Raw genomic sequence first — 115,343 nt, 5'->3', positions numbered from 1 at the left:
GCCCATTCGGCGCTCCTCTCGGACCGCGAATGGGCTACAGGCATTCATGGCGTCAACTGCGGGGCGGAGAGAGGCGATGCTTCGGCCGATTAGCGGCCGTTGAACGCCGACAGCATCCACACGTGCTTCTCCAGCGTGCTGTGGATCGCGAGCAGCATGTCGGCCGTCGTTTCGTCTCCGGCTTTCTCGGCTTTCTCCATGCCGTCCTTCAGCTCGTCGATGACGGTGCCGAAGTCGGCGATCAGCGTATCGACCATTTGCTCCGCGCTTTCGGTGCCCTTGGCTTCCTTGATGCTGGCGGTGTCGAGGTACTGCTTCATCGTCGCCTCCGGCTTGCCGCCGATCGCCAGCAGGCGCTCGGCCAGCTCGTCGACGTGCAGCGCCGCTTCCTCGTAGAATTCTTGGAATTTCACGTGCAGGGTGAAGAACTGCGACCCTTTCACATACCAGTGGAAGTTGTGCAGTTTTACATAGAGAACGCTCCAGTTCGCTACCTGTTTATTCAGAATTTCTTGCACGCTTTTCGTCGCCGTTGCTGTTGCCATAACTCAACACTCCTTTATCGATAGGTTGGACTACTTTTCATTTACACCGGCGCCGCGGCCTTGAATCGTTAGACGGCGGTCGCTTTTCGTTCGAGGTAATGCTCGCAGCGGATTGCGGCCAGACAACCCGCCGCCGCGGCCCGGAGCGGGTGGATGTCGCGGGATGCTTGACTGCCGTAACCAACGAAAATGGCCGGATGGCAGACTGTCGGCGTTCCCGGCGTCGCCAAGAAGATACTCTTCCCGACGAACGGGGGCCGTCCCTCGACCGGCATGCCGCCGCCGATGCGCCGCGGATGCGGTGAAGAACTGCTTAACGTTGGTTGCGGCCTCATGGTGTCGGCTTTCATGCGAACCTTCAAGCCGTGCAGGCCCAACTCGCCCGGGATGACTTCGATCGGCGTCATGTCCATCGCCCATCGCGTGGTTGGATTGGCATATGCGCGTTGTTTCATGCGGCGTTGAACGAGACGGGCTTCGGAGGCGAAGCGCGTCAGGAATAACGCGTCATCGCTGGCGTCATCGCCGCCGCCGGCGACGAACAGCTGATGCCCCTGTATGAAAAAGCCGTCGCCGCCCGCGAAAGCTGTTTCGCCGAGCTCCTCCTGCGGACGCCCGCCAAGGATATCCATATCGTGCGCCAATTCGGCGTCGGATATGATGACCGTTCGCGAAGATATTGTAATGCCCGGCTCCAGCTGGAACCGCAAGGGAGCGCCTGACGTCATCGCCGCGCGTCCGGCGCGAAACCGAACGCCCATTCTAATGGCCTGCGCGCGCATCATGGCGAGCGTGTTGTTGCTCGTCACGGGCTTGTCGAATTCGGAGGAGTCGCTACCCGTTGTCGGCAGGGACCGTCCATCGGGATGCGCGCTCTCTAAGATAAGGGGCTTGCAGCCGATTTGGGCAAGGTATATGGCGGCGGCCAGGCCGGAAGGGCCGGAGCCGAGTATGACGACGTTTTCCATCAGGTGATTCCTCCAATCATGCTGCTCGACGGTATGTTCGCTTATAACCGAATAGTATCTAAAATAAATCCTAAATTAAAATTATTATAAATAAGTAAAAATGTCAACAATAAAAACGCCTCGCTCTTCAGCCCTCACGCACACGTCGCATAGGGAGAAAAGGAGGCGCTATGAGAGGAGGATGCAGGCTGAATTCGGAAGGGGAATTAGCCTTTGACTAGCTTGACGACGTATTCGCGCGTTCTTGGGCCGTCGAATTCGCAGAAGTAGATTCCTTGCCATCTGCCGAGCAGCAGCTTGCCGTCTTGAATAATAATCGTTTGCGAAGAACCGGTCGTGATCGCTTTCAGATGAGAGGCGGTATTGCCTTCGGCATGGCGATATTTGGGATGCTCCCACGGATAGACTTCGTCCAGCCGCATCAGCACGTCGTGTTTGACGTCGGGATCGGCGTTCTCTTGGATCGTGATGCCGCCCGTCGTATGCGGGCAATAGACGACCGCGATGCCCTCGCGGACGTTCTCCTTGGCGATGATCGAAGCGACCTCGCGCGTAATGTCGATCATTTCATCGCGGCGGGATGTTCGCAGGTTACGGGTAATCAGCATAGCAAGACACTCCTTCGCAGGTTGAGATTGTTCAATCAAGCGCGTAATGGCGAGCACTCCCACAAGTTTGTCACGATTTGGGAACGGAAGTCAAATGACGGCGCTTGCGGCGGGGAAGCTTTGAAACTTTGAAAATGGGGCGGCTGCCGGCCGGCGGCGGGTTGAGCGGCTATGGATGTTGGGTTCGGAGAAGAGTAGAATGGAGGTTAAGCGAATTACCTTTTGCGGGGAGGACAAGAAGTTGAGCAAACGCGTACGCAAAGCGATCATACCGGCCGGGGGACTCGGCACCCGGTTCCTGCCGGCGACGAAGGCGCAGCCCAAAGAGATGCTGCCGCTGATCGACAAGCCGGCCATCCAATATATCGTCGAGGAAGCCGTCGCCTCGGGCATCGAGCGCATCATGATCGTGTCGGGACGGAACAAACGGGCGATCGAAGACCATTTCGACAAATCGTACGAGCTGGAGGCGGAGCTTGAAGCGCATGGGAAAGCCGAGCTGTTGGAGCTCGTGCGCGGCATCTCGCATCTGGCCGATATCTGCTATATCCGCCAGCGGGAGCCGCTCGGTCTCGGACATGCCGTGCTGAGCGCGCGCAGCTTCGTGGAGAACGAGCCGTTCGCCGTCCTGCTCGGCGACGATATTCTGCAATCCGATCCGCCGTGCCTGAAGGCGATGATCGATCTGCATCGCGAGCGCGAGACGTCGGTCGTGGCGCTAATGGAAGTGCCGTGGGATCAAACGCATAAATACGGGATTGCCGAGCTGCACCCGCATTCCACCGCGCTCATCCGCTCGCTCGTCGAGAAGCCGGCGCCGGGCGAAGCGCCGTCGAACCTCGCCGTCGTCGGCCGCTACGTGCTCGAACCTGCGATCTTCGAACTGCTCGAGAAAGCTCGGCCGGGCAAGGGCGGAGAGATTCAGCTGACGGACAGCCTGCAGCAGCTGGGCTTGGCGAATCCGCTAGCCGCTTACCGGTTCGGAGGCACGCGGTACGACGTCGGCGACAAGCTTGGCTTCGTGCAGGCGACGATCGATCTGGCGCTGAAGCGCGATGATCTGGCGGACGATGTCCGCGCCTACTTGCTGGAGAGGCTGAAAGCTTAGCTGGAACCCGCCGCCTGCTCGGAAGCGGGCGCTTGAATTGTCGGCGGGCGAATTGAGTCTGAATGGTTACAAGAGCCGTGGCATTGCCGCGGCTCTTGTCTGTTTTGGGGCAGAGAGCGGGTCAACTCGACATGAGAAGCATGAAGCAGATGAAGCGTTTATCGGCCCAATCGTGTTGGTTAGGCTTTTACAATTATGTACGTACAAGTTGGCGGCATGATATACTTCAATCATACAAGTTGGATTATGCGAACTGTGAGGTGCCACGTGAAGGAACAGCTACCCCCTAAGTATAGGCAGTTGAAGGAACAAATCATTTCGTGGATCGCCGCTGGACAGTTCCGCCCGCACGACAAGCTGCCGTCCGAGCATGAGATTGCCGCCCAATCCGGGATGAGCCGGCAGACGGTGCGCCAGTCGCTCGGCGACCTCGAGGCGGAGGGTTGGCTGTACCGGGTGCAGGGAAAAGGGACGTTCGTCGCCGACGCCATGCCCGAGAACAACCGGAAGACGGCGGAGCCGCTGGGCTTGACGGTCGGCCTGATGACGACCCATATCTCGGATTATATCTTCCCGACGATCGTACGCGGCGTGGAATCCGCGCTGCGCGCGCAGGGTGCCCGGCTGCTGCTCGCCAGCACCGACAACGAGAAGGAGAAGGAGCGCGAAAGCCTGGAGTCCATGCTGCGCGAGCCGCTCGGCGGGCTGATTATCGAGCCGACCAAGAGCGCCGAAGGCAACCCGAACTTCGACTATTTTCTGGCCTTGGAAGCCCGAGGCATCCCGTACGTCATGCTTAACGAACGCTATAGCGACGTCGACGCGCCTTGCCTGAAGGTGGACGACGAGCTGGGCGGTTACCGCGCCGCCGAACATCTCGCGGAGCTTGGCCACAAGCGGATTGCCGGCTTCTTCAAGACCGACGACTTCCAAGGCGTCCACCGGATGCGCGGCTTCATGCGCAGCCTGCGGGAGCGGGGGCTGCCGCTCACGTCGGGAAGCCTGCTCCGCTATACGACCGAGGAGAAACTGACGAAGCCGGCCGAATCGCTCGAGTCGCTGCTGGCCCTGGGGCCGGGCGAGCGGCCGACGGCGATCGTCTGCTACAATGACGAACTGGCGGTGCGCCTGCTCGATATCGTGCGCCGCAGCGGGCTCTCCGTGCCGGGCGACCTGTCGATCGTCGGCTTCGACGACGCGACCCTGGCGACCGCGACGGAAGTGAAGCTGACGACGATCGAGCATCCGAAGACGCGAATGGGCGAGGACGCGGTGGCGGTGCTCATGCGGCTGATCGGCGGCAAGCACGGGCGCGGCGCGCCTTCCGACGTCGTATATGAGCCGAAGCTGATTATGCGGGAATCGACGGCAACCGTCCGGGAGGACGAGCTTGCAAATAAGTAATGACACACTTGTACGTACAAGTTATAATAGGACCAGCAGTCAACGAGAAGCATGTCCGATCAAGTTAGCGGAAATTGAAGGAGGCATGGCAATGTTGGAATCTTTGAAACAAGCCGTATGGGAAGCGAATATGGAGCTGCCGAAATACGGGCTGGTCACGTTTACTTGGGGGAACGTAAGCGGCATCGACCGCGAGAGCGGCTTCGTCGTCATTAAGCCGAGCGGCGTGCCTTACGAGGAGCTGCGGGCGGAGCAGATGGTCGTCGTGGATTTGGAAGGCAGAGTCGTTGAAGGCAATCTCCGTCCTTCCTCGGATACGCCGACGCACGTCGCGCTGTACCGCGCGTTCGAATCGATCGGCGGCATCGTGCACACGCACTCGCCTTGGGCGACGAGCTGGGCGCAGGCGGGACGCGCCATTCCGGCGCTCGGCACGACGCACGGCGATTATTTCTACGGGGAAATCCCGTGCACCCGGGCGATGACCGAGGCGGAGATCAAAGGCGCCTACGAGCTTGAGACCGGCAATGTCATTATCGAAACGTTCCGCGAGCGCGGCATTGATCCGGCCGAAGTGCCGGCGGTGCTGGTGAACAGCCATGCGCCGTTCGTATGGGGCAAAGATCCGCACAACGCGGTTCATAATGCCGTCGTCGTGGAGGAAGTGGCGAAGATGGGCGTCCACACGTTCGCGCTGAACCCGAACATTCAGCCGATGGACCAGCATCTGCTGGACCGTCATTACCTGCGCAAGCACGGCAAGAACGCTTACTACGGGCAGAAGTAAGCCGCGGTCGTTGCGGCGCGCGCTGACGGCTGGCGTTTAATGGATGGAAGCTCTCGAGCCACATTGGCTCGGGGGCTTTTTTTGGCATATAAGCATATAGGAAAGTATACGTTTCACGTTTATACAAAGCCTGTATGTCCCCGATATGAAACGCGCATCGCCGCAAGAGACGGCGCAGCCGTTTCACCTCGCTTCACGGGGGTTGGGATGCTGTCGGAAGCGAAAGAAAGCATTTACATGCTCAAGATTTAAATGGTAGGGTTTAGTTAAATTATATCCGGGTTGGATGTTGCGTAAGGCAGCTTTGCATGCGATAGGCACGCAGGGAGGGACGCAATGACGAAATATAGGCGATATCTCGTTCGCGGCTTAGGCGTCTTGCTTGCGGCGATGTTCCTGATGCGGGCGGCAGGGCAGGAGGCGCGGTTAACGTCCGACGAGATCCAGGCGCTGCGCGCAGTATACCCTTTATATACGAACGATCCGCCTCATGCGTTGGTCGGCAACATGCCCTTCCGGGTAGCCGTAGCGCTCGATGCGGGGACTTTCGCGGAAGTCGAAATCATAAACGCCCGACGTACCCCGTCCGTATATGGCTATGATGCCATTGTGCATTGGCATATCCGTGGGCCGCGGCTTCCGGAGCGAGTTGAACTGTTCTCAATCGAATACGGGTGGGAGCCTCCGCTGAAGCCGGGCATGCGTATCATCGCCGTGCTGCTCGAATCGAACGCCAAGCGGCTTGCCGGGCAATATCCGATCGTATGGCACCTGGCGTATTACGTCACGGATGATGGCTATGTTCTCTCGACGAGAGACGATGATTTCTCGGCCGCGATGAACGGGCGGCGAGCGGGCCGACTGGTGGACGAGATTCGCCGGATACCGCCCAAGCCATAACCCGTTGTAATTTGACGTGGAAAGGGGATGGACGATGGGGAGTAGACGGGGAGCGATGTATGCGATTGCGGCGGTTTGCCTCGTCATTACGATCGGCGTTATCTTCTATGGCATTCGGCCAGAATATAGGCTGTCGCCGGAGGAGATGCGAGCGCTTCGGGCCGAATATCCGGTCAACGCCTAATGCCCGAGCTTATTGAGATCCGGGAGCCGGCGTTCAAGGACGACGTGGTCAAGAGGGCGCAGACCTTTGTAGAAGCCGAGGTGATCGCGCTTCCGCCAGTTCTCGAGACGAACGTGTTCTGGATTCAAGCCTGCAATGTGTATAAGGTAAAGGTGCTTAGCCACCTCCGAGGGCAGACTTTGGAGGAGGAGCATCTTAATCTGATTACATCCGCTATGGCCGAAGGCGCCGGTCCCATCCTGCGTCCGGGCACGCGCATTATCGCCGGAATCGCGAAGGCCGGAGAAGACGCGGGGAGACTTGCGGGCAAATACCATGTGTCCCGGTATTCGATCTTTTACGTGACGAATGAAGGCTACGTGCTCTCCTTGGCCGGGGACGACTATGCGGAGGAAGTAAACGGCCGCCGGGCGGCGTGGTTCAGGAAGTGGCTTCGCCTTCTTGCGCCGGAGGGGCAGGAGGCGAAGCAGTGGGGCTAGACGAGACGGAACGGCAAAAAGAAGCTGCGCGGATTGTCGCACCCGCGCAGCCTCTTCCCGTTGCTGTCGGCTAGTCGCTAGCCTTCATTAGCCTCTTCGTTCTCCGTCCTGTATTCGCCATATGCGCCGGGCAGCAGCGGATTCGTGTAGGCTTCGTTGCTGATCGGCTGCGCGTAGTCTTCGCGCGGCAGGGGGCCCGGTCCGCCCAAGTAGAGCTGGACGGCTACCGCATCGCCGGCTTGAACCGGGAAGCTAAGCAGCGATTGCGGGATGCGCCGTCCGTTCAGCAGCAGCTGGACGAGCACGCCCTCGCCGGTGGATACTCTGCCGACGGCCACGATGCGCCCGGACGGACCGAATCGAACCGCGCCGGTCGCCGCCAGCGCCTGATAGACCGTCTGGCCCCGGAAGTGCGGCACGCGGTACGAGTTCGTCACCCACGGGAAGGCGTTGCCGCCGTTCAATACGACGGTGACGAAGTTGCCCGGGAACGGCGGCAACGGCGTAGGAATCGGCAGAGGAATCGGGATCGGCCAAGGTCCCGGTCCCGGCGGCCAAGGTCCCGGTCCTGGCGGCCAAGGTCCAGGCCCCGGCGGAGGCGGGAATGGTCCGGGTCCAGGCGGCCAAGGTCCCGGCCCCGGCGGCGGTGGGAACGGTCCGGGTCCAGGCGGCCAAGGTCCCGGCCCTGGCGGCGCCGGGAACGGTCCCGGTCCAGGCGGCCAAGGTCCCGGCCCCGGCGGCGGTGGGAACGGTCCTGGTCCAGGCGGCCAAGGTCCCGGCCCTGGCGGCGCCGGGAACGGTCCCGGTCCAGGCGGCCAAGGTCCCGGCCCCGGCGGCGGCGGGAACGGTCCGGGTCCAGGCGGCCAAGGTCCCGGCCCTGGCGGAGGCGGGAACGGCCCTGGTCCGTGTTGCGGCGGGAACAGCCCCGGACTATGACCCGGAGCAATCAGGCCAGGTCCCGGACCGGGAGGCACGGGATGCTGCGTGAGGGCGCGAGGCCCTCCGCAGCCGCAATCGCCGCCCGCGCGCGCCAAGGGCGCGCCGGCGCTGCCGTCCGGCGCGTAGCCGGAGGCATACGGATCATACCACATAGTTCGGTCTCCTTTTGCACATGCGAATAGGCGAATGCCTTTAGCGTAATATATGCGGCAGGAGCCTATCCCGTGTACGAATTATTGGGCGCGGGAGACGAAGGGCGCGGGGCCGGAACCGTACGCCTCCGATCAGGCTTGGCGTTAGTCGGTTCAATTGGCAAGGTGTGAAAATATTGCTATCTTGCCCGCGGAGGGCAATCAACAGGAAAATGGCGGCGCGATGTGGAATACAATAGCTGTACGGCGGTTTTACGGCGTAATTCCCGTCCTTGACGCTGCGATTTCAGCATGATCCAATCGTTCATTATAGGTACGGCGAAGGAGGCGTTTCCTATGGCAGGACCGTTTATATTCGTCTTTACGGGCACGAGCGGGTCCGGGCGCAAGACGATCGCGCACCGAATCGGCAGCGAGCTGGGCATCGACCATGTGCTTTCTTATACGACAAGGCCGCCCCGCGCGCTTGAGCCCCCGGATCTGGATTATCATTTTATCGGCAAAGAGACGTTCGACGCGATGGAGCGCCGCGGCGAATTCATCCAGACGGCGGTGATCGGCCGGGAGCGCTACGGCATTCGGACGAAGGAGCTGCTGCAGCCGCTCGAGGAAGGACGTCACGCGTACGTCATAGTGGACAGCGAAGCGGCTTCGCTGCTGAAGAAACTGTACGGCGATCGGGTTGTCCGCTTGTTCATTTACGTGGATAAGCGCACGGTCAAGGAACGGCTGGAGACGAAGGCGATGCCCGTTGACGTCATCGACCGCTATTTGGGTTTGTACACCGAGGAAGTCGTCTATCGCAAGCAATGCGAGCATGTGATCGAGAACGTTACGCTCAACCGGTCGTTGGAGCAAATCCGCACGGCGATCCAGTCGCATCTATGACTTATGCATACGCAAGGCGAAACGGCTGACGCCGCCTTTTAGCGGAGCTGCGCGTTTCGTTCCGCGATAGAGAAATACAAAACACCCCCGAAAGCCGGCCGTAGGCCGCTTCGGGGGTGTTTCGTTTCGCGGGACGCGAATTATTTCGCGGCTGCTTCGTAACGTTTGCCAACTTCAGACCAGTTGACGACGTTCCAGAACGCGCCGATGTAGTCAGGGCGTTTGTTTTGGTATTTCAGGTAGTACGCGTGCTCCCAAACGTCCAGGCCGAGGAGCGGCGTTTCGCCTTCCATGATCGGACTGTCTTGGTTTGGCAGGCTGTACACTTTGAGTTTGCCGTCTTTCGTAACCGCCAGGAATGCCCAGCCGCTGCCGAAACGAGTCGTAGCCGCTTTCGCGAAATCGGCTTTGAACGTGTCGAAGCCGCCGAGTTCGGCGTCGATTGCCGCTGCCAGTGCGCCGGTAGGCGCGCCGCCCGCGTTCGGGCCGATCGTTTCCCAGAAGAGGGTGTGGTTCGCGTGGCCGCCGCCGTTGTTGCGGACAGCCGTGCGGATCGCTTCAGGAACGCTATTCAGGTCGGCGATCAGATCTTCGACGGATTTGGATTGCAGCTCAGGAGCGGACTCCAGCGCGGCGTTCAAGTTCGTCACGTATGCGTTATGGTGACGGTCGTGGTGGATCTCCATCGTCAGCGCGTCGATATGCGGCTCGAGCGCGTCGTTTGCGTAAGGCAGTGCAGGCAATTGGTGTGCCATGGATGAACAACCTCCTTGAAATATGTATGGATTCATTTCCCATTATCCCTGATTTACGATAATAAATCAACGTTTATGTTTCGAAAGTCGGGTGGGTCGAAGCCCTAGACTAGCGTCTCCAGGCAGCGTCGTTTTATGCAAGGCTGGGAGATTGGACATGCAGCATTCCGCGATCATGAAATGCAAGATGATTTATAAGCGTGAAACAAAATAGATTGGTTTGCGTTCACGGTCGTAAGACCGGGAATGCGGCATTCTGCATATAAACGGTTGTAGTTAAAAGAGCGGACAAGCCTATAGTTATTACCCGCCTGGCAGCGCCTGCAAACAGCGTTGGGAAGCGGCGAGAAAACGGCAACGGAAAGCGATTCAAGCGGCGGAATGAGTGGTAAGGAAAAGCACATCAACCACGCTTGTCCCGCTAGCCGGGAGAGGCCAAGGAGGGAATTAGGATGAGCAACAATCGTAAAATTGTCGGTGTGTTTAATACGTATGAAGCGGCGGTAGACGCCATTGACGAGCTGAAGCGCAAAGGGTACAGGTCCGATGAGATCTCGGTCGTCGCCAAAGATCGGGACGACGTGGAGGACGTGACGGACGAGACGGGTACGAAGGCGCCGGAAGGGCTGGCGACGGGCGCGGCAACCGGCGGCATTCTCGGCGGCACGGCGGGGCTGCTCGCCGGGCTCGGGGCGCTTGCGATCCCGGGCATCGGTCCGATTCTCGCGGCCGGCCCGATCGCGGCGACGCTGACGGGCGCGGCGGTCGGCGCAAGCGCCGGCGGCTTGGTGGGCGGTCTCATCGGCCTGGGCATTCCGGAAGACGAGGCGAAGCGTTACGACGACTACATCGATAACGGCCGAATTCTGGTGTTGGTCGATGCGGACGCCAAACGCGACCATGACGCCTACGATACGTTCAGACGCTACAACTCGGAGAACGCGGATCTGTATGACACGCGCGACGTAACGACGCCGCTCTCTAGCCGCCCGCTCTAAGAGGCATGCGCCGATAGAGGAGGTGGGAGCCATGCCTTGGCGAAAAGGAGATTACCCGCCGTCGCTCAAAAACTTCGAGCCTCGCTTGCGGAACAAGGCGGTCGAAATCGCCAATGCCCTGCTGCGCGACGGCTACAACGAAGGCCGCGCGATCGCGATCGCGACCTCGCAGGCCAAAGAATGGAACGAGCATCATTCCGCAGAGGGGAAACGCTGACGGGATACGCATACGAAAGCCCGGCGCTTGCAAGCGCCGGGCTTTTAAACATGCCCGCCTCCGCCAAGCGCTCCGCCAAGCGCTCCGCCAAGCGCTCCGCCAGCGTAATCGGACGCGCCAAGCATATTTCCGTCCCAACCCTCATATTGGTTTAACATCATGGCTGTACAAGGAACGCCTCAAGGCGCAAGCGGTTGAGCGGGCTGCGGATGTAGGTTGGCTTGAACGCGATGAAGCGTGCGGTTGCCTGGCGACGGAAGGAACGATATCTTACATACTACCGGCGTCGTTAACAAAAAGGTTTGTGAATAATCACTAAGTTAATATGGAAACAGGTGGCAAATATTGTGCTGGCATCGCAGTGAGCATCTAGGGCGTCACCATATTTTGTCGATAATCCAAGTAAAACCGAGGAAAGTAAACAAATCCGAACTTTAGCCCCGTGAAAGCGCTTCATAGTAAGCGTTTTCAGCACTATTCCGCGGATTTTGCACTTTTTTTAAGAGATTTTAAAGAAATCAGCAGGATTTGATTTCATTTTGTCGTATTATTAACTTTATCCAAAACTATGTTATCGATTGAGAGGTTGAATGATGCACGTTCGTTCCTTCCAACTGTCGGATTACCGGCCTGTAACCCAGCTCCTCGAAACCGTTCTATCGGAAGAGTGTTATGAGCTGACCATGGAAGCCTTTGCCCGTCAACTGTCCTGGGATAGCGAGCTTGTGCTCGTTGCCGCGGAAGAAGATGAGATTATCGGAATGATTATCGGTACGATCGACAACAACAGAGGGTACTACTATCGCATCGCGGTTCATCCGAATTACCAGCGTCAAGGCGTCGGCAAGAAGCTGATCCAATCGCTGCGCGGACGGTTCGAACAGCGGAATGTTGCGAAGATTTTGATTACGGCGGACGAACATAACGAGCCCATTCTCTCTTTATACGAATCGCTCGGTTACGCAACGACGGATTTCTTCCGTTCCTTCCAGAAGCTCAGCATCGTGGCGGGATAAGAAGAGAATCATACGGTGCGCTTTATGAAGCATATCTGGCATGGCCATTGATTTTGGCGTGCAGATATGCTTTTCTTATAGGTAAGAACTTCTCTGGGAGTTAGCGTATGGAACAATTTCAGCCTTGCATCATCAAGAGCTTCAAACACGACGGCCATCTCCATCGGATGTGGCTGGAGAATTGGCTCGTTCCGGATACGCTGTTGCTGCCGGAGCACGCTGCGGAATCGATGCGGGTGCTCATCAACGAGCAGACCCCGATCCAGGAATCCGACGGCAAACAGTGGATCAGCCGGGTGCCGGCGGTTTCTTTTTTTATTCCGGGACAATGGTTTAACGTGGTGGCGCTCATGGAGGAGCACGGCGTCCGGTATTACTGCAACGTGGCATCGCCTCCGTTCTATAATGGGAGCGTGCTCACGTATATTGATTATGATCTTGACGTAATCTTGACGACGGATGGGCGGGCCCAGATCGTCGACCGCGAGGAGTACGAACAGCACAAGGCGATTTACCATTATTCCGCGGAGGTGCAGCGCAAGGTCCAGGACGGGCTGCGCGCGCTGATCGGACGGGTGGAATCGAAGGTCGCGCCCTTCCATCATGAAGGCGTCGCTCATTATTACGAGGCGTGGCAGAAACAGACGGGCGGAGGGAAGCGGCAAAGATGAGTCAACTATCGGACACCCCCCAGCAGACGGAGACTGTCGGGCTTTCGCGCAGCCGCAGAGCGCAGGAGAAGCGGGCTTCGTCCCCGAAGTCGCCCAAGCCGCCCAAGCCGGACAAATCCGGCAGAGAGCTTCCGCGGTGGGCATCCGAGCTGATCGATTGGGGAAGGACGCTCTCGATCGCGCTGATCGTGGTGCTGCTGCTCCATTTCTTCGTGTTCAACCTCTCCACCGTGGAAGGGCATTCGATGGAGCCGACGCTGTACGAGAAGGAGTGGCTGTTCGTCAACAAATTCTCGTATTACGTCGGCGATCCGCAACGCGAAGACGTGGTCATTTTGAAGGACCCGTCGGACCGTCCCGATCGCAAGGAGTTTCTCGTCAAACGGATCATCGGCTTGCCGGGCGACACGATCGAGGTGCGCGGCGGGCAGCTGTACCGCAATGGAGAGCTCATCGTCGAAGCCTATACCGATACTTCTATCGAGGATTTGGATTACGGGCCGTACAAGGTCGAGGCGGATACGTATTTCGTCATGGGGGATAACCGGCACGCCAGAGCGAGTCTGGACAGCCGTTCGTTCGGCGCGGTGCCGCGCAAGCTGATCCAAGGGCGCGCCGACTTCATCCTGTGGCCGATCGCCAAATTGAACGCTTTATAATCGGCGCTTCGCGCGGCGCGCCTTATGGCGCATGCCGGGCTGATGCCGGGAGCGGAGTGAATGAACGAGTGAAGGAAGTCATGATCTATACCGATGGCGCGTGCTCTGGCAACCCGGGACCGGGGGGCTGGGGCGCTGTGCTTTTCTATGGGAAGCATCGGAAGGAAATATCCGGCGCGGAGCCGATGTCCACGAACAACCGGATGGAGATCCGGGCGGTCATCGAGGCGCTGGCGCTGCTTAAGGAGCCGTGCCAAGCGGTTGTGTACAGCGACTCGGCTTACGTCGTGAACTGTTTTCAGAACAATTGGATACGCGGCTGGCTGCGCAACGGGTGGAAGAACAGCAAGGGCCAGCCGGTGGAGAACCAAGATTTATGGCAGGCGCTATGGTCGCATATGCAGCGGCATCAGGTGAGCTACGTGAAGGTCAAAGGCCACAGCGACAACGAATGGAACAATCGCTGCGACGAGCTTGCCCGCGAGGCGATCAAACGGCTGTAACGGCGCCGCCCCGGAGGATAACGAGATGAACCAGACGACATCATGGGACAAGCTGAAGGAAGAGATGAAGGCGGCGGCGGCCGAACTCGGCATCGATAAGATCGGCGTCGCCGCGGCCGACCCGTTCACCGAAATGAAGAGCCGGCTGATCCGCCACCGGGAGCTCGGGCGGGAGTCGGGCTTCGAGGAGAAGAATCTCGACAAACGCACCGAACCGGCGCTGTTGTTCGACGACCCGCAGTCCATCATCGCGATCGCGGTCGCGTATCCGTCCAAGCTGCAGGACGCGCCGAAGTCCGAGCCGGGGGCAAGACGCGGCATTCTGTCGCGTTCGGCCTGGGGAACGGATTACCACGTCGTGCTGCGGGACCGCCTTGCCAGACTGGAGGCATGGCTGCGGGAGCGGGTGCCGGGCTTCCGCGCCGAGAGCATGGTCGATACCGGTGCGCTCGTGGATCGGGCCGTCGCCGAGCGGGCCGGCATCGGCTGGAGCGCGAAGAACTGCGCGACGCTGACGCCGGAGTGGGGCTCGTGGGTGTATCTCGGCGAGATGATCACGAACCTGCCGCTTCCGCCCGACACGCCGGTCACCGAAGGCTGCGGCGATTGCACGGCCTGCATCGACGCCTGTCCGACGGGCGCGCTCGTCGGGCCGGGCGAGCTCGACGCCCAGCGCTGCATCTCCTTCGTCACGCAGACGAAAGGCGTCGTCTCCGACGAATTCATGCGCAAGATCGGCAATCGGCTGTACGGCTGCGATACGTGCCAGGTCGTCTGTCCGGTGAACAAAGGGAAGAATTGGACGCACCAGCCGGAGCTTGCGCCCGATCCGGAGACGGCGAAGCCGCTGCTGCTGCCGATCTTGAAGATGGGCAATCGGGAATTCAAGGAGACGTTCGGGAAGTCGTCCTCCGCTTGGCGCGGCCGCAAGCCGATCCAACGCAACGCGGTTATCGCGCTGGGCAATTTCAAGGACGAGACGGCCATCCCCGCGCTGATCGACGTGCTGCGGGACGATCCGCGCTTCGAGCTGCGCGCGACGGCGGCCTGGTCGCTCGGCCGCATCGGCGGGGAGGCGTCGCGGCAAGCGTTGTTGGACGCCAAGGGCAGGGAGCAAGACGAGCAGGTGCTCGCCGCCGTCGACCGCGCGCTCGAAGCGAGCGGCTCGCCGCGGACGGAACAGCAGGCCGAGGAGGCAGGAAGATGAACGAACAGACAATCTACTACGACGAGGTCGGCTCGCCGATAGGTCCGCTGCTGCTCGCGGCGACCGACAAGGGACTATGCCGCATCGATTTCGGCGGGTATGCGGACCATGCGGAAGAACTAACGGCTTGGACCGAGCGGTATTGTCCGGGAGCGGGATGGATGCACGCGCCGCAGCATCCCGTCGTGAGCGCCGCCGCCGAACAGCTTGCGGAATATTTCGCGGGCGGCCGGGAATCGTTCGAGCTGCCGTTGGACCTATGGGGCACGCCGTTCCAGACCAAAGTATGGCAGGCGCTGACCGAGGTGCCGTTCGGCGCGGTTTGTTCCTACAAGCACATCGCGGAGGCGATCGGTCAGCCGAAGGCCGTCCGGGCGGTGGGCGGCGCGAACAACCGCAATCCGGTTCCCGTCATCGTGCCGTGCCACCGGGTGATCGGGGCTTCCGGCGAGATGGTCGGATACGGCGGCGGGCTGTCGATCAAGCGGCATTTGCTGGACTTGGAGAAGGGGCGGCCGGAGCCCACCGCAGGCGGCGTTTAACGTTTGCTCCGCGGCGGGCGGACATGCTATGATAAGGTGCAAAGTTGACACAATTCACTAAAATATAAGGTATGGTGATAGATGCATGTGGACGGTCATTATTTCGATCATTACCCTCATCGTGGGCGCCGTGGGCGGCTTCTTCGCGGGCGTGTTCTATTTGCGCAAACAGCTGGAGAAGATGCAGAGCGACCCGGATATGCTGCAGAAGATGGCGAAGCAGATGGGCTACAATATGAACAAGCAGCAGCTAAACAAAGCACAGCAAATGATGAGCAAACAGCAACAAGGCATGCGCCGTCCAGGCGGCCGCAAGTAGTTCGCGGCTGCGCCCGGAGGGCATGAAAGGGGGCTTCGCCGTATGGCGGGCATGAAAGATTACGTGAACGCGAACGTCGGCCGCAATCGGGAGCAGATCGAGCATCACGTACGGGAAATTCTGAAATTGATCGGCGAGGACGTCGAACGCGAAGGGCTGCTCGAGACGCCGGCGCGCGTGACGCGCATGTACGAGGAGATTTTCGCCGGCTACGAGGTCAATCCGAGAGACGTGCTCGGCGTGACGTTCGACGAGCAGCACGAGGAGCTCGTGATCGTGCGCGACATCGTTTACTACAGCCAATGCGAGCACCACATGGCGCCGTTCTTCGGCAAAGCGCACATCGGTTATTTGCCGAGCGGCAAGATCGCGGGGTTGTCCAAGCTCGCGCGTCTGGTCGAGGCCGTGACGAGGCGGCTGCAGGTGCAGGAGCGGATTACGACGCAGATCGCCAACATTTTGGACGATACGCTGGAGCCGCATGGCGTCATGGTCGTCGTCGAAGGCGAGCATCTGTGCATGTGCGCGCGCGGCGTGAAGAAGCCGGGCAGCAAGACGGTCACGTCGGCGGTACGCGGCGAATTCCGCACCAGTCCGGCGCTTCGCTCGGAGTTTCTATCGCTCCTGAAGCAATAAGCGCGCGAAGAGCGGCTTGAATAACGGCATTCAATGAGAGAGGTCTTTTCCGATCAGGGAGAGGACCTCTTTTTTTGTTGCCGCGACGCTGGAACGGGTGAGATCGGGACTATTCGACTACCTAATTTGGACAAATCAAGGATAATGCTAGAAAACGTCCAAAAATTTCTATGGAATGCATTGACAAAATAATTGAGAATGATTATCATATTCCTCGGACGTAATGAGATTCATTATCAATAGAGACGATCAGGAGGGTTTGCATCCATGAGATTGCGAGCAGCCACGATTGCTCTTCTGGCGGCGTCCGCGGTGCTGTTAAGCGCATGCGGCGGCGGGACGGTCACGCCGGCGGGAGCGGGATCCGGAAGCGAGAGCGCGGCGATTAACGAGAGCAAAGCCGTGGACGAGAACAAGGCGGCGGACAGCCCGAAGATCGAAGCGGCGCCGGTGGAAGTGGCGGATACGCTCGACGGGGTGAACCAGCTCGGTTCGCTGACGAAGGATTTCAAACAGGCGATCGAAGCCGGGGACGATGCGAAATGGCAGGAGCTTAGCCGGCAAATCGCGGGCGTCTGGGAAGCGATCAAGAGCGACGTGCAGGCCAAGAGCGGCGATAGTTTTCCGGAATTGGAGCAGAAGGTGAACGAGTTTCTCGCTGCCGCGGCAGCCTCCAAGGCCGATAAGGATTTGTTAATTCAGCAGGACTACGAACTCTACCAGCAGTTCCGGGATCTGGGGAAGGTACTGACGGGAGAAGCCGTACAAGCGAATTAAATACATACATAAGGGAAAGGGTTGGAACAAACAGATGCAATCATTTACACGTATTCGCGCATTCATCGTCATGCTCGCCTTGACGATCGTCCTGGCGGCGGTGCCGCTCACGGCGACCGCGGCAGGCAAGTCGATCGGCGTCACGCTGGACGGCAAATCGGTCTCCTTCGATTCGAAACCGCAAATCGTCGGCGGCTCGACGCTGGTGCCATACCGGGCGCTTGCCGAGAAGCTCGGCGCCAAAGTCAAATGGGATCAGAATAGCGGCAAGATCAGTCTTACGAAAGGCTCGAAAACCGTTGAACTGACAATCGGCAGCAAGACGGCCAAGATCGCCGGCAAATCGGTCGCGCTGGACGCGGCTCCGGTGACGAAGAACGGCGCGACGCTCGTGCCGCTTCGCTTCCTGGGCGAGTCGCTTGGCGTATGGGTATCGTGGAAAGCTTCCACGAGCACGGTCGTGCTCGAGACGAAGAAGACGTTCACCCACGCCATGGGCAAAACGACGCTGAACAAAGTTCCCGAGCGCGTCGTCGTCCTGTTCAACGGCGGGGTAGACATCTCCGTCCTGCTTAAAGTCAAGCCGGTCGGCGCGGTCGAATCGTACGTCGAGCAGCCGTGGTACAAATATCTTCGCGCCGGCATGAGCAACGTGAAAAACCTCGGCGACGAAACGCAGCCTAGCGTGGAATCGATCGTCGCGCTGAAACCGGACGTCATCATCGGCTCCAAGATGCGCCACGAGAAAATCTACAGTCAGCTGTCCGCTATCGCGCCTACGATCATGACCGAGGACATCTACTCCTGGAAAACGAACCTGCAAACGATCGCGGAAGTGTTGAACAAAGAGTCGATCTCGACCGCGTTCATCAAAGACTGGAATAACCGCGTGGCGGATTTCAAATCGAAAATCGGCACGAAAGCAAGAAACACGGAAGTGTCGATCATCCGCTTCAACCCGGACGGCTCGGCTCGCGCCTACATGGAGGGCTTCGCCTACAACATCCTCGACGAGCTCGGCTTCGCGCATCCGGCAGCCCAGAAGGCAACCGGCAAAGGCTTCATCGGCGTGACGACGAAGGAGCAGATCAACCTGCTGGACGGCGATTACATCTTCGACTTCACGACGGACTGGGTCGGCGACGGCGGCGTCTACAAGGTGCAGCAGGACTGGACGGGCAGCGACCTGTGGAAGAACCTCGATGCGGTGAAGAACAAGAAATACTACAAAGTCGACGTGGTATCCTGGAACATGTCCGGCGGCGCGATGGCAGCCAAAATGATGCTCGACGACCTGTATTTCTACTTCGACCTGGACTAATATCATACCTTGCGAGAGAATGGGCGCCTGCGCGCTCATTCTTTTCGCGTATTAAGGAGAGGATCGTTTGATTGCCAAGGGACTACCCGGCAACGGGTGGAAAACCGCGGGTCTTGCGGCCGGCATCTTGCTTATGTTGGCGTGCCTTGCGCTAAGCGTCATCCTCGGCGCGACGCCGATCCGGCTCGCGGACGCGGTGCGGGCCGTGACGGATTACGACAGCAGCGTCAACGAACAAATCATCGTCCGCACGACCCGGGTTCCCCGCGCGCTCATCGCGGCGGCGATCGGCGCTTGCCTTGCGGTCGCCGGTGCCCTAATGCAGGCGATGACGCGCAATCCGCTCGCGTCGCCGGGCGTGCTGGGCATTAACGCGGCGGCGACGCTCGCCGTCGTATTGGCCATTACGGTCGTCGGCGTCGGCTCGATGACGGCCCAAGCTTGGGTCTGCTTCGCGGGCGCGGCCGTTGGCGCGGCCATCGTCTATGCGCTCGGATCGCTCGGCGCGGGCGGGCTGTCGCCCATGCGCATCGTGCTGGCGGGATCGGCGATGACGGCGCTCTTCGCGTCGATGACGCAGTGGCTGCTCGTCTTGAACGAGAACGGGCTGAACGACGTGCTGTACTGGCTTATGGGCTCGATCGCCGGACGACCGATCGCAATGCTGGAGGCGGTAAGCCCCTACATGCTGATCGGGCTGCTGGGCTCGTTCCTGCTTGCCCGGCAGATCAATATCCTCGTCTTGGGCGAGACGGCAGCCAGCGGCCTCGGCCAGCGGACGACGGCGATCAGGCTGATCTGCGGCCTCATCATCGTGCTGCTCGCGGGGAGCTCCGTCGCGGTGGCGGGGCCGATTGGCTTCATCGGCATCGTCATTCCGCACGTCGCGCGCCATCTCTCGGGCATGGATTATCGCTGGCTGCTTCCTTATTCGGCGGTGCTGGGCGCGGTATTGCTGCTGCTGGCCGACCTGGCGGCCCGGTTCGTCATCATGCCGCTCGAAGTGCCGGCCGGCGTCTTGACGGCCGTGATCGGCACGCCGTTCTTCGTCTACGTGGCCCGTCGGGCAAGAGGGGAGGCGGCGGCATGAAGATCGAAGCACCTAAGGTTCACCCCGCGCAAGCATTGGAGCAGGCCGCACCCCGGACTGGAGTCCGGTTCCACAGACGCTCGCTGCTGTGGTTCCTCGGACTGTTCTTCTTCCTGCTCGCGTCGGCCGTCGTTAGCGCGGGACTGGGGGAAATTCGCATCCCGCCGCTCGACGTGCTCCGCGCCGCTGGGGGAGCTGGACTTGCCGACCACGTCTTGGTCGTGCAGTCGCTGCGGCTGCCGCGAATCGCGATCTCCGTGCTGGTCGGCGCTTCGCTGGCCGTGGCGGGCGCGATTCTGCAGGGCGTCGTCCGCAATCCGCTGGCCGCGCCGGACGTCGTCGGGATCAGCGGCGGCGCTTCGCTGGCCGCGGCGGCCTTCCTGACGCTCATTCCCGGCGCTTACAGCATCCAGCTGCTGCCGGTGGCCGCGATGATCGGGGCGGTGCTCGTATCGTCGATCGTATACTTGCTTGCTTGGAAGCGCGGCGTGCAGACGTTCCGCCTCGTGCTCATCGGCATCGGGGTGGCAATGCTGATGAACGCCTTGACGACGTTCATGATCATGATGGCGCCTTCGACGTATACGGCCGGAGCGGCCTACCTGTGGCTGACGGGGACGGTATATGGCACGAGCTGGACGAACGTGGTCACGCTTCTGCCGTGGACGGTTTTCTTCCTCCTTCTGGCGGCAGGGCATGTGCGCCACCTGAACGCTCAGCTGCTGGGCGACGAGCTGGCGGCGGGCATCGGCAGCGCGGTGCAGCGCGGGCGAATCTCGCTTCTCTTGATCAGCGTCGGCCTGGCCGGCTCCGCGATCTCGATGGCGGGTCCGATCGGCTTCGTCGGCCTGCTGGCGCCGCATATGGCGAGAAGACTGGTCGGCTCCTTGTCCGGCCGCTTGCTGCCGGTCGCCGGCGTGATCGGCGCGTTGATCGTGCTGATCGCGGATACGGTCGCCCGCACCGTGTTCCTGCCGCACGACATTCCGGCAGGCATACTGACGTCGGGGATCGGCGCGCCGTTCTTCGTCTATTTGCTGTATCGCACGCGCAAGTCGCGTTGATCGGCATCCAACTCCGCGTGTTTCGACGACTTCGAAACGCGCGGAGTTTTTTGTATATATAGCAAGAAAAAAGTCGAATCGGTTATTTCTTTCAAAAGTTTTACAAGAAAAGGCGAAAAGACTCTTGTAATGAGAATGATAATCATTTACAATATCGTTCGAGCGAGTACTGATAATTATTCTCAATTGAACACGGAGGGAATTCATGTGAGCGTAGGCAATGGGCCCTACTTAGATAGTCAACGACGCAGAGAGTCGAACGCGCGGACCTACCCGCGCAAAATCCCTGCGGCTTTCATCTCGGCGAGAGGTCTTCGCGTGAAGGACGCGGACGGCAAGACGTATCTGGATTGCCTCCAAGGGGCGGGGACGCTGGCGCTCGGCCACAATCATCCGGTCGTGCTGGAGGCGATGCAGGATGTGCTGGCGAGCGGTCTGCCGCTACATACGCTGGACCTGACGACGCCGGTGAAGGAGAAGTTCGTCGATGAGCTGTTCGGCCTGCTGCCGGCGCCGCTCGCCGGCAGAGCGAAGATTCAATTCTGCGGCCCGTCGGGCGCGGACGCGGTGGAGGCGGCCGTGAAGCTGGTGAAGACGGCGACCGGGCGGCGGACGATGTTCTCCTTCCACGGGGGCTACCACGGCATGACGCACGGCGCGCTCGGGCTGACCGGCAATCTGGGGCCGAAGCGTCGCGTATCGGGATTGATGGCGGACGTGCATTTTCTCCCTTACCCGTATTCGTACCGGTGCCCGTTCGGCGTCGGGCATGCGGAGGGGACGCGAATCGGCTCGCAGTTCATCGAGCGGCTGCTGGACGATCCGGAGAGCGGGATCGTCGAAGGAGCCGGCATGATTCTGGAGGCGGTGCAGGGCGAAGGCGGCGTTATCCCGGCCCCGGATGAATGGATGCGCGAGCTGCGCCGCATTACGGCGAAGCACGGCGTACCGCTCATGCTGGACGAGGTACAGACGGGAATCGGCCGCACGGGCGCCATGTTCGCTTTCGAGCATGCGGGCATCTCGCCGGACGTCGTCGTTCTCTCGAAGGCGATCGGCGGCGGATTGCCGCTCGCGGTCGTCGTGTACGACGAGGCGCTGGACGTCTGGGAGCCGGGCTCGCATGCCGGCACGTTCCGCGGCAACCAGCTGGCGATGGCGGCGGGTACGGCGGTTCTCCGTTATGTGCGCGAGAACGAGCTCGCAGCGCGCGCGGCCGCGTTGGGCGCGGGCATGACGGAACGGCTGCGGCGGGTCCAGGCGGATGTCGGCTGCATCGGCGACGTGCGCGGAAGAGGACTCATGATCGGCGCAGAGATCGTCGATCCGCGCGGCGGCCAGGATTCGCTCGGCAGCTATCCGGCGCATCCCGAGCTCGCGAAGGCGATTCAGCAGGGCTGCCTGCGGCGCGGACTCATTCTGGAGCTGGGCGGTCGCCACGGCAGCGTCGTCCGCTTCCTCCCGCCGCTCATCGTGACGGACGAGGAACTGGAGACGATCGCGGAGATTTTCCATGACGCGGTAAGGGAAGCGGAGCGCGTCTATATCGGACGATTGGAAGAGGTGCAAGCGTAAATGCCCGGACAAGAAGACAGCCGCGCCGGCGGGGCAACCCGCGGCTCGGCCGATTGGGAGCATACATACCGCGAGCAAGAAGAGGCTGCGAAGGGCGCAGGACCGGAAGACCGCTTGGATTCCGGGGAGCAAGAGGAAGAGGCGGGACGATTCGAAGGTCTATTCCTGAACGACTCCCCCTACAGCCAACATCTATATCGGGACGTCATGCGCAAGGCGGGCGACGTGCTTATTCGCGAATTCGCGGCGAGACGGCAGCCGTATAGCGGCGAGAAGCCGCATCGGCTGCGCGAGCTGTTCGAGGGACGGGAGATCGCACCGGAAGAGCCGGCCGAGGACTGGAAGGCGCTGTTCGAGGAGATCGGCGCCGAAGTGCTTCGCCACTCCGCGGTCGTCACCGACCCTGCGTGCGCGGCTCATCTGCATTGTCCGCCGCTGATGGCGTCGCTTGCCGCCGAAGCTTGGATCTCGGGGACGAACCAATCCATGGATTCGTGGGATCAGAGCATGTCGGGGACGATGCTCGAGGAGGCGGTCGTCGCGTGGTTGTGCAGCTTGTTCCGCTTCCCGGAAGGCGCGGACGGCGTGTTCACGAGCGGAGGCACGCAGTCGAACTTCATGGGGCTGCTGCTGGCGCGCAATCATTTCGCCAGCGCGCGCTGGGGCTGGAACGTGCAGCATCGGGGGCTGCCGCTCGCGGCCGGGCGAATGTGCATCCTGTGCTCGGAGGCGGCGCACTTCACGGTGAAGCAGTCCGCCGCCCTGCTGGGGCTCGGGGAGCAAGCGGTCGTCACCGTCCCTTGCGACGAGCGGCGCCGGATGAGTCCGGAGGCGCTGCTCGGCCGGCTGGCTCAGATGAAAGCGGCCGATCTCATTCCGATCGCGATCGTGGCGACGGCGGGCACGACCGATTACGGGAGCATCGATCCGCTGCCGGAGATTGCGGCCATTGCCGAGGAACACGGGTTATGGTTCCACGTCGATGCGGCCTACGGCGGCGCGCTCGCGCTGAGCGACCGGCATGCCGGCCGGCTTGAAGGGCTGGAACGCGCCGACTCGGTGACGGTCGATTTCCATAAAGGCTTCTATCAGCCGGTCAGCTGCGGGGCCTTCCTCGTTCGCGAGGGGGAGCGGCTGCAGACGATCCGGCTTCATGCGGACTACTTGAATCCCGAGGAAGACGAAGAGGAAGGCGTGCCGAACTTGGTCGTCAAATCGCTGCAGACGACCAGGCGCTTCGACGCGCTGAAGCTGTACGTCTCGCTCCGATATTATGGGCGCCGGGTCTTCGGCGATATGGTCGATCAGACGATCCGAGTCGCCGCCGGCACGGCCCGCCTAATCGAACGGGAGCCGAAGCTTGAACTCATGGCCGAGCCGGAGCTTGGCACCGTCGTCTTCCAGTATAATCCGGCTGATGGGGAGGGCGCGCATGCGGATACGGTGAATGCGGGGATCCGCGCCGCTCTACAAGAGGAAGGCGCATGCATACTCGCTAGGACGCGGGTGAATGGACGTCTGTGCTTGAAGCTGACGATTCTGAATCCGCTGACCACCCTTGCGCACACGGCGCGGATGCTTCGATGGGTCGTTCTCGCCGGAGAGCGGCTGGAGAGCGATTCGCCGGAGGCCGAGCTGGCCGGACCCGCGGAGCTGACCGATACCGTTAGCAGATAATTTGATTGGTTCGAATACAAGCACGTATACGTTTCTTACGAGGTGACTTATGAAATTATCGAAGCTGCAAGCGAAAGAAGCGGCTGGCAACGCCGCGATGCAAACGCTGCTGAATTGTTATATCCGGGAGACCGGGCAGGGGGAGTTCCACTTACGGGCCGACAACGGCCCGGCGGAGCTTGAGGATCAAGCAGCGGAAGCCGCGAAGACGCGGGCGGAGGACGGCCGCCGCGAGATGCTGGCGCTGCGGCTGGCGCGTCAAGCGGTCACGATCCAGGCGGGCGTAACATACAAATCGCCAACGGCCCGGCATCTGTTCGCGTTTCCGGTCCGGATCGCGGCGGACGGCGCGGAGTCCTATCCGGCGGATTACGTGACGCTGTCCGCGCTGCTGGCGAAGGAGATCGCGCTCGAGTTCGGCCAAGCGGGCCACGCCGACGAGCTGATGCTGCGCATTATTCAGAGCTGCCGCAACGTCGAGGAATTCGTCTTGGCGCGTTCTGGCGACCGCGATAAGCTGTACGGGCCGGACGCCGATTACATCGACGCGGAGCAAGCGCTCGTCTTCGGCCATTTGCTTCATCCGACGCCGAAGAGCCGCCAAGGCATCCCCGAGGCGGACAACGCGATTTATTCGCCCGAGCTCGGCGGCGCGTTCCAGCTGCATTATTTCCGCGCGCATCGTTCGCTGGTCGTGCAGGGTTCGGCGCTCGTCGCTCCGGCGGCGGAGCTGATTCTCTCCGAGCTGCGGGGGGATCCGCAGGTAAGCAGAGCGTGGCTGGATACGCATGCGTCCTCCGACGAGTGGGCGCTGCTGCCCGTCCATCCGCTGCAGGCGGATTGGCTGCTGGCGCAGGCGAACGTGCAGCACGCGATCGCGGAAGGCAAACTCCAATACCTGGGCGCGGCGGGCAGTCCGTATCAGGCGACCTCGTCGCTGCGCACGGTCTACCGGAACGATGCGCGCTTCATGTATAAGCTGTCGATCCCGGTCAAGGTGACGAACTCGCTGCGGGTGAACAAGTACAAGGAGCTGGAGCGGGGCGTGGAAGTGAAGCGGCTGCTCGAGACGGAAGTCGGCCGCGTCCGGGAGGAATACGAGGGCTTCGATATCATCGCCGATCCGGCGTTCATCACGCTGTGCCTGACGGACGGCGAGGACGAATCGGGCTTCGAGCTCGTCCTGCGCGATAACCCGTTCCGCTGGCAGGCATCGCGGGGCGCGTCGCCGGTAGCGGCGCTCGTGCAGGATCCGCTGCCGGGCGAGCGCTCGAAGCTGGCCGCGATCATCGGCGGCATCGCGCAGCGCGAAGGGCGCGCGCTCGAAGAGGTGAGCGCCGACTGGTTCGACCGCTATCTCGATATTTCGCTCAAGCCGATGGTGCGGCTGTACATGAAGTGGGGCATCGCGCTGGAAGCGCACCAGCAGAACAGCGTCGTCCAGCTCGAGGACGGGTATCCGAAGCGGTTCTATTACCGGGATAACCAAGGCTATTACTTCTGCAAGTCGACGGAAGCGCTACTTGCGCAGCAGCTGCCGGGCATCGGGGAAGCGAGCCAGACGGTGTGCGACGACGCGATCGCCGACGAGAGATTCCGCTACTATTTGATCTTCAACCATATGTTCGGGCTGATCAACGGCTTCGGCGCCGCCGGGCTGATCGACGAGCGAGTGCTGCTCGGCAAGCTGCGCGCCGCGCTCGTGTCGTTCGTGCCGGATAACCGGGAGCCGTCGGTGTTCCTGGCCACGCTGCTCCATGACGAGCAGCTGCCGTGCAAGGCGAACCTGTTGACGCGTCTGCACGACATGGACGAATTGGTCGGCTCGCTCGATACGCAGTCCGTCTACGTCATCGTGCCGAACCCGCTCGTGAAGGAGGTGGCCGACCATGCCGAGCAAGGAGGCGCAGCTGCCGCAATCACCGTCTAATCAGGCGGATGGGCAGGTTCGGCCGTCTGTACCCGCCGGGGGCGCGACGGTCTACGAGGAGTGGCATGCCGGCATTGGCCGGACGATAGGCTTTCGCAAGGTGACGTTGGAGGCGGATTTCGAACGGCTGCATGCGTGGCATCGCGAGCCGCATGTCGTGCCTTTCTGGCAGCTGGCCATTCCGGCCGACAAGTATCGCGCCCATCTGGAGGCGTTCCTGGCGGATTCCCACCAGACGCTGTACATCGGCATGTTGGACGGCGAGCCGATGAGCTATTTCGAATCGTATTGGGCGGAACGCGACGTGTTGGCCGGCGCCTATGAAGCCGAGCCGGGCGATCAGGGTATTCATCTGCTGATCGGGCCGTCTGCTTATTTGGGCAAAGGGTACGCCGCTCCGCTCTTGCAGGCGATGATGCGGCTGCAGCTTCGCGAAGGCGGGACCCGCCGCCTTGTCGCGGAGCCGGATGCGCGCAACGCCAAGATGATTCATATTTTCGAACAATGCGGGTATGCGTTCCAGCGCCATATCGAGCTGCCGGACAAAACGGCCGCCCTTATGATCGCGGCGCGAAACCGGGCGGAGGAGTTGTTGAACCGATGAACGGGAGGACGCAGATTTATGACATCGTGGGTATCGGCATCGGACCGTTCAATCTCGGTCTCGCGGCGCTGCTGGACCCGCTGCCGGACGTGAAGGCGCTGTTCCTGGACCGCAAGCCGGCGTTCTCTTGGCATCCGGGGATGCTGTTGGACGGCACGACGCTGCAGGTTCCGTTCTTGGCCGATCTGGTCACGATGGCCGACCCGACGAATCCGTACAGCTTCTTGAACTACTTGAAGGAGCAGGGCCGGCTGTACGCCTTCTACTTCTTCGAGCGGTTCCACATTCCTCGCAAGGAGTACGACGCGTACTGCCGATGGGCGGCGGAGCGAATCGCTTCATGCCGGTTCGGCGTCGAGGTGACGCAAGTGAGCGGCGTATCGGAAGCGGAAGCGCTTGGTCGCATGAGCGATCATGGCGACGCTGATGTTTCGGCTGCTAGCCGGGCTTCGATTCCCGCATTGGCGATCGCTGGCGGAGGCATCGATCAGGGCGGCGCGGATGCGGACCCCGCCGCCTTCGGGCATCGTGTCGAACCGATCTCGCCGGGCGAGCTGTACCGCATCGAAGCAGTCGGCAGCGACGGGCAGCTATGCGTATACTACGCGCGCAACCTGGCCCTCGGCGTCGGCAGCGTGCCGCATGTCGGGGAGACGTTCAAGCAGCATTTGGCCGAAGGGAACGTGTTCCATTCGGCGCAGTTCGGCGAGCGGCTGGAGCAGTGCAAGCATGCGCGGTCGATCACGGTCGTCGGCTCCGGCCAGAGCGCGGCCGAGGTGTTCCTGCACCTGCTGAACGGGCAGGCCGAAGGCGGCTATCGGCTCGACTGGCTGACCCGGTCGCCGGGCTTTTTCCCGATGGAATATTCGAAGCTGGGGCTGGAGCACTTCTCGCCGGATTACACGTCGTATTTCTACAATCTCCCGCCGGAGCGGAAGGACGAGGTGCGAAGCAAGCAGCATCTGCTGTACAAGGGGATCAGCGCGGGCACGATCGCGGATATTTACGACCGGCTCTATGAGTTGACCGTGGACGGGGGAAGCCCGGACGTGAGGCTGCTCGCCCAAGTCGACGTTCAGGCGATCGAATCGCTGGCCGACGGGGAAAAGGGCTACCGTTTGACCTGCCGTCATGCGGAGCAGGACCGCGCGTTCGAGCACGAGACGGAACTAGTCATTCTGGCGACCGGCTACGCTCACCCGGTGCCAAGCTTCCTGGGGCCGCTGCGGGAACGGGTACGCTGGGATGCCCAAGGCCGTTACGAGGTCGAGCCGGATTACCGGCTGCGGCTGAACGGGGAAGGCGGCGGGCGAATCTACGTCCAGAACGGCGAACTGCATTCGCACGGCGTCGGCGCGCCGGATTTGGGGCTGGGCGCGCACCGCAGCAGCGTCATTATCAATAGCTTGGCAGGCCGGGACGTCTATCCGGTCCGGGAGCGCAACGTCTTCCAACAATTCGGTATCGGAAGCGGGAGGGGAGAAGGATGACGGAACACGCGGAGGGAATCGATCTCCGGCTGGCGGAAGCCGTGAACTCGGAGGTCTATGCGCAGGTAAGGACGCGGATCTTCCGGCAATTGCTCGAATCCTTCATCTTCGAGCGGATCGCGCCGGTGGAGTCGATCCAGCTGCGCGAGGAGACGCTGTTCATCTTGCACGGCCGCGACGAGGCGGGAATGCCGGTCACGTACAACTGCAGGGGCGAGCGTCGTCCGACGTTCGGCCGCGTTCGGCTGAACGCGTCGCCGCTGCAGCGCATATCCCGGGAAGGCAAGCGGGAAGCGGTCTGCCTAAGGCGATTCCTGCGCGAGGTCGCGGCCGGAGCGGGCGCCGATCCGGCGAAGCTGGGCGCGTTCGCCGAGGAGCTGGAGCGGACGCTGCTTCATGACGCGATCGCCCAATATGAGCGGCTGCGCGCAGAGCAGACGATGGAAGGAAGCTACGACGAGCTGGAGACGGCGGCGATGGATGGCCATCCGTATCATCCGAGCTACAAATCCCGCATAGGCTTCTCGCCCGAGGACCAGCTGGCTTACGGTCCGGAGTTCGGCCCGCTGCTGCGTCCGGTGTGGATCGCGGTTCGCAGGGCGGACGCCGCTTTCGCCATCGGGGATGGCGAGTCGTTCGAAGCGCTGTGGCGTTCGGAGCTTGGCGAGGAGCGGTTAGCCGCTTTCGAGGCGACGCTTGCGGGCAAAGGGCTGGCGCTCGCGGACGTCGCGCTGCTGCCGGTTCATCCGTGGCAATGGCGCAACGCCGTCATCCCGCGGATGCAGGAGGAGCTGCGCGACGGGCGGATCATCCCGCTCGGGCCGGGCGGCGATCTGTACCGCCCGCAGCAGTCGATCCGGACGCTGCATAACGCGTCAAGTCCGGCGAAGCCGTCCGTGAAGATGGCGATGACGCTGCTCAATACGTCGGCTTACCGGCATATCGAGCCGTATTATGCCAAAGTCGCGCCGGCGATCTCCGAGTGGCTGCAGCGGACCGTCGATCGCGATCCGTATTTGCGTGACGAAGCCGAGGTCATTCTGCTCCGCGAATTCGCGGGTATCGGCTACGAGCCGAAGGCGGCGAAAGACGGCGGGTCGTCGCCAAGCGGCAGGGACGCCGCGGCCGAAGGCATGCTGGCCTGTATCTGGCGCGACAGCCTCGCGGGTTATCTGCGCGCGGGCGAGAGCGGCGCGCCATTCCACGCGCTATCCGCCTTCGATCCGGTCGCGGGCCGTCTCTTCATCGCGCCGTGGCTGGAGCGGCATGGCGCGGAGCGCTGGCTGCGGGCGCTGTTCGAGCGGTGCGTGCTGCCTGTGGCTCACCTGGCATTGGCGCATGGCATCGGGCTCGAATCCCACGCGCAGAATATGGCGCTCGTCCACCGGGACGGCTGGCCGTCGCGGGTGGCGCTGAAGGATTTCCACGAGGATGCGATGTTTTACCGCCCGCTGCTGTCCGCCGATGACGCGCCGGATTTCGAGGCGATCCATCCGGCGTTCGGCGAGGGCGTCTGGTTCGAACAGCGGGAGGCCGCGCCGATCCGGTATTTGCTGCTCGGCGCGCTGTACGGCATCAACCTGGGCGAGCTGGCGATGGTGCTCGCCGATCACGGCGTCCTGACCGAAGCGCGCTTCTGGACGCTTGCGGCCGAGACGATGGACGACCACATCCGGCGACATCCGGAGCTCGGTCCGCGGCTCGCGCTGTTGGACCCGTTCGCCGAGACGACCCGGTTGGAGCAGCTGACGAAGAAGCGGCTGTTCCGCGCGGAGCCGGGCACGCTGATGCACGAGGTGTCCAATCCGCTGCATGCGGCGGTGCAGGCGATCCGAGACGGCGCGCGGGCTGGCGTCACTTAGAGACTATGGCGAGCGAAACGCGAAAGAGGAGAGAACAACGGATGTTAACCATAAATCGGGAGGAAGTGGGCCGGGCCGGTCTGGAAGCGCGAATGGGCGATATCCGGGCGCTCGTACCGCTGGCCGGGATGCAGGGAAGGGGCGCGGCGGTTTGTCTGCGGGACCCGCTCGACGTGCTCGCCGCGGTCGAAGCGCTCCGCGCGGCGGACGTCTCCGTGCTGCTCATGCATGGGGACACGCCGCTCGCGACGGCATCCCAAGCCGCGGCGAACGCGGGCTGCGAGCTGCTGCTGTGGGGCTCGCTGGAAGATTCGCGGCGGATCCGGCCGACGGCGCACGATCCGGGAGCGAGCGGCGAGGAGCTTGGCTTGCATGAGCCGTCGCTGCTGCAGTACAGCTCGGGCACGACGGGCGGGCCGAAGCTCATTCGCCGCGCTTGGACGGACATCGACCGGGAGATCGAGGCTTACAACGCGGCGCTCGGCGAGGCGGCCGGATGCCGGCCGGTGGTACTGGCCCCGGTGTCCCATTCGTACGGCTTACTCTGCGGAGTGCTCGCCGCGATGCGTCGCGGGATCGTCCCGAGCGTCGTCACGAACGCGAATCCGAAATTCGCGCTCAAGGTCATCGAAGAAACGCCGGAGCACCTCGTTTACGCCGTTCCGCTGCTGTTTCACGTCATGACCGGACTCATGGCGCCGGGCAGCCGGTTCCACCGCGTCATCAGCTCGGGCGCGCCGCTGCCGGGCCCCTTGTTCGAGACGCTGCGCGAGCGTTCGGCGCACGTCATGCAGCAGTATGGATGCACGGAGGCTGGCTGCATCTCGGTCGCCCGCTCGATGCAATCGGGCTCGGATCTGGGCGAGCTGCTGGGCTATTGGCGGCTGGAAGGCGACGCGGGCCGCGCGTCCATGGCCGACCCGGCGGAGATCGTCGTCGTCCGAGAGCCGGACGGCCGCCGAATCGCGACCGGAGACTTGGGCAGCGCGCAGGACGGCCATCTGTTCTACGCCGCGCGCATGGACGACGTGATTAACGTCGGCGGTCTGAAGGTGTTTCCGCTCGAGGTGGAGGAGCGGATCGCTTCGTTCCCGGGCGTGCAGGAAGCGGTCGTCTACCGCGGCGTCCACCCCGTCATGGGCGAGACGGTGCGGGCGAAGGCCGTCTGGGCGCCGTCCGGCGCAGGCAGCCAGACGAGCGCGCAGGGGTTGGCGGACGATATCCGCGCCTGGTGCCGCGAAGGACTGCCAGCTTACAAGGTGCCGTCGGCGATCGAACTCGTCGAGGCGCTGCCGCGTACGCCGACGGGCAAGATCAGCCGCCGGTATATCGAACAGTCAGAAGGGAGAGTCCATAATGAACAACGCGCGTGAACAGCTGCGCGGCCGGTTGGCCGAACTAATGCGCGAGAAGCTGGAACTTCGGCTTCCGCAGGCGCTTGAGGATACGCTGCGTATAAACGAAGATTTGCGGATCGACTCGATCTCGTTGCTGCAGTTGATCGTCCATATCGAAGCGACGCTCGGGCTCCGGGTGCCGGAGGAGGAAGTGGACGCGAAGGCGTTCGCGACGGTCGGCTCGCTGCTCGATTTCATCGGCCGCCTTGCGCCCGCGGCCGAGGAGGCGGCGCGATCATGATCAAGGTGCACTGTCTGGTTAGCTGCTTGTGCGAGATCGTCAAGCGCCGCGGCAAGATCGATCAGCCGCCGCAAGGGTTAAGCGTCGACCACCGGCCCTATTACTTCGGCGTCTGGGATTCGGCTTTCGACGTGACGGAGCAAGGCGCGATTACGTACTATTCCGCGCGCACGAGCCATGACCATTTTATCGATTGGTACCGGAAGTTCTTCGGCGTCGCGATCACGGAATGGTACGATTACGACCGGCCGAAGGCGGATAATCTGGCGACGTTCACGGAGCTGGTGGACAATTCGGGCCCGCATCAGCACGTCATCGTCCAGATCGACATGTCGCTCATGCCCGAGCGCGAGAACAAATTCGCGCAGAAGCCGTTCCCTCACTTCCTCATGATCTACAAGACGGATAACCCCGACGAGTGGTTCATGTTCGATCCGGATTTCCGCTGGGAGGGCGTGATGCCCCGAGCGCGGGTCATGGAGGCGTTCGCGGGCAATGCCGACGGCGGCGGGTATCTCGTCGATTCCTCGCGCATCCAGCAGCCGACCCCGCAGATCATCGCCGCGCTGTACGAGGAGACGATGCGCAAGGATGCGAACGAGCTGACGGCGCGGCTGCGCGACATCGTCATCAGCATGGCGGAGGGGGCGGGCGGCCGCGACATCTCCATGCTGCTGCCGGCGGTCAAGCAGCTCAACATTATCGTCATCCGCAAATACAGCTACGACTACGCGCTCATGTTCTTCCGCGACCAACTCGGCCTGTCGGAAGAAAACTACGAGGCGTGGTGTCAGCAAATCCGGGATCTGATTCAGGTGTTTAACTCGCTTCAATATTTAGCCGTTAAATGTTCGATGACCGGCAACCGGGAGCATCTGACGCAAATCATGGCGTATCTGGATCAGGCCGACGCGATCGAATTCGAGATCAAGGCGGAGATCGACCGGCAGTACCGGCTCTGGAAAACGACGGTTTTGCGCCCGGCCGAAGAGGCAGGTACGCGATGAAGCTCTCCTTCTGCACGATTGCGTTCCGCCATCAGCTCGTCTCCTTCGAGCGTCTGGTCGAGTTCGCCTGCCGTCAGCGGTTCGACGGCATCGAGCTGTGGGGCGCGCATGCGGTCGCCTTGGCGGGCAGCGAACGCGAACGCACGAGCCGCCAGCTGGCGATCATGCACAGCCGGGGCCTGCGCGTGACGATGCTGAGCGATTACCTGGACATCGCGGACGACGCGCGCTTCGAAGCGACCGTGCGAAAGTTGCGCCAGCTGGCCCAGCTCGCCCGCTGGTACGGGACCGACCGGATCCGCACTTTCGCGGGCTCGAAGCCGAGCGCGGACGTCGCGGATGGGGAGCGGGAGGCGTACGCGGCCAGACTGCGCGCGCTTAGCGGCATCTGCGCCGATTACGGCTTGCAGCTGCTGACCGAGACGCATCCGAACACGCTATCGGATAACCTGGCGTCGACGCGGCGGCTGCTGGAGGAGGTAGAGCATCCGAACTTCGGCGTCAACCTCGATTTCCTCCATCTATGGGAGGCGGGCGACGATCCGCTGACGTCCTATGCGGCGCTCAAGCCGAAGGTCGGCCACTTTCATATGAAAAACGTCGCCGCCGCCGACCGCCTGACCGTCTTCGCGCCCGATCAGGTGTACGCGCCGAGCGGCAGCCGCGAAGGCATGGTGCCGCTCTCGCAAGGGGTCCTGGATTACGCTCCGATCTTGGCGGCGATCCGCGATTCGGACCTGTTCGCATCGCTGGAGTGGTTCGGCGGCGAGCCGTTCCGAGTGCTGGAAGAGGATCGGAACTGGATCGAAGCGTCGGGCGGCATCGAAGCCGCGCCCACCCTGTATTGGACGGCAGCCGGAGCCGGCGCGGGCGTCTAGACGGGGCTCGCGCCGGAACGGAGCGGGAACGGGGATGGGCAATCGGATGATGGCCCGCCACCGTGAAAGGTGAGCGCCGGTCACCGAGCGCAGGACGTCCGGTACCGAGCTGCAGGACGTCGAGTAAGAGCAGCAAGTACCAAACTCCAAACGCTCACCGGGCGTAGGATTCCCAAGCGGGGAGTCGCGCGTGCTGAAGGCTAGCGACAATAAGCCCCTCGGCTGCTGCCGGGGGGCCATAGAAGAAGAGCTGCTTTCCCGTATTGGACGGAGAAGCAGCTCTTTTTGCCGTTTATTTTTGCAAGCCGTAAATATCGTAAAGCTCGTCCAGCATCAGGTTGGCCGCTTTGATGCCGCCCGCCGTGTTCCAGATCGCGTCGCTAACTTTGTACGCCTGGCCGTTCTTCACGGCGCCGAGACCTTTCCAGAGCGGATCGTTCGTCCATTCGGTTTCGGTCTGGCTTGCTTTGCCGTCGCCCGTCTCGTACGTGAAGTAGAAGATTCGGGTCGCGTCGGCTTCGGGCAGACGCTCTTTCGTGATTTCGTCGACGAACGCGTCTTCTTTCGCGTTCTTCGTCATTTCGTTGCGGGCGAGCCCCAATTTGCCGAACAGCAGACCGGAGAACGTATTCGTGTGGTATACGCGAGTCTTGCCGTCCATGAAGCGGACCACGGATACCGTCTCGTTCACTTTGTCGCCGGCTTTCGTCTTGAAGTCCGCAATGCGCGTATCGAACGTCGCCAGCAGCGCGTCGCCTTCCGCCGTCTTGCCGAGCGCTTCGGCGTAGAGCTTGAAGTTATTCTGCCATTCGCCGCGCAGATCCTCGGACATGACCGTCGGCGCGATCGCCTTCAGCTGCTCGTAAACTTTCTCTTGGCGCATTTTGTTGCCGATAATCAGATCCGGCTGCAGGCCCGCGATGACTTCGAGGTTCGGCTGGCTTTCTTCGCCGACTTCGGTGACGCCTTCCATTTCGGCTTTGATGTGATCGTACCACGGGGAGCCCGTCCACGATTTCACCGCGCCGACCGGTTTGACGCCGAGCGCGAGCAGCGCTTCCGTGCCTTCGTTCGTCAGGATGACGACTTTTACCGGCGTGCCCGTGATCGGCGTCTCGCCCATCGCGTGCTTGACGATGCGCGCTTCGGAATTGCCCGCGGCTGCGTTCGTAGTTTCTTCTCCGCTAGCCGCGTTCTCGCCGCTTGCGGTCGTATTATTGGCCGCCGCGTTATTCGCGAGCGCCGCGTTCGTGCCGCCGTTGTCGTTTTTGGAACCGCAACCGGCCAGCACGACGACGAGAATAAGCGCCATGAGCGCGAAAAGAAGCGTGCGGTTGCGTTTTGGGGTGGTTACCATGGTGAAAGTCAACTCCTAGTTAGGTAGTGTGAGAATCGTTATCAGACAGTACCCTACTATAACTGGCCGTTATGCCGGTGTCAACGGAAAAATGAGAACGATTCTCAAAATCGTTGACACCCGTAAGCGCCTTCCACTACAATTCTACATGAACCTTGCGGGCTTCCTACTGTCGCACAACTCTAACTTCTATAGGTGGAAAAGCATGAATGTGATCAAAGCGGTTGGCCTCATCGGTTCCACGATCATTCTGGCATGCGCGGTCATCGCGAGCATCGCGCTCGGCGTGACGGACATTCCGCTTGGGACCGTATGGGATTCGTTCATTCATAATAACGGCGGCACGGAGCATCTGATCATCCGGACGGCCCGGGTACCGCGGGCGCTCATCGCCGCTTCCGTCGGCGCGTCGCTGGCCGTGGCCGGCGCCGTCATGCAGGTGATGACGCGCAATCCGATCGCCTCGCCCAGTACGCTCGGCGTCAACTCGGGCGCGGCGTTCTTCGTTATTCTGGCCTCGGGCTGGCTGGGGGTCTCCGGCTTGCAGGCCACGACCTGGGTCGCGCTCATCGGGGCGACCGTGAGCGGGGGGATTGTATTCTTCCTCGGGAGCATCGGCCGCGACGGCATGACGCCGGTCAAAATCACGCTCGCGGGCGCGGCGATGGCCGCCTTCTTCGCCTCGCTTACCCAAGGGCTGATGCTCTCCGACGGCCGCATGTTCGACCAGGTGCTCGTCTGGCTCGTCGGTTCGGTCGCGGGGCGCGAGCTTCCGCAGCTTCAGGCGGTATGGCCCTACATGGGCGCGGGCATGGCGATCGCGCTGCTGCTCGGACGGCATCTGAACGCGCTGGCCATGGGCGAAGACGTCGCGCGCGGACTCGGCCAGCGGATTGCCCATATTAAGCTGTCCTCGGCGGCGGCGGTCATTCTGCTGGCCGGCGCGTCGGTCGCGGTCGCGGGGCCGATCGCGTTCGTCGGCATTATCATTCCGCACATCGTCCGGTATTTGGTCGGCACGGACCATCGATGGATTCTGCCATATAGCGCCGTCCTTGGCGCGATCCTGCTGGTGGCCGCAGACCTCGGCTCGCGGTATATCGCGATGCCGAAGGAAGTGCCCGTCGGGGTCATGACTGCGATCATCGGCGTTCCGTTCTTCGTGTATATCGCCCGGAAAGGCAGACGAACTTAATCATGAGCAACCATCAATCGATACGGGCAGGCAAAATGTCCATTCTGCTGGAACGCCGAACGATCTGGGTCGGCGCGGCGCTGGCGGCGCTGGTCGCGGCGGCCATGGTCTTGAGCACGGGCATGGGCAGCCAATATATTTCCCCGGCGCGCGTTCTGAGCACGATTTTCGGCCAAGGCACGCCGATGGACGAGGTCATCATCCTGAAGCTGCGGCTGCCGCGCGTCGTCATCGCGGTGCTGGTCGGTGCTTCGCTGGCGGTGGCGGGCGCAATTCTGCAAGGCGTCATCCGCAATCCGCTCGCTTCGCCGGATGTCACGGGCGTGACGGAAGGCGCGACGTTCGGCGCGGTTCTGTTCATTTTCTTCTTCACCGACACGATGTCGATTCACTGGATGCCGGTCGCGGCGATCGCGGGGGCGTTCATCGTCAGCGGACTGCTCTATGCGCTGGCTTGGAAAAACGGCGTTTCCCCGTTGCGGCTCGTGCTGATCGGCATCGGCGTCTCGGCCGCGGTCAAGTCGGTCTCTTACATGCTCATTATCGCGGGGCCCTTGCAGCTAGCCGATCGGTCGCTGACGTTCATGACGGGCAGCATCTACGGGGCTTCGTGGGATAAAGACGTCATGACGCTGCTGCCTTGGGTGGCGGTGCTGCTGCCGCTTACGTGGCTGCAGGCGCGCAACGTGAATATTCAAGCGCTCGGCGACGACGTCGCCCGCAGCGCGGGGGCGCATGTCGAGCGGCAGCGTCTGATCCTGCTCGCGCTCAGCGTGGCGCTGGCCGGGTCGGCGGTCGCGATCGGCGGGGCGATCGGCTTCATCGGGCTCATGGCGCCGCACATGGCGCGCAAGCTGGTCGGCTCTTCGTTCGGCAGCGTGCTGCCGGTGAGCGCGCTGCTCGGCGCGTTGCTGCTGCTGGCCGCGGATTTGATCGCGCGGACGGCTTTCGTGCCGAGAGACGTGCCGGCCGGCGTGCTTACGGCGGCGATCGGCGCGCCGTTCTTCATGTATTTGCTGTACCGGAACCGGAATCGGTTCTAAGACGGAAGGGAGATGCGCGGGTGAGTACGCTTGAAGCAAGAGGGCTCGGCCTGTCATATGGCGGCGCCTATATATTCGAAGATTTGAACCTCACGCTGCCGAAGGGGGAAATCACGGTGTTCATCGGTAGCAACGGCTGCGGCAAATCGACGCTGCTTCGTTCGATGGCGCGGCTGCTGAAGCCGCAGCGCGGCTCGGTCATTCTCGAGGGCAGCGACATTGCCGCCTTGTCGACGAAAGACGTGGCGCGGAAGCTCGCGATTTTGCCGCAGGGACCGACCGCGCCGGAGGGGCTGACCGTGCTCCAGCTCGTCAAGCAGGGGCGTTATCCGTACCAAAGCTGGCTGAAGCAGTGGTCAGCCGAGGACGAGGCGGCCGTGCGGGACGCGCTGGCCGCGACCGGTATGAGCGAGCTGGCGGATCGTTCCGTCGACTCGCTCTCCGGCGGACAGCGCCAGCGCGCCTGGATCGCGATGACGCTCGCGCAGGAGACGCCGGTCATTCTGCTCGACGAGCCGACGACCTACCTGGACCTGACGCATCAGATCGAAGTTCTGGATCTCCTCTACGACATGAACGAGCGCCATCGGCATACGATCGTCATGGTGCTGCACGACATTAATCTTGCCTGCCGGTATGCCGATCATATCGTCGCGATCCGAGGAGGCAAGGTGGAGGCGCAGGGGCGTCCGGAAGACGTGGTGAATGCGGCGCTGATCGAGTCGGTGTTCCAGCTGAAATGCGAGATCATGCCCGACCCGCTGTACGGGACGCCGATGATCGTGCCTCATGCGAAAGGCCTTCTTCGCGCCGCGCGGAAGACGGACGGCGATCGGGCGTCCGGGCAGCGACCGGTCGGGGCTGCCCGCTAATAACAATGTGGGCCAAGCGGTGCCGTGCCGCCCGATTTTGCTCACCGGACGGGGAAGCGGAATACGCATGCCGAAGGACCTTGTCATAGCCAACCGATAGCGAAAGCGAAAGCCCTCCGTTACGATGACGGAGGGCTTTATTGCGTTTCGACGGGGCGGGGCGCCAGTCGCAATGCCTCGCTCTTTAAGCTCGCTCAGGCTGATGGGCGCCGGATTCTCTCGCGGCCGTTATCTTATCGGCTCAATACGGATCCCAAATCAGCTTGCTCGCTTTCTTGAACCGATCGTTCGCATACGGCCAATTGACGACGTTCCACCAGCTTTTAATGTAATCGCCGCGCTTGTTCTGATGCTTTAAGTAATAGGCATGCTCCCAGACGTCGAGCGGCAGCACCGGAACGACGTCCCATTGCGAGAGGTTCTGGTGCTTCTCGGCGGTCAGAATTTCAAGTCTGCGGCTGCGCGGACTCCAGACGAGAATGGCCCAGCCGCCGCCCTCGACCTTCTCGGCCGCTTGGCTGAACTGGTTTTTGAACGCGTCGAAGCTGCCGAAGTCGCGGGTGATCTGAGCGGCCAATTCGCCTGCAGGCTGACCGCCGCCTTTGGGCGACATTGTCGGCCAGAATAAGGTGTGCAGATAGTGCCCCGCGCCGTTAAAAGCGAGCTCGCGCTCCCAATGCTTCACGAGCGCGAAATCGCCGGTTTGCCGCGCTTGCCGGAGCTCTTTCTCGGCTTTGTTCAACCCGTCGACGTAGCTTTGATGATGCTTGTCATGGTGAATGCGCATCGTGGCCGCATCGATATGGGGCTCCAGCGCGTCGTAAGCGTAAGGGAGCGGGGGGAGCTTGTGTTCCCCGATCGGCACCGGCGCGGCAGGGGCGCGAAGCTGGCCTGCGTTATCGTCCTCCTTAGACGCTGCGCTCGGCGATGCGCCAGAAGCCCGCGCCGACGAAGCTTCGCGTTCTGCCGCCGCGGCGGATTCGGCCGAAGATGCCGGGATAGGCGGACGCGAATCCGGCTGCATCCGCGTGTCATGCGCTTCGTTCGCGGTCTCGGCGCCGGTCCCGTCGGGACGCGGCGATACCAGCGTCGCCAGCACGCACAAGAAATAGTCCGATTCCCGGATAATATGGTGCACGACCGTGACGGCGACCGGGCTGGATGCGATCGCCGCGCTTTCCTTGATCATCCGGTGGAGCTGTTCGATGAAGCGCTTGGATTGCTCGGCCGATACGCGCAGCAGCGCGTCGACCTGCTCCCGGCAGACCGGAGGCAGATGGGCCGATTGCGGCACGAGCGCCGCGAGCAGCTTGTCGGCCATCTGCGCCGTGCGCGCGAACACCGGCTCCCACGCCTGCAGCAGGGCGACGTAGGGCGGCTCCAGGTTCGGCGCGATCTCGCGGATGACGACGGTATGCTCTTCCTCCTGCGTCTTCCAGAAGCGGATTTCCTCCAGCAGCCTTAATGGCATGTACGGGCCGTAAACAAACAGCAACGGTATCGTCCTCCTCGTTATGTAGGTGGCTCGCGCCGCATGCGAAAAAGCCGCCCGGGAGAGCCGGACGGCTTAAGATGAACGTACTTGTTGCGGCGTGCCGAATGCATCCTTTAACCAGCGTATTCGGTCGTTGTCCGCGATATGACATCAGGAGGCGGATTGCGCGAGCAGCTGCTCGGCTTGCTTGGTCTTGAACGCGGCATCGACTTGGCTGAGGAACAACGCTGCGCGCCCGATGTATTCTTTGGGCCGGGTCTGGAACAGCAGCTCGTGCTTGCCGCCTTCGACGATCCACTCTCTGGAGAGCGAGTTCGACTGAGTGCCGGCGATCAGCTCGGCCGTGGCTACCGGCGCCTTGACGTCTTCGGTACCGTGCATGACGAAGATCGGCATCTCGTAGGAGGTGCTGAGCACCTGTCCCGAAGGGATATGGTTGAAGTTCGTTCCGGTGAAAAACGGCAGCATCCACTGGATGAGCGGCAGCGACGGGAATTTCGGCAGGTCCAAATACTGCCGAACGTTGCCATACAGCGCTTCCGGCGTCGGAAGGAACAAGCTGTCGAGAATCATGGCGTCGATCTGATCCGTCTGCAGAGCGGCTTGGAGCGCCGTGCCGGCGCCCATCGAGAATCCCCAGACGACGAGCTCGTCGGTGCCTTGGGAGCGGGCGTAGTTCACGGCGGCCAGCAGCTGCTGGGATTCTTCGAAGCCTCCGGTCGCCGGCGAGCGGTCAACCGAGGAGGCGTATCCGTAATCGAACATAAGGACGTTATAATGCAAACGGTGGAGGAGCGCGGCCAAATCATACATCGGCACCCAGGTTTCTTCCCGGTTCGCCCCGTAGCCATGGCTGAAAATGACGGTTCGGGTCGTTGTCTGAGCAAGGTCGGTCGAGGAAGCGCCGGCGAGCTGGGGGTCGTCCCCGGCTCCGGCCGCGGCCGGAACGAACCAGCCGTGCACGGTCGTGCGTCCGCTGGCGCTCGGGAAGGAGACGTCCTGGTACGCGAGACCTTTGGCCTCCATCGGATTGGAAGTGAGCGGCGCGACGTACGGATGGGCGATGACCCACGCGACGTAGCCGTGAAAAACAAGAACGGCGAACATCAGCATCGCGATCAGCGCGGAGCAGATCGCGATCGCCGCGTGCATGCGGCGCGAACGGGAAGCGAGCTTCCCGGACGAAGACTCGGGGGACGGAAACAAACCGGGAGTCAAACTCCCGCCGGCGGGCAGCAATGGTGCGATCGAAGTGCTCATGGAGACTCCCCCTTTACCCAATCTTGTAAGCGCTTAAACTAGTTCTGTACTCCTATCGTATGCTGGGCTGCGCAAGCCTGTCAATGTATGTCGACGTAATGTTAACGGCTTGTAACGAAGCTGAAATATTCGCGCGCGTGCTGTCATAATGCTTTACGAGAATAGTTCTCATTTGATATACTGGGCGTAACGGAGTTTCATTACGTGAAACAAAATGAAGGGTGGTGCGGCATCATGAGCGAAGAAGGCAAATCGAACGTTCGCGCCGTCGAGCGCGCATTGGATCTGCTGCTCTGTTTTACGATTCGAAGCGAGTGGGCGATGGGCGAGCTGGCCGAACAGACGGGTTTGCACAAAAGCACGGTACACCGGATGCTCGCCACGCTTGAGGATAAAGGATTCGTCTCCCGCGACCGGCTGACGGAGCGCTACCGGCTCGGCCTGCGGGTATGGGAGCTGTCCGCGAACATGCCGCAGACGGACGATCCGGGTATTATCAGCCTGCCTGAGATGGAGCGGCTGCGGGATACGCTGGGGGAGACGGTCAGTCTCTATATCCGGGACGGAGGCGAGCGGATACGCATTCAGGCGGTCCAGAGCAACCAGGCCGTGAGAAGGGTTGCTCCCGTCGGGGCCCGCTTGCCGCTGTACGTGGGCGCGTCCAGCAAAGTGCTGATCGCCTTCGAGAGTCCCGGCAAACGAGAGGAGCTATTGCGGGAATCGACATGGCCGGAATCGATCGATCGGAACCAGTTCCGTCGCATGATGTCGGAAATTCGCGCCAGCGGCTATGCGACGAGCTTCGAGGAACGGGAAGCCGGCGCCGCGGCCGTGGCCGCGCCGGTGTACAACCGGGCAGGCATCCTGATCGCCGCGCTGTCCGTATCGGGACCGTCGAACCGGCTGACGATGGACGCCATGGGCGAATACGTCCCGGCGATCATGGAGGCGGCCAGACGGATCGGCGCGCTGCTCCGCTAATGAGGATCGGATGAGAAGAACGTTCGAATCAGGGCAACCTGGTCCGGACGTTTTTTTGTTGGCATACAAGCGTTTCTAGCGAAATGCCGCATTCCCGGTCTTATGACCGTGAACGCAACCCAATCCGCTTCGACGTTTCGAGACGCGCGTCGCCGCTTCAAGACGTCGCCAGCCGTTTCACTTTGCACTCCCAGGTTAATGACAACTAATTAAGGAAACATATGGTTGCCCGTGACCGTCAAAGAATGCAAAGGGGGAGATAGGATGAGAACACGCATCGTATTATTGCCGCTGGTGCTCGCGCTTGCGCTAGTCAGCTTGACCGGGTGCGGTCCGGGAGCGACCTCGGGCGGAGCGTCGGGAGATTGGAGCATGGCTTTCGTGATATGGGAGGGCGATAAGTATAAACGAGTCGGAATTGAGGGTGAAACGATCCTCGAAGTCGGAGACAAGCTCGGAGAAGTGACGACATACAGCGATGATGAAGCGAAGCGGGTCAAACGGGGCGACGTCATCTCCAACTTTTTGCCCGAAGGCACGGGACTGTACGCCATCGACGGCATCGACCAGATGGAAGCGATCGCGGCCAAAATCGAGGCGGAGGGCCGCTATATGAAGCTGGTCAACGCCGGATCGTATCCGTACTGAGCCGGAAACGCGAGGATGAATAAACGCGCGAAGGCGGGACATTGGCAAGGCCGGCGACTACCGCAAGGATCGAAGACGGCATTCGTTAACGGCGGCCGGCTGTGCTCTCTACGAAAGCTGCCAGCCGCATTTTCAGCCGGACAGGGCATGAAATCGCCGACCAAACATGCGTTAGCACACCATTCTCGACGCTTCTTGAGGTCTGGAAATGCTTGTGCAGGCGCATGTTTTTTCTTTTTGCCCCCGTCACTTTCGTAAAAATTCGGGTATCAATCGCTAATTTCCGGCATGTTCCCGGGTTGGATACGGACGGTATACTTGGCATGCGAACGAGATCGTCTCGTTATCCGATTCGCTAAAGGAGGGGAGCGCGCGACTTCGGCAGCCGCCCGCGCAAGCGACATCACGAACGGTCAGCAAGAGCGAGGGGGCCGCGGCCAACAGCTTTCACGAAGCATCGCCATTTTCAGACCATTGGGGAGGTAACATGATGAACACCGCAAGCCAAACGGCGATGCAGCGGATGAAGAAACCGCTCATCTACGCCGTCACCGCAGCCATGCTGCTATCGATGCTGTCCTCGCTGCTCATCCGGGAAGCGCAGGCGGCACCGGGTTCTTACCTGCTATCGCAAGGCAGAACCGCTTACGCATCTTCGTCGGAGGGCGCGAACGCCGCCAATCTGGCGGTGGACGGCAATACGGCGACCCGCTGGGGCAGCACGTGGGGTACGGATCCGCAATGGATCTACATCGACCTCGGCGCGACGGCGGCGATCGACCGCGTCAAGATTCAATGGGAAGGCGCGTACGCCAAAGCGTACAACGTGCAGGTCTCGAACGACGAAATGACGTGGACCGACGTGTACGGCACGACGACGAGCGACGGCGGCGTCGACGATCTGACGTTGAGCGGCTCGGGCCGGTACGTACGCGTATACGGCACGCAGCGCGCGCTGGCGGCCTACGGCTATTCGATCCTCGAGCTTGAAGTGTACGGCACGGGGGGCGTGAACCAGCCGCCTGTCCAGTACGGCCCGAACATCGCCCTGAACAAGCCGGTGACCGTCTCCTCCTACGAGCAGTCGGGCTACCTGCCTCCGGACGCGACGCTCCCCGCCAACGCGGTGGACGGCAACACGGGCACCCGTTGGGGCTCCAATCATACGGACAACGAATGGATCAGCGTCGACCTCGGCTCGTCCCTGACGATCGGCCGCGTCGTGCTGAACTGGGAGGCGGCGGCAGGACGCGCCTTCGATCTGCAGGTGTCCGCGAACGGCACGCAGTGGACGACCGTGTACCGCGAGCTGCGCGGGGCCGGCGGCAAGCAGGACATTCCGTTGTATACGACGGGCCGTTACATTCGCATGAACGGCATCGGCCGCGCGACGACGTTCGGCTACTCGCTGCTGGAATTCGAGGCGTACGATTACGTGGCGGGTCAGCCGCAGCCGACGCATACGATTCCGCCGCTTCCGACGCCGACGAAGGTGTCGCTGGGCGCAGGCAGCTATTTGACCAACGACATCCGCATGCCGCAGCCGAAGTATCCGGAGAACAAAACGAGCGGCGTCAACGCGCCGATCGCCTCTAATGACTGGTGGCAGTCGATTCTGATCAAGCCGTTCGGCGACTACTTGATCACGCTGCCGCTGAAGTCGAAGTTCTTCCCGCAAGGACTCGGCGTCCTGAACCCGGGCGCGGGCTGGGCGAACGCCGACGGCAGCGTCGTCAGCGCGGATGGCAATCCGGACCTGTATCTGATGGCGAGCAACATCAACAGCGCCAACATGAAGCCGCGCGTCTCGGGCTACGGCGACTGGTCGGTCAACACCGTGCTGAGCGACGACGCCACGGACAAAATGAAGGTGACGCTCTCCAAAGGCTCGCCGTACGTATACAGCACGTTCAGCGATCCGAACGCGGTCGAAATTTATTCGCCGCTCATTAACCAACTGTTCAACGACGCGGGTACCGCCGTGCTTGCGACGGACGGCGCGACGCTTGCGACCGACCGTCTCGGCGTGCGGGTCGCCAACGTGGACAACCGGCCGAACGCGACCCCGCAGACGCGGTACTACGGGATTTTCGCGCCTCCGGGAACGGTATTCAAGAAGGCGGGCGCGAAGATCAAAATCCAGCTCGGAAGCGGCCAGAACTACCTGGCGATCGCGGCGCTGCCTTCGGCGGCGGATCTGAACAAGTTCTATCAGCACGCCTACGCGTTCGTGACGGACACGAAGGTGAGCTACAACTATAGTGAAGCGACCGCGCAGGTGACGACGAACTTCAACATCACGACGGAGCTGAAGCGCGCCGGTTTCTCCAACCAGACGCTGACGGCGCTCTATCCGCATCAATGGAAAATCGCGACGTCGCCGCTGACGGCCTATACGTATCCGTCGATTCGCGGCGCGCTCAAAGTGCGCGAAGGCAATGCTTTCACGACGGTCGACCGCTTCTACGGCATGGTGCCGCAGTTCACGGAGCCGACGAATCCGGAGTACAGCAAGACGAAGATGAAGGCGTATCTCCAGACGCTCGACGAAGAGACGGCGACCAACCTGATGGCGGCCGACGCCTACTGGCAGGGCAAACGGCTTCATCCGCTCGCGATGGGGGTGCTGGCGGCCAACGAGATGGGCGAGACCGCGTACCGCGACAAGTTCCTCGCGCGGATGAAGACGATCTTGACCGACTGGTACACGTACACCGAAGGCGAGCCGGACTACTTCTTCTATTACAACTCGGACTGGGGCACGACGTACTATCGCGCCAGCGAATTCGGCGCCAACGTCGGCATTACGGACCACCATTTCACGTACGGCTACTATGTATTCGCGTCCGCGGTGCTCGCGACGTTCGACGATACGTTCCGTACGCAATACGGACCGATGGTCGACAACCTGATTCGCGATTATGCGAATCCGTCGCGCACGGATGGCATGTATCCGTTCTTCCGCAGCTTCGATCCGTTCCAAGGCCACTCGTGGGCGGGCGGTTACGCGGACAACGACAGCGGCAACAACCAAGAGGCGGCCGGCGAATCGCTGTTCGGCTGGGTCGGCCAATACATGTGGAGCCTGCTGACGGGCGATCAAGCGAACCGCGACGCGTCGATCTACGGCTTCACGACCGAACTCAAGGCGATCGAACAATACTGGTTCAACTACGACGGCGACAACTGGCTTCCGCAATGGCAGCATAAGTCGGTCGGTCAAGTGTATGGTTCGTCTTACTTCTACGGCACGTTCTTCAGCGGATTGCCGGTGCACATCTACGGCATCCACTGGTTGCCGACGGCGGAGTATCTGACCAGCTACGGTCTCGATCCGGCCAAAGCGGCGGGGCTGTACGACGGCTTCGTGACCGACAACGGCGGTCCGGAGACCGAATGGCAGCATATCGTATGGCCGATCCAAGCGCTCAGCGATCCGCAAGGCGCGCTGGCCAAATGGGATGCAACGAAGCTGCAAAAGAACGAAATTTTCAACACCTACTGGTTCGTGAACAACATGGCGACGCTCGGCACGCGCACGAAAGAGGTGTACGCGACGGGCTGGAGCAGCGCAACCGTGTATAAGAAAGGCAGCGCGTATTCCGCGCTCGTCTGGAATCCGACGTCCGCGCCGGTTACGGTTACGTTCAAGAACGCGGCCGGGGCCACGACGGGCACGGCGGTCATCGCGGCGAAGTCGCTCGTCAAGGTGAACCCGATGACGAACTCGAACGCCGGCGACAACTGGACGAATCCTGGCAACGGCGGCGACAACGGGGGAGGCACGGGCGATACGACGAACATCGCGCTGGGCAAGACCGTAACCGTCTCTTCGATCGAGACGCCGTTCGCGGGCGCGAACGCGGTTGACGGCAACGCGCAGACGCGCTGGGCATCCGCAAGCGGTGCGGATCCGCAGTGGCTGGCGATCGACTTCGGCTCCCCGCAGCAAATTAGCCGCGTGAAGCTGAATTGGGAAGCGGCCTACGGGAAATCGTACAAAATCCAGATGTCCGATAACGGCACGGCGTGGACGGACATCTACAGCACGACAACCGGCGATGGCGGCATCGACGAAATTACGGCGGCGGGCACCGGGCGTTATCTGCGCGTCTACGGCACCGAGCGCGGCACGGTCTACGGCTACTCGTTGTTCGAAGCCGAGGTATATGGGAAGCCGGCCGCGGCTCAGAATTCGACGCTGCTGTCATTGAACCAAACGGCGACGGCGTCCTCCGTACAGGATGCGTTCGCAGCCGCGGCAGCGGTCGACGGCGATAACGGCACGCGTTGGGGCTCGGCAACCGGCGTCGATCCGCAGTGGATCACCGTCGATCTCGGCCAATCGCGCACGATTACGAGCGTGAAGCTGAACTGGGAGGCCGCCTATGCCAAGTCGTTCAAGCTTCAGGCGTCGGCGGACGGCACGAACTGGACGGACGTCTATAGCACGACGGCCGGCGCCGGCGGACAGCAGGATTTGACGGTGAGCGGCACGGGACGGTACGTCCGGATGTACGGCACGGAGCGGGCGACGCAGTACGGCTACTCGCTCTGGAACTTCGAAGTTTACGGGTATTAAGGTTTAGGAGAATGCGGCATGCGCGGGAAGGAGCGCGTGCCGCTTTTTTGATTGCGTTGTTGTCGGCAAAAGGTAAGGCGTGTCCGCGGGAGCGGACGAAAGCGAAGGTGAGCACGAAAGCACCATGAAGGACGAAACGAAACAGGAAACCGCCCTAAGGCAAAGCGTTGCGAACGAAGCTCGAACAAAAGCTTTGTCCCTAGGACAACGCGGGTTCATCGCGAAAGAACACATTGAAGACGGCCGCTTAACGAGTCACGCTAATTAGCAGAGTCCAGAGGGTGCTAACCTTCTGGTTCCCCTCGGCGGAGGGGGACAATGCTGTCAGGTTAAGGAAAAACGTCCGAAGAAGCGAACTAGGGCCTATAGTTGACAGGCTTAAGTCTTATAACGGACTTCAAAACCTACTGAAGCTTTGTCCGTCAGGACAAAAGCGTGCCCCGCTCAAGCCTTCCCGCCGACCGCGAATAAACATGTCAGCACGAAATAGGGAGTCCAGAGGGCAAAGCCCTTTGGAGCCTCCTCGGCGGAGGAGGTGGGAGGAGGGAGCAACAAAAGTCGGGTCAAAAGGGCGGAGCCCTCTTAACCTGGCAGCATTGGGCGAGGGGGCTTGGGGGCGGAAAAAGAGAGGGATCTAAAGGGCGAAGCCCGTTTATTCTTCGGCAGAAGCGGTCGTCCACGCGGTACCGATTGGTTCACGTTGACAATCAGTCACGTTCATACTACACTCTGTAGTACGAGGTGTGATGACAATGCCCATTAAACGAATGAATATCGGCGGCGAAGGACTGAATCGTTTCTTCGGACCGCTGGAGGCCCGCATTATGGATGCGCTGTGGTCTTCCCCCGGCTCGAGCATTAAGGAAGTCCGGACGATTCTGAACGGAGAAAGCCCGATCACGGTGAATGCGGTCATGACGGTCATGAACCGGCTGCTGGATAAAGGTCACCTGACTAAGGTCCAGACCGGAACCGGACGGACGCGGGTGGCGAAGTTCAGCCCGGTGCAGACGCGGGAGCAGTTCCTAACCGAGCAGACGCGGGAAGTATCCGTAGGCTTAATCCAGGAGTATGGCGATCTGGTCGTCACCCATATGATCGATGCGTTGGACGATGCCGACCCCGACATCATTGCGAAGCTTGAACGCAAGCTCAGCGACTTGAAGAACGGGCGCCGGCGATGAGATCCGAGACGAAGCTTCGAGGGATTTACGGGCTGATGATCCTTTTCGTCACGGCTATTGTCGCGCAAATGGGCTTCTTCCTCGCTCACCAGTTCCGTCATGGAGCTGTCCATGGCGTCCAGTTCCATTACGTTCTGATCGATCTCGTCATCGCGTATACAATTGGCCGGATCATCTGGCGGTTCGTCCGGCAGTGGCATCTATCGAGAAAGTGGCTCGCTCGATTCGGCGCGATGAAGCATGACAAACACACTAAGCGTCTGCGTTACAAGTATCGCGTGTGGGGAACGGAACTCATCGTCGTTCAAAGCGAGGCGTTCGTTGCGCTGACGATCGGGCTGCTGCGGCCCCGGATCGTCGTCTCGACCGCGGTGCTCGGCATGTTCGACGACAAGGAGATCCAAGCGATTCTGTTGCACGAAAGGCATCACTGCCGCAACCGCGACAATATGAAGCTGTTCGTGTCGACGTTGCTGATGGACGGGTTTCGCTATTTGCCCATCGTGAAGCCGATTCTAACCTACTATAAAACGTGGCAGGAGCTGTTTGCCGATCGAGCGGTTATCCGGGGCATGGGTACGACGCTGCATCTCGGTCAAGTGCTGATCAAGCTGGCCAAGCACGGACGAACGATGCATGTCGAGCCGGCCGTGCATTTTGAAGCGAGCGCGATGCATTACCGGATGCTGCAGGTGCTGGAACCGGATCGGCCGGTCAAGGTTCCGATCGCCTTACTGCGCCCGCTGCTGGCCTCCTGTTCGATCGTGATGCTCCTGATGCTAGGCGGGGATTCCTAATCCCTTTTTTTGAGCAACGATACTACAATGTGTAGTATGAATCTAGGAGGACGTGAGGACGGGGACACAAAAGGATTGGGGGAATGAAAACGATGCACAATGAGTTGATCCATTTAGGGCCGATCACGATTTACGGCTACGGTTTGATGATCGCGATCGGCGTTCTACTGGCCTATCGGGTGTTAGCTTATCGGGCGGAGAAGCAGCGGTTTGCGCTGAACCATGTCACTGCTTTGACGATGTGGAGTTTGCTGGGAGGCGCTGCGGGCGCCAAGCTGCTGTATTGGATGACCATCATCCCGGACATTCGGAACAATCCCCGCATCCTGCTCGACTTCTCGCAAGGGTTCGTCGTGTACGGCGGTATTGTCGGCGGCCTGCTGGCCGGATATATGTATTGTCGCAGGAACAACCTCAAGTTTCTGCAATACGCGGATCTGTTCGTGCCTTCCGTGGCTTTGGCGCAGGGCTTCGGCAGAATCGGATGCTTTCTTGCCGGCTGCTGCTACGGGGAAGAGACGCACCATTGGTACGGCGTAACGTTTCACGACTCCGCCTATGCGCCGAACGGCGTGCCGCTCGTGCCGACGCAGCTGCTGGAGAGCGCGTTGAACTTCGGCCTCTTCTTCCTGCTGATCCGGTGGGGGAGAGGGGCGAAGGCGGACGGTCTTATCGCGGGGATCTATCTGACTCTCTATGCGCTAGGGAGGTTCTTGATCGAATTTGTCCGGGGCGATGTCGTGCGGGGGCATGTCGGCGTCCTCTCCACCTCGCAATGGATCGCGCTCGGTATGGTCGCGCTGGCGGGGCTCATCCTATTCATTCAGCTGCGTGATCGCAAAGGCGCGTCTGCTGCCCGGAGCTAGTCGAGGTTTGGCGGCCGGTTCCTGTTGGCATCGTCTAAAAAAGGCTCTCCCACCGTCATTCCATGACGTAGGAGAGCCCTTTTTTTATGGGACGATCCAAGGACATGAGATTCCCTGAATCGAATCGCCGTACTCTTAAGCCGCAAAAAAAATTAGCGGGATGAAAGTTCATCCCGCTAATGACTGCTAAGCTTAATGACTTATTACGCGTTGTTGTTCGCGATCATTTGGCGAAGTACCGTTTGGAGGATACCTCCGTTACGGTAGTAGTCGACGTCGACCATGGAGTCGAGGCGGACGCGTACCGGGAATTCGAACGTCGTGCCGTCTTCGCGCGTCGCGATGACTTGAACCGCTTGGCCTGGCTGTACGTCGTTCGTCAAGCCGACGATGTCGAATTTCTCGCGGCCCGTGATGTTCAGCGTTTTCCAGCCGTTGCCCTCTTGGAACTGAAGCGGCAGAACGCCCATGCCCACGAGGTTGGAACGGTGGATCCGCTCGAAGCTCTCGGCGATAACCGCTTTGACGCCGAGCAGGTACGTGCCTTTCGCCGCCCAGTCGCGGGAGCTGCCTGTACCGTATTCTTTGCCTGCGATAACGACGAGGTTCTGGCCATCGGCTTGGTATTTCATCGAAGCGTCATAGATGGACATGACTTCTTCCGTCGGCAGGTGAGTCGTTACGCCGCCTTCCGTACCTGGAGCCACTTGGTTACGGATACGGATGTTCGCGAACGTACCGCGCATCATGACCTCGTGGTTGCCGCGGCGGGAACCGTACGAGTTGAAGTCGACTTTGCTTACGCCGTTCGCTTGCAGGTATTCGCCCGCAGGGCTGTCGCCTTTGATGTTACCCGCCGGCGAGATGTGGTCCGTCGTAACGGAATCGCCGAGCAGGGCAAGCACGCTTGCGCCTTTGATATCGGCCATGTCGCTGATGCCTTGGCCGATGTTCTCGAAGAACGGCGGGTTCTGGATGTACGTCGATTTCGCGTCCCACTCGTAGCTTTCGCCTTGTGGCACATCGATCGCGTTCCAACGCTCGTTCTGCGTAAATACGTTCGCGTATTTCGCGCGGAACGTATCCGGGCTCATCGCGATGCCGATCGCGTCCGCGATCTCTTGGTTCGTCGGCCAGATGTCTTTCAGGTAAACCGGAACATTGTCCGCATCGTAGCCGATCGGATCTTTCGTCAGGTCGATGTTCACGGTGCCGGCCAGCGCGTAAGCGACGACGAGCGGCGGGGAAGCGAGGTAGTTCGCTTTTACCTGCGCGTGAACGCGGCCTTCGAAGTTACGGTTACCGGACAGTACAGCCGCAACCGTCATGTCGTTGTCGGCAATCGCTTTGCTGACTTCATCCGGCAGCGGACCGGAGTTACCGATGCATGTCGCGCAGCCGTAACCCGCAACATGGAAGCCGAGCGCTTCGAGCGATTCGAGCAGGCCGGCTTTCTCCAGGTAGTCCGTAACGACCAGGGAGCCTGGCGTCAGGGAACTCTTCACGTAAGCCGGTTTCTTCAGACCGCGCTCGACCGCTTTCTTCGCCACGAGGCCCGCGCCCAGCATAACGCTCGGGTTGGACGTGTTCGTGCAAGACGTGATCGCCGCGATCACGACGGCGCCCGTGCCCATTTTGCTCAACGCGCCGTTCGGGTGCTTCACTTCGACGACTTCTTCGATTTTGTTATCGGAGAGGCCGTAGCCGCCTTTGTCGATCGGCGTGCGAATGATGTCGTTGAACGAATCTTTCATGCTCGTCAGCTCGACGCGGTCTTGCGGACGTTTCGGGCCGGCCAGCGACGGCACAACCGTCGACAGGTCAAGCTCGAGGATGTCGGTGAAGACCGGATCCGGCGTCGCGTCCGTACGGAACATGCCTTGTGCTTTATAGTACGCTTCGACAAGCGCGATTTGCTCTTCGGTGCGGCCCGTGTTGCGCAGGAAGCGGAGCGCTTCGTCGTCGACCGGGAAGAAACCGATCGTCGCGCCGTATTCCGGAGCCATGTTGGCAACCGTCGCGCGGTCTTCGAGGCCGATATTGGAGAGGCCTGGGCCGAAGAACTCGACGAATTTGCCGACAACGCCCTTCTTGCGAAGAATTTGGGTTACGGTCAGCGCCAAGTCGGTTGCCGTCGCGCCTTCCGCCAGGTTGCCCGTCAGGCGGAAGCCGATAACTTCCGGCGTGACGAAGTACAGCGGTTGGCCGAGCATGCCGGCTTCCGCCTCGATGCCGCCGACGCCCCAGCCGACTACGCCAAGACCGTTGATCATCGTCGTATGGGAGTCCGTGCCGACGAGGGAATCCGGATATACGACCGTCTCGCCGCCGACTGTCTTCGTTGCCGCTACGGATGCCAGGTACTCCAAGTTAACTTGGTGAACGATACCCGTGCCCGGCGGTACCGCGCGGAAGTTGTCGAACGCCGTTTGCGCCCAGCGCAGGAAACGGTAGCGTTCTTCGTTGCGTTGGAATTCGACGTTCATGTTGTACTCGAGCGCTTCCGGGCTGCCGAACGCGTCAACCATGACCGAGTGGTCGATAACGAGATCGACCGGCACGAGCGGGTTGATTTGTTTCGGGTCGCCGCCCGATTTCTTCACGGTGTCGCGCATGGCCGCCAAGTCGACGACGACCGGTACGCCGGTGAAGTCCTGCAGGACGATACGGGCAGGAATGAACGGAATTTCTTTGTCTTCGCGGCCGTCGGCCCACGTTGCCAGTTGTTTCACGTGTTCCTTCGTGATCGCGCGGCCGTCGAATTGGCGAACGGCAGCCTCGAGCAGTACTTTAATGGAGAAAGGCAGTTTCGAGATGTCGCCGAGACCTTGTTTCTCAAGCTCTGGCAGCTGGTAGTAAGCGTACGACTTTCCGCCAACTTCCAGCGTGGAACGAACGGAGTACTCGTTTTGTTGGGACATGGTTGGGTGAGACCTCCTAAATATAATAATGTAAGTGCATCTATGGCCAACTTCCGAATCGCGCCCTTGGGCGGCGGAAGCATGGGCGTCGTGGGGAAGCGCGCGAATAACCGGACAACCGCACGGGCTACCGTCATGAAGAACGATAGACAGCAATTTCATCCAGCTAGTTTCACTACGCAAAACATGATTTCAAAATTTCCTCGTTCTTAGTATACCGCGAATCCGTACGTTTCGTAAAGATGATTCCTTGGATTTCCGCCGCTTGCGGGCAGAATTACGACCGCCGCAACCATTCCTCATGATTTTGCCCGAAAGCTCATATAATGAACCAACTTTGCCCGCCAGAAAAAATGGTCGCAGGGAGGTTGTCGTCATGCCGCGAGCAGGAAACAGAACGAAGAGAACGGTCAAACGCCCCGCATCGCCCAAGCCGCAAGCGTCCATCAGTTCGACGGATCGCCGCGCAGCCGCGGCGGCGATCGAGCCGGAAGGATGGAAGGGCGCGCTGCGCCAGTATGTCCAGCTGTACAATCAGGCCGAGATCGACCGATACGCCCCGGCATTCGAAACGCTGCTCCGGGATCCCGACCATTTGGCCCGCTATGGCTCCAAGCTGGCAAGGTTGAAGGAAGCGGAGCTGCTGCGGGGCGCGATTCCCGGCAAAAGCGAGACGAAGGTGGAGATCGAGCGGGTCAGCGAATCCGCCTCCGGACGCGAGGTGATCGTGCTGCTCAAGCTGCACATCTCCCGCGCGGTCGAGCAGCTCGGCCGGACGTATACCGAATACCGCGCCGAACGCGAGCGCATCTGGCTCTCCCGCGAAGGCGGCGAGTATCGGATTACGCGCATCGAGCCGAGTTTGTCCGAGCGTCGCCCGCGGTACGCGCTGCGCGACCCGCTGAGCGCAGCCGCGGACGCGTTCTTCGAAGAGGACGTCGACGGAGCCGCTTTCGCAACGGGGTCGAAGCCTTTCATAAATTACGATGTCTTATCGGGCTTCAAGCCTTCGCGCGGCATTCGTTACCGCCGGGATCTAGCCGCGGAATATGCCGATCGGTGGTGGAACGAAGCGAATCCCGCGTACGAGAATTTCGAGGTAAACTGCACGAATTATGTATCCCAGTGCCTCTTTGCAGGCCAAGCGCCGATGAACTATACTGGTAAAAGGGATTCCGGCTGGTGGTACAAGGGCCGCGCCGGAGGCCGCGAATCGTGGAGCTACAGCTGGGCGGTGTCGAACGCGCTGCAGATATATTTGGGCGCGACGAGACGCGTCGGCCTGAGGGCGGAAGCTGTCGAATCGGCGTCGGAGCTGGCGCTCGGCGACGTCATTATGTACGACTGGAGCGGCGACGGCCGGTTCCAGCATTCGACGATCGTGACGGCATTCGACGCCAGCGGCATGCCGCTGGTGAACGCGAACACGGTTCCAAGCCGGCACCGCTATTGGGACTACAAGGATTCCTACGCGTGGACGGAACAGACGCGGTACCGATTCTTTCATATAGCCGATGAGTTTTGACGCGCATGCGCTTGGAATTGAAGCCGATCTGCATGGAGGTCAGTGAAAGAGGGAAATTATACGTAACCGGAGGATTAGCTCATGGGGAAGAAAGTGCGCGTTGGACTCGTTTACGGGGGACGCTCGGGCGAACATGAAGTTTCGCTGCAAACCGCGCTCGCGGTCATGAAAGCCTTTAACTACGATAAGTACGAAATCAAACCTTTCTATATTGGAAAGACCGGGGAATGGCGCTCCGGACAGACGCTGCTGGCAGCGCCGACGGAGCTCGAGCTGCTTCGCCTCGCGGGCGGCGACTCCGCTTCGGGCACGGAAGCGCTCATGCCGGTATTCGACAGCGCCCCGGCGTTGGCGGACGGCGCGGACGCGAAGCCGCTGGACGTGATCTTCCCGCTGCTGCACGGCACGTTCGGGGAGGACGGCACGATTCAAGGACTGTTCGAGATGGCTAATATTCCTTATGTGGGCGCCGGCGTTCTGGCTTCGGCCGTCGGCATGGACAAGATTCTCATGAAGAAGGTGTTCGCTCAGGAAGGCCTCCCGCAATGCGTGTTCCGGTATTTCAACCGGACCCAGTGGGAGAAGGACCGCGCGTTCTTTATCATGGAGATTGAAGTGGCGCTCGGTTATCCGTGCTTCATCAAGCCGGCCAACCTCGGATCGAGCGTCGGCATCTCGAAGGCGCGCAACCGCGAAGAACTGATCGAGGCCGTCGATTACGCGTTCCGCTTCGACCGCAAAGTCATCGTGGAGGAGTTCGTCGACGCCCGCGAGATCGAGGTCAGCGTGCTCGGCAACGACGAACCGCGCGCTTCCGTGCCGGGCGAGATCGCGTCCTCCAACGAGTTCTACGATTATAAGGCGAAGTACGTCGACGGCAAGTCGCAGATGCATATTCCGGCCAACATTCCGGCCGAGACCGCGCAGGCGGTGCGCGAGATGGCGATCCGTGCGTTCCAGGCGATCGACGGCTCCGGACTGTCCCGCGTCGACTTCTTCATGCGCAAAGACGACGGCGCGCTGTTCATCAACGAGGTCAACACGATGCCGGGCTTTACGCCGTACAGCATGTATCCGCTGATGTGGAAAGAAACGGGCGTCTCCTATCAGGAGCTCCTCGACACGTTGATCGAGCTGGCCGTCGCCCGCCATGCGGAGAAGCAGCGCATCGATTACGGCGGCGGCAATTAAGGGTAGCTGCACTTATTACGTACACCATGCTGGCGGCGGATATTCCGCCGCCGCTTCATTATGCGCCCCGCTTCGGGGCATCCTTGTACATAACGGCATCGACAGGACAAGCCGTCCGGCCTCGACCGCGCTTAACATGCCGGGAGAGGGACGGCGCATGCAAAATCGAACACATGGAGGTTGGACGATGGGATTCCAAACGGAGTTTAATTCGGTCTGCAAATTCAAGTCCGCGCAAGAGCTGTACGAGCTGCTCGAGTACGGCAAGGGCAAAATGATGAAAAGCGGCTTCCGCGTCTTCCCGGCCGGTCAGAAAGTCATCGCCTACACGCCGGAGAACGAAGCGATCGCGATCGTGCGCATTCTGGCCTCCATCGCGGAGATTAATTTTCAGGGCGAGGAAGTCACCCAAGTGGAGATGGAGCTCGTCCGCAAGCTGACGGAGGAGGAAGCGCGCGTGCAGACGGCGCTCGCCTACGAGATGTTCTTCGGGGAGCAGGGCGCATGATTGTCCGCTTCGGCTTCGTCGCCATGACCACGCTGCTGCCGAACAAGTCGCCGTCCAAGACGATGACGTACGCCAATTTCACGAAACTGGCCGATAGGGAGGCCGGCCTCCGCAAGCTTACGCGGATCGCCGAAGAGAATTTACACAATACGCTCAAGGTCATGCGGCACGCCGTGGCTCACGATATCAAGATGTACCGTTTCTCGTCCAAACTCATACCGCTCGTCACGCATGAAGAATTCGCGGATTGGTCGCCTTGGCCGGATCTGCGCCCGTCGTTCCAAGCGATCGGCGCGTTCGCGAAAGAGAAGGGAATGCGCGTCTCGTTCCATCCGGACCACTTCTGCGTCTTCAGCACGCCGCGGCCGGAAGTGCTGGCCAAGTCGAAGGAAGACATGGAGTACCATGTGCGGATGCTGGAGGAGATGGGGCTGGACGAGTCGACCAAATGCAACATCCACGTGGGCGGCGCCTATGGCGACAAGGCGAAGTCGCTAGCCCGGTTCATCGAGCAGTTCGGCGCGCTGCCGGACCGGCTCCGCAACCGCATCACGCTCGAGAACGACGACAAGACGTTCACGCTCCGCGAGACGATCGAAGCGGCAGAAGCGGTGCGCACGCCGGCCGTGCTCGACCTGCATCATCACGCCGTCAACAACGGCGGCGAGAGCGACGCCGCGCTGTACGGGGAGCTGTGGCCGCGCATTCTCCGCACGTGGGATTGGCAGGGCGGAGCGGCGAAACCCGGGCGCGAGCTGGTCGCCGCGGGAGCGTCGCGAGCCGGAGACGGCGGAAGCGCGAATCGTCAGGGTGCCGAAGAGGCGGCCGGCGCGCCGGTCAGCTCCGAAGGCCGCTTGGCGCCGAAGCTGCATCTCTCGAGCCCCAAGAGCGAGCGCGAACCGCGCGGACATGCGGACAACGTCGAGGCCGAGCCGGTGCTTCGATTCCTCCGGGAGGTGGCGGGCTCCGTCAATCAGCTGGACTGCATGCTCGAAGCGAAAAACAAGGACGGAGCGGTCATTGCCCTCATGGAGGATATGAAGCGGCTCGCGGCGGCGGGCCAAGGCATTCGCATTCTCGACGGGGCTACGATCGAGGTCGTGTGAATGACGCCGAAGGACATTGCGAGTTGCGGACGAGGACGTTCGGCGACGCGCAATGTCTTTTTTCATGCGCGCCGCAGGGTAGCGGACTGGCGGGCGGTTGGAGTAAAATGAAATACGCGGAGGAGAAGATGCCGCCGCTTGCGCGCGATCCGGGACCGGTTGTCCGCCGGATAGGACGAAACTTTGCGCCATGGGGGGCGTATAGTAGTAAAAGCTTCGAAAGCGTTTGAGGCCTGCGAGAGCAGAGCCGAACTTTGAGGAAAGTGGTGTAGGCCGTGAGTGATCAGCAGCAACCCGCCGTGGGAAGCAAAAGCTTTACCGCCGTGGCCATCAATTGCGCCGCGAAAGCGGGCGAATGGATCAAGACGAAACTCGGTAATCATACAAGCTTATCGTTGAAATATTCCGCGCAGGACTTGGTGACGGAGGTCGACAAAGGTTCGGAGAAATTGATCCGCAGCCTGATCCAGACGCATTTTCCGCATCATTCGTTCCTGGGCGAAGAAGGCGTCCAGCCGGGACCGGAAGCGTCCGCGAAGGCGCTGCAGAGCGTGCGGGACGCCGAATATCTGTGGATCGTCGATCCGCTCGACGGCACGACGAATTTCGTGCACGGCTTCCCGTTCTTCTCGGTGTCCATCGCGCTCGCTCATCGAGGCGAAGTCATCGTCGGCGTCGTCTACGACCCGATGCGTGACGAGCTGTTCGTCGCCGAGAAGGGCAAAGGCGCGTACGTGCACGGCAAACGGATGACGGTCGCCAACGACGATGCGATGAAGCAGAGCTTGATCGCGACCGGCTTCCCGGCCGACCCATCGTTCGCGCTGCCGCTCAATATGCGCGGATTAGCGGCTGTGGCGCCGGAAGTCCGCAACATCCGCTCGGGGGGCTCGGCCGCGCTGCACCTGGCTTACGTGGCGGCCGGCCGGCTGAGCGGCTTCTGGGAGATCGGCTTGAACGCCTGGGATTTGGCGGCCGGCGCGCTGTTGGTGACCGAATCCGGCGGACAAGTGACCGATACGAAGGGCAACGCGTACGACCTGGGCGTGCGCCACGTGGTAGCGTCGAACGGGCATATTCACGAGGAGTTCCTCGGTATCTTGGCCAAGGCGGACGCGGCGGGATAGAAGAAGAGCGTCTGCACCGTCTTAACGGCGGTGCAGACGCTCTTTCGTCTCTTCGGCTGAGATGCTCTCTCGCGCGAGTGATTAGGATGGGCGGCGATTAACGCGCCAGCTGACGGAGCGCGTTGTCGGCCGCTTCGATCGTGAGATCGATATCGGCTTCCGCGTGCGCGGTCGTCAGGAACCACGCCTCGTACTTGGACGGCGCGAGGCAGATGCCTTGCTCCAGCATAAGCCGGAAGAATTGCGCGAATGCTTTGCCGTCCGTATCCTGCGCTTCGTCGTAGTTCGTGATCGGATGCGCGCAGAAGTGCGTCGAGAACGAGCCGCGGATGCGATTGACCGTCAGCGGGACGCCGTGGCGGTCGGCCGAATCCTTGATCGCATCCGCCAGCTTCGCGGCAAGCAGATCCATCCGTTCGTAGACGCCTGGCTGCTCCAGCACCTCGAGGCAGGCAATGCCGGAGGAGATCGAAGCCGGGTTGCCGGCCATCGTGCCCGCCTGGTAAGCCGGTCCGAGCGGCGCGACCTGCTCCATCACGTCCTTACGGCCGCCGTAAGCGCCGATTGGCAGACCGCCGCCGATGATTTTGCCGAGCGCGGTCAGATCGGGCTCGATCGCGGCATGGTCCGGGAACGCGCCGAACGTCTGGGACGTGCCGTAATGGAAGCGGAAGCCCGTTATGACTTCATCGTAAATGACGAGCGCGCCGGCTTCGCGAGCCATGGCGCATAGGCCTTCGAGGAAACCCGGCTTCGGCATAACCATGCCGAAGTTGCCGACGATCGGCTCGACCATGACGGCCGCGACGTCGTCGCCCCAGCGCTCGAGCGCCTGCTTTAAGCCGTCCAGATCGTTGAACGGCACGGTGATAACTTCGCTGGCGATGCTCGTCGGGATGCCGGCGCTGTCCGGAATGCCGAGCGTGGAAGGACCGGAACCTGCCGCGACGAGCACGAGATCGGAGTGACCGTGGTAACAGCCGGCGAACTTGATGATCTTGTTGCGCTTCGTATAGGCGCGGGCGACGCGGATCGTCGTCATGACCGCCTCGGTGCCGGAGTTGACGAAGCGGACCTTGTCGAGGGACGGGATCGCCGACTTCAGCTTCTTGGCGAGCGTAATCTCGAGCTCGGTCGGCGTGCCGTACAGCACGCCGCTCTCGGCCGCGCGCGTAATGGCCGCCGTAATGTGCGGATGGGCATGTCCGGTGATGATCGGGCCGTACGCGCATAGGTAGTCGATGTAGCGGTTATCGTCGACGTCGTAGAAGTAGGCGCCTTGCGCGCGCTTCATGAAGACGGGCGCGCCGCCGCCGACCGCCTTGAACGAGCGGGACGGGCTGTTGACGCCGCCGACGATATGCTGCAGCGCCTCGGCGTACAGCTGTTCGGAACGTGGTCGTGAAGTAGTCATAGGTTGAGGAACCTCCTTGGATAGATGTATAGTACCGGCGGAACAAGCGAGCCGGACGTTGAACGGGCATAAGATGCCGATTGGTGCCGGTGATGAAGCGCGGTCCGCGCCAGCACACGGAAGATAGGCAAGCGCGCCGCCGGCGGTCATGATTGCATTTATCAGTGTACCTCATTCGGAAGCGGAACGGAAAGCGCGCCCGTTAACGCATGAAAGAAGGGACGGCCCGCGTTGGCGGACCGTCCCTCGACCTGCTATTATTGACTGGCATGCCGTATCCCGCAAAGGGATTAGTTGCTCGTACCGTTCTCCGCCGCTGCCGGCTCTTCCGTGCCGTTCGTCGTGGTGGCGCCGTCCGTGCCTTCAACCGGGACGGCCGGCGTCTTGGTCTTCATGAGCTCATCCTGCACGAACTGGTGTAGGGCGTCTTCGTCGCGCACCGAGAGGACCGAAGCGCCGCTAACTTTGCGGTCGCCGATCAGATCCATCGGCGGCACCTGCGCGGAACCTTCCATCGAGATGCCAATGCCGAGCTGGCCGAGTTTCATCATGTCGGATACGTCCAGGTTCGACTTCACATAAGGCGCCACGCTCTCGACGATCTCCTTCATCTTGAGCAGGCTCCAGCCGGACTTCAGCTTGTCGGCGACGGCCGAGAGCAGATTGCGCTGGCGTTCGGTACGGGTGAAGTCGCTCATCGCGTCGTGGCGGAAGCGGACGTACTGCAGCGCTTTGTCGCCGTCGAGATGCTGCTGCCCCTTCTCCAAGTGGATATCGTACCGATTGCCGTCCGCGTTATCGACGTAATTCATGTTCTTCTCGACGTAGAAGTCGATGCCGTCGATCGCGTCGATGAGCGATTTGAATCCTTCGAAATCGGTATACACATAATATTGAATATTGAGATCGAGCAGATCGCCGATCGTCTTCATCGCCAGGTTCGGGCCGCCGAGCGCGAGCGCCGTATTAATGCGGCCTTCGCCGTGGCCTTCGATCTCGACGTACGTATCGCGCAGCACCGAGAACAGATGGCCTTTCTTCGTGACCGGGTCGATGGAGGCGACGAGCATGGAGTCGGAACGGGCTTGGTCGTTCTCCTTCAAGCCGCGGTTGTCGCCGCCCATTAGCAGGATGTTGACGCGCTCGGTGCCTTCCCATTCGTCGGGCTTGAGCGTCTCGTCTTCGACATGGTCGCCGATCGGAATTTGCGGTTTGTCGTTATTGAGGCTGTCCAGTCCCCGGTAGGCGCCGAAAGCTTGGTAGCCCATATAGCCGGCGAACACGAGAATCAAGAGGCCGATCGTCAGAAGAGGCCATTTCCAAGGCCGTTTCTTCTTGGCCTTCGCCTTCTTTTCTTTCATAGCTTCAACGCGAGACATAAGGTATCTCCCACTCCATTCGTTTCTTTTAGAGGTTGTACATAAAGTCGGCAATTGATCACGTAGCAGAGCAAGGCGTAACTCAGCGTCGAATCTTGCGTTTCAGGCTTGAAGTCCGGTGCTCATTTAGGTTGGCCTAAACTCCGCTCCTCCTTCTTCGCCTTCACGCATCCTTCTCGGTGCTGAATTGTCGACTTTCTGTACTCGCACTTATAGATAAGGATATGATGATTTCGGCTGCATTTACCTTCTATCAAAACTATTGTAGTATTACATATCATAAAATTATAGATGGCCTTATCGGATGGAATCAAGTTTTATATATTAACAACGAAATCGGTAGATATTTCCCAGGAAATGTCGAAAGCGGAAAAGAGGGATGGAATCCACATGCTTGCGATTGATGTGCAGGATTTACGCAAGGAGTTCAGCGTGCAGCGCAACCGCGAAGGTCTCGGCGGCGCGCTCAAGGATTTGTTCAAGCGGGAGTACAATCAGATTCGCGCGGTCAAAGATATTTCGTTCCAAATCCCGCAGGGCGAAATTTGCGGCTACATCGGCGAGAACGGGGCGGGCAAGTCGACGACGATCAAAATGCTGACCGGCATTCTCGTGCCGACTGCGGGCCGTATACAGGTCAACGGATTCGTTCCCTATAAGGAAAGAGAAAAATTCGTGCGCGGCATCGGCGTCGTCTTCGGGCAGCGAAGCCAGCTGTGGTGGGACATTGGCGTCATCGAGTCGTTCCAGCTGCTGCGCAAAGTGTACCGCGTGTCGGAAGCCGATTACCGCAAGCGGCTGGACGAACTGGTCGAACGGCTGCAGCTGGCCGAGCTGCTGAACCGTCCGGTGCGGAAGCTGAGCCTCGGCCAAAGGATGCGCTGCGAGCTGGTCGCTTCGCTGCTGCACAACCCGTCGATTCTGTTCCTCGACGAGCCGACGATCGGTCTCGACATCGTCGTGAAGACGGAAATCCGGGATTTCCTGAAGCAGATGAACAAGGAGCACGGCACGACTATTTTGCTGACGACCCACGATCTGCAGGATATCGAAGCGCTCTGCTCGCGGGTTATCATGCTCGACGACGGCCGGATCATCTACGACGGCGGGCTCGACGAACTGAAGGCGCGCTGGAGCAAAGGACGGGAGATCCACTTCCAGTTCGGCAACCAGCCGGAGCTGGCCAAGCTGCGCGAGCGGACGAACGATCTGGACGGCATCGTCTGGTCGATCGACAACGAGCTGACGGCCAAGATGTGGCTGCCGCACGCGGTCAACGTGTCGGACGCGCTGTCGCGCGTCGTCGGCGGAGGCTCGGACATTCGCGATATTAAGATCGTCGAGACGAACACGGACGAAATCGTGCGCGAAATTTACCAGTCGGGCTCCGCGTCGAAGGAGGCGACCGAGAAGCTGGCGCAGGCGTCGGACGAAGGCGCATCGGGAAGCGGCAAGGCGGACGGAACGGCGGCGGAGGGCGAGAAGGAGCCGGTGAACCATGCTTAGCGCCTATATGGACCTTATCCGGATCCGGTTCATCATGATGCTGGCGTACCGGGTCAACTACTATAGCGGTATACTCATCTATACGCTGAACATCGGCGCGTATTATTTCCTCTGGCAGGCGATCTACAATAACCAGACCGAGCTTGGCGGCTTCACGCTGGCCCAGATGACGACGTACGTCGCGGTATCGTGGATGGCGCGGGCATTCTATTTCAACAATCTCGATCGGGAGATCGCGAACGAAATCCGCGACGGCAGCGTGGCGATCCAGTTTATCCGGCCGTATTCCTACTTGATGGTCAAAATGATGCAGGGCTTCGGCGAGGGGATCTTCCGGCTGGTGCTGTTCATGGCGCCGGGCATGGTGCTCGCGTGCCTGTTGTTCCCGGTCAGTCTGCCGACCGATCCGGGCACATGGGCGCTCTATCTGGTCATGCTGGCGTTCAGCTTCCTCATTAACTCGCAGATCAACATGCTGACCGGCCTGTTCGCGTTCTTCGTCGAGAACAACGAGGGGATGCTGCGGATGAAGCGGGTGCTCGTCGACTTGTTCACCGGCGTCGTCGTTCCGATTTCGCTGTTCCCGGGTTGGCTGGAAGTGCTCATGAAATGGCTGCCGTTCCAGGCGATCACGTATTTGCCGAGCTCGGTCTTCACCGGGCGGACGACCGGCGTCGACGCCTGGCACGTGCTGCTGCTGCAGGCGATCTGGTTCCTCGTGCTGATCGTTCCGATTCTGTGGGTATGGCGAAAGGCGCGGACGCGGCTGTTCGTGCAAGGAGGTTAAACGAAGCTCATGTTCTATGCGACCCTGCTATGGGAATATATGAAGAATTACGCGAAGACGCGGCTCACCTACCGGGCGGATTTTTGGCTCGAGGTGCTGTCGGACCTGATGTTCCAAGGACTTAATCTGATTTTCATCCTGATCGTGTTCCAGCATACGCCGACGCTCGGCGGCTGGTCGGAGGCCGAAGTCGTGTTCGTGTACGGATTCTTCATGGTGCCGTACGGCATCTTCACGACGTTCTTCAACCTGTGGAACTTCAGCGAGCGGTATATCGTCAAGGGCGAGATGGACCGGGTACTGACGCGGCCGGCGCACAATCTGTATCAGATTCTGCTCGAAAATATCGACCCGCCGTCCTTGATCGGCTCGGCGGTCGGCCTCGTCATCATGGGGCTGAGCTGGTCGCAGCTGGGTCTTCCGTTCGAGGTGCTCGATCTGGTCATGCTGCTCGTGTTCGTCATCGGCGCGGTTATGATCTATGCGGGGCTGTACACGGCGCTGACGGCGATCTCGTTCTATTCGGACGCGCCGACGGGCATCCTGCCGCTCATGTACAACATCCAAGGGTACGGGCGTTACCCGATCAATATTTATAATAAAGCGATCCGTTTCCTGCTGACCTGGCTGCTGCCGTTCGCATTCGTAGGCGTCATTCCGGCGTCGTATTTCCTGGGCCGCAACGAGGACGGCTTGTCGACGCTCGCGCTGTACACGCCGCTCGTCGGCGCGATCGTGCTGGTCATCGGGCTGACCATTTGGAACCGGGGGATCAAGCGGTACCGGGGCGCGGGCTCGTAGGTAGGATAAGCGCGAGCGACGCTCGGACGCGCAGATGCGGATGATGCACGGTACGCGAATAACGGAGAACCCGCGGGCGTTGGCGATCCGGTTTTAGTTTTGGGGCAAGAGGAGAAAGAGGTTGTGGATGATGGGAGCAAACAAGGCGAAGGCGGCGCTCGGCAAGAAGGCGCCGAATTTCACGCTGCCGGCCGCGAGCGGCGGGAACGTGTCGCTGAAGGATTATCTTGGGCGGAAGGTCGTGCTGTTCTTCTACCCGAAGGATTTGACGACGGCGTGCACGACGGAAGCGTGCGACTTCCGCGACGCGATGCCGGATTTCACGGAGCAGGGCGCGGTGCTGCTCGGCATCAGCATCGACGATGTCGCGACGCACGAGCGTTTTATCGCGAAATACGAGCTGCCGTACGAGCTGTTGGCCGACACGGACCATAAGGCGTGCGAGCTGTACGGCGTCTGGCAGCTGAAGAAGCTGTACGGGCGGGAGTATATGGGGCTCGTGCGCTCGACGTTCCTGATCGACGAGAAGGGTAAGCTCGTCCGCGAGTGGCGCAACCTGCGCGTAAAAGGCCATGTGGACAACGTGCTGCAGGCGGTGCGCGGGGAATAGAGGAATAGGCGGAGAGGGCTGTCTCTTAAGAGGCGGCTCTTTTTGTCATGCAGGAAAGTAAGGGTTTCGCCTCTATACAACAGCAGCCTCTTTGTCTCCGGAATGTATCGCGCATCGCCGCAAAAGGCAGCGCAGCCGTTTCACCTTGTCGTGCTTCCTCCTAATCTACCTTTCTAGCAGGTGTAAACCGCGCCGGATATGGCGAGACTGGTAGAAAAGGAAACTAGCGAAAGGGATGTGGGTAGAGATGATACCGCAGCCATGGAAGAACGACACGGAAGCGCAGCAGGTCGGAGACGGACGGGGGACGGACAATTGGCCGGAGGCGTCGGGGCAGCTGTTGCGTCTGATGATGAACAGAGTGAACACGGTGCTGCTGGGCAAAAGCGAGGTCGTCGCGCAGACGTTCGCGGCGCTGCTGGCCGGCGGCCACGTGCTGCTGGAGGACGTGCCGGGCGTCGGCAAAACGATGCTCGCCCGCGCGATCGCGCGCGTGATGGGCGGGGACTTCCGTCGCATTCAGTTTACGGCGGATTTGCTCCCTGCGGACGTCGTGGGCGGACTGATCTGGGACGGCAAGCGCGGGGAGCTGGTGTTCCGCCAAGGCCCGCTCATGGCGAACATCGTGCTGGCCGACGAGATCAACCGGACGCCGCCGCGGACGCAATCGGCGCTGCTGGAGGCGATGGAGGAGCGCAGCATTACGGCCGACGGAGAGACGATGCCGCTGCCGGATCCGTTCATGCTGATCGCCACGCAAAATCCGCTGCGCGACGACGGCACGTATCCGCTGCCGGAGGCGCAGCTGGACCGCTTCCTTATGCGGCTGTCGATCGGCTACCCGTCGCCGGAGCACGAGGTGCAAATGCTGGAGAACGCGCCGCCGCGTCCCGCGCCCGAGCAGCTGCGTCCGGTCATCGTGCCGCAGGAATGGGTGCGCATGCAGCGGGACGCGCAGTCGGTGCACGTGCACCCGGCGCTGCTCGGGTATGCGGTGCAAATCGCGAACGCGACTCGTTCGGCGAAGGAACTGGCGCTCGGCGCAAGTCCGCGCGCGTCGCGGGATTGGGTGCGCGCCGCGCAGGCGACCGCCTATATGGAGGGGCGGCGGTTCGCGCTGCCGGACGATTTCAAGCGGACGGCCGAGGCTGTGCTGGCGCACCGCCTCGTGCTGCGCGACGAGGCCGCCGCGTCCGGCATGAACGCGGGCGAGGCGCTCGGACGCCTGCTTGCCGCGGTGCCGGTGCCGGCTCCCGGCGCGGAAGGCGGTCGGCGCCGATGAGCGGGCGGTCGGCGAAGGGCGGAGTTCGCGGTTCCGCAGGGTCGGGCGGTGGAGATAGGGTCGTCGCGGGGAACGGAGCCGGGAGGGGGGCGGCAGGCAGCGGAGGAGCACGGGGTCATGGAGAAGCGCGGGTAAGGGGCGCGGGACAACGCGATCTTCGTCGGGAACGGCCGGTTCGCACCCGGCACGGCGCCCGGTTCATGCTGCTCGCGTTCGCTGCCGTCGCCGGCTGGGCGGCGCAGGGGCGGGGAGGCGCGGCGGAATGGCTGCTGTTCGCGGCCGCTGCCGCCGCTGCGGCCGTCGCCTGGGTCGTCCCTTACCTGGGGGCCGGACGGATAACGGCGGAACGCAGCGTGGAATCGGGCCGGCCGGAGGATGGCGGCCAGCTGACGGTTCGGCTGACGATTCGCGCCAGTCTGCCGATGCCGCTGATGTGGGTGGCGGTCGGCGAAGAGATTCGGAATTTATCGGCTTCCGGCGAGAACGGCTTGGAGGCCCGATTCGTCTATGTGCCCTGGTTCAGCCGTACCCGGACGTTGACGTATACGGTCAGCGGCCTGCGGCGCGGGGAGCTGGCGTTCGACGGGCCGACCGTCGCGTGCGGCGACTTGCTCGGCATGACGGCGAGAACCTTCTACCCGGCCTGCTCCGGCAGCGTAACGGTACGTCCCCGACCGCCTCGGGGCGAGAATGCGAATCCGCCGGGCGGGGCGATGCCGGGCGGCGTCGATGCCGGGGGCGCCGGCGCCGCTGCAGGCGCGGCCGCCTGGCAGCGGGACAGCCGCGTCCGGCTTCAGCCGGGCGCGAGCCCGCAGACGCGCATCTACCGGCCGGGCGATCCGCTGCGGCTCGTCAGCTGGCGGGCGATGGCCCGGGGGCTCGGCATGCAGACGCGCGTCGGCAGCCCGGAGCCGCCGGGCGAGATCGCGCTGCTGCTCGATATTTCGGCCGCGTCCTATGCGGGGAGCGACCGGCAGTTCGACGCCGCCGCCGGGCGGGCCGCCGCCGCGCTGCGGGAAACGGTCGCCGCGGGGCGCAGCGCGACGCTGCTGGCCGGCGGACGCCGGTGGCGCGTGCGCGCCGGAGACGGGGCGGCCCTGCTGGCCGCCGAGGAAGCGCTGGGGCAGCTGCGCGTAAGCGGCGAGATCCGCTTGGACGAGTGGCTGCCGGCCGCGTTGGCCGGCCTGCCGCGCGGAGCGGACGTCGTCTGCGTGACCGCCGACCCGCGCTCGATCAACCCGGCGGCGGGATACGGGGCGCGCGCCGGGCGAGCGGCCCGGAGGGCCGCCCGGAATGAAGCGGCGGGGCACGCGGCGGACGGCAGACCGGCGATGCCGGGAAGCCTGGGAGCGGGGTTTGTCCGCGGTGCGGACTTGAAGGCGGGCGATGCCGCGGGATTGGCGGGAGGCTCGGGAGCGATGGCGGACGTAGGGCCGGGCTTTGCGGCTGATCGGGAAGCAAAGCCGGGGATCGTGCGGGCAGGGACTGTTGAGGATTGGGAAGCGGGAGCGAACACGGTGGCTGGGCATGCGGAGGCTGACGCGTGGGCAGTGGCGATGGCAGGTCGGGAGGCCGTCGCGCAAGCGGAGGCTGCTGAGAAAGCGGGCATGGCGGGCGGCGTTGAGGCGAATGCGAGCGCGCGGCTGCCGCGAGAGGCGGAAGCGAAGATGACGGACGCGCCGATGGGTAGCGCGGAGAAGAATGCGGCGCTCGATGCGCGGCTAGAAGGAAGCTCGGAACGTCAAGCGGGCGACCCGCCTGTAGCCGCTGGAGAGACGGCGTTCAAGCCGGATCGGGGCGGGGAGTACGCGCGCGGCCTTGACCGCGAATTCGCGCAGATGCGCTCGGCAAGCGATGTGGGTCGCAAAGCGAAACGCCGGCGGGATGCGAAGGCCGACGCTGCCGCTATCGAAGGCATGGAACGGATGGCGGCTTCCGCCAAATGGGTGCAGTCGCGAGGCGGCACGTTCCACCTCTGGCTGGGGATCGGCAGCGCCGCAGGGCAGTCGGAGGCGTGGATGCAGACCGCGGGCGGCGCAGGGATGCGGGTAGTGCCGCTCAAGCTGACGGATTCTTATTTAGCTGAACCGGTCGTAACGGCGGTTCGGGAGGAAGGAGCGGCGGGACATGGACGAACATAGCATGCGGCAGATGCCGGCAGCGGGCGGTATTCGCGGGCGGCGCTCGCGCGCTCGCGCGGAGAAGCTGGAGCTGATCGCGTTCTTCGGCCCGATGACGCGGCGGCTGCTCACGACGGCGCTGTTGTTCGGGCTGTTCATGGAATGGCTGCTGCCGCTCGCGCAGCTGAGCGAATACACGGAGCTGTACCGGATCGGCCCGGTTGCCGCCGCGATCGGGGGCTTCTTGGCGGTCGGCCTGTTCATGCCGCCCGTCGCGATTTCGTTCGCGGCTAACGCGCTGGTCGTCGTACTATCGGTCAGTCTGATCTACGCTTCGCATGCAGGTTCGCCCGCGGCCGCGCTGCTGCGCATCGCCAATGCGGTACAGTCGGATGCGCTGCTGCTCGCGCAGGGTTCGCTCGCGTTCAGCGGGGAGACGCGCACGCTGCTGCTCGTCAGCGGGCTCGGGATGATGGCCGCGGCGATCCAGTCGCTGGTCTGGCTCCGCCAGTGGGGCCTGGGCTTGACGGGCATTACGCTTGTCTATTTGATGCTGCTGCACAGCTTCCTCGGATTTGACGTGTTGGCCGCCGTCGTACGCACGCTGGCGGAAGGCTTGCTGCTGCACGGTCTGCTGCTCGCGCCCCGGCTGGAGCGGCTGATGGGCGCGCCGACGCCGGTCCGAGGCGATGATAGCGGCGAGGTGCTAGGCTGGTCCGCCCGTTGGTGGCTGGGGGCGTGCGGGATGACCGTCCTGCTGCTGGCGGCCGGCGGAGCGGCGGCGTTCGGCCGGCCGTCCGAGAACGTCGCCGCTCCTTGGGCGCGCGAGACGATCGCGTGGGGACAGACGCATCTGACGGAAGAGGCGATCGCGGTCGCGATCCGGGATCGAAGCCTCGAAGCGTTCCTGACGTCGCCGAAAGGCGGGGCTAACGGCTCGACGGGGTATGGCTTCGACGATGGCGAGCTGGGCGCGCCGATCCGGACGAAGCAGGAGGCGCTCTTCATGGTTCGGGCGGAGGAAGCGGTCTATCTGCGCGGCGAGAGCAAGAGCCGTTACGACGGGCGAGGCTGGCTGGCGGAGCCGGATCGGCTGGAGACGCGGTCCGTCGGGCAGTCGTACGCGGAAGGCGAGGCGGTCTCGGCCCTTGTGGGCGATAGGATGGGGACGATGGCTTCCGGCGCGGCGGATGCGGGATCGGCGGCTGCCGACGCGGTCGAGATCGCGGTTCGCGCCCTGCGGCCGGAGCCGGGCTGGCCGCTGATGAGCGCCGGTCCCTCTTCGATCGTAACGGCGATGGCGCTGGACGGCACGGGCGATGAAGCCGGGACGTATCGATTCGATCCGGAGTCGGGCGCGCTGTTCCCGGCCGGAGTCGCGGCGATCGCGTCGTATACGGTCGAATCGCGCGTGCCGAAGGAAGATCCGCGGTTGCTGCGCGAAGCGCAGATCGGCGCGGACGATCCGGAGGCGATCCGCCGGGTATACACGGCGCTGCCGGCCACGCTTCCGAAGCGGATCGCGGAGCTGGCGGATTATGCGGCGACCGGCGGCGGTGGCGTTCGCTACGACACGGTGAAGGCGATCGAATCGTTCTTGAAGAGCACGTACGCATATACCCGCCGCGAAACGGACGTGCCGCCGGCCGGCGCGGATTTCGTGGACGACTTCCTGTTCAATCAAAAGCAGGGGTACTGCGTTCATTTCGCCACGGCGATGACGGTGCTGCTGCGGGCCGAGGGGATTCCGGCCCGCTACGTGAAAGGATTCGCGCCGGGCCAGCCGGCTTCGGCGGAGGCGCAGACCCCGGCCGAGGCGGCGGGACTTGGCGCCGAGGGCCGGTTGTACATCGTGCGGGCGAGCGACGCGCACGCATGGGTGGAGGTGTATTTCGGCGGCGTCGGCTGGGTGGCGTTCGACCCGACGCCGGGCATTACGGCGGCGGGCATCGAAGCCGCCGCGGTCGCCCGCGCCGAAGCCTCGGCCGCCGCGCTGCGCGGGCCTGACGCGGCGGCGGGCGAAGCTGCCGCCGCGCAGGGCGCTTCGCGCGTCGCGGGCATCGCCGCGCGCGCGGAGCAGTGGGGGGCGGCGGTGGCGGACGCCGCCCGAGGGGTTACGCGCGAGGCGGGCACGCTCGCGCGGGAAGCCGCCGGCGCAGCCGCGGCGCGGCCGTGGGCCGCGGCCGGGCTGGCCGCAGGCGCCATCGCCGCCGCCATCGCGGCGGCGGCGGCATGGCGCGGACGCGAACGCGCGGCGTTCGCGGGGGCGCTGCGCCGGTACGGCAGCGCGCTTGGCGCGGGCCGGCATCTCGCGGCCCGCGGGCACTTCCTCGCGCTCGCCGACCGGCTCTGGCGCGAGCTGGGCGAGCGCTGCGGCCCCCGGCCAAGCACCGGGACCGCGCGCGAGTACGCGGCGGCGCTTCGCCTGCCGCCGGAGGCCGCCGGCCTGCTCGCCGAGTTCGTCCGGCTCGACGAGCAGGCGCGGTACGCCGCCGATTGGACGCGGCTCCCGGCGGCGGACGAGCTTGGCCGGCTCGTCGTCGCGATTCAGGCGATCGGCCGGCAATAAAACAGAGGAGGCGGCTCGATTCAGAGCCGCCTCCTCTTCGTCATTCTAATGTTCCGCCGTGCCTCGCGGCCCTTCGCGTAACAGATTGTTCACGATCCGCCGCCGTGCCGTTCGTTCGGGCCATTCGCGCCGCGGCGTTCTCGCGCATCAGCGCGTCGCGTGCGGCGTTATCGCTTTAAACCCGCGCCGTTGCTGGATTATTACGCGACCGGACAGCATCCGGGAGACGAATTCCAACCGCGGACAAGGGCCGCTTTTCCCGTTCGACAAGAGCCGCCTTTCTTCCTTGACTGTGTCGGAATCGCAAAGGTATAATTGTCCCAATGATTTGAGGGAGGCTCGGGTGAGCGAATGAATAAGCCAAATGAAATGATCGTTGTCCTCGATTTCGGCGGACAATACAACCAGTTGATTGCGCGTCGGATTCGGGATTTGGGCGTCTATAGCGAGCTGCTGCCGTACAACACGTCGGCGGAACGGATCCGCGAACTTCAGCCGAAAGGCATCGTGTTCTCGGGCGGACCGGCAAGCGTGTACGAAGAGAATTCGCCGCTCGTCGATCCTGCCGTGTATGAGCTTGGACTGCCGATCTTCGGCATTTGCTACGGCATGCAGATGATGTCCCACCAGCTCGAAGGCAAAGTCGAGCGCGCCGGCAAGCGCGAATACGGCAAAGCGGAAGTGGATTTCGTCGCCGATTCCCATCTGGTGCAAGGGCTTGAATCCCGTCAGACGGTATGGATGAGCCACAGCGACCTCGTCGTCGAGCTGCCAAAAGGCTTCCGCGTCGATGCAAGCACGGAGCACGCGCCAGTCGCGGCGATGAGCCATCCGGAGCGCAAATTCTACGCGGTTCAATTCCATCCGGAAGTGCGCCACTCCGTCTACGGCAACGAGATGCTTCGCAACTTCCTGTTCAACGTCTGCGGCTGCGTAGGCGACTGGAGCATGAGCACGTTCATCGACGACACGATCAAGGACATCCGGGAGCAAGTCGGCGACAAGAAAGTGCTGTGCGCCCTGTCCGGGGGCGTGGATTCGTCCGTCGTGGCAATCCTGCTGCACAAGGCGATCGGCGACCAGCTGACTTGTATGTTCATCGACCACGGCCTGCTCCGCAAGGGCGAAGCCGAGAGCGTAATGGAGACGTTCGTCGGCAAGTTCGACATGCACGTGGTCAAGATCGACGCGAGCGAACGGTTCCTCGGCAAGCTCAAGGGCGTCGACGATCCGGAGCAGAAGCGCAAAATCATCGGCAACGAGTTCATCTACGTGTTCCAGGAAGAATCGTCCAAATTCGCGGACTTCGAATTCCTCGCGCAAGGCACGCTGTACACCGACATCGTCGAGAGCGGCACGGCCACGGCGCAAACGATCAAATCGCATCATAACGTCGGCGGTTTGCCGGAGGACATCAAATTCAAACTCGTCGAGCCGCTGAAGGCGCTGTTCAAAGACGAAGTGCGCAAAGTCGGCGAAGAGTGCGGCCTGCCGGAAGCGATCGTATGGCGTCAGCCGTTTCCGGGCCCGGGTCTTGCGATCCGCGTGCTGGGCGAAGTGACGGAAGAGAAGCTGACGATCGTTCGCGAGTCCGATGCGATCCTGCGCGACGAAATCGCCAAAGCCGGTCTCGACCGCGAGATCTGGCAGTACTTCACGGCGCTGCCGAACATGAAGAGCGTCGGCGTTATGGGCGACGCGCGCACGTATTCCTACACCGTAGGCATCCGTGCCGTAACGTCCATCGACGGCATGACCGCAGACTGGGCGCGTATTCCTTGGGATGTGCTCGAGAAAATCTCCGTTCGTATCGTGAACGAAGTCGACAACGTCAACCGTATCGTGTACGACGTGACGTCGAAGCCGCCGGCAACGATCGAGTGGGAATAGGCTAGTACTAGGAGGTTTGGCAGCTAGCATGCTGCCGAACCTCTCTTTTTGCATGGTGGCGTATCTTCGCGGTAGGCGCGCCTAATGACAAGAGCGGTCGCTCCTTGGCCATCCCTATATCTCGCGGCTGTTTCGGAAGCCGGCCCGATGCGGCATTTATGCGCCATCCCGAACATTACCCGTCCGCCAGTCGCAGGCGTTGGTATGCAATTATTTTCAGAAAGTTCGCATAAACCGCCGCTTTTCGCATTTCGCCGGATGATGTGTCCACCAATCTCTGTAAATGGCGAATGATGCCGTCGATATGAAAGAAGAACGTTCGTAGTAATTTGTTGACAAATGTCGCTTATTCCTCGTATGATGAGGACAGCTAAGAACACAAATGTGCATATTTTCGTATAATCTTGAGAATCGGCTCAAGAGTCTCTACGAGGTCACCGTAAATGATCTATCTACGAAAAGCAGCAAGACATCGCGTGGAATCGTGCCCGACCGGGCCGCTCCTCGCATGCTTTTGCTGTTTTGCGGGAACCTAGAGAACATGCCGCCTGGCATTATTTTCTAGGTTCTTTTGTTTGTTCTGACATATTACCCTGGGAGGGCAATACAATCATGAATGGTTTCTTTCGGTTGAAGGAACACGGAACAAATGTTAGAACAGAGATTTTGGCAGGCCTCACGACTTTCATGACGATGGCGTACATACTGGCGCTGAATCCGAACATTCTCGGCGCATCGGGCCTTAGCGCGTACTCGGTCTTCCTCGCGACGGCGCTTGCGGCGGGGATCTTCACGATCGTGCTCGGGTTGTTCGTCAACTTCCCGGTGGCGCTCGCGCCAGGGATGGGTTTGAACGCGTATTTTGCCTCGACGGTACTGGCTTCCAAGGCGACCGATTCGCCGATTACGCCGGAGATGGCGTTGACCGCGGTGTTCATGTCGGGGATCATCTTCCTCATTCTGACGATTACGCGAGTCCGCCAAATGCTGATCGTGGCGGTTCCGGACAGCTTGAAGCATGCGATTACGGTCGGCATCGGCCTTTTCATTACGATTATCGGTCTGAAGAACAGCGGCATCATGACGATCGGCGTCGAGAACACGGTCACGGACATTCCGAAAGGCGTGTTCACGAACGTACTTGGATTTGAAACGGTTATTCATATGGGCGACCTGGCCAACCCGAGCGTATATCTCACCTTTATCGGCCTCGCGCTCATCGCGATCATGATGGTGCTGCGCGTGCCGGGCGCCATCCTGTGGGGCATCCTGGCGACGACGGTCGTGGCGCTCGTGACGGGTAACGTGAAGATCGGCGACACGCTGAGCAATGGCGACTGGGTGCCGGACTTCAGCCAGCTGAACTTCTGGAACTTCGATTTCGCGGGCGTCTGGGAGACGGGCCTCGTCTCGGTCATCGTGACGTTCACGTTCGTGGAACTGTTCGATACGTTCGGCACGCTGATCGGTACGGCGAACCGCGCGGGCATCATGAAAGATCCGGTTGAAGGCAAGAAGCGTATCGGCAAAGCAATGTTCGTCGATGCGGTTGCGGTAAGCGGCGGCGCCATGATGGGCACGAGCACGGTAACGGCATACGTGGAAAGCTCCGCGGGTATCGCGCAAGGCGGACGCACGGGTCTGACGGCCGTCTCGACGGGCGTTGCGTTCCTCGCCGCGCTGTTCCTGTGGCCGCTGATCTCCCTCATTCCGGGTTCGGCTACGGCCGCGGCGCTGATCATCGTCGGCGTGCTGATGGTGCAGTCCGTCAAGGAAATCGACTTCCAAGACATGGTGTACGCGATTCCGGCGTTCTTCATCATCGCGTTCATGCCTTTCACGTACAACATCGCGAACGGCATCTCGCTTGGTATCGTGTCCTATGTTCTGCTCGCCGTGTTCGGCAACCTGCGGGACAAAGGCAAATACAAGATCCACTGGCTCATGTGGATTCTGGCGATATTGATCGTCCTGCGCTACGTGCTGGTCGGCAGCCAAGGTTAATACGAAGTTTGGAAAGCAGCGTCCGAGAGGGCGCTGCTTTTTATATGCTGGGGGCGGAAAAGAAGAGGGCTTATGGGGGTTGCAGGCGTGGAAGAGCTGGGCCTCTGCCGAAGAGGACGTGCGCACTATAGGGACACGCGTGATACGCGACACAGAAATGCGGTGGATGAGCCCCCGTCAACCGGTGCGATAGTGATTGGATCGCCCCTCGCATACTATGGATACTAAAAATTCACCCTATCGCAAACCCGCCCCAACAGTGGCACCCACGCGACTATCGCACCTCAATCACCGCAAACCCGCCCCAACAGTGGCACCCACGCGACTATCGCACCTCATTCACCGCAATCCCGCCCCAACAGCGGCACCCACGCGACTATCGCACCTCAATCACCGCAAATCCGCCCCAACAGTGGCACCCACGCGACTATCGCACCTCAATCACCGCAAACCCGCCCCAACAGCGGCACCCACGCGACTATCGCACCTCAATCACCGCAAATCCGCCCCAACAGTGGCACCCACGCGACTATCGCACCTCATTCACCGCAATCCCGCCCGACCAGCACGTTTTCTCTCTAATTACTCTCACCGCCCTGGCCCGTCCGCCATGAGCTTCACATTCCCCCTCCGCCCTGACCCGTCCGCTTCGCACCGCTCGCATTCCCCCCAAGCCGCGCTCCAGCTCATCCCCACCGCCACCTTTTCGACATTCTTCGACAATCGCTCGTTGTCCCCCGAACCGCTTGCCGAATCCCGCGAAAACTGTTGTAAAACCGCATGTTTCGTTTATTATAGAACCAATGGCTATTGCCAACATTCGAGGTTCTTCGGGAAAGAAGGAAGGGGGAGAGAGCGGACATGTCCGATCAAACGATTATCCGCTTCGAGCACGTCACCAAGCGGTACGATCAGGACGCGCCGGTGCTCGACAATGTCAGCTTCGAGATTGAACGGGGCAAGTTCTACACGCTGCTCGGTCCGTCGGGCTGCGGCAAAACGACGATCCTGCGCCTGATCGCGGGGTTCATCGAACCTTCGCAGGGCAATATTTATTTCAACGGACGCATCATCAACAACGTGCCCGCCAACAAACGGCAGGTGAACACGGTGTTTCAGGACTACGCGCTGTTCCCGCATCTGAACGTGTTCGAGAACGTCGCCTTCGGCCTGCGGGTCAAGAAGGTATCCAAGTCCGAGATTCAGAAGAAGGTGACCGAAGCGCTCCGCTTCGTCAACCTGGCCGGCTACGAGAATCGCGAAATTACGGAAATGTCCGGCGGCCAGCGCCAGCGCGTCGCGATCGCCCGGGCGATCGTGAACGAGCCGGAGATCATCCTGCTCGACGAGCCGTTATCCGCGCTTGACCTGAAGCTGCGCACGGAGATGCAGTACGAGCTGCGGGAGCTGCAGCGTCGGCTCGGCATCACGTTCATCTTCGTCACGCACGACCAGGAGGAAGCGTTGGCGATGTCGGACGAGATTTTCGTCCTCAACCAAGGGCGCATTCAACAGTCCGGTACGCCGATCGACATCTACGACGAGCCGATCAACCGGTTCGTGGCGGATTTTATCGGGGAATCGAACATCGTGCCGGCGCGGATGAAGGCGGATTACGTCGTCGAATTCGCGGGCCGCACGTTCGAGTGCGTCGACAAAGGGCTCCAGCCGAACGAGGCGGTCGAGATTGTCATCCGTCCGGAGGACTTGGAGATTACGGCGAGCGGCAAAGGCAAGATGCAGGTGCGCGTCGACTCCCAGCTATTCCGCGGCGTCCATTACGAGATTAAAGGCATCGATGACGCGGGCAACGCATGGCTCGTTCACTCGACCAAACGGGCGGACGTCGGCGCGCAGATCGGCCTCGACTTCGATCCGGAAGCGATCCACGTCATGCGGTTCGGCGAAACGGAGGAAGAGTTCGATAAGCGGCTGGAGTCGTACGAGGGCAGCGAGACCGGCGGTGGCGGCCATGGTCACTAAAGCGCGCAACCTCTACTTAATCCCGTACGCGATGTGGATCGCGCTGTTCGTGATCGCGCCGATCGTGCTTATCGTGTACTATTCGTTCTTCGACGTGAACGGGGCGTTCACGTTCGACAACTATGCGAAATTTTTCACGCCGGTCTACCTGCGGATGACGTTCAATTCGTTCTGGTATGCGCTGCTCATCACGTTCTTCTCGCTGCTGGTGGCGTATCCGACCGCGTATTTGCTCACCCGCACGAAACATAAGCAGCTGTGGCTGCTGCTCATTATTTTGCCGAGCTGGATCAACCTGCTGCTGAAAGCCTACGCCTTCATCGGCCTGTTCGGCACGTACGGCTTGACGAACGCGGTGCTGGAGACGCTCGGCATCGGGACGCAGCAGATTCTATTCACCGACTTCAGCTTCGTGTTCGTGTCGGTGTATATTTTCATCCCGTTCATGGTGCTGCCGATCTACAACGCGCTCGAAGAGCTGAACCCGACGCTCGTGTACGCGTCGCGCGACCTGGGCGCTTCCTGGTGGACGACGTTCCGCCGGGTCGTGTTCCCGCTGACGCTGGACGGGGTCAAGTCGGGGGCGCAGGCGGTGTTTATCCCCGCGCTGTCGCTGTTTATGATTACGCGACTCATTGCCGGCAACCGGGTCATTACGCTCGGCACGGCGATCGAGCAGCATTTTCTCGTCACGCAGGATTGGGGCATGGGGGCGACGATCGCCGTCTTCCTGATCATCGCGATGGCGCTCATTATGCTTGTGACCGGGAATCGGAGGTGAGAGCGGCGGGATGAACAAGAAAGGTGCTCGCTTGGCTAACCTGTATTTAATCGCGGTATTCGCGATCCTTTATGCGCCGATCGCTTACTTGATGGCGTATTCGTTCAACAGCGGCGGTACGATGCACGGCTGGGACGGTTTTACGCTGGAGTGGTACGGAGAGGTGTTCGCGGATACGCGTCTGCTCATTATCGTATTGAACACGTTCGTCATCGCGCTGCTGTCGTCGGCGATCTCCACGATCCTCGGCGTCATCGGGGCGCTGGCCATCCGCCACGTCCGCAGAAGGCAGCCGCGCAACGCGCTGCTGTCGCTCAATAACGTGCTCATCGTCAGCCCGGACGTCATCATCGGGGCGTCGTTCCTCATCCTGTTCACGATGATCGGGATCAAGCTCGGGTTCACGTCCGTGCTGCTGTCGCATATCGCGTTCAGCGTGCCGATCGTCGTGCTGATGGTGCTGCCGAAGCTGCAGGAGATGAGCCCGTCGCTCATCGACGCGGCCCGCGACCTCGGCGCAAGCGGCTGGGACGTGCTGACGAAGGTGGTGCTGCCTTATATCAAACCGGGCATCTTCGCCGGCTTCTTCATGGCGCTCACCTACTCGCTGGACGACTTCGCCGTCACGTTCTTCGTAACGGGCAACGGCTTCTCCACGCTGTCGGTCGAGATCTACTCGCGCGCCCGCCAGGGCGTGTCGCTGTCGATCAATGCGCTGTCGACGCTGCTGTTCCTGTTCACGGTGCTGCTCGTCATCGGCTACTACTTCATTAATCAGCGCGCGAGCCGTTCGCAGGCACGCGGCGCCGAAGGGGGGCGGGCGGTGCGATGAGACAGCTGGTTCAAATGTTCGCCGCAGTCTTTATCGTCGCCTTCGGTCTCATGTACGCGACGTCGCTGCTCAATTCCTCGCAAGGGTATTCGGGCGGCAACACGCTGACGATTTACAACTGGGGCGATTATATCGATCCGGACCTGCTCGCGGAGTTCGAAGAGGAGAGCGGCGTCAAGGTCATCTACCAGACATTCGATTCCAACGAGGCGATGATGACGAAGATCGAGCAGGGCGGGACGACGTTCGACATCTCCGTGCCTTCCGAATACGCGATCAGCAAAATGAAAGAAGAGAACCTGCTGCTGCCGATCGACCACAGCAAACTGCCGAATTTAAAGCATATCGACGAGCGGTTCATGAATCTCTCGTTCGACCCGGACAACGAATATTCGGTGCCGTATTTCTGGGGAACGGTCGGCATCGTGTACAATCCGGATCTGCTCGAGGGCGAGGCGCCGACAAGCTGGAACGACCTGTGGGACCCGTCGCTGCGCAACAATATTTTGCTCGTGGACGGCGCGCGGGAAGTGATCGGCTTCGGGCTAAACAGCCTGCGTTATTCGCTCAACGATACGAACGAGGACCATCTGCAGGAGGCGAAGCGCAAGCTCGACGCGCTCACTCCGAACGTGAAGGCGATCGTCGGCGACGAAATCAAAATGCTGCTGGCCAACGAGGAAGCGGCCGTCGGCGTCGTCTGGTCGGGCGACGCGTCGGAGATCATGACCGAGAACGAGAAACTCGACTACGTCGTGCCGGAGGAAGGCTCGAACCTGTGGTTCGATAACATGGTCATTCCGAAGACGGCGCGCAACATCGAGGGCGCGTACGCGTTCATGAACTTCATGCTCGAACCGGAGCACGCGGCCCGGAACGCCGAATACGTCGGCTACTCGACGCCGAACAAGGAGGCGCTCGCGCTCCTGCCGGAGGACATCTCGGGCGATACGCGGTTCTATCCGAGCCCCGAGCTGACGGAGAAGCTGGAAGTGTACGACAACCTCGGGAAGAAAATGCTCGCGCATTACAACGAGCTGTTCCTCGAGTTCAAGATGCATCGCAAATAGAACGAAATGGGCTATACTGGGGTAAAGAGGGCTGGCATGATGCGCTTCGCGGTCGTGCCGGCTTTGTTTTTTACGCGGAAAGGCCGAAGTAGGGAAGCGGAGGAATGAACAGATGACTACGTTGCGACAACAATTCGAGCAAGCGGGCATTGCCCTGCGAAAAGAGGTGCCGGCGGATATCCGGGAAGCGACGGATACGATCGACGACGCGGAGACGCTGCTGATCGTCATGGGCGGCACGGTAGAGGAAGGCGTGCCGATGTCGGACCAGATCTGGCATTTCGACATGGCCAGCATTCACGGTCCCGGCGATTACGCGGCGATCGCGGCCGAGCTGTGCCGGCTGTCGGGCGGCGTGCTGGCGATCACGGATATCGCCGACGAGTTCGACTCGGAGAACGAACGCGCTTATCTATCGTTTACCTACCAGGAGCAGCGGCATATGTGGGAGTTCGCGGTGGATGGCGATTGGACCGACACGAACATATTCGTCGGATTCGAGCATCTGCTGGCACAGGCGGGCACGGGGCTTCGGTTCACGTGCTATGCGTGGGAAGGCTCGGACGGGCTGATCGGCTGCGCGACGCCGGAGCAGGTCGAGCGGATCGCGGAGCTGACGGGCGTACGGTTCGAATGGCTGATCGCGGACTAAGCTTGTCCAAGGAGGGCTCGCCATGGCGCGTCAAGACGAAGGAGAACCGATATTTTTCGAATCGCCCGCCGCATTCAAGCAATGGCTGGAGAGTTATCATGACCGGCAGCGGGTGCAGTGGGTCGGGTATTATAAGCGAGGGACCGGCAAGCCGACCATGACGTGGCCGGAGTCGGTCGACGAGGCGCTGTGCATCGGCTGGATCGACGGGCTGCGCAAAAGCATCGACGCCGAGCGGTACATGATCCGCTTCACCCCGCGCAAACAAGGCAGCATCTGGAGCTCGGTCAACATCAAGCGGGTGGCGGAGCTGACGGAGGAAGGCCGCATGCGGCCGGAAGGGCTTCGGGCGTACGGGCTGCGCAAGGAAGCGAAGTCCTCTATCTACGCGCACGAGCAGGAAATCCCAGCCTCGTTGACGGAGGAAGAGGAAAGGGAGTTCCGCGCCAGCGACGAGGCGTGGACGCAGTTCGAGAATATGGCGGCTTCGTACCGCAAAATAGCGCTGTGGTGGGTAGCCGGCGCCAAACGGGAGGCGACCCGCAGCAAGCGGCTGGCAGAGCTGATCGAAGCATGCGGCCGCGGCGAGAAGCTTGCCCAACTGCAGTGGGGGACCAAGTCGAAGAAGGACGCGGCGGAGTAGCGGCAATCCATCGGTTCTTCGGTTGGGGCGGAATATCTATCGAGGCGATCACGGGGGCTCGGCGGCGTCGACGGAGCGTATGCAGGCGGCGTTGGCGGTCGGCTGGTCCGAATCGCTGCAGGATGGATGGCCTTCAACCGGACGCGCTCGGGCGGACCTCGGGCCGATGCTCGCCTTGCGACAAGTTCGCGGCGGTGCTTGTTCTCCAATGGCGCACTGTTCGTCGCCTCGAATCACCCTGCGCCTATTTACTCCATGGATTTTTCCGCAAAAGTTATATATACTTTATTTTCGTGAGTTATATATAAGGTTGTTATCGATGCGAGGGAGGTGCGATGGTCATGCTGCGCCTGAGCGTATTGGACCAAACGCCCGTGCCGGAGGGCAAGTCGGCGGCGGAAGCACTACAGGATACGATTGAATTGGCGAAATTGACGGAGAGGCTGGGCTACCACCGATTCTGGATGTCGGAGCACCACAGCACGAAGGGGCTCGGACATTCGTCGCCGGAGGTCATGATCGCGGCGGTTGCGGCGCATACGTCGACGATTCGCGTCGGCTCGGGCGGCGTTATGCTGCCGCATTATAGCGCGTACAAGGTGGCCGAGAACTTCCGGCTGCTCGAGGCGCTCTATCCGGGACGGATTGATCTGGGGCTAGGCCGGGCGCCTGGCGGCATGCCGGTAGCGACTCGCGCGCTCCAGGAAGGACGGATGGGCGGCATAGACCGTTATCCGCAGCAGGTGGACGATCTGCTCCATTACTTCGGCATTGCGCCTCAGGAGAACCATCGTTTTCCCGGCCTGATCGCTTCGCCGGTCATCGAGAACGCGCCCGAAATTTGGCTGCTCGGCTCCAGCGGCGACAGCGCGGGGCTGGCCGCGGAGAAGGGCGTCTCCTTCTCGTTCGCGCAATTCATTAACGGCGCCGGCGGCGCGTACGCGGTGAAGGCGTACCGGGACCACTTCCAGCCGAACGTCTCGGGACAGGCTTCGCAGGCGATGGTGAGCATATTCGCCGTGTGCGCCGAGACGGACGAGGAAGCCGAGCGATTGGCGGCGAGCTTCGACTACCAGTTCCTGCAGCTGGAGCAGGGCCGTCTGTCCGAGGGCGTCGTGCCGCCGGAGAAGGCGCTGGCATATCCATATACCGCGGTCGAATTGATGCGCGTGCGCGAGAACCGCAAGCGGGTCGTCGTCGGCTCGCCGGAGACGGTCAAGTACGAGCTGCTGCGGCTGGCGGACGCGTACGGGACAAGCGAGATGATGGTCGCCACGATCGTATACGATTTCGAGGCGAAGCGCCGTTCCTACGAGCTGCTGGCGGACGCGTTCTGCTTGCAGGGAGCGGCTTCTGGGTTGTAACGCGTTTACCGAACCAAGCCAAACTAAAACCACCGCAAGTCTGCGCATATGTCGCAGGCTTGCGGTGGTTTTTGGCATTTGCGTGTTTAGGATGACGGATTGGCCGACTCGGGGACGATCGCGATTTTGCGAATGACGCCCTGTGCGGGGAACGAATCCTGGATGATGCCGGTCGTCCAGATGCGAACGGACTGGCCGACTTGAAAATCGTCGAACCGAACCGCCGCACCCTGACCATCGACGAGAAGCGACCGGTCGTCGAACGAGAACCAATAGTTCGGTTCCGCCGAGCCTTGCTCCTGCACGAGAATCCGCGAACTTTGCGCGTCGATCTCGGCAATCGTCGCTTTGATTTGGGGTTCGCCTAGCGGCATGACTTGTATGTCGGCGATCTCCTTGCCAACGATCTTCTCGATCCTGGCCACGCTGTCCGCGGCTTCTTCGGGCAGGGTGATTTCCAGCCGGTTGCCGATGACGTCGACGCTCGTGCCATAAATCCCGAGCTCGTTGTCGGGGTCTGCGTCGTGAAGCGCCTGCTGCGCTTCCTCCAGCTGCTGGATGGAGAAGTCGACGTCGTGCAGCGCATAGGAGCCGGCCGTGAAACGCGCCGAGAACTGCCGCTCGATGTCCGCGTCCAGTCCGACCACGTTGATATGAACGTTGCCGCCGTCTAGATAAATATCGCCGTTCTTGAAGCTTGCTTCCGCGAGGAATGCCTTGGCCTTCTCCGGATCCGCGGGGACCGGCGAGGCATTCTGCGCGGCGCCCCTGTCCGAAGACGTTGACGACTGGGCCGGCTGCTCGCCTTCGATCGGCTGCTCGTCGCCGGTTGACGACTTGGCGCCGCATCCCGCGAGCAGAACGCTTGCCAGCAGGGCGGCCGCGCATACACGTGCGATTCGCATTGCGTCACTCCTCCCGAAGCTTACTCCGTGGCAATCGTGTTCAGCGAAGCGAACGCGTGCGGACCGAAGCCATCCGACGCTTCGCCGACGGGCATCGTCACGTTGAATTGATACCCGATGCCGTCGATGTCTTTCACGATCACTTCCTTCGTTTCCTTATCGGAGCTGGCAAGCAGGAATAGATCGGCATCGCGCATCGTCGAATTGATCTCGTCGCCCTTCAGCTCGCGCACTTCGCCGGTCTTGGACAAGGCCGCTTCCGCTTCTTCGCGGAGCATATCCAGGTTGTAGTCGACCGGGAATTGAACGATCTCGACCTTGTAATCCGGGAAATGCTTCATCGACAGCGTGGCCGTCTTGGCGTCGAAGTCGAACAGCTCGTCGAAGACATACAGCGAGTAACCTTCGCCGTGCGCGAGCTTGGCGGTTTTTTTCTCGGGGTTGCCCTCGATCTCGAGCGAAAGCTCGGTCGTCTCCGCGCGCTCCGCGCCCTCTTCCGCGCCGCCGCCTTGGCTGGTCTCGGCTTTCTCGATTTTGGTCAGCACCCGCTGTTTCGTCGTCGCGTCGCCTTCTATAGCAATCTCTTGATACTCGAATGTAACGGGATCTTTCTCCTGCAGCTGTTCAAGCACGGCCGGATCGATCGATTCGCCCAGTTGGAAGGCGGTCGGGCCGTCCGGCGTCTCGATTTCGACCGTATGCGAGTCGGCCGCGCCGTTATACGTGCCGGTTCCTTGCATGACAGGATTGTCGGCCGGAGCCGGATCGGTTACGCCGCTCGCGTTGCCGGGCGCGGTTCCTTCGTTATTCGCGGCATTGCCGCTATCGGGCTGATTATTCGCGTTATTGCCGCCGCCGCTGCATGCCGCGAGCGACGCGGCCAGCAAGGCCGTCATCAGGATGGCTGCCAGTTGTTTGGGTTTGTTCATCGTTAAGCACCTCCAATGGTATAAACGAATCGGCGGGGGGAATAGTTGCATAGCTTCCCGGTGGCCTTCGGCCAGGCCTAATTCTGGACCATCGTCCTTTCCTATTCTTACCCATTCGTACCCGCGATTTTGTCCCGCAGCCGCCTTTGCGAGAAATAGGCGGGAGGCTCGTTCTTTTTTCCGACTAATTCGATTGACATTTACGTATATTGGTTTAAGATGGAAGTAACCCTACAGGGCATCCGAACCAAATGAACGGGAGGCGTAATTGATGAGCAAAACACGGGTCGCGATTATCGGCGGGAGCCAGACGGAGACGTTCAAGAAGCTCGGCGACAAACTGGGGTTCATCGTGGAGCATCATGACGGGAAGACCGGCGGCGGATCGGTGGAAAATTATTTTCAGCGGATCATCAACAAGGCGGACGTGATTATCATCCTGCGCGGGGCGATCAAGCATACGTCGATGTGGGCGGTGCGCGAACTCGCGGAGAAGAAAGGGAAGAAGATCGATTATCATGACGGCTTCGGCGCGACCGGCGCGCTCGAGAAGGCGCTTCGCCTCGTTGGTTAACTTCATACAGAACCGTAATAGCTAACACCCCACGCGGGGATCACGATGAAGAGGCTGGTGGCCGCAATTATACCTTGTATGCAGCAATAGACCCTATCCCGGGCAAGACGGGATGAGGGTCTATTTGGTTGTTCGCTTACTTCAACCCGACCGCCTTGCCGTCGAGATTCCAGGACGTCTGCACCGGCACGCCGAGATGCTTGAGCGCCGTCACCATGACGTCGGTCTGATTCGTCGCGGTGCTAATCGGGCCTTTGGCCGCGGCATCGCCGCTCGCGATGAAGAAGATCGTGCGTTCCTCGACGCTGCTGCCGCCGTGGTTGGTGCCTTTGCCGCCATGGTCGGTCGACAGCAGGATCAGCCAATCTTCCTGCGCGTAAGCGGCGCGGTTCTTGATGGCGCTGACGATCGTGCCGATCTGGCCGTCGACCGTCTGGAACGCGCTGATATATTGCGGGACTGAAGGGCCGAATCCGTAGGTATGGCCCGCATGGTCGACATCGTCGAATTGAAGGAACAAGAAGTCCGGACTGCCGGTCTGCAGCAAATTGACGGTCTCGGTGACGACGGCCGCGTCGGTGGCGACGTTCTTCTCCAGATCGACGCCGTCGACGAGCGTCGTATTGATCGGCGACCAGTGCACGATGGAAGCGGTGGATAGGGCGGATTGATATTGCTCCGCGCGCTTCATGAGCGATGGATATTGCGTGAAATTGGCGTTCGTCCACGAATTGTCGGTCACGCCGTGCTTGGCGAACCAGACGCCGTTATGCAGCGTGGACCAGCCGGTCGCGCTCCACGTATAGTTCGAGTTGGCGTTAGCCGTCCACGTATAGGCGCCGCTCGCGACGAGCGCGTCGATCGCCGGCGTGTTGGCCGCTTGGAGCGCATCCGGACGAGCGCCGTCAATGCCGATGACGATGACTTTCTTCTTCTTCGGCAGCGCCGGCGCGGACTGGTACAGCGCGGCGATCTCGTCTGCGGACAGCTCGCGCTTGAACAGTTGGAACTCGTCCAGCTTGGCATACAGCGCGTAGCCGTACGACCCCGTGCCGTCTTGCGCGACGTTCGTGCCCGCCGTCGTATCGATGCTGCCCGGCTTGGCCGAGATGCTGACCGAATTGACCAACTGGCCATCCTTGTAAAATTTCGCCGACCCGTCGCGGTTGTGGGTCACGGCGATATAGTGCCAAGCGCCGTCGGCGACGCCGGAGATCGTCACGTCCGTGCGCGTCTGGCCGGCGGGCGTGTAGTTCCATTTGATCGAACCGTTCGACTGCAACGACATAATCCAGCCTGCGTTCGCCCCGGAGTTCCAGTTCTTGTTGCCGATAATGACGGGATCGCCGGATACGCCGGACGATTGGATCCAGAAGGCGACCGTGTAGTCCGTCGACGCGCCGAACGTCGTGCTCGCCGTCCGGCCGAGATTGAGATACTGTCCGGCGGCGGTGAACGAAATCGCGCTGCCGACGCGCCCGGCCGCATAAGAAGGCGAGCCGCTCACGATGACCGGCGTCTGGGACGCGGAGGAATCGGACGCGTTGCCCTCGAATTTGAGCTGGAGGGAAGCATCGGTCGGGACGGCGGCCGCGGCCGATGCCGTCCGGAAGGCGGCATACGAAGGCAGCGTCAGCATGGCGGCGAGCAAAGCAACGGTGGATAGGCGAAGCGTTTTGTTCATCATTCTCTCTCCTTTAACTTTGTTTTTTGCAACATAATACACTCTTAATTAATGTTTTATCTTGATTTTATATGTATTTATGTTGCTTATTCGGTATCATACAAACCTTTGATTATCGGATTGTTAGCTTCGCGTGAAGAGATCGTGGAGATCGTTTGGCGGCCATTTGGTGCGGGTATGCATGGAAAGGGTTGGAGGGAACCTATTTCTGTGGGAGAATAAGTGAAGCGCGGCGGCGTGGCGCATGGTGCGCGTTTGGTGACACCTTGCCTGACCGTTCGCCGTATTAAGCACATCGTCTTCATGGGCATAAGAAAGGAGTTCGGAGCATTGGAAGCAGCTCTTATCGGAAGTTTCATTTCCGCGATGGCGACCGTCCTCGGCGCTGCCCCGATTTTCTTCATTCGCAAGCTATCGGAGAAGTGGAAGGACATTCTGATCGCGTTCACGGCCGGCATTATGGTCTCGGCCTCCACGTTCGGACTGATGCCGCAGGCGATCGAGGAATCGGGTATCCTGGCGCTGACGATCGGCATCGGGCTCGGCATTTTCATCCTGGACATGATCGAGAAGAACATCCCCCACGTGGACGCCTGGGAAGGCAGCCGGATGGGCTCGTTCGACAGCAAGTCGCTGCTGGTCATCATCGCGCTGTTCATTCACAACATTCCGGAAGGACTCAGCACCGGATTCAGCTATGCGAGCGAGGATGCGGGACTCGGTCCGCTCGTGGCGATCTCGATCGGCGCTCAGAATATGCCGGAGGGTCTGATCCTGGCCGTGTTCTTGATCAATTCCAAGGTGAGTAAGCTGAAGTCGCTGGCTATCGTCACGCTGACCGGTCTGATGGAAGCGGTGGCCGCGTCGGCCGGCTACGGGCTGGCGAGCTACATCGAGAATTTGATCGGCGTCGGCCTCGCGTTCGCGGCAGGGGCGATGATGTTCATCGTGTACAAGGAGCTCATCCCGGAAAGCCATGGCCACGGGTTCGAGCGCTCGTCGACCTATTCGTTCATCGGCGGTCTGCTGGTGATGGTCTACATTACTTATTGGTTCGGGTGAGTCAAAAGGCCGTCCCCGCCATGCGCGCGCATGGAGCGGAGACGGCCTTTTTGCCGTTTGTTTACGTCGTCTTCTGGCCTTGCTCCCGCACCAGTTCGATAAAGTGACGGGTGACGGGATCGAGCCATTTGCGTTTATGGTGGATAATTTGCGTGTAGAACGTAATGTCGGGGTGCCGGAACGCGAGCGGCACGAGCCTGCCTTCGTCGAGTTCCCGGCTGACGGCGATGTGGGGCATGAGACCGATGCCAAGGCCGAAGCCGACGCACTGCTTGATCGCTTCGAGCGAGCCGAATTCGTTGTGGATGTGGTAATCGACGCCGTGCTTGGCAAGCAGGCGTTCGAAAGCACAGCGGTAGACGCAGTTTTTCTCGGTGGCGATATAGGACTGGCCGAACAGCTCCGCGACCTCCAGCCGTTCTTGGCCGTGCAGCGCATGGCCCGGCGCGGAGACGAGCACGAGCGGCTCTTCGCGCACGATAATGTGGGTCAGGTCGTCATCGTCGTACGGGAAATCGAGCGTGACGCCGACGTCGAGCTCGCCGGTCTTGACGCCCTGCATGACCTGCTGCTCGCTTAGGGGCCGCACCTGCAAATTGATTTGCGGGTAGCACTGCCGGAACCGGTGGAAGACGGGCGGGAGGAAGAAGGCGACCATCGACTCGATCGTGCCGATAATGAGATTGCCTTTCGTCTGCCGGGAGATTACATGCTTGGAATCGTCGTACAGGGTCAGAATTTGCTCGAAAATGGTATGGAGCTGTTCGCCCGCCGAGGTCAGCCGCATGGAGCGGCCGAACCGTTCGAACAGGACGACGCCGTATTCGTTCTCGAGCTTCTGGATGTGGCTCGTTACGCTGGATTGCACATAACCGAGGTTTTCCGCCGCCTTCGTGAAGCTGTGGCAGCGGGCGACCTCCATGAACGTTTTCAAATACGTGAAGTCCACTTGCATCACCGCCGTACGTCGTCGTTAGAGGATTTTGGAGAAGAGCCGGGTGAAGGGAAGATAGGAAGCAAGCACGCGGGCACGCGTCTTGAAGTCGTGCGCGAACTCGCCGCGCTTGCGCATGAGCTCGAGCCTCCGTTCCACTTCTCGCCGTTCGTATTCCCATAGTTTATAGGTTAGATATTCTTCGTTCAACATCTTTTTCGCCCCCTATTTCGAAAGTGGTGGTGTCAGGTTAAGAGGGCTCTGCCCTTTTGACCCGACTTTTGATGCTCCCTCCTCCCACCTCCTCCGCCAAGGAGGCTCCAAAGGGCTTTGCCCTCTGGACTCCCTCTTCGTGCTGACACATTTGTTTGCGGTAGGCGGGTGGTATGAGGTTGGCACGCTTTTGTCCTGGCGGACAAGGCTCCAGTGGGTTTTGAAGTTCGTCCTAAGACATTGCAAGTGCGTAGGCCGTTCAACTTTAGCCACGACTGGCTTCATCAGCCGTTTTTCCTTAACCTATCAGCATTGCCTTCGAAAGTGGTGGTGCAGCGGCCGATCTTCTCGTGATGGGGGATGGATGGGCTTGCGTTCGGTTAGCCGGGTGAGCCGCTTGGAATTTGGTGATGCCATCGTACCACCGGATCGGCTGGGAGCGTTATCCATAGTTTTGAATGGCTGAAATCGGAAAAACCGATGGAAACGGTTACGAAAAGACAATCATCTTGACGACGGACCAGGAAGGATTTAACATATGGCTAATTTCATGAGAAGCAGCACGACAGACGGCGATGCGAGCGCGGCGAGAAAACCGCATGAAATCAGATCGGGTTGAGGGGGAGCGCGGTATGCTGGAGACGTTCGCTTCGTCGGAGGACGTATTGACCGGACGGTTTCTGAAGGACGAGGTCGCGTATAATTTGCTGCATCTTATTGCGGGTTCGGAGACGTCCGTTCGTTGGGTGTCGCCGGGCGGGTCGCTCATTTACGCGCAGACGCCCGGATTTAACGGCTGGCTATGGGGCGCGCAAGACAGCGCGGAGCTGGAGGAGCTGCTGGCTGCGTTGGCGGACGCGATAGCAGCGGGAGAGCCGCTGCCGGGCGTCACGGGCGAGCCGCGCATTGCGGAGCGATTCGCCAAGCTGTATGCGGCGCGGACCGGGGGAAGCTATCGGCACTATATGAGCATGGAAGCGTACAGCTGTCCAAAAGCGAAGCCGCCGGCCGGCGTGCCGGGCTATGCGCGTTCGGCGGTATGGGACGACGTCGATACGGTCGCGAGGTGGCTGGTCGGGTTCGTCGCCGACGCCTTCGGCCGACAGTCCGATGCGGAGAGCCAGCGGCCGGCCGCGGAATCGATCATTCGCCGCGGCGAACTGTACTTGTGGATGGCGGACGACGAGCCGGTCGCCATGGCGAACATCGCGCACCGTTCGCCGCGGCACGCGCGGCTGAATTACGTATATACGGAGACGAGTTGCCGGGGGCAGGGCTTCGCCAGCGCCGTCGTGAGCGAGCTGTGCAGCCTGCTCGAGATGGAAGGACTGACGCCGATGCTCTACGCGGACGTCGCCAATCCGGCGTCCAACAAGGTGTACCGGAACGTGGGGTTCGTCGCCTGCGGACAGGTGGCGGAATATAAGTTCGAAGCCGATTCTCGTATTTCCAAATAAAGAAGGAGCAGCGTTGGCGGCGCTGCTCCTTCTTCGTTATCTATCGGGGACAATAAACGGGACTAAATATTCATAACCTTACGCTTTCCGCAGCAGCAAATAAACGAAATACGACCCGCCCAGTATGGACACGACCAGTCCGACCGGGACTTCCATCGGGGCGAGGATGACCCGTCCGAGCGTATCGGCCGCCAGCAGCAGCAGCGCGCCGATCCCGGCCGTGACCGGCAGCACCTGGGCATGGCCGGCGCCGACGAGCCGCTTGGCGATATGCGGCGCGATCAGGCCGAGGAACGTGATGCCGCCGCCCGCCGCGACGCAGGCGCCCGCCAAGGCGACGGCGATGATCGCGATCCGGCGGCGTTCCCGCTCGACCGGAAGGCCGACGCTCGTGGCGCTCGCTTCGTTCAGCCGCAGCAGGTCGAGCGGTCTGGACTTGTACCAGGCGAGCGGCAGCAGGATGAGGATCCAAGGCAGCAGCGCGCCGACGAAGAGCCAGTTCGTGCCCCAGATCGTGCCGGACAGCCAGATGATCGCTTTCATGAAGTCGACCGGCTCCATTTTCATCTGGAAAATGATCAGGCCCGAGCCGAACGCGGCGTTGATGCCAATGCCCACGAGCAGCAGCCGCACGGGCGTCACCTTGCCGCGCTTCCAAGACAGCGCGTAGATGAGGAAGGCCGCGAGGAACGCGCCCGCAAGCGCAATGGCCGGCATCAGGAAGACCGAAGCCCAGCCGTTCAGGAACGTCGTGCCTTGGAAGAAGAACATGTAGATGACGACCGCGAAGCCGGCGCCGGAGTTGATGCCCAGGATGCCGGGGTCCGCCAGGTCGTTCTGGGAAATCCCCTGCAGGAGCGCGCCGGAGACGGCGATGCCCATGCCGATCAGGATCGCCAGCGCGATGCGGGGCAGCCGGAATTGGAACAGCGTTAGCTCGTTCTCCGGCGTACCGTTGCCCAGCAGCGTCGCGATCACGTCGCCCAGCGGAATCCGGATCTGGCCGGCGTTCACGCTGATCGCCGCCATGGCGATGGTCAGGAAGAATAATAAGACCAGGAGCAGCCGGAACCGAGCGGCCGGATTCATCCAACGCGTGCGCATTACAGTCCCCTCCCTTCGCGGCGGGCGAGATATAGGAAGAACGGCACGCCGATAAGCGAGGTGATGGCGCCGAGGGGCGTCTCGAACGGCGGATTGACAAGCCGTCCGGCCATGTCGGCCACGATCAGCAGCGCGCCGCCGAGCACGGCCGAATACGGCACGATCCAGCGGTAATCCTGTCCGATCAGCATGCGCGTAATATGCGGAATGACGAGTCCGACGAAGGCGACCATGCCGACGACCGATACGGCCGCGCCGGTCAACACCAGCACCGTCACCGTGCCCATGAGCCGAACGAGCCCGACGCGCTGGCCCAGATTGCGGGCGATGTCGTCGCCGAGGCTGAGGATCGTCACCGAGCGGGCGATCAGCAGCGCCAGCACGAGTCCGATCGCGATGAACGGCACGGCGAAGTACACATGCTGCGGCTGCACGCCGGAGACGCTCCCCGCGAACCAGTAGCTCAAGTTCTTGGAGACGTTGAACCGCAAGGCGATGACCGTCGATAGCGAACTCAGCAGGGAGGCGATCGCCGAGCCGGCCAGCGCCAGCTTGACGGGCGTCATGCCGCCTCTGGCCATCGCCGCGGCGCCGAAGACGAGCGCGGTTCCGATGCCGGCCCCGATGAACGAGAACGTCATCATCCCTTTATAGGAGATCGCGGGCATGACGGCCAGCGCGATGGCGATGAAGAACGTCGAGCCTGCGGTGACGCCCATCGTGGACGGCGACGCGAGCGGGTTGTTGGTCAAGCCTTGCATGATCGCGCCAGCGACGGCGAGGGCGGCGCCGACGGCGACCGCGGCGATGGCGCGGGGGAGCCGGAGCTCCCGGACGATGACGTGCGCGGGGTTGCCTTGGTCATAAGCGAATAGCGCCCGGCCGACGTCCCGGAAGCTCAAATTGGACGCTCCGAGATGGATCGAGGCCATCACGAGAAGAAAAAGTCCCCCTGCGAAGAGCAGCAGCAAGCTTGCGCTGAATAGCGGGTTGCGGCCGCCGGGAGCAGGCGCGGGGGCGGAGTGCGCGTTAGTCATGTTGGAATTAATCCCCTTAACAATAAATGTACGCAATGAAAAGTAACTTGACTTTCATGGAATAAACGATTTAAATGGTGATAATGAGAATCGTTATCACCATTTTTCGACATTAATATTAACATACTTCTAGGGGGATTTAAATTGTTTCATGTTATGAATAAGAAAAACATGCTGCAGCTGATTGGAATCGGCGCGTTCGCCGTCGTCCTGGCGGGATGCGGCCAAGAGAATAACAACCAAGCGGCGAAGCAGCCAACCAATCAGGCGGCGGAGCAAACGCAAAATAACGGCGCTAGCGGCGCAGGCAATGCAGCAGCTAATAACGCTGCTTCCGAAAACGCGGCGGCTGAAGGCGAAGCGAGAACGCTGACCGACGCCATGGGCAATCAAGTGAACGTGCCGGCGAACCCGCAGCGCGTCATCGCGACTTACCTCGAAGACAACCTGGTCGCCCTCGGCATCAAGCCGATCGCGCAGTGGAGCGTCAAAGACGGCAAGAACGTCCAAGGCTACCTGCAAAAAGAGCTGAGCGACATCCCGACGATTCCGCACGATCTGCCGTTCGAGGCGGTGCAAAGCTTCAGCCCGGATCTGATCATCATGGACTCGGCGAGCATGGTGGAAGGCGGCAAATACGCGCAGTATAACCAAATCGCGCCGACGTACGTCATCGGCACCGAAGTGAACAACGACTGGCGCGACGAGCTGACCCGCGTCGGACAAGTGTTCGGCAAGGAAGAAGAAGCGAAGAAAGCGCTGGCCGATTACGACGCGAAAGCGGCGGAAGCGAAAACGACGATCGCGGATAAGGTCGGCAATCCGTCCGCGGCGGCGATCTGGCTCGTCGGCGGCAAGTTCTTCATGGTGAGCGAGACGCTCTCCAGCGGCGCCGTCCTGTATGGCGACCTCGGCCTGAAAGTACCGGCCGTCGTCAAAGAAATCTCCGCGAGCGCAACGGGCAACTGGAGCGAAGTCTCGCTCGAGAAGTTGGTCGAGCTCGACGCCGACCACCTGTTCCTGATCAACAGCGAAGGCGAAGGCGCCGCTGCCCTGAGCGACGCGCTCTGGAAGAGCATCCCTGCCGTGAAGGCCGGCCAAGTGCACGAGTTCGGTCCGAACGAAAGCTGGTTGTACACGGGCGCGATCGCCAACTCGCAGATGATCGACAACATTCTCAAGAGCATCGTGAAGTAATTAACGGACTAAATCGTTATGAGGATTAACTAATCCTGCGTAACATCAAAAGGCCATCGCTGGGCAGCGATGGCTTCTTGATGTTTTGTTATAAGTAAAAAAGTAAAGCATGTCCGCCAGAGCGGACGAAAGCGAAGGTCAGTACGATGTCCCGCCAAGTGCTCGAACAACCAGGTCACCACCCAAGGCATACCGCCGCGAGCGAAGCTCGAACAAAAGCTTTGTCCCTTAGGACAACGCGGGCTTCCCTCGAAAGGACACATCGATGACGGCCGCGAACCGAGCCACGCTAGTTCCGGGTGTCTAGAGGGACGGGTCCCTGGGTTCCCCTCGGCGGAGGGGGAAGGGGGATGAGACGCGCGCATGAAGCTTTGTCCGCAAGGACAAGAGCGTACCCAGCTCGAAGCGAACCGCCAACCGCGAACAATCGAACTAGCACGAAGAACGGGTGTCCAGAGGGCGAAGCCATTTGGTTCCCCTCGGCGGAGGGGGAAGGGGCGAGGGGAAGAAGAACGGGTTCTCCAAGGGCAGCAGCCCTTTGGCTACACCCCGATTTTGTTCCGATACTCCTGCGGCGTCAGCCCGTAATGCTTCTTGAACAACTGGATGAAATAACTCGGCTTCTGGTAGCCGAGCATGACCGAAATCTCGTAAATTTTGTCCGGCGACTGGGCGAGCAGCGTGGCCGCCTTCTCCATGCGCACGCGCAGCATGTATTCGCTGATGCCTTCGCCCGTCTCGAGCTTGTAGATCTTCGAGAGGTAGGAGGGATTCAGGAAGACGCTGGCCGAGATCGTGTGCAGCGAAGCCGTGTCCAGATGCTGCTGAATGTACTCTTGCACCTGCCGGATGATCGCGGAGCGGGAATCCTGCTCGACGCTGCTGACCGAGCGGCGGTAGCTGGCGACCACGCGCCCCGTCCAGCTGCGCAATTCGTCGACGGTGTCCATCGGACGGCCGCTCGCCACCGTGTAGAAGTCGTCGCCGATCGTATCCGCCAGCCACTTTTTGTTCTTGTGAATGAGCGCGGCGATGGCGGCGGCGATCGAGAAATACGTCTCCAGAATATGCTCCTGCGACGCCTGCCACTGCTCCTCCAGCTCGCGGAAGATCGCCTCGAGCTTCTCCTCGGCCGCTTCCCAATGCCCGATCTCCAACAGCGCGCCGACGCCCGGCATGCGATACAATTCCCCGAGCTGCTGCGGCTCGCCGCGCGTCGGCTCCTTGGCGAGGGAGACGAACAGCTCGGTATCGCGGCCGATGAAATGGCGGAAGTTCGCCAGCGACGACTGATACATCGATCCGATCTCATCCGGGAATGCGCCCCTTTTGCTGGTGAGCACGGAGATGCCGACGCGCAAATACGACTTGGCCGCGTGCTGCAGCTGGAACGCGCGGCTCTCGATCCAATCCTCGAGCGTCTGCCCGGATGATTCGGCAGGCGCCGAGAGGGCAGGCGTATCCGCCTGAACATTCGAGCCGCGCGACGTCTTCTCGGCCAGCAGGCAGACGATGAAGCCGTGCGCGTCCTTGCAGGACCATACTTCCATCCGGTCCCCGAACAGCTCGGCGGCCATGTTCGTCAGGGCGTAATCGATCAGCGTCTCGCTCTGCGCGTCGTACCGCTGCGCCGTGTCGTCGATCCGCAGCAGCATGAGATGCGAAGGGGAGCCGAGCGCCAAAGGCACCTCGTACATGTCCAGTTTGCGGGCGAGCCGGGCGTTCGTCGGGGCTTTGCCGGTAATGAGATCGAGCAGCAGATATTCCCGCAGCTTCGGCAGCTGCTCCCGGAGCGCATACATCGCCCGCTGGGTCGAGGCGATCTCCTTCCACTCCTTCTCTAGGTCCTCCAACGCCTTGCGGACCGCCTGCATCAGCTCCTCGTCGGCGACCGGCTTCAGCAGATAGTCGCTGGACTTCAGCTGCAGCGCCTGCTTCGTATATTCGAAATCCGCGTAGCCCGTCAGCAGGATGCACTTCGTATGCTTCCACGTCTTCTTGATCTCCGCGATCAGCTCCAGTCCCGACATGCCCGGCATGCGAATGTCCGTGACGACGACGTCGATCGAATGCTCGCGCATCAGCTCGAGCGCTTCTCGCCCGGAGTAGGCTTTGTGCACGACGTCGACGCCGATCGTCTCCCAGGGCAGCATGTCCGCCAAGTCGTCGGCCAAGACCGATTGATCGTCGATAATGAGCAGTTGGTGCATGTTGCGTCACGTCCCTCGTCGTTGAATTCGGTTGTACATACGCCGGGCCGGCTACGACGCGGCGAGACTCTCCTCCGCCTTGTTCGGCCAATACAGCTCGGCGGTCAGCCCGCCTTGCTCGCGCCGCATAATGCGCAAGCCCGCCTCGGCGCCGAACTGCAGCTGCATCCGCTGGCGGGTGTTCCATAGCGCGCAGCCCTTGTCCTCGGTCGGCGGCATCGAGATCTGTTGCTGCAGCTGGGCGAGCTGTTCTTCGGTAACGCCGACGCCATCGTCTTCGACGGTGATGACGTTGTACCGGTCGTTGCGCGCGCCGGCGACGCGGATCATCCCGCAGCCCGCGGGCTCGATGCCGTGCAGCACGGCGTTCTCGACGAGCGGCTGCAGAATGAGGCGCGGAAGCTCCAGTTCCCGCATCGTCTCCGGGATGTCGATCTCGTATTGCAAATCCTGGACCTTGATCGCTTGGATCGCCAGATAGCTGCCGACCAGATCCAGCTCCTCGCGCAGCTCGGCGCTCATCCGCTCGGAGCGGGTCGTGTACCGGTAATATTTGCTCAGGTGCATAGCCAACTCCATGACCGTCTCCTTCTCGCCGAGCCGGGCGAGGCTGCGGATGAGCGTAAAGCAGTTGTACAGGAAGTGCGGGTTGATCTGCGACTGCAGCTGCTTCAGATTCGCGTCCCGCGAACGGATCGTCTCCAGATAGACGTTCTGGATGAGCTGCTCGATCTGCCGCGCCATGTCGTTGAAGCTGACGAGCAGGAAGTGGAACTCGTTGTTCGGGTGGAACACGTTCAGCGTCGGGTAGTCGCCGCGCTTCAGCTTCCGCACGCCGCGCACGAGCTCGCGGATCGGCACCTGCACGTTCGTATACAGGAAATACGCGCCGATCGTGCTGCCGACGAGCAGGAAGAAAATCGCCCCATAGAACAGGTAGCTGTTCAGCGTGATCGGCCGAACGACGTCTTGGATCGGCAGGTAGTCGACCAAATAAAGGCCGAGCTCCCGCATCCAGACGCAGCTGACCGCGTATTCGCTGCCGGTCACGGCGAAGCGGGTGAACGGCTTCTTGGACAGCTGGCCGAGGTCGAGCGAGGCGGTCAACTCCCGCTGCAGGTCCCGGTTCGCGCTGTTCGACGCGATCACCTCGCCCTCGGAGGTGATGAAGAACGGGTCGCCTTTGCCGCCGGCCTTGAACCGGTCGAGCGACTTCACGAGCTCCGTCGCGGGGAAGCTCATCTCGACGATGAGCGTCGCTTGGGGCAGGGGCGCATCGAACGGCTCGGTAATATAGCGGACGAACCGAGGCTGCTTCCGGAAGTACGCGTGCACGTCGGTCGTGTAATTCCACACCCGAGAGAAGCCCCGGTCCAGCACGGCCGGATCGTACTGCAGCGAAGCGTTCGAGGAGACGAACGTCTTCGTGTCGGGCGCGTAAATGCTGAGCGTCGTATCCCACGTGGAGGAGGCGATAAGCAGCTTCAGCTTGTCGTCGATGCGCAGCTTCTCGGCGGTCTGTTCGTAGAGGCTCGCGATCTCGATGAACTCCAGCGCACGCACGTTAATGTCCTCGCTGATGACGAGGCCGCTCTTGGACAGCTGCAGCGCGACGTTGTCGGTCTGGGCGGCGAAGAAGCCGAGGTCCTTGTACATCGATTTCTCGACCTCGTCGGAGACGACCTGCAGGCTTGTCTTATACGAGAACCAGTACAGCCCGATGATCGGGATGACCAGCATGAGGATCAGGCCGACGATTTTTGTAAACGTATTCATACGCAAAGTGAACGTGGCGCATCGCCTCCGGATGAAGGGATCAGGAAACAAAATTTCGGGCATCGTTCCAAAATTATTGGCGCAGACGCGCTATTTTTGCCATTGCTATACTTACTATTGCAGGATGACGGCGCAGATGTCAATCCGCAATAAAGAGTGGAGAGGGTATGGGCATGAGTACGACAACGGAGGCGCTTACGCCGGTTAGAAGCGGCGTTAAGGCCAAGGCGGGGAGCTTTCTCCGGCGGACGTGGCCGCTGCACCTGATGCTGCTGCCGGCCGTGATTTTGCAATTTCTGTTCGGTTATTTGCCGCTCGGGGGTCTCGTAATCGCGTTCAAGGATTTCAAGCCGTACGACGGCATTTGGGGATCGAAATGGGTGGGACTGGAACACTTCAAGTTCATGTTCGAGTATCCCGACAGCAAACAGGTCATCATCAATACGGCGCTCATCGCCGGGTTCAAAATCGTCTGCAGCATCATCGTGCCGTTCGTGTTCGCGCTGTTGCTGAACGAAGTTCGGCGCAGTTCGGTCAAGCGGACCGTGCAGACGCTCGTCTATTTGCCGTATTTCATCTCCTGGGTGTTCCTGGGCGGCATCTTGAACGACATGCTCGCTTCGGACGGCATCGTGAACAGCGTGCTGAAGAGCTGGTTCGGCCTCGAGCCGATTCTGTTCCTCGGCGACGGCACCTGGTTCCGCATCGTCGTCGTCGTGAGCGACGTCTGGCAGCAGTTCGGCTTCGGCACGATCGTCTATTTGGCGGCGCTGGCGGGGGTCAACCCGTCGCTATACGAAGCGGCCGAGGTGGACGGGGCGACGCGCTGGCAGCAGACGCTGCACGTGACGATTCCGTCGCTGGCGCCGATCGTCATCGTGGTCGGGACGCTCGCGCTCGGCAACATTTTGAACGCCGGCTTCGACCAGATTTTCAACCTGTACAACCCGCTCGTGTACGACAAGGGCGATATTATCGACACGTTCGTGTACCGCACCGGCATTTTGAACGGCCAGTACAGCTTCGGCACAGCGGTCGGCATTTTCAAATCGGTCGTCGGGTTCGTGCTCATTGTGATCGGCTACCGGATCGCATACAAGCTGGCGGACTACAAAATTTTCTAAGGGGCGGGCGTCATGTATTACAAATCGACAAGCTACCGGTTGTTCACGGGGTTGAACTATTTCATTCTGCTGGTGGCCTCCGTGCTGTGCGTGCTGCCGATCGTGCATATTCTCGCCGTCAGCTTCAGCGCCAGCGCCGCCGCCAACGCGCATCTGGTGGGGCTGTGGCCGGTCGACTTCAACATGGAGTCGTATACCAAGACGATGAACAACCCGAACTTCGGGCGAGCCTTCCTCGTGGCGATCGAGCGGACGCTGCTCGGCACGTTCATTACGATGGCCGTCATCACGCTGGCGGGGTACGCGCTGTCCAAGGAGAACGCGGCGTTCAAGAGCCGCAACGCGTACGCGTGGTATTTCGTGTTCACGATGCTGTTCACGGGCGGGGTCATTCCGTCGTATATCGTCGTGCGCAACCTCCATCTGATGGACACGCTGTGGGCGCTCGTGCTGCCGGGGGCGGTGCAGGTGTTCAACATGATCCTGCTCATGAACTTCTTCAAGGCGACGCCGAAGGAACTGGAGGAAGCGGCGTTCATGGACGGGGCCGGGCACTTCACGATTCTGTTCCGCGTCTACCTGCCGCTGGCGATGCCGGCGATCGCGACGCTGTCGCTGTTCTCGATCGTGGGCAATTGGAATGCCTGGTTCGACGGGTTGTTGTATATTAACGATTACCGGAACTATCCGCTCGCCACCTTCCTGCAGACGATCATCGTCCAGCAGGATTTCAGCAAGCTGAATCCGGACGTGAACGAGCTGAAGAACATTTCGCAGCGCACGGTGAAGGCGGCCCAAATTTTCATCGGGATTCTGCCGGTGCTGCTCGTCTATCCGCTGCTTCAGGGGTATTTCGTCAAAGGGATCGTGCTCGGCGCGGTGAAAGAATAGGCTGCCGGGGATTCGCTTGGGCTAGACGGAGAAACGGAAAAAGATAACAAATTGGCATCGTCCTCGAAATCGTGGTATTTCGGACGGGACCCAAACGGATTTATAGTGTTCGTGGGAGAAGTCGGTAAGCGTTCTCACAGTTCTCAAACAACGTATCGGGGGGATACACAACATGGTTTTCAGATGGCAGCGGATGTTGAGCGTATCGCTGGTGGCGGCTTTGTCGCTGAGCCTGGCGGCATGCGCGGGCAACAACAACGGCGGCAACGAGCCGGCGAATAACGGAGGGAATAGCGGCGGCAATGCGGGCGCGGAGGCGAATGCGGGGAGCGGCGAAGCGGCATCGAACGCGAACGTGGACGAGACCGGCTGGGACGGCAAGAAATACGCGGAGCCGGTCACGCTGACGACGGTCAAAGGCGTCGGCACGAATTATTACTTCAAATCCGGCGAAACGATGGAGAACAACGTCCTGCAGAAATACATGAAGGACAACCTGGGCATCGACGTCAAGTACGACTGGATCGTGACGGACACGAACGACGCGTACAAAACAAAGCTGCGCCTCATGCTCTCCTCCGGGGAGAAAATGCCGGACGTCATCACGTACCGCGGCGACATGGAGACGGTCAACATGCTGATCGACTCCGGCCAGTTCATGGACGTAGGCGAACTGTTCGACAAGTACGCGGGCGAGGCGTACAAAACGGGCGTGGCGCTCAATCCGGACACGTGGCTGCCGGTGACGCGCGACGGCCAGCGGATGGCGCTGCCGGTGCTGGATTACGCGTACAACGACGACATGCTGCTGTGGCTGCGCCAAGACTGGATGGACAAACTCGGCCTGCAGGCGCCGAAGACGGTCGCGGATTTCGAGGCGATCATGGACGCGTTCGTGAACAAGGACCCGGACGGCAACGGCAAGTCGGATACGATCGGCCTCGCGACCGGCTTCAAGAATACGTATCTCGGCTGGATGAGCGACATCTCTTGGTTGTTCGGCGCGTATGGCACGCTGCCGGGCCAATGGAACAAAGGCGCGGACGGCGCGCTGTCGTACGGCTCGGTCGACCCGGCGGCGAAGCAGGCGCTGTCGACGCTGAAGACGTGGATGGACAAAGGCTATATCTCCAAAGATTCCGGCATCAAGGACGAAGTGTCCGGTTCCGAGCTGTTCACGAAGGGCCAGGCGGGCGCGATCGTCGGCCGCAACTGGTTGCCGGATTGGCCGTTCGGCGATCTGCTGAACAACGTGCCGGGCGCGAAATACAAAGGCTATCCGCTACCGGCGGGTCCGGACGGCAAGATCGGCGCGCAGAGCGGCAACCCGTCGGTTAACGGCTGGATGCTCATCAACAAGGACGCGAAGAACCCGGAAGCGCTCCTGCGCTACTACAACTTCTTCTTCGAGAACTGGGCGAACCCGCAAGCGGGCAGCGAGTTCGAGAACGGCTTCGCGGAAGGCTACGACTGGGCGAAGCTGCCGGACGGCACGATCACGAAGGACCCGGCCAAGGACCCGGATTTGTTCCCGGACTACGCGGACCGCACGCATTTGGTCGAACCGATCTACTACTCGCTGACGTTCGAAGGCGCGCGCATCCCGTCGCTGTACGCGGATACGATGATTAAGCTGGCCAGCGGCGGCACGCCGGAGACGCCGTACGAGAAGCAGACGGCCGGCGTTCGCAAGCCGGAGAACATTGAAGCGATGAAGATCGTACTCGACCAGAAGGACATCCGGATGAAGAACTACTTCCAAGGGCCGCTGACCGAGACGATGAAGCAGAAGAACGAGCTGCTGAACAAACTGATTAACCAGGCGTACTCCAAGATTATTTACGGCCAATCGCCGATCGACGAGTTCGACACGATGGTCGCGAACTGGAAGAAGTCCGGCGGCGATCAGATCACGACGGAAGTCAACGAGTGGTTCCAATCGGCATCTGGCAAGTAAGAGGCTGAGCGGAGGGGATGGTGCGGGGCGGCTAGCGGCTAGCTGGCTGGCATCGTTTGACTTAAGCTCGGCTCGACTAAATTCGCCTAGCTTGGGTCCGGTAAGCTTACGGCAGGCCAAGTCGTACTGCTAACAACATGTACGCCGGAAGCACACCATCGGCACGTCGTCACCAGGGAAGGAACGCTGCAGCACAAGAGATTGTGGCGTTCCTTTTTTGCGCCTCAACCTAACGGGCGGCAAAGTTTTTCTTCATTAATATATGTAAGCGGATACAAGCCTCGGAGGCAGTCAAGGTAAACGCGGAGCGTACGATAAGATTCGCAATGAACCGTAACGATCCGCAACAAATCGCAAGCGAACCGAAACGACATCCATCGGACAGAAGGAGCGATCACGAGATATGGCAAATCATGCGGGTAAGAAAAGACGGCAATGGACGGCGCTGCTGCTTAGCGCGGCGCTCATGACGGGACCGGCCGCGATGGGCTGGGCGGCGGACCCGGGAGCGGGCGCGACCGGCCAAGGCGCCTCGGATACCGCCGGAGCAACGACGGCCGGCAGCGCGGGAGGCCCGACTTTCCGCGACATCGCGGGCAATTGGAGCGAGAAGCAGATCGCGAAGTGGGCGACGCTCGGCCTCGCGACCGGCAGCGACGGGAATTTCCGTCCCAACGACGGCGTCAGCCGCGCGGAATTCGCCAAGCTGCTCAATACGCTGTTCGGCTTCCGGGCGAAGGCGGCCGCCGCGTTCGGCGACGTGGCGGCGACCAAGGGGTACGCGGATACGGTCGCGGTCGCGAAGCAGGCGGGGTATATCGCCGGATATCCGGACGGCCAGTTCAAGCCGGAACAAGTCGTCACCCGGCAAGAAGCGGCCAAGATGGCGGCGGCGCTCTTCCCGCTGAAGGCCGTATCGGCGGATACGCTCGCCGCGTTCGCCGACCAGGCGCAAATTAGCGCGTTCGCGAAGGAGCCGATGGCGGCCCTCGTGGAGGGCGGCTACCTGAAGGGTTTCGCCGACGGCACGATCCGTCCGCTCGCCCCGATCTCCAGAGCGGAAGCGGTCGTCCTTCTGGATCGCCTTGCGGGCGAAATCGCGAACCAGCCTTCTCAACGGACCGGCCTCCATCTCCCGGGCGGATTGTTCATCAGCAGCCCGGACGTGACGATCGGGGAGAGTACAATCGACGGCAGCGTCATCCTCGCGCCTGGCATCGGCGAAGGCGACGTCACGCTCGATGGGGTCGAAATTGCCGGCACGCTGGTCATTAGCGGCGGGGGCGCCAACTCCGTGCATATTCGAAATTCGCAAATCGGCACGCTTATCGTCGACAAACAGGACGGGGCGGTGCGCGTCGTGCTCGAAGGGGACACGTCCGTTGGCCAACTGGATGTCGCGAGCGGCGCCAAAGTCGAAGTCGGCGCGGATGCGTCCGTCGACAAGTTAACCATTACGGACGGCGCGGACGGCACCAACCTGCAAGTGAAAGGCACGATCGGCGAGCTGCAATCGAAGACGGACGGCGCCAAGCTTAACGATCAGCCGGTGCAAAAGGGCGGCGGCTACGAAGTCAATAAAGGCGAGGTCAAGACCGCTCCGCCTCAGGGGAACACCGGCAACGCTGGCAATCCCAACAACAACGGCAATCCCGGGAACAATGGCAACCCGGGCAATGGCGGCGGTCAGACGCCGACGCCGCCGGCGCTCGCGGCCGACACGACCGACAATGTGGTCGGCAAAGACTTGACCATCACCTTCCCCGACAACGTCCAGTGGCGCGCGGCGATCACGAAGGTGAAGCTGGGAGCGAAGGAGCTCGCCCCTGCGCAGTATACCATCGCAGCCGGCCAGATCACGATTGCCGCCGCTGCGGTAACGGAGAAGGGCAGCCTAGCGGTCACGATCTCGGCCAGCGGCTATCCCGACGCGACGCTCGCGCAGCCGGTCGGGCAATGGGACCTCGTCTGGAACGACGAATTCGACGGCGGCACGGGCGGCAATTTCGATACGAACGGCGTCGACAAGTCCAAGTGGGGCTACCAGAACGGCACGGGCGCGGAGTACGGTCTGGACGGCTGGGGCAACGGCGAGCAGCAGTATTACACGAAGGACAACATCGAAGTCAAAGACGGCAAGCTGGTCATCACGGCCAAGAAGGAGACGATGTCCGGCAAACCGTACACGTCCGGCCGGCTGTGGACGTCGCCGACGTACAGCAAGGCGTACGGCAAATTCGAGGCGCGCATGAAGCTGCCGGAAGGCCAAGGCTTGTGGCCGGCGTTTTGGATGATGCCCAAAGACAGCGAGTACGGCGTATGGGCGTCCTCCGGCGAGCTCGATATTATGGAAGCGCGCGGCCGGCTGCCGCACGAGGTAGGCGGCACGATCCATTACGGCAAGCCGTGGCCGAACAACAAGGCGACCGGCAGCTCGTACGCGTTCCCCGAGGGCGAATCCATCACGGGTTACCATACGTACGGCGTCGAGTGGGAGCCGGGCGAGATCCGCTGGTACGTGGACGGGAAGCTGTATCAGACGCTGAACAACTGGAACAGCCAAGGGGCGGATCAGCCGGACCAATACGCCTATCCGGCGCCGTTCGATAAGCCGTTCTATATGATCTTGAACCTGGCGGTCGGCGGCCAATACGACGGCAACCGTCTCCCGAACGACTCGATGCTCCCGGCGACGATGGAGGTCGACTACGTGCGGGCGTACGAATTGACGGGCAAGCCGTACCGCGCGCCGATCGAGCCGCAGACGGAGAAGGAGCCGATTCCGGCCAACGCCAAGGCGGCGATCGACGGCAGCTATATTTACGATCCGGCCTATACGAAAGGGCTCAAAGATATTGCCGCGCTGGACCAGACGCTCGATCCGCTCTACTGGAACTTCCTGCACGCGCCGGATTTCGGCGGGGCGGGCAGCGGAACGATCGAGACGCTGGACGGCAAGCCGTTCGCGAAAGCGACGGTTCAAAGTCCGGGCAACGCGGTGCATGCGCTGCAGCTGATCCAATATGCGACGTTGGTCAAAGGCCGCGCGTACAAACTGAGCTTCGACGCCAAAGCTTCGGCGAACCGCACGATCGCGGCTAAGCTAGGCGGCGATGCCGACAACGGCTGGGGCGCGTATTCCGATCAATTCCAGGTGGCGCTCGGCACGGACGTGAAGCATTATGAGTACCGCTTCCAGATGACGAACGAGACGGACCTTGCGGCGCGGCTGGAGCTGAATCTCGGTCTGAACGCGAATACGGTCTGGATCGGCGGCGTCCGGTTGGAGGAAGTCGAGAGCGCCGAGGAACCGAATGGCCCCAAAGCGCCGCTGGCGGACGGCAACCACGTCTACAACGGCACGTTCGATCTCGGCACGATGGACCGCATGAAGTATTGGAACGTCCAGACGGCAAGCGCGCCGGTTAGCGCCGCCGCGAGCGTGAATGCGGAGCGACGCGCGTTGGAGGTCGCAATCGCAAGCGGCGGAACGGATCCGAAGGCGGTTACGGTCACGCAAAAAGGCATCAATTTGCTGCAAACCGATACGTATCAGCTCACCTTCGACGCCAAGGCAGAAGCGGCCTGTACGATCGGCGTCCGATTCGTCAGTAAGGACGGAGCTACCCAATACGGCGCGAAGACCAACATCGCCCTCGGCGCCGACGCGTCCAGCCAGACGTTCATGTTCACGATGCCGGCGCAAGTAACGGATACCGAAGGCCAGCTCGTCTTCGACTTAGGCGGCAGCAACGCCGACGTCGCGCTCGACAACGTGAAGCTGATCCGCACGACGAACAACAACGTCGATTACGGCGGCGTCAATCTGTTCCCGCTCGTCAACGGCGACTTCTCCGGCGGCTTGTCCGGCTGGGAGCCGTTCACGCAAGGCGCGTCCGCGCAATTCGGCGCCGAAGGCGGGGTGGCCAAAGTCGCCGTCGCCAGCGTCGGTACCGAGGCATGGAACGTCATGCTGAACCAGTCCGGTCTGGAGTTGAAGAAAGGATTGACCTACAACCTCTCCTTCGAAGCGAAAGCTTCGGTCGCCCGCGATATCGAAGCGGCGCTCGAGGATGCGGGATACAACCGCCACTTCTACTCCGGGTCGCTCGCGATCGGCAACGAATGGAAGACGTTCTCGTACACCGTCAAACCGACGGCCGACGCGAATCTTGCGCTTAAGCTGCTGCTTGGCAAGACGGCGCAAAGTCCGGCGGGCGCGCACGACGTCTTCTTCCGCAACATGGTGCTGGAAGTGAAGGACGCGCCGGTCAAACGCCCGCCGCTGCTGCTGGCGGATACGACCGATAACCGGCTGGGCCAACCGGTCGGGCTGACGTTCGCGGATAACGCGGCTTGGCGAGATGCGATCGCGTCGGTCAGCGTGGACGGCCAGGCCCTGGCGGCGGAGCAGTATACGGTCCAGTCGGGGGTCCTTCAGCTCAAAAGCGGCGCGTTCGCGACGGAAGGCGCCCATACCGTGACGGTGAAAGCAGCCGGCTACGGCGACGCGTCGGTCAAACAAAGCCTGATCGCCAGCGACGGCAACCTGCTGCGCAACGGCAGCTTCGCCGGGGGCAAGGACGGCTGGACGCACTGGGCGGGCGACGGCGGCGTGTCGGAGTTCGATGCGGCTGGCGGCGCGGCGAAAGTATCGATCCATTATCACGGCGGCATCCATGAGCAGTGGAAGGTTCCGATCAGCTGGTCGACGCAGCTCGTACAGGAGGGCGTGAAGCTGGAAGCGGGCAAGACGTACGAGCTGAGCTTCAAGGCGTCGGCGACGAAGAGCCGTCCGATTATGGTCGAGTTCACCAAGTTCAACAACGACCAGAAGACGGCATTTGCGATCAAGGAAACCGCCGCGGTGTACCGGACGACGATTCAACCCGCTGCTCCGGTCGCCTTCGACCTGAAGTTTTTGCTGGGCAATGTCGTTGACGGCGTGAACGCGACGCCGAGCGAGCCGCATGTCATCACGCTCGACGACGTTCTGCTGAAGGAAGTAAAGGCCGCGCCTGCGATGATCGCCGATAGCACGGACAACAAGGTCGGCAGCCCGATCGAGCTGACGTTCGCCGACGCGCCTGCTTGGCGCGAAGCGATCACGGCCATCACGGTGAACGGCGCAGCCGTGCCAAGCGAGCAAGCCATCGTCGAAGCGGGGCGCATCCGGCTGGCGGCAGACTCGTTCCCGGCGATGGGCGCGTACAAGATCGGCATCGAAGCGGAAGGCTACGGCATCGTCGGCCTGACGCAGGACGTGAAGACGAACGCGCCTAACGTGGCGCTCGGCAAGACGGCGACCGCTTCGACCGCCGGGCAGCCGGCCGCTAGCGCCGTGGACGGCAACGGCGCAACCCGCTGGGAATCGGCTGCGGCCGATCCGCAGTGGATCAGCGTCGATCTAGGGAAGGTCTATAAGCTCGACGCGGTCGTCTTGAACTGGGAAGGCGCATACGGCAAAACGTATAAGCTCCAGGCCGCGACGACGGCCGCGCCGGTCGAGGCGGATTGGACGGACGTCTATGCGGAAGCAGCCGGCAACGGCGGGATCGACACGATTGCGCTGGGCGATTCCGAGGCGCGGCATTTACGGCTGACGGGAACAGCTAGAGGCACGACGTACGGCTACTCGCTATGGGAGCTTGAAGCCTACGGCGTACCGGCTGACGGCGGAGCGGACCCGGGCGAAGAAGAGCCGGCGCCGCTTGATCCGCCGGCGCTCTCGGCCGATGCGTCGCAGAACAAGGTCGGCCAGGACATGACGCTGACGTTCCCGGCGAACGCCGCTTGGACCGGCGCCGTGAACGGCGTCAGCGTGGAAGGACGAGCGCTCGCGAAGGATGCCGAGTATTTGCTAGCGGACGGCAGCCTGACCATTCGCGCGTCCGTGTTCGACGCGGCAGGCAGCTACACGGTGAGCGTAAGCGCGCCAGGCTACAAGCCATCCGAGACCGAGCAGATCGTCGCGGCGACAGACGCCAACCTGGCGCTGGGCAAGAGCGTAACCGTATCGAGCGAGAACGCGCCGTTCGCGCCGGGACTGCTGACCGACGGACGGGCTGACACGCGCTGGGAAGCGAATTGGCAGGCGAACAACGCGGCGGAGTGGGTCGTGATCGATCTGGGCGCCGAGCAGGCGATCGAGAAGTTGAAGCTGCTCTGGGAGCGCGCTTACGCGTCGGCGCTGCTCGTGCAGGTCGCGGCCGATGGAGCCGATGCGACCGCGGGCAGCGACGATTGGCAGACCGTCGCGACGCTCGACCGGACGCTCGACGAGAGCGGCTTCGCGGAGACGGTCGACCTCGGCGCGCAAGAGGTCCATGGCCGTTATGTCCGTCTCTATATGACAGGCCGAGGCTTTGCGCCGTATGGCCCTTCTATGTACGAAGTCGAAGTCTATTAACCGGACGACTAGCCCTTCTACAAGCATCCCTTTGCTGCCGCTGCGGCAGAGGGATGCTTTTTGCTTTTCATTAGGGAATAAAAGGATATCTGCCTTAGGGGATCGAAATGAATAAGGCCGTTAATCGTTAATCGAATGAACAACAACGGACGCGACGATCGGCACAACAGTTGCTCGCATACTCCAATCCGCTCATGGATCTGAGGTCGAGAACTTTTGCCATCCCTTTCGCGTCAGGAATACAACGGCGATCTACCCGCGCGCAAGCGACATGCAGCCGAGGCACAGGAGGTTTTCTACGGGATGAATATTAAAGGCGTGAATCATTTTTGCTTCTCCGTTTCGGATCTGGAACGGTCCGTGGCGTTCTATCAGGACGTATTCGGGGCGAAGCTGCTGGTGACCGGCCGCAAGCTCGCTTATTTCGACCTGCAGGGGATGTGGATCGCGCTCAACCAAGAGGATATCGAGCGATCCACGGAGCCGGGGACTTATACGCATATCGCGTTCACGCTGGACGAAGAAGAGTTCGACGCCGCCGTCGAGCGGCTGAACGAGCTGAACGTCTGCGTGCTGCCGGGCCGGCTGCGCGACGAGCGGGACAAGCGGTCGGTCTACTTCCTCGATCCGGACGGCCACCGGTTCGAATTCCATACGGGGTCGCTGGCCGACCGCATGGCCTACTATCGGGAAGAGAAGTCGCATATGGTTTTTTATGATTGAAGTAGGATGGAGGGACGCAGATGCTCTACCATTTCAGCGAGAATCCGAACATCCCGTTGTTCGAGCCGAGACAGAAGGCGAACCGGACGAACATGCCGCCCGTCGTCTGGGCGATCGACGAGGAGCATGAATATACGTTCTATTGCCCGCGTAATTGTCCGCGCATCGCCTACCGCCGCACGGGACCGATGAGCGCGGAAGCCGAGCGGCTGCTGTTCGGGGCGTCCGGCGCGGACAGCGTCCTCGCCATGGAGAGCCGATGGCATGCGGAGCTGGATCGCTGCACGATCTACCGCTACGTCTTCGAACCGGATGGTTTCGAACCGTTCGATGCGACGGCCGGCTACTATATCGCCGAGCAGACGGTCCGCCCCGTGCGCGTCGAGGCGTATGGCGGACTTGTCGGGCGGCTGCTCGCCACAGGGATCGAGCTGCGGTTCATGCCCGATTTGCATCCGCTGCGCGACGCCGTGCTCTCGTCGGGGATACGGGATTTCGGCATCCACCGGTTTGAATTCGCCGGGAGAGCGTGAAGCGGCGATGATTGAATGATTATGGAAGGAACGAATACGGCTGGATGGAATGCGATGGATCGGAGGCGACGCGTTTGAGAAGAGCATTGGCGGGCGGCTTCATGCTGCTCGGCGGCATTGGGTTGTACATGGGAACGAGACTGGCGGCGCTGAAGTTCACGGAATTAATGATCGGATCGCAGCACACGTATGCGGAAGACGGGGTTCGGATGTTATACGATTCGGCCCTCCGCGGCAACGGCTTCATGACCGTCGGTATCCTCGGCATTGTACTAGCCGTGCTGGGTTTCCTCTTGCTTCTCATGGATTTGGGTCTGGGCGGATTTATTCGCAGGCAGCGGGACCGGATACGAGAGAACAACCGGGCTTTCGAAGCGGAGTATTGGGAAGCCAAGCGAAAACGCGACGCCGACGAGGGGAGCTAGGCTCGTTCGCCGGGGGCGGCGTTCATACGAATATCGGCCTCCCGTTGATCGGGAACGGCATGGCGGGTAAGATGAACGTATAGGCGCGTCAAGGAAGGAGGAATAGATCCATGCTGGACCGGATATTCGAATTCGCAAAGGGATACGTCGTGTCGTTTATCGTCTGTTTCCTATTGGCTCTCCTTCTCGTCGGCGCGATAAGCTTCGTCGCGAACGGAAGTTGACGGGAGGATCGGCGCGGACATGAAGGAACTGGCAGAGTTGACGGAGAAAGAGTTGTTGGGCCGGCTGGCGGAACCGGGCAACCGGGAGGCCGTCCTGTTCTTCACCCCGCTGTGCGGCACGTGCAAAGTCGCCGAACGGATGCTGCAGGTCGTCGAAGCGTCGGGCAAAGCCATCCCGCTGCACAAGCTCAACATTAATTACGCGCGGGAGCTGCGACAGCGCTGGCAGATCGCGAGCGTGCCTTGCCTGGTCGTGGTCGAGGCGGGCGAAGTGCAGGCGCGGGAATACGCGATGCATGGCGTCGACTTTTTATTCGACTTATTAAAGGAGGCATGAGGGATGGATTATCGTTATCCGATCGGACCGTTCGCGCATGAGGGAGCGGTCGCGCCGGAGCAACGGGAGTTATGGATTCGGGAGATCGAGAAGCTGCCCGCCAAGCTGCGCCTGGCGGTAGAGGGGCTCAGCGAGGAACAGCTGGACACGCCGTACCGCGACGGCGGTTGGACCGTGCGGCAAGTGGTGCATCATGTGGCGGACAGCCATATGAACAGCTTGACGCGCTTCAAGCTCGCGCTGACGGAAGAGCGCCCGACGATCAAGCCTTACGCGGAAGAACGTTGGGCCGAGCTCGCCGATGCGAAGACGGCCCCGATCGAGATATCGCTGCATCTGCTCGAGGCGCTGCACGAGCGCTGGGTGCTGCTGCTCGAATCGTTGACGGAGGCGGAGTACGCGCGCGCGTTCTACCATCCGGAGTCGGGGGAGACCGTGGCGCTCGATTGGAACCTCGGATTCTATGCGTGGCATGGCAATCACCACGCGGCGCATATTACGACGCTTCGGGCGCGCAAGGGCTGGTAATCGTTTGTTCAATGCTGCATAACATGCGCGTTCAGACCGCCGGCAACGGCGGTTTTGTTGTTTTGTCGGTGCCGCAAGCAGGTAGGCTCGGGCTGGATGCGCGGGGTGAAAAGGAAATTCAGCTTCCTCCCTCGCATAGTTTTTGGGCCATGGGTCAAGCTATCCTCGAAATCGAAAACGAGGGCGAGGGAGCGCAAGAAATTATGATGACATCCAAACGCGTGTTATTGGCCGGGACGGCGCTGATGCTGGCCTTGGCCGCTTCGGGCTGCGCGGGGCAGCAGCAAGAGAACCCGTCCGGCGCGGAGAACGGCAAGAGCGCGCCGAAGAACGAATCGAAGGCGCAGCAAGCCGGCGAAGGCAGACCGATGCTGCAGGGCGGCAACGAAACCCAAAGCAAGAGCAAGGCGCAACCCGGAGGTCGCATGCAAGCCAAAACGAACGAATCGCAGCCGAGCAAGCTGCAAGTGAACGATAACGAAGCGACCATCGGACTTCAGCAAATCGACGGGAAGCCGTACGTGTCGCTTCGCGATCTGCTGGGACCGGTCGGCTATCAGATGCGGCTCTCCGACGACGGCCGCGAAGTGATGATCGGCGGCACCGACCCGCTGTACAAGGTAGGTCTGGACTCCGTCAAAGCCGAGCGCGACGGTCAAACCATCATGCTGGCCGAGCCGGCCAAACGGAAGGGCGACGACGTGCTTATTCCGGAGTCGGCGCTCGGCGATTTGTTCCAAGAAGACATCCGCTATACCAACGGCGGCTCGGATATTAAGCTGAGTCCGCTATCCGATGACCGCGAGAGCATGCGCGATCTGGAGAAGGGCGACGTCAGCGAGCAGCCGGGCGGCCAGCAGCAGAGCGAGGCGAAGCAAGGCGGCGGCGGACCGATGATTATCGAGGGCGAAGAGGATGGCGGCGGCGGAATGAAAATGCAGGCGGCCGGGCTGCCGAACGTCGATATCGACGCGCTGATCCAAACGGCCATGAAATACCGCGGCGTGCCGTATTTGTTCGGCGCGGGCCCTTACTCGCGGACGAAGCGCTTCGATTGTTCGTCCTTCACGCAGTACGTATTCGCGAAGTACGGCATCAAATTGAAGCGAGTATCCTATAATCAAGCGGTACAGGGCATATTCGTCAGCAAGGCGAACCTGCGGCGGGGCGACTTGGTGTTCTTCTCGGTGCCGGGTCGGTTCAAATCCGACAAGAAAGTCGGGCACGTCGGCATTTATATCGGCAGCGGCCAAATGATTCACACGTTCTCGACGAATAGCGGCGGGGTGCATATCAGCTCGATCAAGTCCGGAACCTGGGCTAGACGCTATTTGCGCGCAAGACGCGTGGCAACGTAATCGTCGACGCGAGACGCCGGTGTCGATACCGGCACGAATACAGCGCGGGTGCCAGACGGCCTCGCGTTTTTTGCGCTTATCAAGTTGACGCTCCTCTCCCATCGAGAGACCCGATCGAGACGAACAGTCTGATAACCGGGGGCCGGCGAGCAGTTCGTTTCTCTTCGTCCGCTTTTGCGTTATGAAGAGGATATGTGCGTTTCGCGGAAGGAGAGAGACGAATGACCGAATGGATGAACGGCGCCTTGTGGTGGGACCGTCTGAACGTCATCGGAAGCAAGATAGCCGTTATCGTCGTCATACTGGGCATCACATGGCTCATTCTAAAGGTGCGCCGCACGGTGATCCGGCGCGTCTTCACGCTAACCCGGCTGGACGAGAAGCAGCGCGCGACGCTGGAATCGCTGCTCATGTCGCTGACCCGTTATATTCTATATATCGTGGCGGGGCTGATGTGCATCGGCAACATTGGCATCAATATCGGCCCGATCATCGCGAGCGCGGGGGTCGTGGGGCTGGCGGTCGGCTTCGGCGCCCAGACGTTGGTGAAGGATCTGATCACGGGGTTTTTCATTATTTTCGAGGATCAATTCTCGGTCGGCGATTACGTGTCGATCAACGGGGGACAAATCAACGGCACCGTGACGAGCGTCGGCCTGCGGGCGACCAAAATCCGCACGTGGGCGCAGCACGTCGTCGTGATCCAGAACTCGGAAATTAAAATCAGCCAGAACTTCAACCGCGAGCGGATGCGCGCCATCGTCAACGTCTCCGTCCCGTTCGATACGGACCCGGCGATGATCGAAGAAGCGGTTGCGGCCGTATCCGAGCGGCTGACGGAATCGATGCCGTATTTGTTCTTGCGCGACGGTCACGATCAGCCGGTGGAGCCGCCGCAGCTCTACGGGTTGGCGGATCTGGCGGACAATCAGCTGGTGGCCAAATACACGATCACCTGCTTGGTGAAAGACGTGCATTATTGGCGGGCCGGGCGCGAGCTGCGCAAGGCGCTCGCCGAAGAGTTGATGGGCCGCGGCGTGGCCCTTGCGTAAACGAGAAGCTTCCTTCCGCTGCCGGTGCAGGGAAGGAGGCTTTGCTTCATTTCGCGCGCCCGGCGGCTCGATTGAGCGGGGCTTGGGCCGGCTTCTTACATCGCTTGCAGACCGGCTTGGTTGAGCAGGTTCCAAGGCTTGTTGTAGTGAGGCTGGAAGAAGAAGTCGACGTAGCCGAGCTCATCCATCGTCATGCCGTTCTGGATGCACACCGACAGCGTGTTGATCGCTTGCGTCAAATCGGCTTTCGAGAGAACCTGCGCGCCGATGATCCGGCCCGTTTGTTCGAGGTAGACGACTTTCAGCAGCACGTTCTCGAACGTCGGCATGAATTCGGGACGGTAGTTCTCGTTCAGGGTCACCGCTTTGACCTTCATGTCCGCGGCAATCGCGGCCGCTTCGGTCATGCCGGTCGACGCGATGTTGTAGTCGTAAATTTTGATGCCCGACGTGCCTTGGGTACCCATGTAACGGACCGTCGGCGTCACGAGATTGCGGGCGACGAGCGTGCCCATCCGGACGGCGTTGGTCGCCAGCGGGATATAGGCATGGGTGCCGGTCGGGTTGTAATGAATGGCGCAGCTGTCGCCGGCCGCGAACACATCCGGGTTGCTCGTGCGCATATATTCGTCCACGATGATCGCGCCGTTCGGCAGCATATCGACCTGTCCTTGGAGCAGCTCGGTATTCGGGCGGAAGCCGATGCACAGAATAACGAGGTCGGCTTCGAATTCGCCGTTCGTCGTCAGTACCTTGCGCACGCGGCCGTCTTGGCCTTCGAAGCCGGTGACGGTGCGGCCGAGCGCAAGCCGGATGCCGCGCTCTTCCAACGCGCTTTCGGCGACGGCCGTAAATTCGGGATCGAGGTATTTGAACATCGTGCGATCCATGTTATCGATCAGCGTCACGTCCTTGCCGAGCTGCTCGAACGCCTCGACGAGCTCGATGCCGATGTAGCCGGCGCCGACGACCGTGACGCGTTTCGCATCCTTGGCTTTCGCGATGATCGTCTGCGAGTGGGCGTAGTTTTTGCACAGCTGGATGTTCTCCATGCCGATGCCGGGCAGCTGCGGAATAATCGGCCACGAGCCGGTCGTCATGACGAGCTTGTCGTACGCGTCGGTGAATTCTTCGCCGGTGTCGAGATTGCGGACGCGCACCGTTTTGGCGGCCGTATCGACGTTCAGCACGTCATGTTTCATGCGGGTGTCGACCCCAAGCTCGGCAAGTTGGGCGGGCGACGCGTAGAAGAGCTTCTCGGCTTGCTTGACGACGCCGCTCACGTGGAGCGCGATGCCGCACGAGAGGAAGGAAATGTTGTCGTTCCGTTCATACACCGTAATCTGAGCCTCGGGATGATGTTGAACCATTTGCGTAATAGCTGCGGTTCCGGCATGGGTGCATCCAATCACGATCACTTTCATAGTCGTTTCCTCCTCGGATATGGTTGTGATTAAATTCACAATGTTAGCTATTTATTATGGCTGTGATTATTTTCACAACCCTCGATATCCTTATGTGATTATTTTCACAACCTCTTGATGGCTTAATCATACGGCGGCCGAGCCGGAATTGCAATAGGCGTTTTGACCGTTCGCGAATTGTTCACAATAGGTGCGGGGTATGGCTGACTGGCGCAGCGGTCGTACGTTCTCGCTGCGCCGCCGTGTGCAGGGCGTTAGTCTCTTCGTACCCCGTCTCCCGATGCTTGAGCAACCACGGTGCTTGGCCGCACAAGCGGAACAGCCTCATGATGCTCAATAAGCGAGACCGACCCGCGCGTTCGCGTACAACATGCTGTCAATTTGGCGGAAAGCGAATTCGGCCGTGTCCGGCACCGAAATTCTCACGCCGTCCTCCGGCAAATAATCGCGCTCCGCCCGGTAGACGCCCGTGTATTCGCCGTCCGGCAAATACGTCGGACAGACGATCGTCCACGCCAGTCCCGAATTCGCGAGCGTTCGATAGAACGCGTGATGCTCCTCGGCCGCTCTTGTGAGCGTGCGCTTCGATTCGCTGGACTGATACCGCAGCAGACCGGGTTCCGCGCGGCTGTTCAGAATGCCCGCCGTTCCGATCGCGATGATGCGTTCGATGCCGGCTTTTTGCATGGCATTCACGATCAGCGGCGCGCTCTCGCTCAGCACGCTGCCGCCGTCCGTGCTCAAGGCGCTGAGCACGACATCCGCTCCCTCCATCGCGGCGCGAAGCGCGACCGGATCGCACGCGCTCCCGGCGCACACGCGAAGTCTCTCGTCCGTCAGCGCCACGCGCTGCGGATCACGCGCCAGCATCGTTACGGCATGTCCGGCTTCAAGCGCGCGCGCCGCCAACTCGCGGCCGACTCGTCCGGTACCGCCCAATATGCATATGTTCATGGCTGTCTCCTCTTTCTCTATCGCGGAATGTAACGCGCTGCGCCGCTAAAAGACGGCGACAGCCGGTTCACCTTGTCTATCGGCATGCCCTGATTATACACAACTACGGGCAGGTTGGGACAAGGCCGGGGCGGATTTGAGGCGCGAGAATGAAACATGATATAGTAATGGAGCCGAAACACATCAGGATTTTATAGGGGCGATCACAGTGAGAATAGCGCAAAATTTAACGGACTTAATCGGAAATACGCCGCTTCTGGAGCTGCGAAACTATAGCAAGGCGAACGGACTTACGGCGAAACTTGTGGCGAAGCTGGAATATTTCAACCCGGCGGGCAGCGTGAAGGACCGCATCGGCTTCGCCATGATCAAGGATGCCGAAGAACGCGGCCTGCTCAAGCCGGATTCGGTCATTATCGAACCGACGAGCGGCAATACCGGCATTGGCTTGGCATTCGCGGCCGCGGCCATGGGGTATAAGCTGATCATTACGCTGCCGGAGTCGTTCAGCGTGGAGCGCCGCAAGCTGTTGCGCGCGCTCGGCGTGGAGCTCGTGCTGACGCCGGCGCAGGAGGGGAT

General features: G+C 61.3%; 99 protein-coding genes and 1 riboswitch (1 of these 100 only partly in view). Of the genes, 77 read left to right on the top strand and 22 right to left on the bottom strand.

Features of this window, described 5'->3' with window-relative positions; translation table 11 throughout:
• Positions 1–89: 89 nt before the first annotated feature.
• The 3 genes from BCM02_RS26795 to BCM02_RS26785 form a co-directional block, all read right to left on the bottom strand.
• On the bottom strand, positions 90–545 hold the full coding sequence (locus BCM02_RS26795) for a Dps family protein (RefSeq protein ID WP_148932207.1): 456 nt from the start codon (positions 543–545) through the stop codon (positions 90–92).
• 68 nt (positions 546–613) lie between these two features.
• Complete coding sequence (locus tag BCM02_RS26790; protein ID WP_148932206.1) at positions 614–1,513, bottom strand: NAD(P)/FAD-dependent oxidoreductase; 900 nt, start codon at positions 1,511–1,513, stop codon at positions 614–616.
• A gap of 206 nt (positions 1,514–1,719) precedes the next feature.
• Positions 1,720–2,121 carry a secondary thiamine-phosphate synthase enzyme YjbQ gene (locus BCM02_RS26785; protein WP_148932205.1) on the bottom strand — a complete coding sequence of 134 codons (402 nt, stop codon included), beginning with the start codon at positions 2,119–2,121 and terminating at the stop codon, positions 1,720–1,722.
• Between the two features lie 199 nt (positions 2,122–2,320).
• Here BCM02_RS26785 and galU point away from each other — a divergent pair, with 199 nt between their 5' ends.
• The 6 genes from galU (at position 2,321) to BCM02_RS26760 (ending at position 6,983) form a co-directional block, all read left to right on the top strand.
• Positions 2,321–3,229, top strand: coding sequence for a UTP--glucose-1-phosphate uridylyltransferase GalU (galU, locus tag BCM02_RS26780; RefSeq protein ID WP_148932204.1), 909 nt, complete (start codon positions 2,321–2,323; stop codon positions 3,227–3,229).
• Between the two features lie 267 nt (positions 3,230–3,496).
• A complete protein-coding gene (locus tag BCM02_RS26775) occupies positions 3,497–4,633 on the top strand; it encodes a GntR family transcriptional regulator (protein ID WP_148932203.1) in 1,137 nt (378 codons plus the stop codon).
• Between the two features lie 91 nt (positions 4,634–4,724).
• Complete coding sequence (gene araD / locus BCM02_RS26770; RefSeq protein ID WP_148932202.1) at positions 4,725–5,420, top strand: L-ribulose-5-phosphate 4-epimerase; 696 nt, start codon at positions 4,725–4,727, stop codon at positions 5,418–5,420.
• A gap of 336 nt (positions 5,421–5,756) precedes the next feature.
• Positions 5,757–6,320 (top strand): hypothetical protein, encoded by a 564-nt coding sequence (locus tag BCM02_RS26765; RefSeq protein WP_148932201.1) that lies wholly within the window; start codon positions 5,757–5,759, stop codon positions 6,318–6,320.
• A gap of 34 nt (positions 6,321–6,354) precedes the next feature.
• Positions 6,355–6,504, top strand: coding sequence for a hypothetical protein (locus BCM02_RS35470; protein WP_187434423.1), 150 nt, complete (start codon positions 6,355–6,357; stop codon positions 6,502–6,504).
• Entirely contained in the window at positions 6,504–6,983 is a 480-nt protein-coding gene (locus tag BCM02_RS26760; protein WP_148932200.1) for a hypothetical protein, read from the top strand. The genes BCM02_RS35470 and BCM02_RS26760 overlap by 1 nt, the downstream gene beginning before the upstream one ends.
• Before the next feature lie 77 nt (positions 6,984–7,060).
• Here BCM02_RS26760 and BCM02_RS35465 read toward each other — a convergent pair whose 3' ends face one another.
• Positions 7,061–8,074 (bottom strand): hypothetical protein, encoded by a 1,014-nt coding sequence (locus BCM02_RS35465; protein WP_187434422.1) that lies wholly within the window; start codon positions 8,072–8,074, stop codon positions 7,061–7,063.
• 336 nt (positions 8,075–8,410) lie between these two features.
• On the opposite strand from BCM02_RS35465, the gene BCM02_RS26745 reads away from it, so the two are divergent.
• The gene (locus BCM02_RS26745; RefSeq protein WP_187434421.1) at positions 8,411–8,962 is read left to right on the top strand and encodes a guanylate kinase; all 552 of its coding nucleotides are present in this window, start codon (positions 8,411–8,413) and stop codon (positions 8,960–8,962) included.
• 140 nt (positions 8,963–9,102) lie between these two features.
• On the opposite strand, the gene BCM02_RS26740 is transcribed toward BCM02_RS26745, so the two are convergent.
• Entirely contained in the window at positions 9,103–9,717 is a 615-nt protein-coding gene (locus BCM02_RS26740; RefSeq protein ID WP_148932197.1) for a superoxide dismutase, read from the bottom strand.
• Positions 9,718–10,169: 452 nt separating this feature from the next.
• Between BCM02_RS26740 and BCM02_RS26735 the strand changes: the two genes are divergently transcribed.
• From BCM02_RS26735 to BCM02_RS26615, 24 genes are all read left to right on the top strand, one after another.
• Complete coding sequence (locus BCM02_RS26735) at positions 10,170–10,715, top strand: YflT domain-containing protein (protein ID WP_148932196.1); 546 nt, start codon at positions 10,170–10,172, stop codon at positions 10,713–10,715.
• A gap of 31 nt (positions 10,716–10,746) precedes the next feature.
• On the top strand, positions 10,747–10,932 hold the full coding sequence (locus tag BCM02_RS26730; protein WP_148932195.1) for a DUF2188 domain-containing protein: 186 nt from the start codon (positions 10,747–10,749) through the stop codon (positions 10,930–10,932).
• Positions 10,933–11,525: 593 nt separating this feature from the next.
• Complete coding sequence (locus tag BCM02_RS26725; protein WP_148932194.1) at positions 11,526–11,948, top strand: GNAT family N-acetyltransferase; 423 nt, start codon at positions 11,526–11,528, stop codon at positions 11,946–11,948.
• 107 nt (positions 11,949–12,055) lie between these two features.
• Complete coding sequence (locus BCM02_RS26720; protein WP_148932193.1) at positions 12,056–12,619, top strand: DUF402 domain-containing protein; 564 nt, start codon at positions 12,056–12,058, stop codon at positions 12,617–12,619.
• Entirely contained in the window at positions 12,616–13,278 is a 663-nt protein-coding gene (gene lepB / locus BCM02_RS26715; RefSeq protein ID WP_148932192.1) for a signal peptidase I, read from the top strand. Before BCM02_RS26720 ends, lepB begins: the two co-directional genes overlap by 4 nt.
• Before the next feature lie 68 nt (positions 13,279–13,346).
• Positions 13,347–13,781, top strand: a complete 435-nt coding sequence (gene rnhA / locus BCM02_RS26710; protein ID WP_148932191.1) for a ribonuclease HI — start codon at positions 13,347–13,349, stop codon at positions 13,779–13,781.
• A 25-nt stretch (positions 13,782–13,806) separates the two neighbouring features.
• The gene (gene queG / locus BCM02_RS26705) at positions 13,807–14,988 is read left to right on the top strand and encodes a tRNA epoxyqueuosine(34) reductase QueG (RefSeq protein WP_148932190.1); all 1,182 of its coding nucleotides are present in this window, start codon (positions 13,807–13,809) and stop codon (positions 14,986–14,988) included.
• Positions 14,985–15,530 (top strand): methylated-DNA--[protein]-cysteine S-methyltransferase, encoded by a 546-nt coding sequence (locus BCM02_RS26700; RefSeq protein WP_148932189.1) that lies wholly within the window; start codon positions 14,985–14,987, stop codon positions 15,528–15,530. Before queG ends, BCM02_RS26700 begins: the two co-directional genes overlap by 4 nt.
• A gap of 85 nt (positions 15,531–15,615) precedes the next feature.
• The gene (locus tag BCM02_RS26695) at positions 15,616–15,849 is read left to right on the top strand and encodes a YneF family protein (RefSeq protein ID WP_148932188.1); all 234 of its coding nucleotides are present in this window, start codon (positions 15,616–15,618) and stop codon (positions 15,847–15,849) included.
• A 42-nt stretch (positions 15,850–15,891) separates the two neighbouring features.
• Positions 15,892–16,485 carry a GTP cyclohydrolase I FolE gene (folE, locus tag BCM02_RS26690; protein WP_148932187.1) on the top strand — a complete coding sequence of 198 codons (594 nt, stop codon included), beginning with the start codon at positions 15,892–15,894 and terminating at the stop codon, positions 16,483–16,485.
• 267 nt (positions 16,486–16,752) lie between these two features.
• The gene (locus BCM02_RS26685; RefSeq protein WP_148932186.1) at positions 16,753–17,262 is read left to right on the top strand and encodes a hypothetical protein; all 510 of its coding nucleotides are present in this window, start codon (positions 16,753–16,755) and stop codon (positions 17,260–17,262) included.
• A 34-nt stretch (positions 17,263–17,296) separates the two neighbouring features.
• Positions 17,297–18,583 (top strand): stalk domain-containing protein, encoded by a 1,287-nt coding sequence (locus tag BCM02_RS26680; protein WP_148932185.1) that lies wholly within the window; start codon positions 17,297–17,299, stop codon positions 18,581–18,583.
• Positions 18,584–18,650: 67 nt separating this feature from the next.
• Entirely contained in the window at positions 18,651–19,673 is a 1,023-nt protein-coding gene (locus BCM02_RS26675) for a FecCD family ABC transporter permease (RefSeq protein WP_342791342.1), read from the top strand.
• Positions 19,670–20,737 (top strand): FecCD family ABC transporter permease, encoded by a 1,068-nt coding sequence (locus tag BCM02_RS26670; RefSeq protein WP_148932184.1) that lies wholly within the window; start codon positions 19,670–19,672, stop codon positions 20,735–20,737. Before BCM02_RS26675 ends, BCM02_RS26670 begins: the two co-directional genes overlap by 4 nt.
• 129 nt (positions 20,738–20,866) lie before the next feature.
• Positions 20,867–22,312 (top strand): diaminobutyrate--2-oxoglutarate transaminase, encoded by a 1,446-nt coding sequence (locus BCM02_RS26665; RefSeq protein WP_148932183.1) that lies wholly within the window; start codon positions 20,867–20,869, stop codon positions 22,310–22,312.
• On the top strand, positions 22,313–23,989 hold the full coding sequence (locus tag BCM02_RS26660) for a pyridoxal phosphate-dependent decarboxylase family protein (protein ID WP_148932182.1): 1,677 nt from the start codon (positions 22,313–22,315) through the stop codon (positions 23,987–23,989).
• 49 nt (positions 23,990–24,038) lie between these two features.
• Positions 24,039–25,919 (top strand): IucA/IucC family protein, encoded by a 1,881-nt coding sequence (locus tag BCM02_RS26655; RefSeq protein WP_148932181.1) that lies wholly within the window; start codon positions 24,039–24,041, stop codon positions 25,917–25,919.
• Positions 25,879–26,523, top strand: a complete 645-nt coding sequence (locus BCM02_RS26650; RefSeq protein ID WP_148932180.1) for a GNAT family N-acetyltransferase — start codon at positions 25,879–25,881, stop codon at positions 26,521–26,523. Before BCM02_RS26655 ends, BCM02_RS26650 begins: the two co-directional genes overlap by 41 nt.
• Entirely contained in the window at positions 26,520–28,013 is a 1,494-nt protein-coding gene (locus BCM02_RS26640) for a lysine N(6)-hydroxylase/L-ornithine N(5)-oxygenase family protein (RefSeq protein WP_246183573.1), read from the top strand. Before BCM02_RS26650 ends, BCM02_RS26640 begins: the two co-directional genes overlap by 4 nt.
• On the top strand, positions 28,010–29,875 hold the full coding sequence (locus BCM02_RS26635; RefSeq protein ID WP_148932179.1) for an IucA/IucC family protein: 1,866 nt from the start codon (positions 28,010–28,012) through the stop codon (positions 29,873–29,875). Before BCM02_RS26640 ends, BCM02_RS26635 begins: the two co-directional genes overlap by 4 nt.
• A 41-nt stretch (positions 29,876–29,916) precedes the next feature.
• Positions 29,917–31,248: an AMP-binding protein gene (locus BCM02_RS26630; protein WP_246183572.1), complete on the top strand. Its 1,332-nt coding sequence runs from the start codon at positions 29,917–29,919 to the stop codon at positions 31,246–31,248.
• Entirely contained in the window at positions 31,232–31,513 is a 282-nt protein-coding gene (locus BCM02_RS26625; RefSeq protein ID WP_148932178.1) for a phosphopantetheine-binding protein, read from the top strand. The genes BCM02_RS26630 and BCM02_RS26625 overlap by 17 nt, the downstream gene beginning before the upstream one ends.
• Positions 31,510–32,520 (top strand): DUF6005 family protein, encoded by a 1,011-nt coding sequence (locus BCM02_RS26620; RefSeq protein WP_148932177.1) that lies wholly within the window; start codon positions 31,510–31,512, stop codon positions 32,518–32,520. Before BCM02_RS26625 ends, BCM02_RS26620 begins: the two co-directional genes overlap by 4 nt.
• A complete protein-coding gene (locus tag BCM02_RS26615; RefSeq protein ID WP_148932176.1) occupies positions 32,517–33,398 on the top strand; it encodes a sugar phosphate isomerase/epimerase family protein in 882 nt (293 codons plus the stop codon). The genes BCM02_RS26620 and BCM02_RS26615 overlap by 4 nt, the downstream gene beginning before the upstream one ends.
• Before the next feature lie 292 nt (positions 33,399–33,690).
• Here BCM02_RS26615 and BCM02_RS26610 read toward each other — a convergent pair whose 3' ends face one another.
• A complete protein-coding gene (locus BCM02_RS26610; RefSeq protein ID WP_148932175.1) occupies positions 33,691–34,755 on the bottom strand; it encodes an ABC transporter substrate-binding protein in 1,065 nt (354 codons plus the stop codon).
• 205 nt (positions 34,756–34,960) lie between these two features.
• Between BCM02_RS26610 and BCM02_RS26605 the strand changes: the two genes are divergently transcribed.
• The 3 genes from BCM02_RS26605 to BCM02_RS26595 are packed head-to-tail and all read left to right on the top strand — an operon-like array spanning position 34,961 to position 37,865.
• On the top strand, positions 34,961–35,950 hold the full coding sequence (locus BCM02_RS26605; protein ID WP_425466207.1) for a FecCD family ABC transporter permease: 990 nt from the start codon (positions 34,961–34,963) through the stop codon (positions 35,948–35,950).
• Between the two features lie 2 nt (positions 35,951–35,952).
• Entirely contained in the window at positions 35,953–36,993 is a 1,041-nt protein-coding gene (locus BCM02_RS26600) for a FecCD family ABC transporter permease (RefSeq protein ID WP_148932174.1), read from the top strand.
• A 20-nt stretch (positions 36,994–37,013) separates the two neighbouring features.
• Positions 37,014–37,865 carry an ABC transporter ATP-binding protein gene (locus BCM02_RS26595; RefSeq protein ID WP_148932173.1) on the top strand — a complete coding sequence of 284 codons (852 nt, stop codon included), beginning with the start codon at positions 37,014–37,016 and terminating at the stop codon, positions 37,863–37,865.
• A gap of 241 nt (positions 37,866–38,106) precedes the next feature.
• Here the strand turns inward: BCM02_RS26595 and BCM02_RS26590 are convergent, their stop codons facing one another.
• Positions 38,107–39,360, bottom strand: a complete 1,254-nt coding sequence (locus BCM02_RS26590; protein WP_148932172.1) for a Fe-Mn family superoxide dismutase — start codon at positions 39,358–39,360, stop codon at positions 38,107–38,109.
• Positions 39,361–39,510: 150 nt separating this feature from the next.
• Positions 39,511–40,620, bottom strand: coding sequence for an alpha/beta hydrolase (locus tag BCM02_RS26585; protein WP_148932171.1), 1,110 nt, complete (start codon positions 40,618–40,620; stop codon positions 39,511–39,513).
• Positions 40,621–40,854: 234 nt separating this feature from the next.
• Between BCM02_RS26585 and BCM02_RS26580 the strand changes: the two genes are divergently transcribed.
• From BCM02_RS26580 to BCM02_RS26555, 6 genes are all read left to right on the top strand, one after another.
• Positions 40,855–41,601, top strand: coding sequence for an IclR family transcriptional regulator (locus tag BCM02_RS26580; RefSeq protein WP_148932377.1), 747 nt, complete (start codon positions 40,855–40,857; stop codon positions 41,599–41,601).
• Between the two features lie 264 nt (positions 41,602–41,865).
• Entirely contained in the window at positions 41,866–42,249 is a 384-nt protein-coding gene (locus BCM02_RS26575) for a hypothetical protein (RefSeq protein ID WP_148932170.1), read from the top strand.
• A gap of 487 nt (positions 42,250–42,736) precedes the next feature.
• A complete protein-coding gene (locus BCM02_RS26570) occupies positions 42,737–46,831 on the top strand; it encodes a galactose-binding domain-containing protein (RefSeq protein WP_246183571.1) in 4,095 nt (1,364 codons plus the stop codon).
• 752 nt (positions 46,832–47,583) lie between these two features.
• Entirely contained in the window at positions 47,584–48,015 is a 432-nt protein-coding gene (locus tag BCM02_RS26565; protein WP_148932169.1) for a BlaI/MecI/CopY family transcriptional regulator, read from the top strand.
• Positions 48,012–48,812: a M56 family metallopeptidase gene (locus BCM02_RS26560; protein WP_148932168.1), complete on the top strand. Its 801-nt coding sequence runs from the start codon at positions 48,012–48,014 to the stop codon at positions 48,810–48,812. Before BCM02_RS26565 ends, BCM02_RS26560 begins: the two co-directional genes overlap by 4 nt.
• An 83-nt stretch (positions 48,813–48,895) precedes the next feature.
• The gene (locus BCM02_RS26555; protein ID WP_246183570.1) at positions 48,896–49,678 is read left to right on the top strand and encodes a prolipoprotein diacylglyceryl transferase; all 783 of its coding nucleotides are present in this window, start codon (positions 48,896–48,898) and stop codon (positions 49,676–49,678) included.
• Positions 49,679–49,881: 203 nt separating this feature from the next.
• On the opposite strand, the gene acnA is transcribed toward BCM02_RS26555, so the two are convergent.
• Positions 49,882–52,599: an aconitate hydratase AcnA gene (acnA, locus tag BCM02_RS26550; RefSeq protein WP_148932167.1), complete on the bottom strand. Its 2,718-nt coding sequence runs from the start codon at positions 52,597–52,599 to the stop codon at positions 49,882–49,884.
• Between the two features lie 376 nt (positions 52,600–52,975).
• Here acnA and BCM02_RS26545 point away from each other — a divergent pair, with 376 nt between their 5' ends.
• From BCM02_RS26545 to BCM02_RS26525, 5 genes are all read left to right on the top strand, one after another.
• Complete coding sequence (locus BCM02_RS26545) at positions 52,976–54,124, top strand: amidase domain-containing protein (RefSeq protein WP_148932166.1); 1,149 nt, start codon at positions 52,976–52,978, stop codon at positions 54,122–54,124.
• Between the two features lie 81 nt (positions 54,125–54,205).
• Positions 54,206–55,315: a D-alanine--D-alanine ligase gene (locus BCM02_RS26540; protein ID WP_148932165.1), complete on the top strand. Its 1,110-nt coding sequence runs from the start codon at positions 54,206–54,208 to the stop codon at positions 55,313–55,315.
• A 187-nt stretch (positions 55,316–55,502) separates the two neighbouring features.
• On the top strand, positions 55,503–55,823 hold the full coding sequence (locus BCM02_RS26535) for a hypothetical protein (RefSeq protein ID WP_148932164.1): 321 nt from the start codon (positions 55,503–55,505) through the stop codon (positions 55,821–55,823).
• Complete coding sequence (uvsE, locus tag BCM02_RS26530) at positions 55,820–56,929, top strand: UV DNA damage repair endonuclease UvsE (RefSeq protein WP_148932163.1); 1,110 nt, start codon at positions 55,820–55,822, stop codon at positions 56,927–56,929. Before BCM02_RS26535 ends, uvsE begins: the two co-directional genes overlap by 4 nt.
• Before the next feature lie 275 nt (positions 56,930–57,204).
• Positions 57,205–58,056 (top strand): inositol monophosphatase family protein, encoded by an 852-nt coding sequence (locus tag BCM02_RS26525; RefSeq protein ID WP_148932162.1) that lies wholly within the window; start codon positions 57,205–57,207, stop codon positions 58,054–58,056.
• 97 nt (positions 58,057–58,153) lie between these two features.
• On the opposite strand, the gene BCM02_RS26520 is transcribed toward BCM02_RS26525, so the two are convergent.
• Entirely contained in the window at positions 58,154–59,470 is a 1,317-nt protein-coding gene (locus BCM02_RS26520; protein ID WP_148932161.1) for a glutamate-1-semialdehyde 2,1-aminomutase, read from the bottom strand.
• Between the two features lie 290 nt (positions 59,471–59,760).
• Positions 59,761–60,849 (bottom strand): LCP family protein, encoded by a 1,089-nt coding sequence (locus tag BCM02_RS26515; protein ID WP_246183569.1) that lies wholly within the window; start codon positions 60,847–60,849, stop codon positions 59,761–59,763.
• Between the two features lie 390 nt (positions 60,850–61,239).
• Between BCM02_RS26515 and BCM02_RS26510 the strand changes: the two genes are divergently transcribed.
• The 16 genes from BCM02_RS26510 (at position 61,240) to BCM02_RS26435 (ending at position 81,743) form a co-directional block, all read left to right on the top strand.
• Complete coding sequence (locus BCM02_RS26510; RefSeq protein WP_148932160.1) at positions 61,240–62,355, top strand: ABC transporter ATP-binding protein; 1,116 nt, start codon at positions 61,240–61,242, stop codon at positions 62,353–62,355.
• A complete protein-coding gene (locus BCM02_RS26505; protein WP_148932159.1) occupies positions 62,348–63,142 on the top strand; it encodes an ABC transporter permease in 795 nt (264 codons plus the stop codon). Before BCM02_RS26510 ends, BCM02_RS26505 begins: the two co-directional genes overlap by 8 nt.
• A gap of 9 nt (positions 63,143–63,151) precedes the next feature.
• Positions 63,152–63,943 carry an ABC transporter permease gene (locus tag BCM02_RS26500; RefSeq protein WP_148932158.1) on the top strand — a complete coding sequence of 264 codons (792 nt, stop codon included), beginning with the start codon at positions 63,152–63,154 and terminating at the stop codon, positions 63,941–63,943.
• A 127-nt stretch (positions 63,944–64,070) separates the two neighbouring features.
• Positions 64,071–64,553 (top strand): thioredoxin-dependent thiol peroxidase, encoded by a 483-nt coding sequence (gene bcp, locus BCM02_RS26495; protein WP_246183568.1) that lies wholly within the window; start codon positions 64,071–64,073, stop codon positions 64,551–64,553.
• A gap of 247 nt (positions 64,554–64,800) precedes the next feature.
• A complete protein-coding gene (locus BCM02_RS26490) occupies positions 64,801–65,835 on the top strand; it encodes an AAA family ATPase (RefSeq protein WP_148932157.1) in 1,035 nt (344 codons plus the stop codon).
• A complete protein-coding gene (locus BCM02_RS26485) occupies positions 65,832–67,976 on the top strand; it encodes a DUF58 domain-containing protein (RefSeq protein ID WP_148932156.1) in 2,145 nt (714 codons plus the stop codon). The genes BCM02_RS26490 and BCM02_RS26485 overlap by 4 nt, the downstream gene beginning before the upstream one ends.
• On the top strand, positions 67,963–70,524 hold the full coding sequence (locus BCM02_RS26480) for a transglutaminase-like domain-containing protein (protein WP_148932155.1): 2,562 nt from the start codon (positions 67,963–67,965) through the stop codon (positions 70,522–70,524). Before BCM02_RS26485 ends, BCM02_RS26480 begins: the two co-directional genes overlap by 14 nt.
• Positions 70,525–70,875: 351 nt before the next feature.
• On the top strand, positions 70,876–72,414 hold the full coding sequence (gene guaA, locus BCM02_RS26475) for a glutamine-hydrolyzing GMP synthase (RefSeq protein WP_148932154.1): 1,539 nt from the start codon (positions 70,876–70,878) through the stop codon (positions 72,412–72,414).
• 374 nt (positions 72,415–72,788) lie between these two features.
• Positions 72,789–72,889, top strand: a riboswitch (purine riboswitch).
• 137 nt (positions 72,890–73,026) lie between these two features.
• Complete coding sequence (locus BCM02_RS26470; protein WP_148932153.1) at positions 73,027–74,418, top strand: NCS2 family permease; 1,392 nt, start codon at positions 73,027–73,029, stop codon at positions 74,416–74,418.
• An 861-nt stretch (positions 74,419–75,279) separates the two neighbouring features.
• A complete protein-coding gene (locus BCM02_RS26465; RefSeq protein ID WP_148932152.1) occupies positions 75,280–76,401 on the top strand; it encodes an ABC transporter ATP-binding protein in 1,122 nt (373 codons plus the stop codon).
• On the top strand, positions 76,391–77,182 hold the full coding sequence (locus BCM02_RS26460) for an ABC transporter permease (protein WP_148932151.1): 792 nt from the start codon (positions 76,391–76,393) through the stop codon (positions 77,180–77,182). The genes BCM02_RS26465 and BCM02_RS26460 overlap by 11 nt, the downstream gene beginning before the upstream one ends.
• Before the next feature lie 10 nt (positions 77,183–77,192).
• Complete coding sequence (locus BCM02_RS26455; protein WP_148932150.1) at positions 77,193–78,014, top strand: ABC transporter permease; 822 nt, start codon at positions 77,193–77,195, stop codon at positions 78,012–78,014.
• A complete protein-coding gene (locus BCM02_RS26450) occupies positions 78,011–79,084 on the top strand; it encodes an ABC transporter substrate-binding protein (RefSeq protein WP_148932149.1) in 1,074 nt (357 codons plus the stop codon). Before BCM02_RS26455 ends, BCM02_RS26450 begins: the two co-directional genes overlap by 4 nt.
• A gap of 112 nt (positions 79,085–79,196) precedes the next feature.
• Positions 79,197–79,736: a hypothetical protein gene (locus tag BCM02_RS26445; RefSeq protein ID WP_148932148.1), complete on the top strand. Its 540-nt coding sequence runs from the start codon at positions 79,197–79,199 to the stop codon at positions 79,734–79,736.
• 22 nt (positions 79,737–79,758) lie between these two features.
• Positions 79,759–80,379, top strand: a complete 621-nt coding sequence (locus BCM02_RS26440) for a YdeI/OmpD-associated family protein (RefSeq protein WP_148932147.1) — start codon at positions 79,759–79,761, stop codon at positions 80,377–80,379.
• Positions 80,380–80,720: 341 nt separating this feature from the next.
• Positions 80,721–81,743: an LLM class flavin-dependent oxidoreductase gene (locus tag BCM02_RS26435; RefSeq protein ID WP_148932146.1), complete on the top strand. Its 1,023-nt coding sequence runs from the start codon at positions 80,721–80,723 to the stop codon at positions 81,741–81,743.
• An 86-nt stretch (positions 81,744–81,829) separates the two neighbouring features.
• On the opposite strand, the gene BCM02_RS26430 is transcribed toward BCM02_RS26435, so the two are convergent.
• Both BCM02_RS26430 and BCM02_RS26425 read right to left on the bottom strand, forming a co-directional pair.
• Complete coding sequence (locus BCM02_RS26430; RefSeq protein ID WP_148932145.1) at positions 81,830–82,648, bottom strand: DUF3221 domain-containing protein; 819 nt, start codon at positions 82,646–82,648, stop codon at positions 81,830–81,832.
• Positions 82,649–82,668: 20 nt separating this feature from the next.
• Positions 82,669–83,577 (bottom strand): hypothetical protein, encoded by a 909-nt coding sequence (locus BCM02_RS26425; protein WP_148932144.1) that lies wholly within the window; start codon positions 83,575–83,577, stop codon positions 82,669–82,671.
• 271 nt (positions 83,578–83,848) lie between these two features.
• Here BCM02_RS26425 and BCM02_RS26420 point away from each other — a divergent pair, with 271 nt between their 5' ends.
• Positions 83,849–84,151, top strand: a complete 303-nt coding sequence (locus BCM02_RS26420) for a DUF2325 domain-containing protein (RefSeq protein WP_148932143.1) — start codon at positions 83,849–83,851, stop codon at positions 84,149–84,151.
• A 136-nt stretch (positions 84,152–84,287) separates the two neighbouring features.
• Here the strand turns inward: BCM02_RS26420 and BCM02_RS36155 are convergent, their stop codons facing one another.
• Positions 84,288–85,838 (bottom strand): LamG-like jellyroll fold domain-containing protein, encoded by a 1,551-nt coding sequence (locus BCM02_RS36155; RefSeq protein ID WP_148932142.1) that lies wholly within the window; start codon positions 85,836–85,838, stop codon positions 84,288–84,290.
• A 327-nt stretch (positions 85,839–86,165) separates the two neighbouring features.
• Here BCM02_RS36155 and BCM02_RS26410 point away from each other — a divergent pair, with 327 nt between their 5' ends.
• Complete coding sequence (locus BCM02_RS26410; RefSeq protein ID WP_148932141.1) at positions 86,166–86,897, top strand: ZIP family metal transporter; 732 nt, start codon at positions 86,166–86,168, stop codon at positions 86,895–86,897.
• 61 nt (positions 86,898–86,958) lie between these two features.
• On the opposite strand, the gene BCM02_RS26405 is transcribed toward BCM02_RS26410, so the two are convergent.
• A complete protein-coding gene (locus BCM02_RS26405; protein ID WP_246183588.1) occupies positions 86,959–87,852 on the bottom strand; it encodes a LysR family transcriptional regulator in 894 nt (297 codons plus the stop codon).
• An 18-nt stretch (positions 87,853–87,870) separates the two neighbouring features.
• On the bottom strand, positions 87,871–88,044 hold the full coding sequence (locus tag BCM02_RS35455; RefSeq protein ID WP_187434420.1) for a hypothetical protein: 174 nt from the start codon (positions 88,042–88,044) through the stop codon (positions 87,871–87,873).
• A 632-nt stretch (positions 88,045–88,676) separates the two neighbouring features.
• On the opposite strand from BCM02_RS35455, the gene BCM02_RS26400 reads away from it, so the two are divergent.
• Positions 88,677–89,501: a GNAT family N-acetyltransferase gene (locus tag BCM02_RS26400; RefSeq protein ID WP_148932140.1), complete on the top strand. Its 825-nt coding sequence runs from the start codon at positions 88,677–88,679 to the stop codon at positions 89,499–89,501.
• A 78-nt stretch (positions 89,502–89,579) separates the two neighbouring features.
• Here the strand turns inward: BCM02_RS26400 and BCM02_RS26395 are convergent, their stop codons facing one another.
• On the bottom strand, positions 89,580–90,605 hold the full coding sequence (locus BCM02_RS26395; RefSeq protein WP_246183567.1) for a FecCD family ABC transporter permease: 1,026 nt from the start codon (positions 90,603–90,605) through the stop codon (positions 89,580–89,582).
• On the bottom strand, positions 90,605–91,642 hold the full coding sequence (locus BCM02_RS26390) for a FecCD family ABC transporter permease (protein WP_148932139.1): 1,038 nt from the start codon (positions 91,640–91,642) through the stop codon (positions 90,605–90,607). Before BCM02_RS26390 ends, BCM02_RS26395 begins: the two co-directional genes overlap by 1 nt.
• Positions 91,643–91,786: 144 nt before the next feature.
• Here BCM02_RS26390 and BCM02_RS26385 point away from each other — a divergent pair, with 144 nt between their 5' ends.
• Positions 91,787–92,839: an iron-hydroxamate ABC transporter substrate-binding protein gene (locus tag BCM02_RS26385; RefSeq protein WP_246183566.1), complete on the top strand. Its 1,053-nt coding sequence runs from the start codon at positions 91,787–91,789 to the stop codon at positions 92,837–92,839.
• Between the two features lie 542 nt (positions 92,840–93,381).
• On the opposite strand, the gene BCM02_RS26380 is transcribed toward BCM02_RS26385, so the two are convergent.
• Entirely contained in the window at positions 93,382–95,049 is a 1,668-nt protein-coding gene (locus tag BCM02_RS26380; protein WP_148932138.1) for a response regulator transcription factor, read from the bottom strand.
• A gap of 51 nt (positions 95,050–95,100) precedes the next feature.
• Positions 95,101–96,825 carry a sensor histidine kinase gene (locus tag BCM02_RS26375; protein WP_187434419.1) on the bottom strand — a complete coding sequence of 575 codons (1,725 nt, stop codon included), beginning with the start codon at positions 96,823–96,825 and terminating at the stop codon, positions 95,101–95,103.
• A 173-nt stretch (positions 96,826–96,998) separates the two neighbouring features.
• On the opposite strand from BCM02_RS26375, the gene BCM02_RS26370 reads away from it, so the two are divergent.
• From BCM02_RS26370 to BCM02_RS26320, 11 genes are all read left to right on the top strand, one after another.
• Positions 96,999–97,949 (top strand): ABC transporter permease, encoded by a 951-nt coding sequence (locus BCM02_RS26370; protein ID WP_148932136.1) that lies wholly within the window; start codon positions 96,999–97,001, stop codon positions 97,947–97,949.
• Positions 97,950–97,961: 12 nt separating this feature from the next.
• Positions 97,962–98,840 (top strand): carbohydrate ABC transporter permease, encoded by an 879-nt coding sequence (locus BCM02_RS26365; protein WP_148932135.1) that lies wholly within the window; start codon positions 97,962–97,964, stop codon positions 98,838–98,840.
• A 172-nt stretch (positions 98,841–99,012) separates the two neighbouring features.
• Complete coding sequence (locus BCM02_RS26360) at positions 99,013–100,797, top strand: extracellular solute-binding protein (RefSeq protein WP_187434418.1); 1,785 nt, start codon at positions 99,013–99,015, stop codon at positions 100,795–100,797.
• A 403-nt stretch (positions 100,798–101,200) separates the two neighbouring features.
• Positions 101,201–107,206 carry a hemoblobin-interacting domain-containing protein gene (locus BCM02_RS26355; protein ID WP_148932134.1) on the top strand — a complete coding sequence of 2,002 codons (6,006 nt, stop codon included), beginning with the start codon at positions 101,201–101,203 and terminating at the stop codon, positions 107,204–107,206.
• 303 nt (positions 107,207–107,509) lie between these two features.
• Positions 107,510–107,929 (top strand): metallothiol transferase FosB, encoded by a 420-nt coding sequence (gene fosB / locus BCM02_RS26350; protein WP_148932133.1) that lies wholly within the window; start codon positions 107,510–107,512, stop codon positions 107,927–107,929.
• A gap of 20 nt (positions 107,930–107,949) precedes the next feature.
• Positions 107,950–108,462, top strand: a complete 513-nt coding sequence (locus tag BCM02_RS26345; RefSeq protein ID WP_148932132.1) for a DUF6886 family protein — start codon at positions 107,950–107,952, stop codon at positions 108,460–108,462.
• 74 nt (positions 108,463–108,536) lie between these two features.
• Positions 108,537–108,887, top strand: a complete 351-nt coding sequence (locus BCM02_RS26340; protein WP_148932131.1) for a hypothetical protein — start codon at positions 108,537–108,539, stop codon at positions 108,885–108,887.
• Between the two features lie 243 nt (positions 108,888–109,130).
• Complete coding sequence (locus BCM02_RS26335; RefSeq protein ID WP_148932130.1) at positions 109,131–109,448, top strand: thioredoxin family protein; 318 nt, start codon at positions 109,131–109,133, stop codon at positions 109,446–109,448.
• A 3-nt stretch (positions 109,449–109,451) separates the two neighbouring features.
• Positions 109,452–109,976, top strand: a complete 525-nt coding sequence (locus BCM02_RS26330) for a YfiT family bacillithiol transferase (protein ID WP_148932129.1) — start codon at positions 109,452–109,454, stop codon at positions 109,974–109,976.
• 203 nt (positions 109,977–110,179) lie between these two features.
• Complete coding sequence (locus BCM02_RS26325; protein ID WP_246183565.1) at positions 110,180–111,334, top strand: C40 family peptidase; 1,155 nt, start codon at positions 110,180–110,182, stop codon at positions 111,332–111,334.
• A 221-nt stretch (positions 111,335–111,555) separates the two neighbouring features.
• Entirely contained in the window at positions 111,556–112,386 is an 831-nt protein-coding gene (locus BCM02_RS26320) for a mechanosensitive ion channel family protein (RefSeq protein ID WP_148932128.1), read from the top strand.
• A gap of 95 nt (positions 112,387–112,481) precedes the next feature.
• On the opposite strand, the gene BCM02_RS26315 is transcribed toward BCM02_RS26320, so the two are convergent.
• Both BCM02_RS26315 and BCM02_RS26310 read right to left on the bottom strand, forming a co-directional pair.
• The gene (locus tag BCM02_RS26315) at positions 112,482–113,810 is read right to left on the bottom strand and encodes an FAD-dependent oxidoreductase (protein WP_148932127.1); all 1,329 of its coding nucleotides are present in this window, start codon (positions 113,808–113,810) and stop codon (positions 112,482–112,484) included.
• Positions 113,811–114,143: 333 nt separating this feature from the next.
• The gene (locus BCM02_RS26310) at positions 114,144–114,764 is read right to left on the bottom strand and encodes an NAD(P)-dependent oxidoreductase (RefSeq protein WP_148932126.1); all 621 of its coding nucleotides are present in this window, start codon (positions 114,762–114,764) and stop codon (positions 114,144–114,146) included.
• Positions 114,765–114,972: 208 nt separating this feature from the next.
• Between BCM02_RS26310 and cysK the strand changes: the two genes are divergently transcribed.
• Positions 114,973–115,343: the start of a cysteine synthase A gene (gene cysK, locus BCM02_RS26305; RefSeq protein ID WP_148932125.1), read on the top strand. Its footprint extends 562 nt past the window's final position; only the first 371 of its 933 coding nucleotides appear in the window; the start codon lies at positions 114,973–114,975; its stop codon lies beyond the right edge, outside the window.

It is taken from the genome of Paenibacillus methanolicus (assembly GCF_008124765.1).
Lineage (GTDB): Bacteria > Bacillota > Bacilli > Paenibacillales > Paenibacillaceae > Paenibacillus_Z > Paenibacillus_Z methanolicus.
The sequence above is the reverse complement of the archived record's forward strand: the minus strand, read 5'-3'. Positions and strand labels throughout refer to the sequence as shown.

What these genes read in the sequence shown, in the direction of transcription:
- BCM02_RS26795 (WP_148932207.1), bottom strand. Translation starts at nt 545, where the DNA reads ATGGCAACAGCAACGGCGACGAAAAGCGTGCAAGAAATTCTGAATAAA.
- BCM02_RS26790 (WP_148932206.1), bottom strand. Translation starts at nt 1,513, where the DNA reads ATGGAAAACGTCGTCATACTCGGCTCCGGCCCTTCCGGCCTGGCCGCC.
- BCM02_RS26785 (WP_148932205.1), bottom strand. Translation starts at nt 2,121, where the DNA reads ATGCTGATTACCCGTAACCTGCGAACATCCCGCCGCGATGAAATGATC.
- galU (WP_148932204.1), top strand. Translation starts at nt 2,321, where the DNA reads ATGGAGGTTAAGCGAATTACCTTTTGCGGGGAGGACAAGAAGTTGAGC.
- araD (WP_148932202.1), top strand. Translation starts at nt 4,725, where the DNA reads ATGTTGGAATCTTTGAAACAAGCCGTATGGGAAGCGAATATGGAGCTG.
- BCM02_RS26765 (WP_148932201.1), top strand. Translation starts at nt 5,757, where the DNA reads ATGACGAAATATAGGCGATATCTCGTTCGCGGCTTAGGCGTCTTGCTT.
- BCM02_RS35470 (WP_187434423.1), top strand. Translation starts at nt 6,355, where the DNA reads ATGGGGAGTAGACGGGGAGCGATGTATGCGATTGCGGCGGTTTGCCTC.
- BCM02_RS26760 (WP_148932200.1), top strand. Translation starts at nt 6,504, where the DNA reads ATGCCCGAGCTTATTGAGATCCGGGAGCCGGCGTTCAAGGACGACGTG.
- BCM02_RS35465 (WP_187434422.1), bottom strand. Translation starts at nt 8,074, where the DNA reads ATGTGGTATGATCCGTATGCCTCCGGCTACGCGCCGGACGGCAGCGCC.
- BCM02_RS26745 (WP_187434421.1), top strand. Translation starts at nt 8,411, where the DNA reads ATGGCAGGACCGTTTATATTCGTCTTTACGGGCACGAGCGGGTCCGGG.
- BCM02_RS26740 (WP_148932197.1), bottom strand. Translation starts at nt 9,717, where the DNA reads ATGGCACACCAATTGCCTGCACTGCCTTACGCAAACGACGCGCTCGAG.
- BCM02_RS26735 (WP_148932196.1), top strand. Translation starts at nt 10,170, where the DNA reads ATGAGCAACAATCGTAAAATTGTCGGTGTGTTTAATACGTATGAAGCG.
- BCM02_RS26730 (WP_148932195.1), top strand. Translation starts at nt 10,747, where the DNA reads ATGCCTTGGCGAAAAGGAGATTACCCGCCGTCGCTCAAAAACTTCGAG.
- BCM02_RS26725 (WP_148932194.1), top strand. Translation starts at nt 11,526, where the DNA reads ATGCACGTTCGTTCCTTCCAACTGTCGGATTACCGGCCTGTAACCCAG.
- BCM02_RS26720 (WP_148932193.1), top strand. Translation starts at nt 12,056, where the DNA reads ATGGAACAATTTCAGCCTTGCATCATCAAGAGCTTCAAACACGACGGC.
- lepB (WP_148932192.1), top strand. Translation starts at nt 12,616, where the DNA reads ATGAGTCAACTATCGGACACCCCCCAGCAGACGGAGACTGTCGGGCTT.
- queG (WP_148932190.1), top strand. Translation starts at nt 13,807, where the DNA reads ATGAACCAGACGACATCATGGGACAAGCTGAAGGAAGAGATGAAGGCG.
- BCM02_RS26700 (WP_148932189.1), top strand. Translation starts at nt 14,985, where the DNA reads ATGAACGAACAGACAATCTACTACGACGAGGTCGGCTCGCCGATAGGT.
- BCM02_RS26695 (WP_148932188.1), top strand. Translation starts at nt 15,616, where the DNA reads ATGTGGACGGTCATTATTTCGATCATTACCCTCATCGTGGGCGCCGTG.
- folE (WP_148932187.1), top strand. Translation starts at nt 15,892, where the DNA reads ATGGCGGGCATGAAAGATTACGTGAACGCGAACGTCGGCCGCAATCGG.
- BCM02_RS26685 (WP_148932186.1), top strand. Translation starts at nt 16,753, where the DNA reads ATGAGATTGCGAGCAGCCACGATTGCTCTTCTGGCGGCGTCCGCGGTG.
- BCM02_RS26680 (WP_148932185.1), top strand. Translation starts at nt 17,297, where the DNA reads ATGCAATCATTTACACGTATTCGCGCATTCATCGTCATGCTCGCCTTG.
- BCM02_RS26670 (WP_148932184.1), top strand. Translation starts at nt 19,670, where the DNA reads ATGAAGATCGAAGCACCTAAGGTTCACCCCGCGCAAGCATTGGAGCAG.
- BCM02_RS26665 (WP_148932183.1), top strand. Translation starts at nt 20,867, where the DNA reads ATGAGAATGATAATCATTTACAATATCGTTCGAGCGAGTACTGATAAT.
- BCM02_RS26660 (WP_148932182.1), top strand. Translation starts at nt 22,313, where the DNA reads ATGCCCGGACAAGAAGACAGCCGCGCCGGCGGGGCAACCCGCGGCTCG.
- BCM02_RS26655 (WP_148932181.1), top strand. Translation starts at nt 24,039, where the DNA reads ATGAAATTATCGAAGCTGCAAGCGAAAGAAGCGGCTGGCAACGCCGCG.
- BCM02_RS26650 (WP_148932180.1), top strand. Translation starts at nt 25,879, where the DNA reads ATGCCGAGCAAGGAGGCGCAGCTGCCGCAATCACCGTCTAATCAGGCG.
- BCM02_RS26640 (WP_246183573.1), top strand. Translation starts at nt 26,520, where the DNA reads ATGAACGGGAGGACGCAGATTTATGACATCGTGGGTATCGGCATCGGA.
- BCM02_RS26635 (WP_148932179.1), top strand. Translation starts at nt 28,010, where the DNA reads ATGACGGAACACGCGGAGGGAATCGATCTCCGGCTGGCGGAAGCCGTG.
- BCM02_RS26630 (WP_246183572.1), top strand. Translation starts at nt 29,917, where the DNA reads ATGTTAACCATAAATCGGGAGGAAGTGGGCCGGGCCGGTCTGGAAGCG.
- BCM02_RS26625 (WP_148932178.1), top strand. Translation starts at nt 31,232, where the DNA reads ATGAACAACGCGCGTGAACAGCTGCGCGGCCGGTTGGCCGAACTAATG.
- BCM02_RS26620 (WP_148932177.1), top strand. Translation starts at nt 31,510, where the DNA reads ATGATCAAGGTGCACTGTCTGGTTAGCTGCTTGTGCGAGATCGTCAAG.
- BCM02_RS26615 (WP_148932176.1), top strand. Translation starts at nt 32,517, where the DNA reads ATGAAGCTCTCCTTCTGCACGATTGCGTTCCGCCATCAGCTCGTCTCC.
- BCM02_RS26610 (WP_148932175.1), bottom strand. Translation starts at nt 34,755, where the DNA reads ATGGTAACCACCCCAAAACGCAACCGCACGCTTCTTTTCGCGCTCATG.
- BCM02_RS26605 (WP_425466207.1), top strand. Translation starts at nt 34,961, where the DNA reads ATGAATGTGATCAAAGCGGTTGGCCTCATCGGTTCCACGATCATTCTG.
- BCM02_RS26600 (WP_148932174.1), top strand. Translation starts at nt 35,953, where the DNA reads ATGAGCAACCATCAATCGATACGGGCAGGCAAAATGTCCATTCTGCTG.
- BCM02_RS26585 (WP_148932171.1), bottom strand. Translation starts at nt 40,620, where the DNA reads ATGAGCACTTCGATCGCACCATTGCTGCCCGCCGGCGGGAGTTTGACT.
- BCM02_RS26580 (WP_148932377.1), top strand. Translation starts at nt 40,855, where the DNA reads ATGAGCGAAGAAGGCAAATCGAACGTTCGCGCCGTCGAGCGCGCATTG.
- BCM02_RS26575 (WP_148932170.1), top strand. Translation starts at nt 41,866, where the DNA reads ATGAGAACACGCATCGTATTATTGCCGCTGGTGCTCGCGCTTGCGCTA.
- BCM02_RS26570 (WP_246183571.1), top strand. Translation starts at nt 42,737, where the DNA reads ATGATGAACACCGCAAGCCAAACGGCGATGCAGCGGATGAAGAAACCG.
- BCM02_RS26565 (WP_148932169.1), top strand. Translation starts at nt 47,584, where the DNA reads ATGCCCATTAAACGAATGAATATCGGCGGCGAAGGACTGAATCGTTTC.
- BCM02_RS26560 (WP_148932168.1), top strand. Translation starts at nt 48,012, where the DNA reads ATGAGATCCGAGACGAAGCTTCGAGGGATTTACGGGCTGATGATCCTT.
- BCM02_RS26555 (WP_246183570.1), top strand. Translation starts at nt 48,896, where the DNA reads ATGAAAACGATGCACAATGAGTTGATCCATTTAGGGCCGATCACGATT.
- acnA (WP_148932167.1), bottom strand. Translation starts at nt 52,599, where the DNA reads ATGTCCCAACAAAACGAGTACTCCGTTCGTTCCACGCTGGAAGTTGGC.
- BCM02_RS26545 (WP_148932166.1), top strand. Translation starts at nt 52,976, where the DNA reads ATGCCGCGAGCAGGAAACAGAACGAAGAGAACGGTCAAACGCCCCGCA.
- BCM02_RS26540 (WP_148932165.1), top strand. Translation starts at nt 54,206, where the DNA reads ATGGGGAAGAAAGTGCGCGTTGGACTCGTTTACGGGGGACGCTCGGGC.
- BCM02_RS26535 (WP_148932164.1), top strand. Translation starts at nt 55,503, where the DNA reads ATGGGATTCCAAACGGAGTTTAATTCGGTCTGCAAATTCAAGTCCGCG.
- uvsE (WP_148932163.1), top strand. Translation starts at nt 55,820, where the DNA reads ATGATTGTCCGCTTCGGCTTCGTCGCCATGACCACGCTGCTGCCGAAC.
- BCM02_RS26520 (WP_148932161.1), bottom strand. Translation starts at nt 59,470, where the DNA reads ATGACTACTTCACGACCACGTTCCGAACAGCTGTACGCCGAGGCGCTG.
- BCM02_RS26515 (WP_246183569.1), bottom strand. Translation starts at nt 60,849, where the DNA reads ATGTCTCGCGTTGAAGCTATGAAAGAAAAGAAGGCGAAGGCCAAGAAG.
- BCM02_RS26510 (WP_148932160.1), top strand. Translation starts at nt 61,240, where the DNA reads ATGCTTGCGATTGATGTGCAGGATTTACGCAAGGAGTTCAGCGTGCAG.
- BCM02_RS26505 (WP_148932159.1), top strand. Translation starts at nt 62,348, where the DNA reads ATGCTTAGCGCCTATATGGACCTTATCCGGATCCGGTTCATCATGATG.
- BCM02_RS26500 (WP_148932158.1), top strand. Translation starts at nt 63,152, where the DNA reads ATGTTCTATGCGACCCTGCTATGGGAATATATGAAGAATTACGCGAAG.
- bcp (WP_246183568.1), top strand. Translation starts at nt 64,071, where the DNA reads ATGATGGGAGCAAACAAGGCGAAGGCGGCGCTCGGCAAGAAGGCGCCG.
- BCM02_RS26490 (WP_148932157.1), top strand. Translation starts at nt 64,801, where the DNA reads ATGATACCGCAGCCATGGAAGAACGACACGGAAGCGCAGCAGGTCGGA.
- BCM02_RS26485 (WP_148932156.1), top strand. Translation starts at nt 65,832, where the DNA reads ATGAGCGGGCGGTCGGCGAAGGGCGGAGTTCGCGGTTCCGCAGGGTCG.
- BCM02_RS26480 (WP_148932155.1), top strand. Translation starts at nt 67,963, where the DNA reads ATGGACGAACATAGCATGCGGCAGATGCCGGCAGCGGGCGGTATTCGC.
- guaA (WP_148932154.1), top strand. Translation starts at nt 70,876, where the DNA reads ATGAATAAGCCAAATGAAATGATCGTTGTCCTCGATTTCGGCGGACAA.
- BCM02_RS26470 (WP_148932153.1), top strand. Translation starts at nt 73,027, where the DNA reads ATGAATGGTTTCTTTCGGTTGAAGGAACACGGAACAAATGTTAGAACA.
- BCM02_RS26465 (WP_148932152.1), top strand. Translation starts at nt 75,280, where the DNA reads ATGTCCGATCAAACGATTATCCGCTTCGAGCACGTCACCAAGCGGTAC.
- BCM02_RS26460 (WP_148932151.1), top strand. Translation starts at nt 76,391, where the DNA reads ATGGTCACTAAAGCGCGCAACCTCTACTTAATCCCGTACGCGATGTGG.
- BCM02_RS26455 (WP_148932150.1), top strand. Translation starts at nt 77,193, where the DNA reads ATGAACAAGAAAGGTGCTCGCTTGGCTAACCTGTATTTAATCGCGGTA.
- BCM02_RS26450 (WP_148932149.1), top strand. Translation starts at nt 78,011, where the DNA reads ATGAGACAGCTGGTTCAAATGTTCGCCGCAGTCTTTATCGTCGCCTTC.
- BCM02_RS26445 (WP_148932148.1), top strand. Translation starts at nt 79,197, where the DNA reads ATGACTACGTTGCGACAACAATTCGAGCAAGCGGGCATTGCCCTGCGA.
- BCM02_RS26440 (WP_148932147.1), top strand. Translation starts at nt 79,759, where the DNA reads ATGGCGCGTCAAGACGAAGGAGAACCGATATTTTTCGAATCGCCCGCC.
- BCM02_RS26435 (WP_148932146.1), top strand. Translation starts at nt 80,721, where the DNA reads ATGCTGCGCCTGAGCGTATTGGACCAAACGCCCGTGCCGGAGGGCAAG.
- BCM02_RS26430 (WP_148932145.1), bottom strand. Translation starts at nt 82,648, where the DNA reads ATGCGAATCGCACGTGTATGCGCGGCCGCCCTGCTGGCAAGCGTTCTG.
- BCM02_RS26425 (WP_148932144.1), bottom strand. Translation starts at nt 83,577, where the DNA reads ATGAACAAACCCAAACAACTGGCAGCCATCCTGATGACGGCCTTGCTG.
- BCM02_RS26420 (WP_148932143.1), top strand. Translation starts at nt 83,849, where the DNA reads ATGAGCAAAACACGGGTCGCGATTATCGGCGGGAGCCAGACGGAGACG.
- BCM02_RS36155 (WP_148932142.1), bottom strand. Translation starts at nt 85,838, where the DNA reads ATGATGAACAAAACGCTTCGCCTATCCACCGTTGCTTTGCTCGCCGCC.
- BCM02_RS26405 (WP_246183588.1), bottom strand. Translation starts at nt 87,852, where the DNA reads ATGCAAGTGGACTTCACGTATTTGAAAACGTTCATGGAGGTCGCCCGC.
- BCM02_RS35455 (WP_187434420.1), bottom strand. Translation starts at nt 88,044, where the DNA reads ATGTTGAACGAAGAATATCTAACCTATAAACTATGGGAATACGAACGG.
- BCM02_RS26400 (WP_148932140.1), top strand. Translation starts at nt 88,677, where the DNA reads ATGCTGGAGACGTTCGCTTCGTCGGAGGACGTATTGACCGGACGGTTT.
- BCM02_RS26395 (WP_246183567.1), bottom strand. Translation starts at nt 90,605, where the DNA reads ATGCGCACGCGTTGGATGAATCCGGCCGCTCGGTTCCGGCTGCTCCTG.
- BCM02_RS26390 (WP_148932139.1), bottom strand. Translation starts at nt 91,642, where the DNA reads ATGACTAACGCGCACTCCGCCCCCGCGCCTGCTCCCGGCGGCCGCAAC.
- BCM02_RS26380 (WP_148932138.1), bottom strand. Translation starts at nt 95,049, where the DNA reads ATGCACCAACTGCTCATTATCGACGATCAATCGGTCTTGGCCGACGAC.
- BCM02_RS26375 (WP_187434419.1), bottom strand. Translation starts at nt 96,825, where the DNA reads ATGAATACGTTTACAAAAATCGTCGGCCTGATCCTCATGCTGGTCATC.
- BCM02_RS26370 (WP_148932136.1), top strand. Translation starts at nt 96,999, where the DNA reads ATGAGTACGACAACGGAGGCGCTTACGCCGGTTAGAAGCGGCGTTAAG.
- BCM02_RS26365 (WP_148932135.1), top strand. Translation starts at nt 97,962, where the DNA reads ATGTATTACAAATCGACAAGCTACCGGTTGTTCACGGGGTTGAACTAT.
- BCM02_RS26360 (WP_187434418.1), top strand. Translation starts at nt 99,013, where the DNA reads ATGGTTTTCAGATGGCAGCGGATGTTGAGCGTATCGCTGGTGGCGGCT.
- BCM02_RS26355 (WP_148932134.1), top strand. Translation starts at nt 101,201, where the DNA reads ATGGCAAATCATGCGGGTAAGAAAAGACGGCAATGGACGGCGCTGCTG.
- fosB (WP_148932133.1), top strand. Translation starts at nt 107,510, where the DNA reads ATGAATATTAAAGGCGTGAATCATTTTTGCTTCTCCGTTTCGGATCTG.
- BCM02_RS26345 (WP_148932132.1), top strand. Translation starts at nt 107,950, where the DNA reads ATGCTCTACCATTTCAGCGAGAATCCGAACATCCCGTTGTTCGAGCCG.
- BCM02_RS26335 (WP_148932130.1), top strand. Translation starts at nt 109,131, where the DNA reads ATGAAGGAACTGGCAGAGTTGACGGAGAAAGAGTTGTTGGGCCGGCTG.
- BCM02_RS26330 (WP_148932129.1), top strand. Translation starts at nt 109,452, where the DNA reads ATGGATTATCGTTATCCGATCGGACCGTTCGCGCATGAGGGAGCGGTC.
- BCM02_RS26325 (WP_246183565.1), top strand. Translation starts at nt 110,180, where the DNA reads ATGATGACATCCAAACGCGTGTTATTGGCCGGGACGGCGCTGATGCTG.
- BCM02_RS26320 (WP_148932128.1), top strand. Translation starts at nt 111,556, where the DNA reads ATGACCGAATGGATGAACGGCGCCTTGTGGTGGGACCGTCTGAACGTC.
- BCM02_RS26315 (WP_148932127.1), bottom strand. Translation starts at nt 113,810, where the DNA reads ATGAAAGTGATCGTGATTGGATGCACCCATGCCGGAACCGCAGCTATT.
- BCM02_RS26310 (WP_148932126.1), bottom strand. Translation starts at nt 114,764, where the DNA reads ATGAACATATGCATATTGGGCGGTACCGGACGAGTCGGCCGCGAGTTG.